We start from the raw sequence: 114,203 nt of genomic DNA, 5'->3' as shown, positions 1-114,203 counted from the left end.
GGCTGGTCGCCACCCGCCCGTCGCCGGTGCAGGCCGCTCCGGCGGTCCCCGCTCCGGCCGCGACCACCACCTGCCCGTCCGTGCCGGCCGCCAGACCCTCCGCCACCCCTGGTCGGCACGCGCCGGCCGCCACGCCGTCGGCCAGCGCGAGCCCGTCGCCGACCCCCACCCGCGACGGCGGGGTGCTCGGCGACATCCTGCGCGGGATCGGTGACCTCTTCACCGGGGGTGGGCGCGAGGAGCCGAGCGCCAGCCCCTCGGCCAGCCCGACACCGAGCGCGACGGTGGCCGCGCCGACCGCCAGGCCGACCCCCACCGGTCGGACGTCGAGCCGCACCGGCTGCGCGCCGAGCCGGCCGAGTCGGCCGAGCCGGCCCGGCCAGGTCGAGCCCGGCAAGCTGCTGCCGCGGATCGCCCCCGAGCCGGGGCAGCCGAAGGTGGCCCAGCAGCCGTCCAAGTTGACCGGCTCCTCGGTCACCATGAGCTCGCTGCGGTTCGAGGGGATCGTCGACCTGCCGACCGCGAACGGCACGCTCAAGGCGCTGAAGTTCAGCATGAGCAAGGCGGTCACCGAGGACTTCAAGCTGGTGGCGGACGGCCCGGCGGGGCGCAACCAGCAGTACGTCACCGACCGGCTCACCGTGCAGGGCGACGTGGCGTTCTACGCCACCCGCTTCGTCGGTCGGCTGCTCGGCATCAAGATCACGCTGACGCCGGACCTGCCGTTCCCGGACGGCATCCCGGTCACCCTGCCGATCTCGGTCACCTTCACCGACCCGGTGATCGACCTGGCGTTCGTCGACTCGAACACGCTGACCGCCCGGCCGGCGCTGAAGCTCAGTCTCCCCTGACCTTCGTCCCACCACCCCTGGTGGCCGGGGGCGGGTCGTCCCGCCCGCCCCCCGGCACCGCACCCAGGGCCTGTGCCAAAGCCCCGGGCCCGCCGCAGGCCGGCCAGGGGCTTTGACGCAGGCCCTAGAGGCGGGCCAGCGCCTTGCGCAGCGGGTCGAGCCCCAGCGAGCCGAGGTCGAGCGCCTGCCGGTGGAACTCCTTGAGGTCGAAGTCGGCGCCCTTGCGGGCCTTCGCCTCCTCGCGGGCCTGGAGCCAGATCCGCTCGCCCACCTTGTACGACGGCGCCTGCCCCGGCCAACCCAGGTAGCGGTTGAGCTCGAAGCGCAGGTTCTCGTCCGGCACCCGGCAGTGCGCCCGCATGAACTCCCAGCCCAGCTCCGGCGTCCAGCGCTCGCCGGGGTGGAAGTCGAACGGGTTGTCCTTCGGGATCTCCAGCTCCAGGTGCATGCCGATGTCGACGATCACGCGGGCCGCCCGCATGGCCTGCCCGTCGAGCATGCCGAGCTTGTCGCCCGGATCCTCCAGGTAGCCCAGGTCGTCCATCAGCCGCTCGGAGTAGAGCGCCCAGCCCTCGCCGTGCCCGGAGACCCAGCAGAGCAGCCGCTGCCAGCGGTTGAGCAGCTCGGCCCGGACCGCCGTCTGCGCCACCTGGAGGTGGTGCCCCGGCACGCCCTCGTGGTAGACGGTGGTCACCTCGCGCCAGGTGGAGAAGTCGGTGATGCCCTGCGGCACCGCCCACCACATCCGCCCCGGGCGGGAGAAGTCCTCGCTCGGCCCGGTGTAGTAGATCGCCCCGTCACTGGTCGGCGCCAGGCAGCACTCGATCCGGCGGACCTGCTCCGGGATGTCGAAGTGGGTGCCGTGCAGGTCGCTGATGGCCTTGTCGGCCAGCGTCTGCATCCAGTCCCGGAACGCCTCCTTGCCCTGGATGGTCCGGGCCGGGTCGGCGTCGAGCGCCGCCACCGCCTCGTCGATGCTCGCGCCCGGGCCGACGATCCTCCCGGCCAGCGCCCGCATCTCGGCCTCCAGCCGGGCCAGCTCCGCGAAACCCCAGGCGTACGTCTCGTCGAGGTCGACCTTTGCGCCGAGGAAGTACTGGGAGGCCAGCTCGTACCGTTCCCGGCCGGCGGCCTGCTTGTCCCGCCCCTGCGGGGCCAGCTCGGTGCGGAGGAACTGGCCGAACTCGGCGGTGGCGGCGGTGGCGGACGCGGCGCCCCGGCGCAGGTCGGCGCCGAGGGTGCCGTCCGCGCCGAGCCGCTCCACCAGGCCGTGGAAGAAGTTGTCGCCGTTCGGGTCGGTCCAGACGTCGCACTGCTTGGCCACCTCGACCAGCTGCACCTTCGAGCTGATCCGGCCGGCGGCGGCCGCCTCGCGCAGGGTGGTCTTGTAACCCTCCAGCGTCGTGGCGAACCGGGTGAGTCGGGCGGCGATGTTGGCCTGGGCGGCCTCGCCCTCGGTCGGCATCAGGTCGAAGACCATGCGGATCTCGTGCAGCCCGCTGGCGATCACGTTGACCTCGCTGGTCACCTCACCCGCGTCGTATCGGGCGAGGTCCAGGCCGAGGCGTTCCTGCATGGCCTCCTTGGCCGTCCGCTCAATCTCCGTGTCCGGCTCGGTCACGTCGAGGTCGGCGAGGGTGCGCCGGGTCAGCTCGGCCCGGGCCTCGTAGCCGGCCGGGGAGAGGTCGTCGAGCTGGTCGTCGTAGCCGGCGATACCGACGTAGGTGGCGCCGGTCGGGCTCAGCGGGGCCCAGTCGGCCACGTAGCGGTTCGCGAGGTCATCGATTCGTCCCACGCTGCGACCCTACGTGACCGACCGGCCCTGATGTCGAGCGTGTTTGGCGTGTTCGGGGCAGCAGTCGCGCCGGGTCGACGTCGATCGGAAACGGCCACCGGGCGCGCAGCCGCTGCCCGCCGACCGCCCGCGCGGTGGGCACGTAGTGCCCGTCGCCGTCGAGGCCGAACAGCTCCACCACCACCCGGCGCATCCGGCCGCCGATCTCCACCCGCATGAAGTACGGCACGCCGCCCTCGGCGCAGCGACGCCGCTTGTCCGCCCCGTCCCACGCGGATCCGCCGGGCCGGACGAACTCCACGGCCAGGGCGCACAGCTGCGCCGGGACCCACCGCTCCTCCTCGTCGGTGGCGGGGAGGGTGTGCAGCACGGTGACGTCCGGCTGGATCCAGCAGGTCGGCGAGAAGGTCAGGTTGACCCGGCCGAGCACGTGTCGGCCGGCCGCCTCGGCCGCCGGCACCAGGGCGCTGGCCAGGCTCGCCGTCGCGATGCTCTCGATGGCGGGCGGGAACGGGGTGACCACCAGCCGACCGTCGACGCACTCGTGCCGCGCGCCGGCCAGCTCACCGACCCGCAGGTGGCGTTCCGCGCGCTGCACCGTCCACCCGCCGTCAAGGTCGAGCACCGGATCCGACCCGCGCGTCAGCAGCATCAACGCCTCACCCCTCCCGGCTGATCAACGACGGTGCGCCGCGCGGGGTTCCGTGTCGACTACGGCAGCAACTCCGCTGGAGCGAAGTCGATGGGGAAAGGCATGTCCGCCCGGAGCCGGCGCCCGCCCTGCGCCTTCGCCACGGTGGCGTACGCGCTCCAGTCGTCGAGCGAGAAGAGTTCCACGGAGACGTGCCGCAACCGACGGACGATCTCGACCCGCATGAAGTACGGCACCCCGGCCTCGGCGCACCGGCGCGGCTTGTCGAGGAAATCCTGCTGCCCGGCTGGCGGGTGAGACGAACTCGACCGCCATCGTGCAGTACCGCACCGGGACCCAGCGGTCCTCGTCGTCCGTCTTCGGCAAGGTGTGCAGCACGGTGACGTCGGGCTGGATCCAACTGCGCGGATTGAACGTCAGGTTGAGCTGGCCGTAGACGTACAGGTTCGCCGCCTCCGCCGCAGGCCCGAGTAGTCGAATGAGCTTGGCTTCGCCGAAACTGTTCGCACCGGCTTCCGCGGGGGTCATGACCAGCGTTCCGTCGACACGCTCGAAGCGCGCGTCCGGCAGGTCGCGCGGCGGGAGGTATCGGTCGGCCAGGCCCGTCGTCCAGACCCCGTCAAAGTCGTAGAGCCGGTCGAACCTCTCCGGCATTGCCATCGGGCACACCTCCTCGACTGGTCAACGCCTCCACTGCACGCCGGCTGCTGTGGCGGTCGACACGGCGTCCGATTTTCGCGGGACATCGTCGTACCCCTGCGGCAGAGTGTCAGGGGTGACCACCCATGTGACCCCTGACCGGGCGCCGCTGCGCAGCTGGCTGCCCGGCTTCCTGGCGCTCGCCGCGATCTGGGGTGCGAGCTTCCTCTTCATCAAGGTCGGCATCGAGGAGCTGCACCCGCTGCATCTCACCCTCTACCGGGTGGCCACCGGCGCGCTCACCCTGCTGGTGGTGCTCGCCGTGCTCCGCGACCGGCTGCCGCGGGAGCCCCGGGTCTGGGCGCACCTGGTCGTGGTCGCCGCGTTCGGGGTGGCGCTCCCGTTCACCCTCTTCGGCTACGGCGAGCAGCGGGTCGAGTCGATGCTCGCCGGCATCTGGAACGCCACCACGCCGCTCATCGTGCTGCCGCTGGCGGTGCTGGCCTTCCGCACCGAGCGGCTGACCACGCGCCGGGCGGTGGGGCTCGGGCTGGGCTTCCTCGGCGTGCTGGTGGTGCTCGGCGTCTGGGAGGGCGTCGGCGGCGCGCACTTCACCGGCCAGTTGATGTGCTTCGGTGCGGCGGCCTGCTACGGCGTGGCCATCCCGTACCAGAAGAAGTTCATCGCCGGCAGCTCGTACTCCGGGCTGTCGCTCTCCGCGGCGCAGCTGCTGGTGGCGACGGCGCAGCTCGCGGTGGTCGGTCCGCTGGTGGTCGGGGCGCCGCCCGTGCCGACCGAGCTGTCGGCGCCGGTGGTGGGCAGCGTGGTCACGCTCGGCGCGCTCGGCACCGGGCTGGCCTTCGTGATCAACCTGCGCAACATCCGGGTGGCCGGCGCGAGCACCGCCTCCACGGTGACCTACCTGATCCCGATCTTCGCGGTGCTGATCGGCGCGGTGGTGCTCGACGAGCGGCTGAACTGGCACCAGCCCGTCGGCGCGCTGGTCGTGCTGCTCGGCGTCGCGGTGACGCAGGGCCTGGTCGGCCCGCGCCGCCCGCGCGCCGAGGCGGTTACCGGCATCCCCGCCGTGCCGGCCGCGGAGCCCGCTGCCCGCTGACCCCGCCGGCCGGGGGTCAGCGGCGGGTGCGGGCCCACTTGAGCAGGCGGTCGGCCGGCCAGGTGTTGACCACCCGGTCGGCGGGGACGCCGCAGAGCGCCGCCCGCTCGCAGCCGAACCGCTGCCAGTCCAGCTGCCCCGGCGCGTGCGCGTCGGTGTTGATGGCGAACCGGCAGCCGGCCTCCAGGGCCCGGCGGATCAGCCGCTTCGGCGGGTCCTGCCGCTCCGGCCGGGAGTTGATCTCGACGGCCACGCCGCGCTCGGCGCACGCGGCGAAGACCGCGTCCGCGTCGAAGTCGCTCTCGCCCCGGGTACGCGGCCGGTGCGCGCGGTCACCCGGACCCTTCACCCCGGCCGGGCGGGACGACACCATCCGCCCGGTGCAGTGGCCGAGGATGTCCAGGTGCGGGTTGTCGATCGCGGCCAGCATCCGGCGGGTCATCTTCGCCCGCTCGTCGCTCAGCCCGCTGTGCACCGAGCCGACCACCACGTCCAGCCGGGCCAGCAGCTCGTCGGTCTGGTCCAGCGAGCCGTCGGCGAGGATGTCCACCTCGATGCCGGTGAGGATGCGGAACCCCTTGGGCAGGGCCTCGTTCACCGCCGCGACGTGGTCGAGTTGCTTGCGCAGGCGGTCCGCGGTGAGGCCCCGGGCCACCTTGAGCCGGGGCGAGTGGTCGGTCAGCACCACGTACTCGTGGCCCAGCTCGACCGCCGCGAGCGCCATCTCCTCGATCGGCGACCCGCCGTCGGACCAGTCGGAGTGGGTGTGGCAGTCGCCGCGCAGCGCGGTCCGCAGCGCGGTGGCCGCGGCGTCCAGGTCGGTGCCCTCGGTGGCGACCAGCCGGCGCAGGTAGACCGGCTCCTCGCCGGCCAGCGACTCGGCGACGCAGCGGGCCGTGACGTCACCGACGCCGGTCAGCTCGGTGAGCTTGCCGGTGCGGGCGCGCTCGGCGACCTCCTTCGCCGGCAGCTCGGTCAGGGCCTTCGCCGCCGACCGGAACGCCCGAACCCGGTAGGTGGCCTCGTTGGCCCGTTCCAGCAGGAACGCGATCCGGCGCAGGTCGGCGATGGGATCCCGGGCGGTCATGACCTGCAAACTACGCGCCCGCGCCGCCGGTCGGGGGTACGACCGGCGGCGCGGGCTGGTGGTGGTACGCCGGATCAGGCGTACGGCAGCGTGACGACCGAGCGGTCGCCGAGGCCGAGGGTGGTCGGGTTCGTGCCGATGGCGGACCAGACCTCCACCTTCACCGTGCCGTTCGACAGGTTGCCGAGGGCGCCGGTGGCGGAGAGCAGTCCGGCGTTCTGGGTGTAGTGCTCGTAGCCGGGAACCGGGTCGGTGGCGAAGTAGCGGTACGTCTCCACCCGGTCGACGGTCCCGTCACCGGTCAGGTCGTAGGAGACCCGCGCCTGCACCCCGTTGCCGACGGCCGAGCCGGCGTCGAGGAACAGGTCGAACCGGGTCTGCCCACCCGAGTACGCCATGGTCAGCCCGGTCGCGGTGAAGACCACCGGGTTGGTCGGCGTGCCGTCGTGGTTCGTGCCGCCGGCGCCGGCCACCGTGGTGGTCGTCGTGCCGCCGGCCGCCCCCAGGCCACCGCCGGGCAGCAGGTACCGCGTCGGCGAGCCGCTGGGCGGGGGCGTGGTCGGCGTCGGGCTCGGGGTGGTGGGTGTCGGGCTCGGCGTCGGGCTGGTCGGCGTCGGGCTCGGGCTCGTGCCGCCGCTGGCGTTGCCGCCGCTCCACGTGTACGCCCCGGTGGTCGCCGTCCGTCCGGCCGCGACCGTCAGCCGGGTGCCGTCGGACCAGGTCACCGTCAGCGGCGCGGCGGTGATGTTGCTGGCCACGTAGGTGCGGGCGCCGTTGCGGGTGAAGACGGCCGCCAGCGGGTGGTTCGCGGTGACGCCGGTGTCCACCTGGCCCAGTGCCGCCAGGTTGCGGATCCAGTGGAACGTGTGGGCGCGGCTCTCGCCCTCCTCCGGGCTGTAGCCGGGGTTGGCGCGCAGCTTCGTCAGTGCCGCGTCGGGGTCGCCGAGGGCCAGGAACTGCCAGAGGATGTCCTGCCAGACCGTGGGTTCGCCGCCGTTGTTGCGGACCAGTTCGGCGTAGTTGGTCCTGGGGTAGGCCGGGCGGTAACCCAGGTAGAGGTGGCCGCCGGTGACCGGCAGCATGTTGATGCCTTGGATCATCTCCGGGTCGGCGCTGAACCAGGTGGAGTACGCGCCACCGTCGCCCCAGACCATGCCGACCGTCGAGTGCCCGAAGGCGGCCGGGAAGTTCTCGTCGTCGACGTCGAACCAGTACTGCTGGATCGCCGCCGCCTGGTTGGTGTACATGAACATGCCGGCGTCCCGGACGGCGGTGTTGCCGGTGGCCTGTCCCCACTGGATGAGGGCGTTGGCGAAGTTCATCCCCTCCGACGACGACTCCTGGTTGTTGCCGGCGGCGAACGAGCCGTGCCCGGAGGCCCAGTCGTGCCCGGCGTAGATGTCGAAGTCTCGAAGGTACGGGAAGCGGGTGTCCTCGCGGCTGTAGTTGTTGGCGTCCCGGATGAGCAGGTCGACCATGCCGCCGTACCGGTCGGTGGTGGCCCAGGTCGGGTCGAACTTGGCCAGCGTCGCGGCGGCCGCGATGAAGTACCCGTAGTGGAAGTGGTGGTCGTTGAGCTCCTGGTCGGAGCCGTACGACGCGGGGTAGCCGATCAGGGTGCCCCAGTTCCGGTCGTAGTAGAAGACCCGGGCCGTCTTGCCGGGGGTGGCGGTGAACCAGTCGTTCAGCGTGGACCGGATGGCGTTCAGCGCGGCGGTACGGGTCTCCGTGTCACCGACCAGGTCGGCGATCTCGGCGATCCGGGCGGCCCGCCCGAGACCCTTGCCGGTCCAGTACGTGTCGGTGCCGCGCTGGTCCATCGGGTTGCCCCGCACCGCGGCGAGCTGCTCGCGGAGCTGGGCCAGGTCGGCGCCGGCGCCGGTGGCGACGGCGGGCAGCTCCGGCAGCACCCCCTGGTAGGTCATCGCGGTGCGGAACTGGCTGATGCCGGTGAGCACCTTCATCCGGCCGCGGGCGGACGGATAGCTCTGGCCGATCGGGGTGGCGCCGGCCAGCGCCTTCCACTGGTGCGGGTAGAGGCTCACCACGGTCTGGGTGGCGGTGCCCTCCCGGGGGGTGGTGGTGAAGGCGTACGTGGTGGTGACCCGGCTGCTGGCCTGGTCGTAGGAGTAGGAGACCCGGGTGCGGGTGACGTGTGCGTGGGCGTACCGGCCGTAGGCGGTGGCGAGGTCGGCGCGGGCGATGGCGTCGGTGCTCGGCGTGGTGGGCAGCAGGGCGACGGAGAAGTAGCCCTTGCCGGCCAGGGTGGAGGTGATCCGTCCACCGGCGACGGTCCAGGTGGCGCCGGTCGGGGCGTAGGCGACGTAGTCGTGGCCCCGGACGGTGAAACCGATGGTGGCCCCGTTCTGGGACCACACCGTCGGGCTGCCGCCGGTGGGGTTGATCAGCGCGTCGCCGCCGCTGGTCCGGAAGTAGGCGAACGGCAGGCCGTGGCCGATGGTGGCCCGCAGGGTACGAGTGCCGTCGCTCCAGTACGGGCTGACCGTCCAGTCGGTCCAGTCGTCGACCTTGACGACCGGGGCGCCGAGCCCGGTCACGCCGACCCGGATGTCCTCGGCGTACGCGTACTTGTACTCGCCCACCCCGGTCGCCGTGCCGGTGATGGTGGGGGTGGAGGTGGCGGAGAAGCCCAGGCCGTCGCCGAAGGGCTGGTAGGAGGCGGGGTGCGCGTGCAGCGGCTCGCTGTACGCGCAGTTGGTCCGCTTCCACAGCAATGACGACCACCAGTCGTTGGTGGGGATCGGGCCGGCGGGTGCGTTGGCGGTGACGAACTGCCGGGGGTTGGTGGACAGGTCCCCGCAGCCGGTGGGCAGGGGGCCGACCCGGTCGGTGGTGTAGCTGCCGGCGCCGACGGTGGCGGCCTCGGCGGTGGCGGTGGCCGTGAGGGCGAGACCGGCGACGACGACGGCCAGGGCGGTGGTGGTGGCGAGCACCCAGGGGGTGCGGCGGGGTGGGACGGGAGGGTTCATCGTTCCTCCAGCGCGGCTCCGGGATCGGGGGCCCGGTGTCGCGGTTCGTCGGAATCGGGAGGTTTGTTACCTGAGAGAGCGCTCTCTGACGCGGACGTTAACGATTGACACGACTTTCGTCAATGTGTCAGTCGGGTGACGACCGTGTTGCGCGGACTCCCGTGCCTCCGGTCAGCCGGCGTCCGTGGTCGTGCGCGGGGCCTTCGGGCAGCCGTGTTCGCGCTCCCAGGACGTCACCGCGGCGACCGGCGACCGGTTGCCGTCGCGGCGCCACGAATCCAGGTACTTCGCCGGCCACACCACGCCCCGGCGGATCCACCAGTCGTCGTGGCCGGTGCACTTCGGCGACAGGCCGAAGTGCAGGTGGCAGACGTTGTTGGCGTTGCCCGTCCGGCCCACCTTGCCGAGCTGCTGCCCCGCGCGGACCCGTACGCCGGCGTCCACACCGGCGCTGATCGCGCTCAGGTGCGAGCCGTAGTACCGCACCCCGTCGTCACCGAGCAACGACACCGAGAGCCCGCCGTTGTACGGCCCCAACGGCCCCCGTCGGTCGAACCGGTCCACCCGGCTCACCTCCAGGATCGTCCCGTCGGTCACCGCCACCACCGGCTCACCACAGTCGGCGAAGATGTCCGTGCCCGGATACGCCGAGTGCGTCGGGTGGTATGCGACCCTGCCGGCGCGTACCGGGAAGACCCGACGCAGCGGTGCGCGGCTCGGCGACGCTGACGGCGCGGCCGGGCTCGCGGAGGGCGCGGCCAACGGCGGCGCCGGCTGGTCCGCGGTGGCCGTCGCGGACGGAGCGTCCCAGACCGTGCTCGGCCCGGCGGCCGGCCGATCGCCGGGCGCACAGCCGGCGAGCAACGCCGGTGCCAGCAACAGCAGGACCGGATACGCCGGACGCGCGCGGCGGCCGGTCGATCGCGACGACATCCGGACATCCTGGCAGACGGATACGGTGGGAGGGTCCCCCGGAGCGCCGGGGGGTGCGTGGACGGGAGCGGTGACGGCGATGGATGGTCAGCCCACGTACCCGGCCGGGCCGGCCGCCGGGCAGTTCATGGCGCGTACCCCCTCGGGTCTGTTTCCGTCGGGGCGGCCGCGCCGGCCGACGTGGCGCGAGCCGCACCCGGTGACCGGCAGCGGGGTGGCCGCCGGCGCGGCGCTCGCCGCCGCCTGGCTGGTGCTCTTCGGCCTCCTCGGCCGCGGCGTCCCCGGGTACGCGTGGTGGACCGTGATCGCCGGCGTGGTGGCCTGGCTGGCCGCCCTCGGCCTCGTCCGGTACGGCGACCGGGGCGTGGCGACCGGGGTGGCGATCGTTACTGCGGGTGGTTGGAGCATCGCGTTCGCGATCGTGGTCGTGCGCTGGGCGACCAGCGCTGACTGGCCGATGTGGTGACGCTGCGTCATCGCCCGGCTTCGTTTCGAACGCCATCTTGACGTACTCGCTGTGACTGGGGAACCTTTCCGGTATGGCCTGGACCACCCCGCGGCTCGACCCCGAGCGCAGCCGTCGCCGCCTGCAGATTCTCGCCGAGTTGGCGGGGGCCCGCGCGGTACGACAGCGGGACAAGCCGCAGCGGGAGCGCACCGAGCGGCTGCGACAGCTGATCGCCACCCGGCGTCGCGTCGCCGGCTGAGGCGACTTTCTCAGGATTGACCGGCCCTTCGGGGCGTTGACCGGTCGCCTGCCGACCCGACCGGTTAACGTGCATCGCGTAACGAGTCGGCGTGCTGTGCCGAGGCCATTGGGGGGACCGTGTCGTACTTCGCTGCCGCCGTGGTGCGCGACGAGGGCGAGTGGAGCGCCGCCGAGGTGAACCTACGGGGCGCCTCCGACATCGACGAGGTCGCCGACCGGCTGCGCGACGTCGAGCCCGACGCCGACCTGTCGCTGCTCTTCGTCGAGGCGGACGACGCCTACCTGGTGATCCTGCGCCTGGACGAGGGGGAGGACCTGCGGATCTTCGGCTCCGACTCCGCGTACGCCGAGGAGTCCCGGCTGGGCGCGTTGCTCGTCGGTGACCTGAAGACCTCGGTCACCGGACTGGAGGAGAGCGAGGAGCCCCGGCCGTCCGCCGCCGGGACCGAGGAGAGCGAGCAGCCGGCGGTCGACCCCGAGGCGGACCCGGTCGGCGACGCGGACATCCTCGCCGACCTGGGCATCTCCGCCCAGAAGCTGCTCCGGCTCTGCGCCCACGAGGGGATGCTCCCGGCCGACGTCACGGCCGAGGTGTGCCAGGTGCTCGGGTGCGCCGACGAGGTCGAGGAACTGCGTGAGGTCTGACCCGCCGTCCGGCGACGGAGCCGCCCTGTCGGGCGGCGGTTCGCCGCTGGCCGGCGCCGCCGAGCCGGTCGACTCGACCGACCCGGCGCTGGAGACCGTACGCCCGGGGCAGCCGACCCCGGGCGCCGTCGGCCGCGTCGGGCCCGGCGCGGACGAGGGGCTGGCCGACCCGGACGGGGCGGGCCGCCGGCAGCGGCACGAACTGTGGATGCGCCGCGCGCTGGAGATCGCCGTCACCGGCCCGGACACGCCCGCCCCGGGCGCCGACGGCGCGGACGCCGCCGACGACATCCCGGTCGGCGCCGTGCTCTACGGCCCGGACGGGACCGAACTGTCGATCGGGCGCAACGAGCGCGAGCTGACCGGTGACCCGACCGCGCACGCCGAGGTGCTGGCGCTGCGCCGGGCCGCCGAGCGGCTGGGCCGCTGGCGGCTCGACGGCTGCACGCTGGTGGTCACCCTGGAACCCTGCACGATGTGTGCGGGCGCGCTGGTCCTGGCCCGGGTGTCCACCGTGGTCTTCGGTGCCTGGGAGCCCAAGACCGGGGCGGCCGGCTCGCTCTGGGACGTGCTGCGCGACCGCCGGCTCAACCACCGGCCGGAGGTCTACGGCGGCGTCCTGGAGTCCGAGAGCGCCGCCCTGCTGCGCGCCTTCTTCCGCTGACCGCCCGCCGCCCGGTCAGGCCGGGGTCGGGGTGGGGCGGAGCAGGTTCGCGGCCACCGCGCGGCCGGTCTCGGTCCACGGGGTGGGTCGCAGGGTCGCCGGGTCGAGCCGGACGATCGCCCGCCGGCCCTCGGCGTGCACGATGCTGCCGTCGAGCGAGCGGAACTGGTAGGCGTACTCGGCGCTGCTGGTGCCGAAGTGTTCGAGCCAGAAGTGCACCGCCACCGGCCCGGTGGCCGCGATCGGGGCGCGGTAGGTGATGGTGAACTCGCGTACCGCGTGGAAGGTGTCCGGCGCGCTGCGCTGCCCGCCCTGGTAGGAGACGCCCCGCTCGGCCCAGTAGGCGGTCAGGGCCCGCTCCAGCAGCACCACGTACCGGGAGTTGTGCAGGATCCCGAAGGCGTCGAGGTCGTCGAAGTACACGCTGACGTGCTCGACGTGGCCGTACTCGACGGCGGAGGGGGCGGCGAGGGCGTGGCTCATCAGAGGCCTTCCGGTAGCAGGGTCGGATCGGGGCACAAGGCCCGCAGGCGGTGCAGCAGGCCCTGGCGGGCGTGCCGGTAGGCGGTGTCGGGGTCCAGCAGCCGGGAGCGCAGTGCGGCGGCGATTCCCAGCGCGTCGATCTCGTACGCCAACTGCCGGACGTCGGTGTCGGCGGGGAGTTCGCCGGCGGCGACCGCCTCCCCGACGAGATGTTCGAGGAACGCGGTCCAGCGGCCGAACACCTCGGCGAGCCGGTCCCGGACCGGGCCGGGTCGGGCGTTGTACTCGAAGTCGGTGCTGGCGAAGAAGCAGCCGCCGGGGAGCACCCGGGCGGCGTAGAAGTCGATCCGGGCCTGGTGCAGCGCCCAGAGCCGCCGAACGCCCCGGGGGGCGCGCAGCGCCGGGTCGATGATCCGCTCCTGCCACTGCTCCACCGCCCGGTCGACGGTGGCGAGCTGGAGCGCCTCCTTGGAGCGCCAGTGCGCGAACAGGCCGGACTTGCTCACCCCGAGCGTGTCGGCGAGCTGCGCGAGCGAGAGCCCGTGCAGTCCGACCTCGGTGGCCAGCACCACCGCGGCGTCCAGCGCGGCGGCCCGGGTCCGGTCGCCGCGGGCGACGCGTCCGTCGACTGTCATGGGGAGAGGTTAACCAAAAAGCACGACCGGTCGTATTGTTTAAGTCGGTGACGGTGCTCACTCCGGACACGGCGGCGCCCCGCCATCCGATGCGGATGACGGGGCGCCGAGATAAGGAGGGGAACTCAGGCGATGGCGGTGTCCAGGGCGATCTCGACCATCTGGCTGAAGGTCTGCTCGCGCTCCTCGGCGGTGGTCTTCTCGCCGGTCTTGATGTGGTCGCTGACGGTCAGGATGGTCAGCGCCCGCGCCTTGAACCGGGCGGCGATCGTGTAGAGCGCCGCCGACTCCATCTCCACCGCCAGCACGCCGTAGTCGGCCAGTGTGTCGTAGAGGTCCGGCCGGTCGGTGTAGAAGGCGTCCGCCGCCAGGATCGGCCCGACCCGCATGCTGATGCCGCGCCGCTCGGCCACCTCGACCGAGGTACGCAGCAGCCCGAAGTCGGCGACCGGGGCGTAGTCGATCAGCCCGTCGAACCGCATCCGGTTCATGTTCGAGTCGGTGGAGGACCCGATCGCCGCGACCACGTCGCGCAGCTGGAGGTCCTCGGTCAGGGCGCCGCAGGAGCCGACCCGGATCAGGGTCTTCACGCCGTACTCGTTGACCAGCTCGTGGGCGTAGATGGAGGCGGACGGCATGCCCATGCCGGAGCCCTGGACGGAGACCGGCACGCCGTTCCAGCGACCGGTGAAGCCCAGCATGCCCCGGACCGTCGAGTAGCACGTGGCGTCCTCGAGGTAGGTCTCCGCGATCCACTTGGCCCGCAGCGGGTCGCCCGGCATCAGGACCCGCTCGGCGATCTCTCCCGGCTTCGCGCCGATGTGCGTACTCATGGCAAAGATCCTGCCAGGCCGGAGGCGGGCATACCGGTTCGGCATCCAGACCGGCGGTCCTGTACCCTCGTCGGCGGTGGCGTGTCCGAGTGGCCTAAGGAGCACGCCTCGAAAGCGTGTGAGGGGGCAACCCCTCCGCGGGTTCAAATCCCGCCGCCACCGCTCGTGAACAGCGAGAACGCCCGGTCGATCCGCGAGGATCGGCCGGGCGTTCCGCTTGTGGTCTCAGTTTTGGTCTCGGTTCGTGCTCAAGAGCCCGTCTCGGGTCCGCTGCCGGGCTGTCCCAGAGCAGCCCGCCGACGCGCTGGGCGATGTCCCGACGGACCTGGGCGGGGCGGTGGCGCGCCCCTGGTCCTGCTCGTCGTGCTCCATGCCGCAGGAGGTGGAGCGTCGGCCTCTACGCGGTGTTCACCAGCTGATTCCGGCCGCCACCGGCAGGTGGTCGCTGCCGGTGGCCGGCAGCACCCACGAGCTCTCCGGCTTCACGCCGCGGACCAGGATCTGGTCGATCCGCACCACCGGGAACTTTGCCGGCCAGCTGAAGCCGAAGCCGTCCCCGGCCGTGTCCTGGGCCGAGCGCAGCTGCGAGGTGATGTCGGCGAAGGCGCGGTCGTCCATGGCGCCGTTCAGGTCGCCGAGCAGCACCACCCGCTCGTTCTGCTCGGCGGCGATGGCCCTGCCGAGCGCCTGCGCGTTTCTGTCCCGATGGGCCGTCCAGAAGCCCGCCCTGGGATTCACCCGTACGGACCCCAGATGGGCCACGTACACCGCCAGCGGCCCCTGGTCCGTGGCCACCGTGGTGCGCAGCGCCCGGTTGTAGGCCATCTTGACGTCGACCGGCTTGCTGGCCGCCAGCGGCCCGGCGTCCATCTGGATGTCGACCGGCTGGGTGTCCGACAGCGGCAGCTTGCTCCACAGCCCGACCGTGCCCTGCACCGTGTGGTACGGGTACGCCTTCGCCAGCTCCATCTCGTACGTGCCCGTGGCCTGCGGGGTCAGCTCCACCAGGGCCAGCACGTCCGCCCCGGAGGCGGCCAGGTCGCGGGCAGTGCCGGCCGGGTCGGGATTGCCGGCGCCGACGTTGTGCTCGGCCACGGTGAGGTCGCCGCCCGGATGGGACTTGTCGCCGAGCAGCCCGCCGAAGAGGTTCAGCCACACCATGACCGGCAGCAGCAGCGCGGCCACCGCGGAGGCGGAGCGGCGCCACAGCGCCCCGATCAGCAGTACGGGGATGAACAGCCCGAACCACGGCAGGAAGGTCTCCACCAGGCTGCCGAGGTTCCCGATCCGGTTCGGGATCTTCGCGTGCAGCAGCATGAACAGGCCCAGCAGCAGCGCCAGCGCCGCGAGCAGCCGGCCGTGCTTCCAGGGGCCCGGCCGGGAGGCGGCGCGTATCGCCCGGCGGATGCGCGCGCGCCAGGTCCCGGCGCCGGCATCCCGGCGGCCGGCGCTGCCCGGCCCGGTCTCCGCCGTGTCCAGCTGCGTCATGTCGGTCCTCGCTCACTGCCGGTCACTGCCGCATCCTCGGGTCCCAGGTGGGGTCGGCGTACATACTCGGGCAGCAGCCGTCGTCGATCGCTTCGGGGCGCAGTTCGTAGTGCCAGGCCTCGTTGCGGTAGATCTGGCACAGCCCGTACTCGGCGCCGTGCTTGGCCGGCCACGCCGTCGATCGCAGCGTGGCTCGCCGCCGGCCTACACGTAGCCCATACCCGAGGTGGGCTGGCCATCCGCACCCCCGACCCAGAGTACCGAGAGATCAGGCACGTACCTCGTGACTACTGGGACGGCAACCGGTTCACCAAGCCGTACGAGGTGGTCACCGGCCCGGACCGGTCATGGCTCAACCGCAAGCTTGACGCTCTGAGGAAACCGCGGGGCCGATGAAGGAGAAGGGTGGAGCGGACGAGGCAGCCAGCGTCACGCGCTGGTTCAGCCCTCGCGATCCCGAGGCGGCACCGGACGAGAACGCCCGGTCGGTCCGCGAGGATCGGCCGGGCGTTCCGCTTTCGGCTCTCAGAGCCTCCGGCCCTGCGCGTCGTCGGCGACGATGCCGTCCAGGCGTACCCCGGGAGCCAGTTGCCGCGGGTCGAACCAGAAGATCACCACCTCCGGGTCCGCACTCCACTTCGCCAGCCGGGCGTCGATCTGACGGCCGTCGGCGGTGCCGATGATGCGCTTCGCAGGACCGACGAAGTATCCGAAGGTGGGCACCGGGTTGCGGTCCGGTCCGGGTCCCGACTGGTCGTAGCCGATCTGGTGGAATCCGGGGCGGCGGTCGTTGCCCTCGACGTCGTTGACCAGGAAGTCCGAGGTCAGCCTGCCGTCGGCGGCGCGGCGGCCGGCGACCAGTCCGATCGTCACCCCGGGTACGTCGGGTAGGTCGACGGCGATGAAGTAGAAGACCCGCTCGTCGGCGCCGTACCGCACCCCGCTGTCCACCACGCGACCGACCGGGACCGGTGGCGGCTCTTCCGGGCTCGGTGTGGGGTCCGCCGAGCGGTGGACGGCAGGTGCGGTGACGGCCGGCGCATCCGGCCGCTCGGGCTCCGGCGGGCCGGTCTGCTGCACAGCGGCCGTGACGCCGGCGACCACCGCCAGCACAACCGCCGCCGCGCCGGGGCCGGCGAGCCGCCGGCGGCGACGCAGGCGGCGACCCTCGCGCATGATCGTGGTCAGGTCGAGGGCGTCCCGCCCGGTCCGTTCGGTCGCCCGCATGGCCTGCCGGAGCTGCTCCGTCTCGTTCATCGGCGCGCCCCGTGGGTCGCCGGCGTTTCGGCGCCGGCCTTGCGCAGCTTCTCCAGGGCGCGGGAACTGGTGCTCTTGACCGTCCCGACCGACACGTCGAGTTCGTGGGCCACCTGCAGCTCCGGCAGATCGAAGTAGTAACGCAGGACGACGATGGCGCGCTCGCGCGGGCTGAGCGTGCCGAGGATGGCGAGCAGCCAGCGTCGGGTGGCGACCTCGTCCGCGACGTCGCCCCGACGTTGCTCCGGAACGTCCTCGCTGGGGTACTCGCGGATCGGGCGCCGCCAGCTGTCGACGAGATGGTTGACCATCACGGTCCGGGCGTATCCGTAGGCGTCGCTGTCGCGGACCCGGGACCATGACGCGTAGGTGCGGACCAGCGCGGTCTGCGCCGCGTCCTCGGCCTGGTGGTGGTCGCCGGTGATCAGGAAGGCGGCGTGCACCAGTCGACCGGACGCCGCCCGGGCGAACTCGACGAACTCCGCGTCACCCCGGGCCATGCCCGCCCTGCCCGCATCGCCCGCCCTTCGCGCATCCCACGACGGACAGGACGGGTGGGGCGGGTGAAAGGTTGAGTCCGCGCGAGATCAACTTTCTGGCCGGGTCACCCGTCCTCCTCGCTGCGCACGACCGGCCGGCGCTGCGCAGCGAGGGGAGACGCATGACAACGAAGACTACGGGTCGGACCCGCGCCACCGGCGCGGCACTGTCGCTGGCAGCCCTGCTGCTCAGCGCGGCGACCGGCTGCGCGCGACCGGCCGCTGGTCAGCCACCCGCCCCGGCCGCCGGGGCGGACACCACCACCCCCGCGCCGCCACCGGTGGCCGCCCGGCCACGAGCCGCCGCCATCAGCTATCCGGCTGACGGCGGCAACCGGTGGCGCCGCGCCGCTGCGGAAACACCGGCCCCCGGCGGGACCGGGCGGCTGCTGCGCTACCGGGTGGCGGTGGAGCGCGACATCCAGGGCCTGCCGGTGACCGAGTTCGCGGCGGAGGTCAGCAGGACGTTGAACGACCCGCAGGGGTGGACCGCGGGCGGGACGCTGCGGCTGCGCCGGGTCGGCTGGGGTCAGCCGGCCGACTTCACCATCTACCTCGCCACCCCAGGTACCCGCGACGAGCTGTGCCAGGACCTGCACGACGGCTACACCTCCTGCCGCAACGGAGACCGGGTGGTGCTCAACGTGGCCCGCTGGGTGAAGGGGGTGCCGCACTATGGCGCGAGCCTCGCCACCTACCGGCGATACATGATCAACCACGAGGTCGGGCACCGGCTCGGCATGGGTCACGAGCGGTGCCCGGGTCGGGGCCGACCGGCACCGGTGATGCAGCAGCAGTCGCTGGGCCTGCACGGCTGCACCGCGAACGCCCTGCCCTACCTCGACGGTGAGCGCTACACCGGACCGTCGGGCGCCTACGATGACCCCGTACCGCCCCGCGACCGAGGCCGGCTCGGCTGACACGATCCGCGCCGAGCGCCGGTCGGTGAGGCCGTCAACTGAACGGACGCGCGCGAGGGCGGGCGGCGACCCGGTGTCGGCCGGGATGCGGACCGCGGCCGCCGGTGATCACGTACGGGGAAGGCCCGGGCCCGAATGGACCCGAGCCTTCCCCGGCAAGACGTCAGGACTGCGGCAGGATGCCGATGTCCACCTGGGTCTCGGCGCCGTCGCGCACCTCGACAAGGGCGCTGAGCCCGTACGGGTAGTAGCCGCCGACGTAGCTGACGATGTCCGAGTCGGTGGCGTCGTCGCCCAGGTCGGGCGTGGTGAACTCGGTGGTGCTGCCGTCCCGCAGGTTGACCCTGACGGTGTACCGGCCCGGCATCAGCCGTCCGCCCCAGTAGGTCCCGCTGACCGTATTGGTGTAGATGCCCGTCCAGTCCCACGGCAGCGAGCCCGTCTCCGGCACCACGGTCATTCCGGCGATCTTGTCGAAGGCCATCGGCTCCCCGGCGTCGCGCTGGCCGTCCCGGTCGAGGTCGAGCCAGATGTGGCCGGCGACAGCGCCCTCGGCGATGTAGGTGACGGTGTCCGAGGCGGTGTTGTTCTCCGTCGACGACTCCGGCGTGCCGGCGGACGCGGTCGCGGTGAAGGTCAGCGGGCCGGCCGGCGTGCCGGGCTGCGCCCGCAGCTTCACCCGCATGTTGAGCCCGTCGGTGCCGATGTCCCAGTGCTCACGGGTGCACTCGACGAACCGGTCGGTCGTCTCCTCCAGTCGGCAGGCCCAGGAGGGGTCGCCGGCGTCAACGGAGAGGAACTCGACGGTCGGCGGGAGCGGGAGCCGGACCACGACTTCCTCCGCCGGGCTGCCACCCTCGGTGAACACGAACGCCGACACCTCGAACTCCTGGTTCGCCCGCAGCTCGTCCGTGCCGACCACGTTCAGCCCGTAGACGTTCAAATCGCCCGGAAGCGGGACGGCGTACGTGAACGTGGTCGTGCCGCTGTTGTTGGCCAGCGACTGCTCCGTCGCCGGAGTCGACACCGAGCCGGTCACCGTCCGGGTGTCGCCCGCCGTCCCGGCCGGGAAGTACGGGTAGAGGTTGAACTGGGCCGTCTCGCCCGGTCGGATCTCCTGGTCGTTCTCGCAGACCCAGACGGAGGTGGAGAAATCGCACTTCCACGACGGGTCGCTCTGGGTCCAGGAGCCAGCGACGGCGTCCGGTGGCATCTGGAAGGTGAAGCGGGCACCGGGGGCGGTGGAGGTGCCCTCGTTGACCGCCCAGGCCCCCACGGAACCGCGCGAGCCATTGCCGCCCAGGGTGGAGATCTCGCCGCCGTTCCACTGAACGAAGGAGAAGGCGAGGTCCGGCTTCGCCACGTACTCGATCGTGGCTGTGTTGGTGTTGTTGGTGGTGGACGACTCGTGGCTCGCGGTGGCGGCGGTGGCGGAGGCCGTCACCTTCCGACCGTCCGTGCCGGCGGGCAGGGTCGCCCAGACATCGAACTCGGTGGCGGCGCCCGCGGCGAGGTCGCCCCACTTGCACTTGGCGGCGGCAGCGTCGCAGCTCCAGCCGTTGAGTCCTTCGCCCCAGCCGAGGGTGGCGCCGGCCGGCAGTTGCAGTTTCACGGTGACGGCGTCGGCCTCGGTGCCCCCCGCGTTGCGTACCGAGACGTTGAGGCGGACGGGGCCGCCGTCCGGGCCGACCTCGCCGGGGTCGGTGAGCAGGCCGAGGACGACGTCGGCCGGGCTGGGCGCGGCTACCGCCGCGCCCGGGAGGGCGGTGAGCATCGACGCGACGACGGCGGTCGCGAGGGACCCGGTCCGCAGCGCTCGGCGGATCGTCGGGCGGAACACGTGGTTGACCATGGGTTCCTTGTCTGGTCGGGAACGGGGACGAGGGCCGGGACACGCGCTGGAGACGGTCACCTGGCCTGGCCGGGATCTTGGCCCGGTCGATATGTCAGGCGTCCCTCCGGCCGAAAGGGTTACATCCGCCGCGCCTCCCGCGCCTTCGCGTCGCTGTCGCCGCGCATCGACCGATCGGCGTACGGTGCCAGCCGGCCGGTGGTCGACCTGCCCGTTCGCCCAGTTATCGCCGATCATCCGTCCCTCTACGGTGTCGGGGCAGTTCACGACGATCGGGGGTTTTGGTGGGTCGAAGAACTACGAGTGCATCGCTGGTGGCCGTGCTGGCCGGTCTGGCGGTGGGTGCCCCCGCGCAGGCATCGGACGACGTGCGGGTCATCACGCGGGAAGGCGTCGTACTGCAGCATCACCGGGTGGCGAAGGCGACCACACCGGTGCGGGGGACCGGAGCAACGCGTTCCGACTTCGACGGCGACGGCGTCGATGACATTGCCGCCACCGCTGATCCTCTCAACGAAAATCTGCCCTCGGGCGCGACCGGTCTGGTCGTCGTGCGCTACTCGTCCGCGCCGCAGGTCGACTACCTCATCGGTGGCGCGACGCCAGAGGGTGGTAGCAACGCCTTCGGGCTGGCGCTCGCCGCCGGGGACTTCAACGGCGATCGGTACGACGACCTGGCCATCGGCAACATGGACGAGTTCGACCCGGGAAACAAGTCCCACGCCGGCGGGGTCTGGGTCATCCCGGGTAGCAGTGCCGGCCTGGTGGTCGATGCGGCGAAGCACTTCAACCAGAGCTCACCGGGTGTCCCGGGCGCGGCGGAGAACCAGGACTGGTTCGGTGCGACGCTGGCGGCCGGCGACATCAACGGGGACGGCCGCGAGGACCTCGCCATCGGCGCGTACGGGGAGGGGATCGGGGCCAAGACGGGCGCCGGCGCGGTCACCGTCCTCTTCGGTGGGGCGACCGGCCTGACGGCCACCGGTGCCCAGTACCTCCAGCAGGACCAGGCCGGGGTGCCGGGTGCGGCCGAGCGCGACGATTACTTCGGTTTCTCGCTGGCGATCGGGAAGGTCAACAACAACCGCTACAACGATTTGGTGATCGGCGCGCTTCGCGAGAACGAAGGCACGTTCTGGGGTGGCAGCGGCATGGTCACCCTGATGTGGGGTTCGCCGAGTGGCGTGTCGTCCACCGGCGCCACCTCGGCCACCGGAGCGGCGGTGCACGCCGCGACCGGCCAGCCCGACACCATCGCCTGGAACCTGGGCGCGACGCTCGCCATCGGCGACGTGAACGGCGACGGGCTGGGCGAGGTCGTCGCCGGCGCGCCCGGCGCCCAGACGCCGGACATCTACGGCGGCCTGATCGCGGTCTTCACGGGGCGGACCGCCGGCCTGTCCGGCGGTGCGGTCCGGATCGTCACGCAGCGCACCCCCGGGGTTCCGGGGGAGCCCGAGGGCTACGACCGCTTCGGCGCGTCGCTGGCGACCGGTGACGTGACCGGTGACGGCCGGGCGGACGTGCTGGTCGGCTCGCCGACCGAGGAGGTGGGCCCGACGGACGAGGGTGGGGTGGTGACCCTGCTCAGGGGTTCCGCCGCGGGGATCACCGGCAGCGGTGCTCAGGCCTTCGACCAGAACCACCCGAACATCCCGGGCACGGTCGAGCGTGGTGACAAGTTCGGCGCGTCGGTCGCGGTGTTGAACCTCAATGGCACCGGTCCGCTGGACGCCGTCGTGGCGTCGACCGGGGAGGAGGTGGCCGGCGACACCGTCGGGTACGCGTCCGGTTCGATGGTGCCGTTCCACGGTTCCACCGGCGGGCTCGTACCGCAGTTCGTCTCGTGGAGCGGCGCGAGCCTGCGTACCGACCGGATCTGGCCCATGCATTACGGCGTCCGGGTCGCCGGGCCGCAGGGCGGCGGCGGTAGGTACTGACCGGCTGCGCCATCGACGGAAGCGCCCGGTCGGTCCGCGAGGATCGGCCGGGCGTTCCGCTTCCCGGGGGGCGGACCCAGCACGCCTGCTCCGACCCACCCACGGCGCGCCGATTTCCCGCGCCCCGGCCGGGTCGTACGGACGCATCGACCGATCGGCCGACGGTGCCACCCGGTCGCCGGTCGACCTGCCCGTTCGCCCAGTTATCGCCGTTCGTCGCTGCCTCTAGCGTGTCGGGGCAATCCACGACGATCGGGGGTTTTTGTGGGCCGAAGAACTATGAGCGTGTCGCTGGTGGCGGTGCTGGCCGGACTCGCGGTCGGTGCCCCCGCGCAGGCGGCGGACGACGTCCAGACCCTCACCCGGGACGGCATCGTCCTCCAGCACCACCGGGTGGCGAAGGCCACCACGCCAGTGCGGGGGACCGGAGGCACCCGTTCCGACTTCGACGGCGACGGCGTCGACGACATCGCCGTCACCGGTGATCCCTTCAACACCAACCTGCCCTACAACTCCGCGACCGGCGTGGTCGTGGTGCGCTACTCGTCCGCCCCACAGGTGGACTACTTCCTCGGGGTGCTGTCCTCCGGCGGTGGCTGCGCCTGCTTCGGCATGGCGCTGGCGGCGGGCGACTTCAACGGAGACCGGTACGACGACCTGGCGATCGGCGACTCCGACGAGGTCGATGCGGGCAACAAGAGCCACGCCGGCGGGGTGTGGGTCGTCCCCGGCAGCAGCAGCGGCCTGGTCTTCAGCTCGACGAAGCACTTCAACCAGAGTTCGGCGGGCGTTCCCGGCGCGGCGGAGAGCCAGGACCGGTTCGGCGCGGCGCTGGCGGCCGGCGACATCAACGGCGACGGCCGCGAGGACCTCGCCGTCGGCGCGTGGGGGGAGGCGATCGGGACCAAGACGGAAGCCGGATCGGTCACCGTCCTCTACGGCGGGTCGACTGGTCTCACCGCCACCGGTGCGCAGTTCCTCCAGCAGGACCAGGCCGGCGTGCCGGGTGCCGCCGAGCGAAACGACAAGTTCGGTTTCTCGCTGGCGATCGGGAAGGTCAACAACAACCGCTACAACGACCTGGTGATCGGCGCGCCCTTCGAGAACGACGGGGCGTCCTGGAACGGCACCGGCATGGTGACCCTGATGTGGGGTTCGCCGACCGGCGTGTCGTCCGCCGGCGCCACCGCGGTCACCGGCGCGGGAATCCTCGGCTCGATCGGCCAGGCCGGCACCTACGCCTGGTACCTGGGGGAGACGCTCGCCATCGGTGACGTGAACGGGGACGGGCTGGGCGAGGTCGTCGCCGGTGCGCCCAGCGCCCAGACCCCGCACATCTACGGCGGTCTGGTCGCCGTGTTCACGGGGCGGACCGCCGGACTGTCCGGCAGTGCGGTCCGCGTCGTCACGCAGCGCACCGCCGGGGTGCCGGGCGAGCCGGAGGACAACGACCGCTTCGGTGCCTCGGTGGCGACCGGTGACGTGACCGGTGACGGCCGGGCGGACGTGCTGGTCGGCTCGCCCGGGGAGGAGGTCGGCCCGACGGACGAGGGCGGGGTGGTGACCCTGCTCAAGGGCTCCGCCGCGGGGATCACCGGCAGCGGCGCCCAGGCCTTCGACCAGAACCACCCCAACATCCCGGGCACGGTCGAGCGCGGTGACAAGTTCGGCGCGTCGGTCGCGGTGTTGAACCTCAACGGCACCGGCCCGCTGGACGCCGTCGTCACGTCGGTTGGGGAGGAGGTGACCGGCGACACCCCCGGTTACCCGTCAGGTTCGATGGTCCCGTTCCACGGTTCCACCGGTGGGCTCGTACCGCAGTTCGTCTCGTGGAGCGGCGCGAGCCTGCGTACCGATCGGGTCTGGCCTCAGCGGTACGGCATCCGGGTCGCCGGACCGCAGAGCGGCGGCCCGCTCTCCTGACGCTCCCTTTCTGCACGACAACGCCCGGCAGCTCCCCGCGAGCGGCCGGGCGTTTCGTGACCCGGCCCCAGGAGATCAGCTGATCCGGCCGGCCGGTCCGCCTACCTTCGGCTCGGTGGCGTGCCGGGGGGCCTCGCCGAGCCGTGCTTACCCCTAAGCTTGCTCCGCACGTAACCGTGGATCTTGGTCGCAAGGGGGTGGGACGTGCGGGTCAAGCAGCTGGCACGCCTCATGGTCGTGGCGCTCGGCGCGACGCTCGGCGTCGCATCGCCGCTGAGCTCCGGCGTGGCGCACGCCGACAGTACGGTCGGGCTCGGCATCACGACGTACTCGCAGATGGTCGTCGACTCGACGCGCGGGCATCTTTTCTTCAGCCCCGGGCGGACAGGGTCGGGCGTGCGGGTGACGGACCTGGCGGGCGGTTCGCAGACGACGATCCCGAACCTGCCGGACGCCTCCGGCATGGCGCTGAGCCCGGACGGGGCGACGCTGCACGTGGCGCTCATCGGGGCGGGCGCCATCGCCGCGATCGACACCAGGACGCTGACCGAGACACGCCGCTACAGCATCGGCGCCGGCACGTGTCCCACCTGGCTGGCTCCCGCCGGCGGGAAGCTCTACTTCGGGTACGGCTGTACGTACGGCAAGGGCCTGCTGGGCTCGCTCGACCTGCGCGGAGAGGCACCGGTCGTGGCCCTCGGCCTGCCGCTCAACGGCACGTTCGTCCGGCCCCCGTTGCTGCGGAGCAGCCCGGCCGACCCGGATCTGCTGTTCGTGGCGGACCAGTCCTCCGTCACCACCCCCTCCTCGGGCAGAGCGACCGTGTACGACGTCTCGTCCGGTACTCCTGCGCTGGTCGCGTCCATGCCGTCGGACACCTGCACCGGCCTGCACGACGCCGCGCTCACACCCGACGCGAGCAGGGTGATCCTGGGCTGTTCATTTCTGAACGGCGACCAGACGGCGGCCGCCACCCAGCACGTGGGTTTCTCGACGACGGACCTGTCGGCGGCGGGCGGTTACCCGTCCGGCACCTGGCCGACGGCCGTGACGACGTCCCCGAACGGTTCGTTCGTGATCGTCGCCAACACCAACAGGTCGGCGGAGACGTCCTCGACGATCCGGGTCGAGCGGCTTGACGGAAGCCTGGTGCGCAGCTACAAGCTGCCGGCGGACACCCACGTCGAGCGGCAGGGCCTCGCGGTCAGCGCCGACAACCGCACGCTCTACGCCGTCACCACCGACCACACCGGGACCAACCCCACCCTGCGGCTGCTGACCGACTTCACGAAGGCCGAGTCCTCGCTCACCCTGTCGGCGCCGTCCAGTACGTACCGGACGAAGATCACGGTCACCGGCACGCTGGCGTTCACCGGTGCCGCCGTGTCGTCGCCGTGGACGCTCCAGGTGGCGAAGCGGGACCGCTTCGGCACCCACGTCCTGCCCAACGTCACGACCACCGCGAACGGGACGTTCTCCTTCACCGACACGCCGCGCTTCGGTGGGGCCAACACCTACACCGTCACCTTCCCTGGCGACGCCGGGCACCTGGCGTCCAGCCGGTCCGTCACCGTGCAGGTGTCCCTGTTCACCACCGCGACGACGCGGTAGCCCGCGGCCGGGTTCGCGCCGCGACGGTGACCGCCCAGGCGGCGACCACCGGCAGGTCCTGCCGCCACTGCTCGTGAGATGCGGAAACGCCCGGTCGATCCATGAGGATCGGCCGGGCGTTCTCCGTGTGTGCGGCCTGGTCGGTGGGCCGACCCCGCAGGGCCGGCCCACCGATGCTCACGTGGTCGGGGCGCTGGCGTCCCGGTGAGTGAGCCGGTATGCCGCGTCCTTTCCGTCCGTCTCCAACAGCACCGTGACGGGGCCGTCCGGCAGGCTACAGGTCCGGGTGCCTTCGGCTTCGAGACCGCTCTGGCGGCCGCACCGCCAGCGGCCTCCGCTGTCGAAGACCGACACATCGGCGACTCCGGTGCCGGCGGTGCGCTTCCAGGTGAAGCTCTCCATCGCGGCGTGCTGGTCGGCCGGGATGGAGAAGCAGGCCACGAAGCGGTCCGCCCCGGTGGTCACCGCGGTCTCCACGTTCCTGGGGAGCACCGGGCAGGCGGGCGGTCCGTCGACCCGGGAGAAGGCCATCGCGTACGTGGCGGTGGGCCTGTTGATGACGCCGTTGATCAGGGCGAAGAAGGGTGCCTGCCCGATCAGTTCGCAGCTGTACGCGTTTGGCGAGCCGCACACTTCGGCGCCGGTTGCGTCCACCACCCGGGTCTCCGTCCGCCTGTCTGCGAACCCTTCGACCGGCTCCGAAAGCACGACCTGGGAGCCGGCCGGACTGGTCAGCTGGAGGCAGTTGATCTGCCCGGCGACCTGGAAGGCACCCCGGTGCGGCGCGTCCCGCCAGCCGGTGTCCGACACCGTGGCACAGCCCGACGGCGCCCACGGCACGACCGCGGCGGCGTGCTCGACATCGTTCTCGACCAAGCGCTGCGGCTCGAACACCAGTGTGTACCGGCCGGCGGTGGGAAAGTCGCAGCGGCCGGGGTGGCAGATCGTCCGCCCATCGCGGTCGTACACCAAGCTCAACACGGCGTCGTTGGTCGCGCTGACGGCGCGGAGTCGGTACCCGCCGGCCTCCGCGATCTCCACCGCGCGGCAGCGGATCCCGGTCAGTGCCGGCGCGGCGTCGTAGCTGCCGGGTACGAGGGTGGGGCAGCCGGCGGCGTCGGTGAGCCGCCGGATCTGCACCTGGTACGTCAGATCAAGGCTGTTGGAGACCCACCGCGACGGAAACCAGATCATCCGGTAGGTGCCGTCGGCCGGGAGCACGCAACCGCCGTCGCTGGGGGACCAGTCGTTGGGGGACAAGTTGGTGCAGATCCGGGTGCCGCTCTGGTCGACCAGCCATTCGATTGTCTCGACCGGCCCGGTGTACGCGACCACCCGGTCGCCGGCCCTGCCCTGAAACGGATGACAGGTGGTCTGCACCGGTGAGGTCAGCCGCACCTGCAGGGTGGGCTGGTCCCAGGAGATGCCGGTGCTGGCCCCGCACCCGTCGACGCTGTGCAGCGGGGTCACCGCCACCTGGTAGTCGCGCGCCCTGGTGTCGTTGCCGCTCCACGGCAGCAGCGTGTACCGCCCCGCCGTGGGCAGGTTGCAGTACTCGACGGAGGACTGGTCGCAGATGTACCGCCCGACGTTGTCGTACAGTCTCCACTCCATCGCGGACGGGTCGATGCGGACCGTGACCTGAGCGGTGGTGGTGGTGGAGAACGAGTGGCAGGCCCGCTCGTTCGGCTCCAGCCGGCCCCGGCCGACGGCCGCGCCGGGGTCACCGAACGGGGCCAGCGGCAGCGTCGGGCAGCCGACCGCCTGGGAGATGCGCGGCAGCCTGAGGTTGTACGCCGTCGCCTTGCCATCGATGTGCTCGACGAAGACCCGGTACGGCCCGGCCGTGCTCAGCGTGCAATCGGCGAAGCTGACGTGGGACTGGCAGAGCTGCTGGTGGCGCGCGTCCGTGATTTCCGCCCGCAGGCCGGTGAGATCACGCAGGTGCGGCTCGGCAATGAAAAACTTGCTGCCGATGGGCTGGTCAAACGTGAAGCACCGAGCGGCCGACCCGGCCGAGAGAGTGCCGCTGACCCCTGCCGACGCCCACGAGAAGGCGTCCGCCGGCAGTTGCTCGCAGGTTGACGGCGTCCGCCTCGACTCGACAGAAAGGGTGTAGCCCCCCTTCCCGCTGCCGTTCGTGGTGCTGACCGTGAGCGTGTAGGGGCCGGCGGGGCCGAGTCGACACTCGTCGAGGTATTCGTGGTAGGCGTTGATCTCGCAGGCTTTCCAGCCGTCCTGGTGGTTCACCCGGATGGTGAGGCTGACCCCGGACATCTCCACAACCTGGAGGTACAGCACGTCCGAGTCGGCGGTCGTGGTGAGCGTCCAGGTGTCCTGGGCCTGGCCAATGATCAGCCCGCAGTTGTTGACGGTGCCGAAGGTCAGCTTGCCGCCGCAGAACGAGCGGGGTTTCCGGGGGGCGGGGGTGATGGTGGCTGACCGGGTACGGGTCTGCTCCGTGGTCAGCCCGGCCGCCGTCTCTGCCGACGACGCCGTGGGCGTGGGGGACGCGGCGCGGGCCGGGGCGGTCGGCGACGACGCCCGGGGGGTCGCGGTGGCGGTCGGCGACGACACCGGGGAGACGGCGCCGGTGGACGCGGTGACGGTGGACGAACGGGCGGTGGCCGCGGTCGGCGTCGTCCCGCTGACACCTGCGGCCGACGGTCCTACCAGGATCGCCGGAACGGTCAGCACGGCCGCGGCGACCAGCGCGATCCGGGGGACTCCCCTGCGCGGCCGGTTCTCGGGGCAGGCGGACAGGGTTGTTCTCACATCAACTCCCCCATGAGATGCCGCGCGGCGACCCCGCGGGCGAGGAGATGATTCCACGGAAGCCGATCTTCGACAATCCGCCTTACATGCCGTCGGTGCCGCTGGTCAGCAGGGGCCGTAGCCCTCGTCGAAGAGGCGGCGGGCCCAGTCGGCGTACCCGGCGATGATCTCCCGCACGGAGGTGCCGTCGTGCAGGAAGAGGTACGCCCGGTCGCCGTCGCGGGCCAGCAGCCCGTCGAACCGGTACGTCCGCTGTGGAGCGTCCAGCCGGACCGCCGACGGGTAGTTGGCCAGCACCTCGTCGACCGGCGTGCCGACGGTGATCCCCTCGGGTGTGCTCATCGGGTCGTCGAGCCAGAGCAGCACCAGCCGGTCGTCCACGAAGATGGGGCTGGCCGCCCCGTGCCCGGCCAGCGTCGGCCCGCAGGCGTCGACCTCGGCGCGCAGCACACCCCGGCGGGTCAGCTCCTGCTCGCTGTCGCCGAACTCGATCTCGGCCAGGCCGCTCAGGTGGACCACCTCGGTGTCGCCGACCGGGCGGGCCGGCACGTCCGAACCCTGTGGACGGACACCGCTCCCCGAGATCGAGGCAGCCGTCAGCAGCGTGGCAATGAATACGAATTGTCGCAATTTCATGGAATCCCCCAGTCCCCAACGGAACCGGGCCGCTCAGGTTGCTGCTCCTCGCCGGATTGCCGGTATTCCCACTCCTCCGCCAGCTCGTCCCAGTAGTCGGCGGACAGGCCCCGCCGTCCGTGGACCAGCCAGCCGTCGGTGTGCCGCTCCAGGTGCAGACCCAGCTCGGCGAAGGGGTCGATCCACGGGCCGGGTTCGGTGCCCAACCGGGCCAGCGCCGCGTTGATCGGCCACTCTGGACGCGGCCCGTCGAGGAGCCGATCGACCCGCGGCCCCCAGCTCACCTCGCCACCCAGCCACACCACCGCCGACTGGTAGCCGAGACCCCCGGCGAACTCCGCCTCCAGGTACGCCACCGGCCCCCGCCGCGACCAGCGGGCCAGCAGCTCCGTCAACGCCGGCGAGAGGAGCAACTGGAACGGCTGCTCCGCGCTCGGCTCGTCGGTGGCGAAGTCGGGCAGCGCCCCGGTCAGCTCCTGGACGAGTTGCGGGGTCACCGGCAGCAGCGCGAAGTCCTGGCGTAGCGCGGCGAGGACGGCGTGGTCCAGCTCGGCGGTCTGCTCGCGGAGCAGCTCGACGTCCGCGACCACCGCGCTGAGCTGGTAACTCATCCGAGCCCTCCGGCATCCACAGGCTGTGGATGGAACATGTGTACGACGGATCCGGTGCCGCCGCAGATCACCGGACGGTACCCGCCGGATCGTCGGCCATCCGCCCCGTGCTGGCCGGAGCCCTGTTCCGTCAGGGTCGGGGCGCTCGCGCTCGGGTCAGGCCCGCTCGGTGACCCGGGCGACGAACGCGCGCCAGGCCGCTGGCGCGAAGACGAGCGCCGGTCCGGTCGGGTCCTTCGAGTCGCGTACGCCGACGATGCCGGGCAGGTTGTCGGCGACCTCGACGCAGGCACCGCCGTTGCCGCTGCTGCGGCTGCTCTTGCGCCACCGCGCGTTGTTCAGGCCCACGTCTCCGCCACCTCCGTTAGGTCGAACTGGTTGCCAGCGGACGGCGCCTGACCCTTCGGGGCCGGCGCTCCCGTTAAGCCTCCGGTCAGGCCCACTCGGCGACCCGGGCGACGAACGCCCGCCAGGCCGCCGGCGCGAAGGCCAGCGCCGGTCCGGTCGGGTCCTTCGAGTCGCGTACGCCGACGATGCCGGGCAGGTTGTCGGCGATCTCTATGCAGTTGCCGCCGTTGCCGCTGCTGCGGCTGCTCTTGCGCCACCGCGCGCCGTTCAGCTCCATGTCTCCGCCACTTCCGTGATGAGATCGACTGATTGCCAGTGGGACAAGGCCTCGCCGCGCACGTTCTCCCACGCTGCCATCATGGCCGCGATGTCCTCTGGGTCGCTAACCACTTGTCCCTGGAGTTGGTTGTCGAGGTAGCCGGCGATCCGGTGGTCGTGGCTGGTGGCGATCACGAAGGGCCCGTTGAGGCCCGCGTAGGCGCCCACCGTGGACGGCACGACGTGTACCCGGACGTGCGGCTCGGCGCACGCCGTGACCAGGGCCCGCAGTTGCTCGTGCATGGTGGCCCGGCCTCCGACCGGCCGGCGGAGGACCGCCTCGTCGACGACGGCCGTGAACTGCGGCGGGTCGTCCCGCCGGAGGATGCCCTGGCGGGCGAGCCGAGCCGCCAGATGCCGCTCCACGTCGCCCCGGGGAAGCTGGCCGGCGCCCGCGAGCACCGCACGGGCGTACTCCTCGGTCTGAAGGAGGCCGGGCAGCACGACGGATTCATACGACCGCAGCGACACCGCCTCCCGCTCGATTTCCTGCCACGGCCGGAACCAGATCGGGTCCCGACGTCTCGATGTGTCCGGCCATATGTCCGCCACGTCCCGGCCGAGCGCTTCGGCCGCCGTGAAGCGGTGCCGAGGGTGCGGGATGCGGCCCTCGGTCAGCCAGCGCGCGACCGTCTTCGGGTCGACGCCGACGCGTTCGGCGAGAGATTCGGTGGTGTGCCCGGTGTCGCTCAGCGCCGCCCGTAGCGCGTCGTTCACGGCCCCTCCATCGGATGTCTCGAATATCCGCCGACCATATAGCTACGCGGTGTACCTGTCCTGTGACGCGCGGAAGGGTGGTCGCACAGGACGGCGCGGCCGGTGGAGGTGATCCAGCCCGGCGGCCGGCGTCAGTCCGGGGCCGCCTCGACGGGGAGGCGGGGCGGCCCCCTCCACCGCGAAGGAGGCTCCGCCCATGCCGTCCACGACCCGCGTCGCCGTCGGCGCCACGATCCGCGTCGCGGCCGACGCGTACCGCTTCGGGAAGGGGCCGCTGACCCTGTGGATCACCGAGGTGCTGAGCGTCGGCCGGTTCGAGGGGGCGCTCTGGGCCGAGCTGCGCGGCCACGAGGTGAACCCGGACGGCACGCTCCGCATCCGCCAGCGCTTCGCGTTCGTCCGGGTCGACCGGGCCGTCGCCGTCGAGGTGCCGTCGCGGTGAGCCGCCGCCGGGAGCACGTCCCGACCCGACCCACCTGGCGCTGCCAGGCGTGCGGGATCGCCTGGCCCTGCTCGGCGGCGAAGCTGCGGCTGCTCGCCGAGTACCGCCACGACCGGGCCGCGCTCACCGTCTACCTGGCGACCCTCCAAGCCGAGGCCGCCGAAGAATTGGCCGGTTACGGTCCTGGCACGCCCCCGGTGGGCCTGATTGACCGGTTCGTCTCCTGGGCCCGCGCCCGCGGGTGACCTTTCTCGCGTACGACGAAGGGCCGGCCCCGTGCGGGGGCCGGCCCTTCGTGTCGCTCTGTCGAGCGGAGGATACGAGATTCGAACTCGTGAGGGTGTTAACCCAACACGCTTTCCAAGCGTGCGCCCTAGGCCTCTAGGCGAATCCTCCGCGAGCCAGGATACAGGTCCCCGGCGGGCCGGCCACCCCACCACCCCCTGATGATCCACCTGGAGTCGGGTAGGCTGGTGTCACCTCCCGTGCGGCGGTATCTCGTGAACCTCCCCAGGGCCGGAAGGCAGCAAGGATAAGCGAGCTCTGCCGGGTGCACGGGAGGCCTTTTTGTCTCCGGGCGCCGGTACCGTACCTGCGGGGTCAGGTCACGGGGTGGTGGGTGGTCACCCGCGCCTGACCGGCGCAGAATGGCTCGGTCGAGAGGAGGCGGTACGGGTGGCACTGGCCCTTTACCGCAAGTACCGGCCGCGCACCTTCGCCGAGGTCATCGGGCAGGAGCACGTCACCGAGCCGTTGTCGCAGGCGCTGCGCAGCGGCCGGCTCAACCACGCCTACCTCTTCTCCGGCCCCCGGGGCTGCGGCAAGACCTCCAGCGCCCGCATCCTGGCCCGCTCGCTCAACTGTGAGCAGGGCCCCACTCCGGAGCCCTGCGGCACCTGCGCGTCCTGCCGCTCGCTGGCCACCGACGGCACCGGCTCGATCGACGTGATCGAGATCGACGCAGCCAGCCACGGTGGTGTCGACGACGCCCGCGAGCTGCGCGAGAAGGCGTTCTTTGCGCCGGCCAGCAGCCGCTTCAAGATCTACGTCATCGACGAGGCGCACATGGTCTCGTCGGCCGGCTTCAACGCGCTGCTCAAGCTGGTCGAGGAGCCGCCGGAGTACGTCAAGTTCATCTTCGCCACCACCGAGCCGGAGAAGGTCCTCGGCACGATCAAGTCGCGGACCCACCACTACCCGTTCCGGCTGATCCCGCCGAAGACGCTCCGGCCGTACCTCGAACAGCTCTGCGAGGCGGAGGGCGCCACCGTCGAGCCGGCGGTCTTCCCACTGGTGGTGCGCGCCGGCGGCGGCAGCGCCCGGGACAGCCTCTCGGTGCTCGACCAGCTCATCGCCGGCGCCGGCCCGGAGGGGGTCACCTACGCCCGGGCCGCCGCGCTGCTCGGCGTCACCGACTCCGCGTTGATCGACGAGATGTGCGACGCGTTGGCCGCCGGGGACGGCGGTGCCGCGTACGCCACCGTCGACCGGGTGGCGGAGGCCGGGCACGACCCGCGCCGGTTCGCCTCCGACCTGCTGGAACGCCTGCGCGACCTGATCGTGCTCCAGCAGGTGCCGGACGCCGCGGCCAAGGGTCTGATCGACGGCCCGGCCGACCACATCGAGCGGATGGCCGCGCAGGCCCAGCGGCTCGGCCCGGGCACCCTGTCCCGCTGCGCCGACATCGTGCACAACGGCCTGGTCGACATGCGCGGCACCACCGCGCCCCGGCTGCTGCTGGAGCTGATCTGCGCCCGGATGATGCTGCCCGGCGCCGACGACACCACCGGCGGCCTGCTCCAGCGCCTGGAACGGATGGAGCGCCGGCTCACCCTGGGTGGCGCCGAGCTGCCGTCGGCCGCCGCCGGCCCCGCGCCGGTCGCCCCCGCTTCTCAGGTACGCCCCGAGCCCGCCCCCGCCGCCCCGAGCGCGCCCGCCCCGGCCGTGGAATCGCGGGACGTCGCCGTGCCGGCGGCCGCCCCGGCGGCGGAGCCGGTGACCCCGCAGGCCGCGCCCCGTCGGGTGCCGCCGGAGGCGGTGATGCCCGACCCGGCCACCCCCGCGCCGCCCCGTCCGGGCAGCAGCTCCCCGGGTGCGCTGGACGCGGTCGCGGTACGCCGTGCCTGGCCGGACATCGTCGCCAAGGTCAACCGGATCAAGAAGCCCGCGGCGGCGCTGATGCGCGACGCCGTGGTCCGTGACGTGGACGGCGACACCGTGGTGCTGACCGTCAAGTCGCCGGTCCTCGCCCAGATGATGGGCAACCACATCTCCGTGCTGTCCGACGCGCTCTACGAGGAGTTCGGCGGTCGCTGGCAGATCCGCTGCGAGGTGGCCGGCGAGCGTGGCGCGGCCACGCTCGGTGGCCCGAGCCGGGCGGCGGCGCCGACCCGACCGGCTTCCCCGCCGACCCCGACGCCCGCCGGCCCGGCCGCTGCCGGCCCGACCGGCGTGGGCCCCAGCGGCCCGTCCAGCGCGGCCAACGGCGTGGGCCCATCTGCCGCGACCAACGGTGCAGGCCGGTCCGACGCGACCAACGGTGGAGACCTGGGCGGTCCGGCGGGTCCGAATGGCGTGGGTCCGCGCGCTGCGTCGGGTGCTTCCGGCGGTGGAGCCGCCGGCGGTCCGGCCGGCCAGTCCACCGGCCGTGGCTCGGCCGGTGGCCCGGGGGCCGGGGGAGCTGGGACCGCCATGGGCGCAGCCGGTTCGGCTCACGGTGCCTCCGGTCCTGCCGGCGATGCCGGTGGCCCGGCGGGCAGCGACGGCGGGCGGCCCGGTGGTGCGGGACAGCCCGGTGGTGCCGGCGGCCCGACCGGCCCTGCGGCCCGGGCCCAGGCCGGTCCGGCGACCCACGGCGGGACCGGCCCGGCGGCGAGCGGCCCGAGCGGCCCGGGTGACGGTGCCGGAGACGACGAGGACTGGCCCGAGCCGGCCCGCCCCGGCGGTGCGGGCGACGGCGACGAGGGCTGGCCCGAGCCGGCCCGTCCGGGTGGTGCCGCGACCGCCACCCCGGGCGGCGACGACTGGCCGGAGCCCGCCCGCCCGGGTGGGGCGACGGCCACCGCGACCGCCGTACCGAGACCGGCCGGCCCGCAGTCGGCACCGTCGCCGGCCCCGGCGGCGGCGACCGGCGGCGCGCCGGTGAGCAGCGCGATCGCGGCGGCGCGGGCGGCTGCGGCGGCGGCCGGCACGGGCAAGGCGGCACGCCCTGCCCAGGCGGCACGGAAGACCGCGGACGCCGACTGGGCCGGCGAGCCGCCGTACGACCCGGACTTCGACGGGCCGCTGCGCGGCGGCGCCCACCCCCAGCCGGCGGCAACCCCGGCGTACGAGGGGTTCGACCCTGGTGACGAGCCGCTGGACGAGGTGATCGACGAGCGGACCGCCCGGCAGTCCAGCGAGGAGCAGGCGGTGCAGTTGCTCCGGGAGGCGTTCGGCGCCGAGAAGATCGACGAGGTCGACGCGCGCTGAGCGCGCGCCGGCCACCGAGGACGTGTGTCGCCGCCCGACTAGGCTGGGCGCGGCCGAGCAGACGAGTGCGAGAAGGAGCCCTCCGTGCGCCCAGGTGGACAGCCGAACATGCAGCAGATGCTGAAGCAGGCGCAGAAGATGCAGCAGCAGATTGCCAAGGCGCAGGCCGAGCTGGCCGAGGCCGAGCTGACCGGCACCGCCGGCGGCGGCCTGGTCACCGCGACCGTCTCCGGCGCCGGTGAGATCAAGAGCATCAAGATCGACCCGAAGGCGGTCGACCCGGAGGACGTGGAGACCCTGGAGGACCTGGTCGTCGCGGCCCTGCACAACGCCGCCGAGGCGGCCAAGGAGCTGACCGAGAAGAAGATGGGTCCGGTCGCCGGTGGCATGGGCGGCCTCGGCCTGCCCGGGTTCTGAGCCGGCTGATGTACGAAGGTGCCATCCAGGACCTGATCGACGAGTTGGGGCGGCTGCCGGGCGTGGGCCCGAAGAGTGCCCAGCGGATCGCGTTCCACGTCCTGTCGGCGGACCCTGCCGACGTCAACCGGTTGGCCGGCGCGTTGCGCAAGGTCAAGGAGCTGGTCCGGTTCTGCACCACCTGCTACAACGTGGCCGAGTCCGACCAGTGCCGGATCTGCCGCGACCCGCGCCGCACAGACGAGGTGCTCTGCGTGGTCGAGGAGCCCAAGGACGTGGTGGCGATCGAGCGGACCGGTGAGTTCCGGGGCCGGTACCACGTGCTCGGCGGGGCGATCAACCCGCTGGAGGGCATCGGGCCGGACAACCTGCGCATCCGCGAGCTGATGACCCGGCTCAGCGGCGGGACGGTCCGGGAGCTGATCCTGGCCACCGACCCGAACACCGAGGGCGAGGCGACGGCGACGTACCTGGCGCTGATGGTCAAGCCGATGGGCATCTCGGTCACCCGGCTGGCCAGCGGCCTGCCGGTCGGCGGCGACCTGGAGTACGCCGACGAGATCACTCTCGGCCGCGCCTTCGAGGGCCGCCGCGCCGTCTGAGCCGTCGTACTGGGCGGCCGAGTCGCATCCGATGGGTCCACGCGAACAGGCGTGGACCCATCGGCGTTCTCCTCGTTGATCAACCTCATGATCAACCCGAGGTGTTCCACTCGTCCGTGCGGGATCGGGTGCGGGTATGCCGCTGGCCGGCACCCCGGGTTCGGGGTGCCGGCCAGCGTGATCGTTCAGGTGGGTCAGTTGTTCCAGTGCTTGGCGACGAGGTCGGCGGCCTGCTTCTCCCACTGGGCGTAGTGGTCCGGGTAGGCCGAGACCTGCACGGTCTGCGCGGCCTTGGTCAGCGGCATGTCCTTCCAGCCGTCGACCTGCTTCAGACCCTTCAGGAACGCCATCGTCGAGTACTCGGGGTCGGTGATCTGCTCAACGGTGCCCCAACCGCTGGAGGGGCGCTGCTGGAACAGGCCCTGCGAGTCGTGGTCGTTGCGGTCACCCAGGTGACCCAGGTTCTCCAGCTTCGACTCCTGCAGCGCGGTGGCGATCGCGACCACGGCGGCCCGCTCGTCCATGCCCGACTTCTTCGTCGCGGCGATGATCGCCTTGACGTTGGCGGTCTGCTCGTCGTCCAGGTCGATGCGGGACTGCTTGCCCTGCACGCCGTGCGGGATCAGCTTGCTCTTGTCCACACCGGGCTTGTCGGCCTGCACCACGGCAACCGACTTCGCCTCAGCGGCCGGGGCGGCGTGGGCGTCGGTGACGGGGCCGGCGAAGACGCCGCCGGCGAAGGCGAGACCAGCGATACCCAGAACGCTCTTACGCAGAATGGTGGTGTTCATGGGGGAAGCTCCTTCAGGGGGTTGACGCCGCCGGTCGACCGGGGGATCGACATGACAGGCGGCGTAAGCACCACGAGCAGGCGCTCACACATACAAGGGGAAAGTCTCTGCCCGGCAGGCTTCGCAAGCGGGGGCTCACGGCGCCGGGTCCATGTGTAACGACCGGCGGCCCACCATCATTCCGGGGCCCGGCATCCCGGGCCGGCCACGTGATCGGGCCAGGCCAGCAGGCTTGCTGCTGCGATCGTCCAGGTGATGTAACGACACCGGCCCGGCCGCCATTCCGCCGCCAGGGTGCCGCCGGTCACGGGACCTGGGACCCGATCCGGGCACGAACCGGACATAGCGCCGGGCGGACACCGGCGTGAAGCGGACAGCCGCCGCAGATCATCCCGGCCCGGACCATCCGCCCGTGCTGTTCTGGGGCCAGTGGTTTGTCGCCGCACGACGACCCGACCGGACCTCGACCGACGCCGTTTCGCCGAGATGGCGGCCTCCACGCCGATCCGACACCGCCACGCCAGCGACATCGCCACGCCAGCGACATCGCCGCGACGGCGACATCGCCGCGACGGCGACACCGCCGCGACGGCGACACCGCCGCGACGGCGACACCGCCACGCCAGCGACACCGCCACGCCAGCGACACCGCCGCGACGGCGACACCGCCACGACGGCGAAATCGGCTGACGCCCACCCGACCCGGACGCCGATCACCGGACGTCGACGGGTGAGGACCGGTCGCCTCGGCCAGGCGGACACCGTCCGTCCGCCTGGCGGCAGGTAGGGCGGGTGTCCGCGTACCCGAAGAGGAGCCGGCGGGGGCGGGCGGTGGTGCGGAGGGAGGGTTTGCGGTGTTTCGGTGGGTTCTGGCCGGCGGGGCGGGATCGGTCCGGGCCGGGGTGCCGGGTGTGACAGTCCCGTTTGTCGGCCGATCCGAGGCTGTCAGACGCGGTCACTTGGTGTCGGCTTGATAGCGATTGCCTAACGGCCGTTCCGCTGCGGGTGAGTCCTGTCATAGCCTCCCGCTCACGGACCGGCCATGAAACCGGCGTGGTCACGCGGATGACAGAGGTGAGAGATGCAGGCGAGAAGGCTTAGAACGGCCGTGACCCTCGCGGCCGTTGCAGCCCTGGCGGTCGGCGCGGCCGGCTGTGCGGAAAGCGACCGCAGCGACGACAGCGGCGAGGCCAAGACGGGCGGCACCTTCATCTTCGCGGGTGCCGGTGACCCCAAGAACTTCGACCCGATCTTCAACGACGACGGTGAGTCGTTCCGGCCGATCCGGCAGATGTACGACACCCTCATTCAGCACAAGCCGGGCACGGCCGAGCTTCAGGGCGGCCTGGCGGAGAGCTGGGAGCACGACCCCGAGGGCAAGGTCTGGACCTTCAAGCTGCGCCAGGGCGTGAAGTTCCACGACGGCACCCCCTTCAACGCCACGGCGGTCTGCTTCAACTTCGACCGCTGGTACAACATGAAGGGCGCCGCCGCCCAGTCGCAGATGATCTACTACATGGACGTCTTCGGCGGCTTCGCGAAGAACGAGAACCCCGACGCCGGCAAGCCGGTCTACAACAAGTGCGAGGCCAAGGACGACGGCACCGCCGTCATCACCCTCAACCAGTACAAGGGTGCGTTCCCCGGCGCCTTCGCGCTGACCGCGCTCTCGATCGCCAGCCCGGAGGCCCTGAAGAAGGGCGACGCCGACACGGTCAAGCAGAACGGCGACTCCTTCGAGTACAGCTCGTTCGCCACCAGCGGCCCCGTCGGCACCGGTCCGTTCACGTTCGGCGGCTGGGACAAGGCCAAGAACGAGATCACCCTGAACCGGAACCCGGACTACTTCGGGGAGAAGGCCAAGGTCGACAAGCTGATCATCAAGATCATCAAGGACGAGAACACCCGCAAGCAGGAGCTGCGCGCGGGCACCGTCCAGGGCATCGACTTCCCGGCCCCGGCCGACCGCAAGGCGCTCGAGGGTGAGGGCTTCCAGGTCGTCGCCCGGCCGGCGTTCAACATCCTCTACCTGGGCATCAACCAGAAGAACCCGAAGCTGAAGGACCTGCGGGTGCGTCAGGCGATCGCCTACGCCCTCAACCGTCAGCAGCTCGTGCAGACCAAGGGCCCGGGTGGCTCGAAGGTCGCCGACCAGTTCATGCCGGACACCGTGCTCGGCTACGCCCCGGACGTGCAGAAGTACGAGTACAACCCGGAGAAGGCCAAGCAGCTGCTCAAGGAGGCCGGCGCCGAGGGTCTGACCCTCAACTTCTACTACCCGCCGGACGTCTCCCGGCCGTACATGCCGAACCCGCAGGAGATCTTCACGATCCTCGCCAACGACCTGCAGGCCGTCGGCATCAAGGTCAACGGCGTGCCGCGTCCGTGGAACGGTGGCTTCAAGGACGACGTGCAGCAGTTCGGCAAGCAGGACCTGCACATCCTGGGCTGGACCGGTGACTACAACGACCCGGGCAACTTCGTCGGCACGTTCTTCGGTCGGGGCAAGGTCGAGTTCGGCGACCAGTCGATGACCGAGATGTTCGACGCCATCGCCAAGGCCGACGGCACCGTCGACGAGGCGGCCAAGAAGGCGGCCTGGGAGCAGGTCAACCGGGACATCGCCAGCAAGTGGCTGCCGGCCGTGCCGGTCTGGCACGCCCCGCCGGCCATCGTCGTCACCAAGGACGTCAAGGGTCTGGTCGCCAGCCCGCTGACCGACGAGCGGTTCAACACGGTCAGCGTCACCAAGTGACGTACGTCGGCTGACGCCGTAGGCGCGTATCGGCCCGGGTCGGGGGCTCCACCCCGGCCCGGGCCGATTCCGCGAACATCGAGAGTCTGGTGTGTGAGAGATGTTGCGAGTCATAGTCCGCCGCCTGCTGCAGCTGGTGGTGACCCTGATAGCGCTGTCGGCGCTGATCTTCATCTGGCTGCGGAACCTGCCCGGCGGCCCGGTGGAGGCGCTGCTCGGCGAGCGGGCCACCCCGGAACGCCGCGCCCTGCTGATCAAGGCGCTCGGCTACGACCAGCCGATCCTGGTGCAGTACGGCAAGTTCATGCAGCGGGTCCTCACCGGGGACTTCGGCAACTCGATCCGGACCGGTGACCCGGTCAGTGAGGTGATCGGGCGCGCCTTCCCCGCCACCATCGAGCTGGCCCTCGCTGCGATGATCATCGCGGTGGGCCTGGGTATCCCGCTCGGCTACCTCGCCGCCCGCTGGCGCGGTCGCTCCCTCGACAACCTGACGATCGCCGGCACCCTGATCGGCATCTCGATCCCGATCTTCTTCCTGGGCTACCTGCTCAAGGACGTGTTCACCCAGAACATCCACTGGTTTCCGCCGTCCGGGCGGGTCACCACCGGGCTGGACAACACCAACATCACCGGGTTCTACGTCCTCGACGGCCTGCTGACCCGGGAGTTCGACGCCAGCGCCGACGCGCTCTGGCACCTGATCCTGCCGGCGGTCACGCTCGCCACCATCCCGCTGGCGGTGATCGTCCGGATCACCCGGGCCAGCGTGCTCGACGTGCTCAACGAGGACTACGTGCGCACCGCCGAGGCCAAGGGCCTGCGGCACCGGACCATCCGGGGCCGGCACATCCTGCGCAACGCCCTGCTGCCGGTGGTCACCACCATCGGCCTGCAGACCGGCGCGCTGCTCTCCGGCGCGGTGCTCACCGAGAAGGTCTACAACTGGGGCGGGCTCGGCACGCTGATCGTCGACTCGATCACCGGTGGCCGGGACTACCCGGTGCTCCAGGCGATCATCCTGCTGGCCGCCCTGGTCTTCGTGGTGGTCAACCTCCTGGTCGACCTCTCCTACGCCTTCATCGACCCGAGGGTGCGTGTCCGATGACCGATCCGACCACCCAGGCCGGCGCCACCGCGCCGGCGCCCCGTACCGGTGACGAGCGCACGGGCGGCGTGAGCGAGCGGAACATCGGCCTGCTCGGCGACCGGAAGAAGGCGCGGCTGGACGAGCTGGCGCGGGCCACCGCCGACAACGGCGGCGTCAGCCTCTTCCGCGACGCGCTGGGGCGGCTCCGGCGCAACCCGGTCGCCATCGTCGGCGCCATCATCGTCGGGCTGTTCATCCTGGTGGCGGTCTTCGCGCCGCTGATCGCGCCGCACGACCCGGCGCAGGAGTTCGACGCGCTCACCAAGAACCTGACCGTGGAGAACATCCCGGGGGCCACCGACGGGCACCCGCTCGGCTCCGACCCGCTGGGTCGCGACTTCCTCTCCCGGCTCATCTACGGCAGCCGACAGACCCTCTTCGTCGGCGTGCTCGCCACCCTGATCGGTCTCTCCCTCGGCGTGCTGCTCGGCGCGATCGCGGGGGCCTTCGGTGGCTGGGTCGACGTCGTCCTGATGCGACTCACCGACGTGATGCTGGCGCTGCCCAGCCTCCTGCTGGCGATCACCCTGGTCGCCATGGCGAGCAAGTCCAGCCAGTGGACGGTCATCTTCGCGGTGGCCATCGTCAGCGTGCCGATCTTCGCCCGGTTGCTGCGTGGCTCGATGCTCGCCCAGCGGGAGAGCGACCACGTGCTCGCCGCGCGGGCGCTCGGCGTCAAGGAGCGCAACATCGTGCTGCGGCACATGCTGCCCAACTCGCTGACCGCGGTGATCGTGCAGGCCACGCTCACCTTCGCGGTGGCGATCCTGGACGCGGCGGCGCTCTCCTTCCTCGGCCTCGGCGACCCGGACATCAACCGCGCCGAGTGGGGCCTGATGCTCGGCGTGGACGGCGTCCACTACTTCGAGGCCCGCCCCGAGCTGGCCTACTACCCGGCGCTCGCGATCATCGTGGTCGCGCTCGGCTTCACCCTGCTGGGCGAGGCGATGCGCGACGCAATCGACCCGAAGAACCGGCGGTGAGGGCGGTGCGGCGGACCAGCACGGCCGGCGTGGGCCGCCGGCGAGGGCGAGGAGTGAGCTTGCGAGCCCCGCAGTCGCGGGCGACGGACCAGTGCCGGCGAGCGCGAGGAGTGAGCTTGCGAGCCCCGCAGTCGCGAGCGAAGGACCAGTGCAGTGAGGAAGTGACCCGATGAGCCTGCTCGACGTACGCGACCTGAGCGTGGTGTTCCAGCGGCGGGGCGAGCGGCCGTTCACCGCCGTGGACAAGGTGAGCTTCAGCGTGGAGCCGGGCCAGACGGTCGGCCTGGTCGGCGAGTCCGGCTGCGGCAAGTCCGTCACCAGCCTCGCGATCATGGGCCTGCTGCCCAGGCGGGGCAACAAGGTCAGCGGCGAGGTGCTCTTCGACGGCGCCGACCTGCTCAAGCTCCGCCCGGACGACATGCGGGACCGGCGTGGCCGGGACATCGGCATGATCTTCCAGGACCCGCTCTCCTCGCTGAACCCGGTGATCCCGATCGGTGTGCAGGTGGCCGAGGTGCTGGAGCGGCACCAGGGGATGGACCGCAAGAAGGCGCTGCGGGAGGCCCGGGAACTGCTCGACGCGGTCGGCATCCCGGACCCGGAGCGCCGGCTGAAGGAGTACCCGCACCAGATCTCCGGCGGCATGCGGCAGCGCGCGCTGATCGCCATCGCGCTGGCCTGCAAGCCGCGGCTGCTGATCGCGGACGAGCCGACCACCGCCCTGGACGTGACCATCCAGGCGCAGATCCTCACCCTGCTCAAGCAGTTGGTCGACGAGACCGGCACCGCGCTCATCATGATCACGCACGACCTCGGTGTGGTGGCCGGCCTCTGCGACACGGTGAACGTGCTCTACGGCGGCAAGGTGGTCGAGCGGGCCGCCCGGCACGAGTTGTTCGCCCGGGCCCGGCACCCGTACACCCACGGGCTGCTCAGCTCGGTGCCCCGGCTGGACTCGCCGCGCGGCGAGCGGCTGCACGCCATCCGCGGCTCGGTGGCCGACAACATCCCGTGGGCCGAGGGGTGCGCGTTCGCGCCCCGCTGCGACAACGTCGTGGACGCCTGCCTGGAGGGTCCGCCCCCGCTGGAGCCCACCGCCACCGGCGGCGACCTTCGCTGCAACAACCCCGTTTCCGAGGAGGTGGCGGTCCCGTGACCGAGCGGACCGGACCACTGGTCGAACTGCGCGACCTCAAGGTCCACTTCCCGATCAAGAGCGGCCTGCTCTTCGACCGCACCGTCGGGTACGTCTACGCCGTCGACGGCGTCTCGCTCGCCATCCGGGCGGGTGAGACGTACGGGCTGGTCGGCGAGTCGGGCTGCGGCAAATCGACGCTGGGCCGGGGCCTGCTGCGGCTGGTCGAGCCGACCGACGGCGAGATCCTCTTCGACGGCGCCGACGTCCGGCAGCTCAAGGGCGAGAAGATGCGCCTGGCCCGCCGCCGGATGCAGATGATCTTCCAGGACCCGCTGTCCAGTCTGGACCCCCGGCAGTCGGTGGAGTCGCTGCTGGTCGAGGGGCTCAAGGCGCACGGCCTCGCCAACGACAAGGCGGCGACGAGCCGGCGGCTGCGGGAGACCCTGGAGGCGGTCGGCCTGCCCGCGTCGGCGCTGAGCAAGTACCCGCACGAGTTCTCCGGCGGCCAGCGCCAGCGCATCGGCATCGCCCGGGCGCTGGTGCTCAACCCGGAGCTGATCGTCGCCGACGAGCCGGTGTCGGCGCTCGACGTGTCCATCCAGGCGCAGGTGCTCAACCTGCTGGAGGACCTCCAGAACGAGCGCGGCCTGACGTACCTGATCATCGCGCACGACCTGGCGGTGGTCCGGCACATCGCCGACACGGTGGGCGTGATGTACCTGGGTGGCCTGGTGGAGGAGGCGTCCAGCGACGACCTCTACCGGGAGCCGATGCACCCGTACACCAAGGCGCTGATGTCGGCGGTACCGGTGCCGGACCCGCTGGTGGAGGACCGCCGCGAGCGGATCCTGCTCGCCGGCGACCTGCCCTCGCCGACCAACCCGCCGTCCGGGTGCCGCTTCCACACCCGGTGCCCGTGGGCGCAGCCGACCCGCTGCGCCGACGAGCGGCCGGCGCTGCGCGAGGTGGTCGGCGGGCACAAGGTCGCCTGCCACTACGCCGAGGAGATCGCGGCCGGCCGGATCCGGCCGCACGAGGTGGAGCCGGAGCTGGTCCGGCCGGACGACGGTGGGGCGCCGGACACCGGTGAGCTGATCCCGACGCCGTGAGCGTGTGCCGAGGCCCCCAACCCCGCGCGGGGTTGGGGGCCTCGGCGTGTCTCAGCCCTCCGGGCGGTTGAGCAGGGCGACCGCGACGGCGTGGACGGCGTCCAACCCGGCCGGGTCGGCCAGCGCGGCCTTCCCGCCGGTCACCGCGTACCACTCGTCGGCGTCCTTGTACTGCACGGAGAGGGTGACCTGCCCGTCGGCGTACCGGGTCTTCAGGGTCAGCTCGCCGGTCACCACGCCGGCCTCGTCGGTCATCACCCCGCCGGGCCCGGCGACCAGGTCGGCGGTCAGCTCCCGGGGGGACGCGTCCGGGCGGGTGTCGGCGCTCATCCCGGCCCCCGGCACGGCGGCGGGCGCCGCCGGGTGGCCGTCCGCGGTCATCCCGGCGGTGGCGGCCATCGTGCCGGTGCCACCACCGCTGCCGGTGGCGGCGGCCGCGTCGTACCCGCCGGCGTCCGGCATCTGCTCCGGCGCGGGAGTCGCTCCCGCACCGGTCACGGCTTGTTCGCCCATGTGCAACCCTCCAACATGTCGCTGAGGGCGGCCTTCTCGGCGCTGGTCACCGTCAGCCGCCAGTGATGCTTGACCGTCACCCAGCTTTCCGCGTACTTGCACCAGTACGACCGGTTCGCCGGTTTCCACTGCGACGGGTCCTGGTCACCCTTTGCCCGGTTGGAGGTCGCGGAAACCGCGATGAGCTGCGGTCGGGTCAGATCGTTGGCGAAGTCCCCGCGCTTGGCGTCGTCCCACTCGTTCGCCCCCGAGCGCCACGCGTTGGCCAGCGGCACCATGTGGTCGACGTCCACGTCGGAGGGATCGGTGAAGGTGCGCCCGTCGTACACGCTCTCCCAGTGGCCGGCGACCACGTTGCAGCCGGAGAGGCGGATGTCCTCCCCGTCGCGCTTGAGCACGCTGTCCCGGACGTCGCAGTTGGTGCCGGTGTCCCGCCAGTGCGGGAACCGCTCACGGCTGTAGCCCCGCATCGAGCCCGCCTTCGCGACGGTCAGCTCGGCCAGCTGTTCACCGACGTTGCCGGCGCTGCTCGGCGGCGCCTCCGGCTCGTCGAGCGAAACCTCGCAACCGCCCACGCCGAGGGCGAGCACCGCGGCGAGCGCGACGGCCACCGTCCCACGGGCTCCTGATCTGGTACGCACAGACGACACCTCTCCAGCTTGCGGGCTCCCGGCGATCCCGCACAGTACCCGGGCACGGTTTCGGCGTTTCGTGGAATCTCCCACGCGGCGCGGGCAGATTGGTACCCATGACCGCACCCCCTCACGCGCTCCGGCTCCGCAGCGGCGCGGGTCGGGGCACGTTGCTGGCGGCGATCCTCGCCTCCGGAATGGTCTTCCTGGACAGCACGGTGGTCAACGTGGCCCTGCCCCGGCTCGGCGCCGAACTCGAGGCGACCGTCGCGGGTCTGCAATGGACGGTCAACGGATACCTGCTGACCCTGTCCGCGTTCGTGCTGCTCGGCGGGGCGTTGGGCGACCGCTTCGGCCGGCGGCGCATCTTCCTGCTCGGGGTGGTCTGGTTCGCCGTCGCCTCCGTCCTCTGCGGCCTGGCCCAGGACACCGGCTGGCTGGTCGTCGCCCGGTTCCTCCAGGGCGCCGGCGGGGCGCTGCTCACCCCCGGCTCGCTCTCCGTGCTCCAGGCGAGCTTCCACCCCGACGACCGGGGCCGGGCCATCGGCGCCTGGTCCGGGCTGGCCGGCGTGACCACCGCACTCGGCCCCGTCATCGGTGGCTGGCTGATCGACGCGCTCTCCTGGCGGTGGATCTTCTTCATCAACCTCCCGCTGGCGGTCGCGGTGATCCTGGCCGCGCTGCGCTGGGTGCCGGAGAGCCGTGACGAGGACGCCTCACGCAGCGGAGGGAAGCGGTTCGACGTGACCGGGGCGCTGCTCGGCGCACTCGGCCTGACCGGCGTCACGTACGCCCTGATCGACGCCCCGGTGCGGGGCCCGCGCTCGCTGCCGGTGCTGCTGGCCGCGCTGGTCGGCGTTCTCGGCGCGGTGGCCTTCGTGCTGGTGGAGCGACGCCGAGAAGAGGCGGCGATGCTGCCCACCGGGCTGTTCACCAGCCGCCTCTTCTCGGCGCTCAACCTGTTCACCGTGGTGGTCTACGCGGCGCTCGGCGGCTTCATGTTCTTCTTCGCCGTCTACCTCCAGAACGTCGTCGGTTGGTCGGCGGTCCGCACCGGGCTGGCCAACGTCCCGATAACCGTGCTGCTGCTGGTCGGCTCGGCCCGGGCCGGTGCCCTGTCGGCGCGGATCGGCCCCCGGCTGCCGCTGACCGTCGGCCCGGTGATCGCCGCCGCCGGCCTGCTGCTGCTGCGCCGGGTCGGCCCGGGCGCGTCGTACTGGGTGGACGTGCTGCCCGGGGTGCTCCTCTTCGGGCTGGGGCTGACCCTGGTGGTGGCGCCGTTGACCGCGTCGGTGCTGGCCGCCGTCGCGGACCGGTTCGCCGGGGTGGCGAGCGGCTTCAACAACGCCGCGTCCCGGGTGGGCGGCCTGCTCGCGGTGGCCGCGCTGCCGCTGCTGGTCGGCCTCTCCGGCACCGGATACGAGCAGCCGGCCGAGCTGACCCACGCGTACCGGGGCGCGCTGGCCTGGTGCGCCGGGCTGCTGCTGGCCGGCGCGGTGACGGCCGGCCTGCTCGTGCACCGGCCGCCCCGGCCGGCCCCGCCGTCGTAGCCGCGCCCTCGCCGCCGCCTCGACCCACCGGACCGGTTGCTACGGTCGGCGGATGGACGATCATGACGACCGGCTGCGCTACCGGCTGCTGACCGGGCCGGACGACGCCGACTTCTGCCGCCGGGTCAGCGAGGCGCTGGCCGACGGCTACCGACTGCACGGCTCCCCGGCCATCACCTTCGACGGCGAGCGGGTGGTCGTCGCCCAGGCGGTGGTGCTCGGCGACAGCTGGTCGGCCGGGGTCACCCCGGTCTGACCGGGCGCGTGCGGCAGGGCCCGGCCGGAGCCGGACCCTGCCGTGGCACCTCAGTCGCGGGCGCGGTTGACCGCGCTGGTGACCGCCTTCACCGAGGCGGTGACGATGTTGGCGTCCATCCCGACGCCCCAGACCGTCCGACCGTCGACGTCGCACTCGACGTACGCGGCGGCCTGCGCGTCACCACCGGAGGAGAGCGCGTGCTCGTGGTAGTCGAGCACGCGTACCGCGACGCCGACCGACTGGAGCGCGTTGACGTACGCGTCGATCGGGCCGTTGCCGACCGCGGCGAGCGCGCGGCGCTCCCCGCCGAGTTCCACCTCGGCCTCGATCTCGACCTTGCCGTCGACGGTGCCGATCGTGTAGCCGGACAGCGTGACGGCCGGGTCGCTCTGGTGGTCGAGCAGGTAGTGCCGGGCGAAGATCTCCCACATCGCGCCCGGCTCGACCTCGCCGCCGCCGTGGTCCGTGACCTGCTGGACCACCCCGGAGAACTCGATCTGGAGCCGGCGCGGCAGGTCGAGCTGGTGCTCGGTCTTCATGATGTACGCGACGCCGCCCTTGCCGGACTGCGAGTTGACCCGGATGACCGCCTCGTAGGTGCGGCCCAGGTCCTTCGGGTCGATCGGCAGGTACGGCACCGCCCACTGCTGCTGGTCGACCGGCACCCCGGCCGCCGCCGCGTCCGCGGTCAGGGCGTCGAAGCCCTTGTTGATCGCGTCCTGGTGCGAGCCGGAGAAGGCGGTGTAGACCAGGTCGCCCGCGTACGGGTGGCGCTCGTGCACCGGCAGCTGGTTGCAGTACTCGACGGCCCGCTTGACCTCGTCGATGTTCGAGAAGTCGATCATCGGGTCGATGCCCTGGGAGAACAGGTTGAGCCCCAGCGTCACCAGGTCCACGTTGCCGGTGCGCTCGCCGTTGCCGAAGAGGCAGCCCTCGATCCGGTCGGCGCCGGCCAGCAGGCCCAGCTCGGCGGCGGCCACCCCGGTGCCCCGGTCGTTGTGCGGGTGCAGGCTCAGCACCAGGCTGTCCCGCCGGGGCAGGTGCCGGTGCATCCACTCGATCGAGTCGGCGTACACGTTCGGCATGGCCATCTCGACGGTGGCCGGCAGGTTGACGATCAGCTTGCGGTCGGGGGTCGGGTCGACCACCTCGATGACCTTCGCGCAGACCTCCAGCGCGTACTCCAGCTCGGTGCCCGTGTACGACTCCGGCGAGTACTCGTAGTGGATCTCGGTGTTCGGGGTGTGGATCTCGGCGTACTTCTGGCACAGCCGTGCGCCCTGGGTGGCGATGTCGGTGATGCCGTCGCGGTCCAGCCCGAAGACCACCCGGCGCTGGAGCGTCGAGGTGGAGTTGTAGAAGTGCACGATCGCCCGGCGCGCGCCGCGCAGCGACTCGAAGGTCCGGTCGATCAGGTGCTCCCGGCACTGGGTGAGCACCTGGATGGTGACGTCCTCCGGGATCAGGTCCTGCTCGATCAGCTGCCGGACGAAGTCGAAGTCGGTCTGGCTGGCCGAGGGGAAGCCGACCTCGATCTCCTTGTAGCCCATCTGCACCAGCAGCTGGAACATCCGGCGCTTGCGCTCTGGGGACATCGGGTCGATCAGGGCCTGGTTGCCGTCGCGCAGGTCGACCGCGCACCAGCGGGGCGCGACGTCGACGTGCCGGGTCGGCCAGGCGCGGTCCGGCAGGTCGATCCGGAACTGCTGCTGGTACGGCTGGTAGCGGTGGAACGGCATCCGGCTGGGGCGCTGCCGGGCGATCGGATCGGTCTCGGCGTCAGTGGCGGGTTGAGCCATGGCGGAGTGCTCCCGTGGGTCATGTCGGGCGTCAGCAATCGGAAGGTGTCGGCGGGTGCCGGGCGACGATGCCCGGGCGGTGCCGAGGGGAAGTTCGGATGTGCTGGACGGCGCGGTTCGACTCCGCGACGAGGTGCCGGCCGGTCAGGCCTCGTCGCGGCGACCAAGGAGGAGGTACGCCTGCCACATGACAGGGTCACCCTACGTGGTGAGACGGGGGGTGGGAAGGCAGGTCCGGACTATGGGATCGGAGTCACGGCCCTCTCCGCCGGCTCCGAAGCGGTCTCGCCGAGGCGCGGCGTCCGCTCAGCCCAGGCGACCACAGGTACCACGGCCAACCCGATGATCACGAAGAGCGCCGCCGTCGGGTACCAGCCCCAACCGCCGGTGGCGACGCCGAGCGCGGTCAGCCCGGCCGGCGCGATCAGGTACTGCAACTGCGTGCCGAGCCGGAACGCCCCGACGTACGCGCCGCGCTGGGCGGCCGGCGGCAGGGTGGCGGTCAGCCCCCAGGTGCCGGCCGACTCGATCAACTCGGCCACGACGAGCAGCGCCGCGGCGGCCACCAGCACCACCACCGTGAGCCCGCCGCGGGTCACCCCGGAGAGCGGCAGGACCAGGCAGAAACCGGCGATCAGCAGGGCACCCCGGCGGGACGCCCGGGCTGCGCCGGAGGTGGTGTCGGCACCCCGGCTGGCCCGTACCTGGAGCAGCACGATCAGGATCGTGTTCAGCAGCACCAGCCCGGCGATCACCGTCTTCGGGGCGTCGGTGTGGCTCAGGATCCACAACGGCATCACCGTCAGGTAGAGCGTCTGGTGCGCGGTGAGCAGCCCGGAGAGCAGGGACACCGCCATGAAGGGGCGGTCCCGGAGCACGGCCAGCCGGCTCATCGGCTCCGCCGGCCGGGCCACCTCGGGCAGCCGGGGAAGCCGGCGGACGAAGACCGCCGTGACCAGGAACACCGCCGCGATGAACCAGACCATCCCCCGGTACGCCGCCATCGTGTCCACCGCGAGCACCACGCCGCTGATCACCGCCCCGAGCCCGAATCCGACGTTCAGCGACGAGCGCTGGTACGCCATCGCGGTGACCCGCTCGGCGGGGGGCAGCGCGTTGATCGAGTAGACCTGCCGGGCCACCCCGGTGGCGGCGTCCACCGCGGCCAGCGTCACCACCACCGCGAGGAATCCGGCGAAACCGCCCACGAACGGGTACGCCGCGAAGAGCGCCGCGTCAAGCACCAGGCCGGCCAGCCAGACCCGCTGTGGGCCGTACCGGTCGGTGAGCCCGCCGAGCGGCACGGTGCCGAGCAGCGACACTCCGGCGGCGATGGACAGGCCGAGCCCGACCTGGGTGGCGCTGAGCCCGAGCGCGCGGGTGAAGAAGACCGCGCTGCCGGCCTGGAAAAGGCCGTTGCCGACGGCGTAGACCATCGCCTGCACGGCGAGGGCGCGAGTCAGGCCGGCGGGTGGCACGACGTGCCGGACGGCGGTGCGGATGGTGTCGCTGGTCCCCATGGCCGTCGAGCAAACCGTGCCCCCCACCGACGGGTCGAGCCTTTTAGGCTGGGCCGAATTCTCGACGGGGGTGGGGATGTCGCAGCTGCGGTTCGAAACCGCCGACGTCGCGGGGGTGCGGTTCGCGGTGTCCCCGGTCTGGGAGACCGTCTCCAGCCTCTGGGGGCTCGACGAGCCGGCCCGGCACGCCGTGCACCTGCCGTGGATCGACCGGGCCCGGCGGGTGCTCCGCCGGCCGGAGGTGGCCGTCCGGGTCCGCCCGCTGATCCAGCTGACCCAGCCGCGCCGCTGGTTGCCCGACTTCCTCACGCCCCCACCCACCCGCCCCGACGTGCAATTCGACGAGCAGCTCGACCAGATCGCGGCGACCCCGGCCGACGTGGTGGTCCGGGACCTGCTGGCCACCACGCCGTCGCGTCCGCTGAGCCCCTTCGGGGCGGCCCTGCGCGACGATCCGCGCGGCCTGCTGCCACAGCTCGTCACCGCACTGCGGGTGTGGCACGAGGAGGCGTTGGCGCCGGCCTGGCCACGGATGCGGTCCCTGTTGGAAGCGGACATCGCGCACCGGGCCGGCACGCTCGCCGAGCGAGGGGCCGGCGAGTTCTTCGCGCACCTGCACCCGACCCTGCGGTGGGCCGGTGACCGGTTGGTCAGCGACGACCCGTGGCGGCTCGACTTCGACCTGGGTGGGCGCGGCCTGACGCTCAACCCGGGCGTCTTCACCGACCGTCGGGTGCTGTGGAACCTGCTGGAGGACTCGCCGCCCGGCGGCACGTACCCGGTGCGGGCGGTGGCCACCCTCTGGGAGGCCGCCCCGGCGCCGCCCGGCGACCCGCTGGCCCGGGTGATCGGGTCGGGCCGGGCGGCGCTGCTCCAGCTGCTCGACAGCGCGGCCACCACCAGCGACCTGGCCCGGCGGACCGGGATGTCGGCGGGAAACGTCTCCCAGCACCTGGCCGCGCTGCACGCCGCCGGGCTGGTCTCCCGGGTCCGGCAGGGGCGGCACGTGCTCTACCGGGGAACCGACGTGGCGGCGGTGCTGCTGCGGGCCAGCCGGGGAGAGTGACCGCCCGACGACGGTTCTCCCTCCGGCCGGCCAGCGGGTGGCGCCGGATGGCTCAGCGCAGCAGCAGGGCGTGCATCGGGTGTCGGCGGCGCAGCGCGGTCTCCCGCCGGCGCAGCTCCTCGGGCAGGTCGAGCGGGTCGCCGAGTCGGCCCACCGCCACCACCACCAGCGGGCGTACGGCGGGTGGCAGGTCGAGGTCGGCGCAGAGCGCGGCGCGGTCGAAGCGGGTGAGCTGGTGCACGTACAGGCCGAGCGCGGTGGCCTGCACGGTGAGGTGGGCCATCGCCTGCCCCAGGTCGTACGCGGCCCGCTCCGGGTCGGTGCCGGCGTGCGCGCCCACCACCAGGGCGCCGGCGTGCCGGGCCCAGCGCTGGTCGGGTTCCGGGAGGCTGACCAGGGTCCGCTTCCAGGTCTCGTCGTCGCGGTGGCCGAGGGCGAACCGCCAGGGCTGGGCGTTGCCCGTCGAGGGGGCCCAGCGGGCGGCCTCCAGCAGCGAGGACGCCTCCTCCCCGGTCAGCTCGGCGGCCGGGTCGAAGGCCCGGGGACTCCAACGGAAGGCGAGTAGTGGGGTGAGGTCGACCATGCGAAGAGCGTCCCGTATGGGTGATTCGCCCGGCGAGGCGGGTGGGGGCAAATGTGGTCAATCGCACCCGTAACGCCGCGCCGGGTCAGGACGTTCCCGCGCCCGTGCTGTCGCTCGGCTCGGGTGCCGCCACGCCCAGCGGCTCGGCGTTCACCACCGGCCCGGCCAGCGGCGCGGTGGCCGGCCCCGGCCCGGGCGGCCCGGCCAGGGTGAGCGTGCCGAGGGCGGCTCGGACGTAGGTGGGCGTCCCGTCCGGCTCGTAGCAGTAGATCCCGACGTCCAGCGGCGGGTTGAGCGAGGCGGAGGTGGTCTCCACCGCGTAGCAGGTGCCGGCCACGCCGGCCGGCGCGGTGGCGGGGGAGACCGCGAGCGGCGTGCGTCGGTCGGTGAGCACCTCCAGCCAGTCGGTGAACGGGTGCTGCACCCGGGGGTCCAGCCGGCGCGGCACCGCGTCGTCCCGGTCGCCGAGGCGGACGCAGCTGGCCGCCTCCGGGCGGCCGGCAGACGGCAGGCCGCACTGGAAGAGGCCGTCGGCGGTGGCGGCCAGTGAGACGTCCGCCGTGCCGCCGAGCGCGCCCCCCGGGACGTCGACCCGCCAGGTGCCGTCCGCCGCGCTGGTCACCGTGACGTCCCGGGTCGGCCCGTCGGTGCCGGTGAGGGTGTAGCGGGCGGTCAGGTGGCGGTCCCGCGCCGCCGCCGCCAGCGCGGCCAGCTCGTCCCGGGCCGCGTCCACCTCGGCCGGTGCCGGGTCGGCGGACCCGGCGGTGGGTGGCGGGGCCGGCCGGTCGGCGGTGCAGCCGGTGAGGAGCGCCGGCAGGAGCAGGACCAGGACTCCGGCCGACCGGAACGTCGCGCGCAGATGGGCAGGCACCGGGTCATTCTGCGCCGCCCGCCCGCCGCCCACGGACCCGTGCCGTCGACGACGGCCGGCGTGTCGGCGGGCGTCGGCGCGACCGCCCTGGGCAGGGCGTCGACCGGGCGCTTCCGCCGGATGGTGGGATCACCCGACCCGTCCTCGCGTACCGCCCGATACCCTGGACAGGTCTGACACGCGCCGCCGGACCATTGACCGGCGGCGTCGGCACGCTCAGGGTCGTCGCTGGGAGGGAGTGCACCGTCGTGGCACTCGTGGTGCAGAAGTACGGCGGGTCCTCCGTCGCCAACGCCGAGCGCATCAAGCGGGTGGCGGAGCGGATCGTCGCCGCCCGCAAGGCCGGCGACGACGTGGTGGTGGTGGTGTCCGCGATGGGCGACACCACGGACGAGCTGCTCGACCTGGCCAACCAGGTCAGCCCGCTGCCGCCGGGCCGTGAGCTGGACATGCTGCTCACCGCCGGCGAGCGGATCTCCATGGCGCTGCTCGCGATGGCCATCCACAACCTGGGGTACGAGGCCCGCTCGTTCACCGGCTCGCAGGCCGGTGTCATCACGACCTCGGTACACGGACGGGCGCGGATCATCGACGTCACCCCGGGCCGGCTCAAGGGCGCGCTCGACGAGGGCGCGGTGGTGATCGTCGCCGGCTTCCAGGGCGTCTCGCAGGACACCAAGGATGTCACCACGCTGGGCCGGGGCGGCTCGGACACCACCGCCGTCGCGCTCGCCGCCGCGCTGCGCGCCGACGTCTGCGAGATCTACACCGACGTGGACGGCATCTTCAGCGCCGACCCGCGGATCGTGCCGAACGCCCGGCACATCAAGCAGATCACCTACGAGGAGATGCTGGAGCTGGCCGCCTGCGGCGCCAAGGTGCTGCACCTGCGCAGCGTGGAGTACGCGCGGCGCGCGGGGTTGCCGATCCACGTCCGTTCGTCATACTCGACCAACACCGGCACCATGGTCACCGGATCGATGGAGGACCTTCCCGTGGAACAGGCACTGATCACCGGGGTCGCCCACGACCGCAGTGAAGCCAAGATCACGATCGTCGGCGTGCCCGACGAGCCGGGTGCCGCCGCCAGGATCTTCGACACCGTGGCCGGTGCCGAGATCAACATCGACATGATCGTGCAGAACGTCTCCACCGAGGGCACCGGTCGCACGGACATCTCGTTCACGCTGCCCAAGACCGACGGCCCCACCGCGATGGCCGCGCTCAGCAAGATCCAGGAAGCCGTCAAGTTCCGTGGCCTGCTCTACGACGACCACGTCGGCAAGGTGTCGCTGATCGGCGCCGGCATGCGGTCGCACCCCGGTGTCGCGGCCGGCTTCTTCGCCGCGCTCGGAGCGGCCGGGGTCAACATCGAGATGATCTCCACGTCGGAGATCCGGGTCTCCGTGGTCTGCCGGGACACCGACCTCGACAAGGCGGTCCGGGCCATCCACGACCAGTTCGAGCTGGGCGGCGACTCCGAAGCCGTGGTCTACGCGGGGACGGGACGGTAGCGCCCGTGTCGGCGCAGCCCACGCTCGCCGTCGTCGGGGCGACCGGCGCCGTCGGGACCGTGATGTGCCAGCTGCTCTCCTCCCGGCGCAACGTCTGGGGCGAGATCCGGCTGCTCGCTTCCGAACGCTCCGTCGGGCGCAAGGTGCGCTGCCGGGGCGAGGAGTTGACCGTCGGCGCGCTCACCCCGGAGGCGTTCGACGGCGTCGACGTCGCCATGTTCGACGTGCCGGACGAGGTCTCCGTCGAGTGGGCGCCGGTCGCGGTGGCCCGCGGGGCGGTCGTGGTCGACAACTCCGGCGCGTTCCGGATGGACCGCGACGTGCCGCTGGTGGTCCCGGAGATCAACCCCGAGCAGGTACGCAACCGGCCCAAGGGGATCATCGCCAACGCGAACTGCACCACCCTCGTGATGATCGTGGCGATCGCCCCGCTGCACCGCGAGTACGGCCTGCGCGAGCTGGTGCTCTCCTCGTACCAGGCGGTGTCGGGGGCGGGTCAGGCCGGCGTGGACGCGCTGCACCTCCAGCTCGGCAAGATCGCCGGAGACCGGGTGCTCGGCTCCCGTCCCGGCGACGTGCGCCAGGCGGTCGGCGACGAGCTCGGCCCGTTCCCCGCGCCGCTGGCGCTCAACGTGGTGCCGTGGGCCGGGTCGCTCGTCGACTTCGGGTGGTCGTCCGAGGAGATGAAGATCCGCAACGAGTCGCGCAAGATCCTCGGGCTGCCCGACCTGAAGGTCTCCGCGACCTGCGTACGGGTGCCGGTGGTGACCGGCCACTCGGTGGCCGTGCACGCGGTCTTCGCCACCGAGGTGGACGCCGAGGGCGCCCGGGAGGCGCTGCGCAACGCCCCCGGCGTGATCCTGGTCGACGACCCCGCCGCCGGCGAGTTCCCGATGCCGATCGACGCGGTCGGCACCGACCCGTCCTGGGTCGGCCGGATCCGCCGCGCCCTGGACGACCCGCGCGCCCTGGACCTCTTCGTCACCGGCGACAACCTCCGCAAGGGCGCCGCCCTGAACACCGCCCAGATCGCCGAACTCCTCGCCAAGGACCTCACCCGCCCCTGACCCCACCTCAAGCGCCCCGCCCACCGGCGCCCTGCCCAAGGGTGGCCAGTTTCAGTGAAAGAGGCCCTATCCACGCCTGGATAGGGCCTCTTTCACTGAACGTGCGGGCGGAGAGTCGGTGGGGTGCGGTGGGGGTCGGTGGGGGTGGGTCAGGCGGCGGCTAGGCGGACGCCGTCGCGGCCGTGGCGTTTGACCGCGTAGAGGGCCTGGTCGGCGCGGCGGAGGGTGAGTTCCGGGGACTCGCCGGGCTGGGGGAGGGCCACGCCGACGCTGATGGTGCGCCCGGTACGTCGGGCCGCCTCGGTCAGCCGCTCGGCGATCCGGACCGCCTCGTCGGGGCGGCTCACCTCGATCACCGCGACGAACTCGTCGCCACCCACCCGGTACAGCTCGTCGCCTTGGCGCAGCGCGCCCTCCAGCGCCCGGGCCAGTCCGACCAGCAGCCGGTCGCCGGCCTGGTGGCCGTACGTGTCGTTGACGGTCTTGAACCCGTCCACGTCGATGGCGAGCAGGGCGGTACGCCCCGGCGTGGCCGCCCTGATCCGCTGGCCGAACGGCCCGGTGTGCCGGAGCCCGGTGAGCGGGTCGGAGCTGGCCTGCTCGCGGAGCCGGGCCAGCGTACGGAGCCGGTCCAGGGCACCCCATGCCTGCCCGGCCAGCAGCTCGATCAGGTTGACCGTGGTCGGGTCGGGCCGCAGCAGCCGCTCGTCGGCGACCAGCAGCACCCCGCCCGCGTCGGGCTGGCCGACCGGCACCGACACCAGGGTGCGTACCCCGGCCCGGGCCAGCGGCGCGTACTCGTCCGTGGGCGGATGACCCGCCTCGCCCAGCGTGTACGCGGTGCCGTGCCGGTGGGCCCGGGCCACCATCCGGCTGAGCGGCCCGGCCCCGGCCTCGGTCAGCTCGGCCCGGATGCGCGACTCCAACTCGCCCGGCGCGCCGGTCGGGTCGCCGAGGCGGGGGCCGCCCCGGCCGGCGAGGACCAGCACGGCGCAGGAGAGGGTGGAGACGTCCCGGGCCGCGGTGAGGGCCGCGGCCATCAGGTCCCGACCGGTCGGGGCGGCGGTGAACGCGGTGGAGTGTCGCAGCAGCTTCTCGCTGCGGCTCTCGGCCGGCGGTCCGCCGAGGGCCACGATCCGCGCGCCCAGCCGGCCGGCCAGCCGTTCCGCGGTCTGCCGCCACCGCCCCAGCTCGGCCGGCCCGCTCCATTGGAGGTCGAGCACCCCGATCGGGCGGCCCGCCGGGTCGAGCACCGGTACGCAGATCTCGGCGGTCACGTCCGGGCGCAGCGGGAGGTAGTCCGGGTCGGCGGTGACGTCGGGAACCGTGGCCCCCTCGGCGGAGGCGTAGACCCGGCCGACGATGCCGGACTTCGGCGGCACGGTGGAGAAGACCTGCCATGATCCGGTGGCGGCGACGCAGCGCAGCCGGTCGTGGACCTGGAGCAGGACGGAGATCGTCGCGGGGGCGTACCGGGCGAGCGCGGTGACGGTCCACTGGCACGCCTCGACGGCGGTCGACGCCATCGGCAGGCGGACCGTGACGTCGCGGACGACTCGCTCGTGATCCACGTTCTTCCAGGTGGGGGTGGGCCCGGCCGGCGCCGGGGCTGCGATCAAGCGTACTCAGCCGATGGCGGTCCGCCACGCGAAAGATCATCTGGCGTTCGTACACATGTGCCATCCACAGGCTGTGGACACGGCCTGTGGGCTGCGCGACGGGCCCGCCCGCGACGGCTCGCCGGGTTAGCGTGAAGGTCCCGGTCGCAGTGGAGGAGCCATGCTCATCGCCCAGCTGAGTGACCCGCACCTGACCACCGGCGTGCTCGGCGCCGTGCCCGCCGCCGGTCTGCACCGCGCGCTCGGCCGGGTGCTGGCGCTGCGCCCCCGCCCGGACTGCGTGGTGATCACCGGCGACCTGGTGGACCAGGGCCGCCCCGACGAGTACGCGGTGCTGCGCGAGGTGATCGGCCGGTATCCGCTGCCGGTGCACCTGGTCGCCGGCAACCACGACGACCGCGAGTCGCTGCTGGACGCCTTCGGCGGCACCCCGTACCTGGGCGGCGGCTTCTCCGCGTACTACCACGTCGACCATCCGGACGTGACCGTCGTGGTGCTGGACTCGCTGACCCCGGGGGAGGGCGGCGGCCGGCTCGGCGAGGACCAGCTCGGCTGGCTCGACGGGGTGCTGGCCGGCCGCCCGGACGTGCCCGCCCTGGTCTGCCTGCACCACCCGCCGGTCGCCGTCGGCGTCCCGGCCGCCGACGCCGTCCGGCTCGCCGACGGTGACGCGCTCGCCGAGGTCGTCCGCCGACACCCCCACGTGGTACGCGTCGCCGCCGGCCACCTGCACCGCCCGGTGACCACCGGGTACGCCGGCACCGTGCTGACCGTCGCGCCGAGCACCTGGCGGCAGGCGTCGCTGACCATGAGCGCCGACGACGAGATCGGCTGGGTCGACGAGCCGACCGCCTTCCTGCTGCACGCAGTGGACGACGGCGGCTGCGTCACCCACACCGTGCAGGTCAGCCACGCCGCCGGTCAGACCTGCGGCTACTGACCTTCGCCGGGTGCGGCTCCTCTGGTACGTCGCGTACGGGTCGAACATGGATCCGGCACGGCTCGGCTGGTACCTCTCCGGTGGCCGGCCACCCGGCGGGCTGCGGTCGTACCCCGGGTGTCGGGACTGCCGGCCACCGCGCCGGACGGAAGCGGTGCTGGTCCCCGGCGGCGTCTACTTCGCCGGGGAGTCCCGGGCCTGGACGGGCGGGATGGCGTTCTACGACCCCGAGCTGCCGGGCACGGCGGCGGCGCGCGGCTACCTGCTCACCGCCGGGCAGTTCGCCGACATCGCCGCGCAGGAGATGTACCGCCCGCCCGGCGCCGACCTCGACCTGGTCGCCGTGGCCGTCGAGGCCGGACGGGCCACCCTCGGCCCCGGCCGGTACGAGACGCTGCTGCGGGTCGGCGTGCGCGACGGGGTGCCGATGCTGACCTTCACCGCGCCCTGGCGGGCGGGCGAGGTGGAGTGGACCGCGCCGGCGCCGTTCTACCTGGGGATGATCGCGGCCGGGCTGCGGGCGGCGCACGGCTGGTCGGTCGTGCGGACCGTCGCCTACCTGGCCGACCGCCCCGGCGTGACCGGGCACTGGACCCAGGCCGACCTGACCGACCTGGTGACGGCCGTGCCGGCACGATGACCCGATCGCCGTCGGGCAGCCGTTGGACGACGCGCCGATCGGGCCGCGTCGCCGGCCGGTCGGCGGGCGGGCGTCGGCGGAAGGGCCGCTCCGGGGTCGACGATCGCACCGGCCCCGGTCACTGTCCAGTCTCGACCCACCGGACTCGCGGATCTGTTTGCCGACGCAGAGGTTTCACGGTCCACAATTGCCGAACGGCATCGATAGCCTCGGCCCACTCCGTGGCCGACCCCCGAGGTCGGCCCGACTGCTGACCGGCCACCGGGCGGGCCACCGACCCGCACGAGGCCCGGCTGCCGGTATCCCGAAAGGGGCGGGATGCCGGCACGCCATCCGACCGCCCCGGGCAGCGGGCGCCGGCTCCTCCGCACCGGGAGCCGCCACCCCCTGTCCGGGGCGGTCGACCACGTCTCCGGCGATCGCCTCTCGGCTGACCGGCGCTGCGGCCGATCAGCCGAGCAGGAGGCGGCGCAGCTCGGCGGCGAGCCGGTCGGCGGGCACCTCGTGGAAACCGCCCTCCAGGCTCACCCGCCGGGCACCCGGCACCGCCTCGGCGGTCGCGCCCGTCGCGTCGCGCAGCCACTGAGGGCTGCCCGTGCTGTCCAGCACCACCGTCGGCGCGGTGATGGTGGCGAGCCGGTCGGCGGGAAGAGTGCCGTCCCCGCTGACGGTGGCGTCGTGGACCAGGGACGGGGCCATCATCTCCAGCCAGGGCCACATCGGCTGGTCACGCATGCCGCGTACCTGGTCGGCGGGAAGGCCCACCGCGTCGCGCAGGAAGCACTCGACCGCGTCGCCCCGCCGCCCCGCCGACACCAGCTCGGCCAACCGGGGCGCGAGCGCCGCGACCGATCCGTCGTGCGGCCCGACCCGGAACGGCGGCTCGAAGAGGGCCAGCCCCGCGACCGGGAGCCCGGCGGCGGCCGCCAGGGCGGCGAGGATCGCGCCGGACGAGATCCCGTAGAGGTACGCCGTGCCACCGGCCGCCTCGATCAGCGCCGCCAGGTCCTCGATCTCCCGCTGCACCGCGTACGGGGCGGTGTCGTCACTGTCGCCCCGGCCGCGCCGGTCGTACCCGAACACGATGAAGTCCTCGGCCAGCGCGGCGGCCACCGCGCGGGTGGTGGTCCGATCGTTGAACGCGCCGCCCACCAGCACGATCGCCGGCCCGTCGCCGCTGCGCTCGTACGCGATGGTCGTGCCGTCGGCGGAGCGCACCGTGCCCACCGCCAGGGTCGCGTCAGTCATCCGTGGATCCTCTCCTCGTCGTCGTCTCCCATCCTGGTCGGTGCCACCGACGCGAATCCGACGCCGACCGCCGGACCGCCTTCACCTACCCGTCATGTCGGAATGGTCCGAACGTCCAGGCCGGGTCACCTCACGTATCCGCAGGTCTGTTCGACTTCCCCAGTCGACCGGCGGTGGCGGAGATGAGAGGCTGTCCCCTGACGGAGCGGCGACCCCCGACCGCCGCCATCCGCGATCGCCCCCTGTCACGGCACGGATCAGGGTGGCCGGGCGAACCATCGCCCGTGCCGCGTCCAACGCCGAACCTCACGAGGAGTTCCATGTCCGTCCCCGGGATGCGTCGGGCCGCCATCGGCCTGACCGCACTCGCCGCGGCCGCGCTGAGCACGGTCGCCGTCAACCCGAGCCAGGCCGAGGCCGGCCCCAAGCCGGTCGACGTCAAGCTGCTCGCCCTCAACGACTTCCACGGCAACCTCGAACCGCCGACCGGCTCCAGCGGCACCATCGCCGGCCAGCCCGCGGGTGGCGCCGAATACCTCGCCACCCAGCTCGCCGCCCTGCGCGGCGCCACCGAGGAGGAGCAGGAGCGCACCATCACGGTCGCCGCCGGTGACCTGATCGGCGCCTCCCCGCTGCTCTCCGCCGCGTTCCACGACGAGCCGACCATCGAGTCGCTCACCATGGCCGGGTTGGACTTCGCCAGCGTCGGCAACCACGAGTTCGACGAGGGCGCCAACGAGCTGCTGCGCATCCAGAACGGCGGCTGCCACCCGGTCGACGGCTGCGCGGACGGCACCCCGTACACGGGCGCAGGCTTCCAGTACCTCTCCGCCAACGCGTTCAAGACCGCCACCGGCCAGCCGCTGCTGCCGCCGTACGCGGTCAAGAAGGTCGACGGCGTCAAGGTCGGCTTCATCGGGATGACCCTGGAGGGCACCCCGCAGATCGTCTCTCAGGAGGGCGTCGCTGGCCTCACCTTCAGCGACGAGGCGGAGACCGCCAACAAGTACGCCCGCATCCTGCGCTCGCAGGGCGTGCAGAGCATCGTCGTGCTGCTGCACGAGGGCGGTCAGCAGGAGGCCACCGGCGGCATCAACGACTGCAAGGGCTTCACCGGCCCGGTCGTCGACATCGCCAACCGGATGGACCCGTCGATCGACGTGGTGGTCAGTGGGCACACCCACCAGGCGTACAACTGCGAGATCAACGGCAAGCTGGTCACCAGCGCCAGCTCGTTCGGACGCCTGGTCACCGACATCGACCTGCAGATCGACCGGAAGACCGGCGACGTGCTGACCGCCAAGGCCAACAACGTCGTGGTCACCCGGGACGTCACCAAGGACGCGGCGCAGACCGAGCTGATCACCCGTTACAAGACGGCGCTCGGCCCGGTCGCCACCAAGGTCGTCGGCGAGACCGCCGAGCCGCTCAACCGCGTGCAGGAGACCCTGTTCGGTACGGCCAAGGGCGAGTCCCCGCTCGGCAACGTGATCGCCGACGCGCAGTTCGCGGCGACCGACAACGAGCAGGGCGCGCTCGGCGCGTTCATGAACCCCGGTGGTGTCCGCGCCGACCTCGACGCCGGCCAGGTCACCTACGAGGAGGCGTTCACGGTCCAGCCGTTCGCCAACAACCTGGTCACGCTCGACCTCACCGGCGCGCAGCTCTACTGCGTGCTGGAGCAGCAGTTCGTCGTCGGCCGGACGCTCTACCCGTCCTCGACGGTCCGCTACACAGTCGACGTGAACGGCGCCACCGGCACCACCGCCGACCCGTGCGCCGGTACCCGGGTCGTCCGGGGCAGCCTCACCCTCGGCGGCGTGACGGTCACCGACGCCGGCACCTACCGGGTCACGGTGAACAACTTCCTGGCCGGTGGCGGTGACGGGTTCACCGCGCTCAAGAGCGGCACCAACCAGGTCACCGGCATGATCGACCTGGATGCCTTCGTGGCGTACCTGACCGCGTCCTCGCCGGTCTCCGCGCCGGCCCTGGACCGCATCCGCACCACCGCCGAGGTCCCCGCCGCCTGACGGCAGGACCCCGCCCACGAACGGGCCCCGGAGCAGTCGCTCCGGGGCCCGTCCCCGTCCCCGGTCGCCGCGCCCCGCCCCGCCGCGCATGCACTTTCACGGAAAACGGGCCTATGGAACGCGTCATAGCCACGCTTTCCGTGAAAGTGCCCGGAGCTTGCGGCGTGGTGGGGGCGTGGGTGGGGGTGGGAGTGGTCAGGCGGGGGTGGGTTCGGGGGTGCGGGCGGCGGGGGCGGGGACGCGACCGTCCTGGATGGCGGTGAGCAGGGGGCGCAGGGAGAGGGCGATCAGCGAGGCGGCCAGGCAGCCACCCACCACGACGGCGACCCAGACCTTGCCGTCGGCGGCGCCGATCAGCGGGCCGGCGGTGACCGGGCCGATCACCCCGCTGATCCCGAAGATCATCGAGCTCATCGCGTTGTACCGGCCGCGCAGCTCGTCGGTGGCCAGCGCGTTGGTCAGCGCCGGCATCACCGGCGACAGCATGGTCTCGCCGAACCCGAAGATCGCCGCGCAGGCCACCACGCCGAGCGCCGCCACCACGGCGTTGCCGGTGCCGATCAGGCCGGCCGCGCCGAGGGTGAGCCAGGCGGTCGCGAAGACCGCGCCGACCACCGCGAGCCCCCCGGTGCGGCTGCGCCCCTCCATCCGCCTGATCACCAGCAGCTGGGAGAGCACGATCATCAGGGTGTTGCCGGCCAGCGCCCAGGCGACGACACGCGGGGTCACCTCGACCACCCGGACCGCGTACGCGGTGAAGCCGACCTCGATCTGGGCGTACCCGCAGGTGGTGAGCACCAGGCCGAAGATCACCAGGCGACGGAACGGGCGGTCCCGCAGCACGGTGAGGTAACCCCCGCCGCCCGTCTTCGCGCCCGCCGCGCCGGCGGCGAGCCGGTGCCCGACGTGCGGCAGGGTCAGCAGGATGATCGCCGGCGTCAGGTAGCTGAGCGCGTCGAGCAGGTAGATCGCCTGGAAGGTCACCGGTCGGGCGACGTCGACGATGGCGCCGGAGGTCAGGCCGCCCACGCCGATGCCGAGGTTGAGCAGGGCGAAGTTCAGCCCGTACACCCGCTGCCGCTCGTCGTCGGCGGTGAGCGAGGCGAGGATGGTGTTCTGCCCCGACCAGATCGCGGAGCTGCCGATCGCGATCACCGTGGCCACCCCGAACGCGGAGGCGGTCGAGTCGACCAGCGCGAGCGACCCGGTGCCGATCGCCTCGATCAGCAGGGACGGCAGCACCACCCGGCGGGCGCCGAACCGGTCGATCAGCGTCCCGCCCAGCGGGGAGAGCGCCAGGGTGACCGCGCCGTACCAGCCGATGACCAGACCGGCGCGCGGGTCGGAGAGCCCGCGCACGTCGGTCAGGTAGATGAACAGGAACGGCAGAGTGAGGCCGCGACCGATCGCCGACAGCAGGGTGCCGAGCAGGATGCGTCGGGCTTCCGGGCGGCGGGGGAGGGATCGGCGCAGCATGCCGCGATTCTTTCCAGCGGGTCTGACAGGTCGCGACGGAATTTGCCGCCGCTCGCGCCTGCCACGTGATCAAGCGCACGTCGACCGGCGCTGTCGGTCGGCTCTGCCATGCTGGCCCGGTGAGCGTGACCTGGCGACACCTGCCCGCATCGGCCCGCGAGATCGCCGTCGCCGCCACCGACGCCGTCGAGGCCGCGAAGGCCCGCGACGGTGCGGCGTACGAGGCGGCGACCGCGAGGCTCGGCGGGGCCGAGCGGTCCGGCCTGGTCCTCGGCGCGGTGGTGCGGCTGCTGCTCGAGGAGACCCACCCGGACGGGCTGGACGGCGACGACATCCGGCAGGTGCTGGAGCACTGCGTCCGGGCGGCGGCCCCGTGGCGGCCGGAGGTCGACCCGCACGTGGTGCTGGTCCTGCTGGCCTCCGCGCTCGGCGTGTACGGCCCCGGCGAGGACGAATCCCCGCCCGATCCGGCGGCGATCGCCCGGCACGCCCCGCTGCTCGTCGCCGATCTGCTGGCGGTGACCGGCCGGCCGGTCGAGGGCTACCTGGGGGCGGCGTTCACCGAGATCGAACGCACCGAGCGGCACGACTGAGCCTGGTCGAGGGCGTCGGGGCGACCAGACGCCCGGTGACGTCGAGCCAGCATCCCTGCTACGGGGCCTGCCCGAAGCCGACGGCTGCGGTGCTCAAGGAGACCGCGTCCAACCTGGCCGTCGTCAAGATCGGTGCCAGCGGGGAGATCAGCGCGTTCCACAAAGAGCGGCGGCGCGACGCACGTCATCCCCCTTGCGCGCTGGCCGAACGGGCGAGGGCACCAACCGATCGGCGCTGATGAAATCGGCAGTCGTCCCGATACGCTCCGCGCACAACATGATCGACTTGTCGCGGGGGCGGTTGATGGACAGACGTGCGTGGGTACGGCTCGCGGTCGTACCACTGGTCGGCGGCGCGGGCCTGGTGGGTCCGGCGGCGCCCGTGGCGGTCGCCGCGCCGGCATCGGTCACCCAGGCGGTGGCCGACGAGCTGTACGTGAGCAACAAGCAGTGCTCGCCGGGCGGGGACGGCAGCCTGGACAAGCCGTTCTGCACCATCTCGGCGGCGGTGGCCGTCGCCCAGGCCGGGCAGACGGTCCTGGTCCACGCGGGCAACTATCCGGAGGCCGTCTCCTTCACCCGCTCGGGGGTCGACGGCGCACCGATCACCTTCCGGGCGGTCAACAGCCCGGACGGTTCCGTCGCCGTCGGCAACACCAGCGGCACCGTCACCGGCGCGATCTTCACGCTTGCCGGGGTGCACGACGTCACGATCGAGGGCTTCCGCCTGGTGAGCGCGACGGGCCAGGCCGCCGCGGTGGTGGACGGCTCGGACCGGATCACCATCGACGCGGTCGCCGTTCTGGCGTCGCGTCCGCTGCTGGGTGCCGTGCAGATCACCGGTGATTCGGACGGCGTCACCGTCAGCCGGAGCTACCTGGGGAACCTGCCCGCGGGCAATCCGGGCCTCGCGATCGACGCCGGGGTCACCGGCGCGGTGGTGAGCGGCAACCAGTTCTCCTACTCCGGGCTGCGGGTGACCGACGCGCCGGGCACCGTGATTACCAACAACACCCTCGTGACGAACTGCGTCCGGGGGATCGACGTGACCGGGGCCTCGCCGGGGGTGTCGATCGAGAACAACATCGTGCGCACCAACCGGACCCGGCAGGCGTGCACCACGCCGGCCAACGCGACCGCCATCGCGGTCTCGGCCTCGTCCGTGGCCGGCACAGTGCTGGATTACAACCTGGTCGACCCGATCACGGGTGGGACCCTCTACTCCTGGGGCGACACGGCGTACCAGGACCTGGCCGCCTTCCGTGCGGCTACCGGGCAGGGCGGTCACGACATCGTGGCGGACCCGCTGCTCGGAAGCCAGAGGACCGCCATGCGGTCGTGGTTCCCCCTGGAGTCGAACTCGCCGGCGGTCGACTCCGGCAACGCCTCGGCCAAGGGGGTCGCCCGCACCGACATGCTGGGCAACCCGCGTACCGACAACCCCGCCGTCGCCAACACCGGCACCGGCTCCGGTTACCACGACCGAGGCGCGGTCGAGGCGCAGGGCGGCGTGATCGGCGGCCAGGTCGGCATCCAGCGGCAGCGGGGCAGCGATCCGTTCGCCGTGACGGCGATCGCCGCCCCGCAGTACGCCTGGCCGACCGACGGTGACGGTGGCGCCATCGCGTACAAGTTCGCCGACGAGAAGTTCTGGCGGGTGACCGACGCCCGAACCCGCGACCACTCCTTCCGCCGGGGCGGTCCGGCCTGCGTACTGACCCGGACCAGCTTCACCGGGTTCCGGGTCGCCGCCGAGTACAGCTACTCCCACTGCACCACGGTCGGGGCGCCCTACACGCCGGTGGCGCCGACCCGGCTGCTGGACACCCGGGCGGCGATCGGCACCGCCACCACCACGGCGGTGCCGCCGAAGGGCGAGGTCGTCCTGCCGGTCCCGAGCGTCGGCGGCGTGCCGGCCCGGGACATCACCGCGCTGGTCCTCAACGTCACGGTCACCAGGCCGACGGCGTCGGGCTTCATCACCGTCTACCCGGACGGCACCCCGCTGCCCAGCTCGTCGAACGTCAACTTCGTCGCCAACGAAACCGTGCCGAACCTGGTCACCGTGCCGATGGGCGACAGCATCCGCTTCCGCAACACCAGCAGCGGCACCGTGCACCTGGTCGCCGACCTGCAGGGCTTCCACGGCCGGCAGGGCTCCGGCTTCAAGCCGCTCAGCCCGGTGCGCGTGCTGGACACCCGGACGTCGACGCCGGTGGCCGGGAACGCCGACCGGCAGCTGGACTTCGCCGGCCGGCTTCCGGCCGACGCGACGGCGGCGATCCTGAACGTGACGGTCACCAAGCCGACCGCGGCCGGCGTGCTGAAGGTCTACCCGAACGGCTCGCCGGTGCCGGTGGCCTCGAACCTCAACTTCGTGGCCGGGCAGACGATCCCCAACCTGGTGATCGTCCCGGTGGTCGCCGGCAAGGTGATGATCCGCAACGCCAGCTCCGGCACCACCCACGTGGTCGCCGACCTGGCCGGCTACTTCGGCTCGGCCGCGTCGGGCGCCAACCAGGTCTACGTGCCGTACGGGCCGACCCGGATCGCCGACACCCGGGACGGCTCGGGTTGGCTGGGGGTCTTCCCCGGCAAGCTGGTCAGATACCAGAAGGCGTCGGTCGCGGTGAAGAGCGAGACGGGCTGTGGCGTCGAGTGCCCCCGGCCGACCGCCGCCGTGCTGAACCTGACCGTCACCGCCCCGACGGCCGCGGGGGTGCTGACCGCGTACCCGGCGGGCGAGGCGGCGCCGACGGCGTCGAACGTCAACTTCGTCGCCGGGGAGACGGCGTCCAACCTGGCCGTGGTCAAGGTCGGCGCCAATGGCCAGGTCGCGGCGTTCAACAACAGCAGCGGCGACACCCACGCCATCGTCGACCAGTCCGGGTACTTCATCGCCCCGGCCTGACGGTTGCCGCCGGTCCGCAGCGGCCGCGCCCCGACACCGGGACGCGGCCGCTGCGTCGTCCGGGCCTGGCCGATCGGCCGACGGGCGCCGCCCGTCCGACCCTGATCACATCGGCGTCCGTCACGATACGCTCCGGCCAGGCATGATCGATTCGTCACGGGGGCGGTTGATGGACAGACGTGCGTGGGCGCGGCTCGCGGTCGTACCACTGGTCGGCGGTGCGGGCCTGGTGGCCCCGGCGGCGCCCGCGGCGGTCGCCGCGCCGGCGCCGGTCACCCAGGCGGTGGCGAGCGAGTTGTACGTGAGCAACAAGGACTGCGCGCCGGGCGGCAACGGCAGCATGACCGCGCCGTTCTGCACGATCTCGGCGGCGGCGGCCGTGGCCCAGCCGGGCCAGACCGTGCTGGTGCAGCCCGGCGCCTACCCGGAGGCGGTGACCTTCAACCGCTCGGGCACGGCGGATGCGCCCATCACCTTCCGCGCCGTCAACGGTCCGGAGGGCCGGGTCGACGTGGGCAGCGTCGACGGTAACGCCACCATCGGCACGGTCTTCACCGTGACCGGAGTGCACGACGTCGTGATCGAGGGCTTCCGGCTGGCGGCCCAGCCGGAGAAGACGCCCCTCGTGGTCGACGGCTCGACCCGGGTCACCGTCGACGGCGTCACGGCTTCCGTGTCGCGCGGCCCCGAGGTCGTGCGCATCACCGGAGGGTCCAGCGACGTCACCATCAGTCGGGGCTTCTTCAGCAACGTCGCCGCGACTCCGCAGCCGGCGGTGCGGATCGACCCGGGCGTCACCGGCAGTGTCGTCGTCCACAACCAGCTCTACTACGGGGGTCTGATCGCCACCGACGTCCCCGGCACGGTGGTCACCAACAACACAGTGCTCACCTACTGCACCCGGGGAATCGACGTGGCCGGAGCATCCCCCGGGGTGGAGATCCAGAACAACGTCGTGCGCACCAACCGGCTCCGCGCGGCCTGCACCACCACGCAGAACGCCACCGCGATCGCGGTCTCCCCGCAGTCCGTCGAGGGATCCGTCGCCGACTACAACCTGATCGACCCGATCAGCGGCGGCGCCGTCTACTCCTGGGCCGGGACCAGCTACCCCGACCTGCCGTCGTTCCGCGCCGCCACCGGGCAGGGCGGTCACGACATCGCCGCCGATCCGCGCATCGCCAACTGGCAGGGAGCGGCCCGGATGTACTTCCCGATCGACCCGGCCTCACCGGCGGTCGACTCGGCGAACGCCGCCGCCAAGGGGCTCACCCGCACCGACATGCTGCTCAACCCGCACAGCGACAACCCCGCCGTCGCCAACACGGGCACCGGTCCGGGTTACCACGACCGGGGCGCGGTGGAGGCTCAGGGTGGCGTCAACGGCGGTCAGGTGGGCATCCAGCGCAAGCGGGGCAGTGACCCGCTCGCCGTGACCGCGATCGCCGCGCCCCAGTACGCCTGGCCGTCCGACGGCGAGGGCGGCTCCATCGCCTACCGGTTCTGGGACGAGCCGTTCTGGCGGGTCACCGCCGCGCGGACGCTGGACCACTCGTTCCGTCGGGGCGGGGAGGCCTGCGTCACCACGCACACCAGCTTCACCGACTTCCGGAATGGGGCGGAATACACCTACTACCACTGCACCACGGTCGGTGCGCTCTACCAGCCGGTGACGCCGACGCGGCTGCTCGACACCCGTGCGGCCGTCGGCACCGCCACCACCACGCCGGTCGCCGCGAACTCCGAGATCGTGCTCCCGATCCCCAGCATCAGTGGCACGCCGGCCGCGGACATCACCGCGGTGGTGCTCAACGTGACGGTCACCAGGCCGACCGCCGCCGGGTTCATCACCGTCTACCCGGACGGCGACGGTGTGGGCGCGCCACAGTCGTCGAACGTCAACTTCGTCGCCGGGGAGACCGTCCCGAACCTCGTCACGGTGCCGATGGCCAACGGCCGCATCCGCCTGCGCAACACCGGCAGCGGGACGGTGCACCTGGTGGCCGACCTGCAGGGCTTCTACGGCCGGCAGGGCTCGGGCCTGAAGCCGTTCACCCCGACCCGCGTGCTGGACACCCGTACCGGCGCGGCGCTGGTTGCGAACGGTGAGCGGCGGTTGGACCTGTCGGGGAGGGTGCCGGTGGACGCGACGGCCGCGATCCTGAACGTCACCGTCACGAAGCCGACGGCGAGCGGCGTTCTCAAGGTCTACCCGGACGGGTCGCCCGTGCCGGTGGCCTCGAACCTGAACTTCGTGGCCGGGCAGACGATCCCCAACCTGGTGATCGTGCCGGTCGTCGCCGGCAAGGCGATGATCCGCAATGCCAGTTCGGGCACCACCCACGTGGTGGCCGACCTGGCCGGGTACTTCGGTTCGGCCGCGTCGGGCGCCGACCAGACCTATATGCCGCACGGACCGCACCGGATCGCCGACAGCCGGAACCGCACCGGCTGGATCAAGCCCTACGACGGGCCGTTCACGAAGTATGCGAAGGCGTCGGCCGGCGTCCTGGTGAGTCAGCAGTGCGACGGCGGATGTCCCCAGCCGACGGCGGCGGTGCTCAACCTGACCGTCACCGCGCCCACGGCCGCAGGGGTGCTCACCGCGTATCCGGCCGGCCAGGCCGCGCCGACCGCGTCGAACGTCAACTTCGTCGCGAAGGAGACCGCGTCCAACCTGGCCGTGGTGAAGGTCGGCGCCGACGGCCGGATCGCCGCGTACAACAACAGCAGTGGCAGCACCCACGTCGTCGTCGACCAGGCGGGCTACTTCATCGCTGCCCCCTGACCAGCCCGGCCCGCGGCGGCCGCGCCCGGTCTCGTCGACCCGGACGCGGCCGCTGCGCCGTTCGGCGCCTCTCCCGTCACCGACGACGGCCGAAGGCGCGGTCAGGGGCTGGCGGCGAGGAAGACGAACGCGGCCAGCAGCACCAGGTGGACCCGCCCTGAAGGACGGTCGCCCGGCCAGGGACGACGGTGAGCACCCCGGTCACCGCGGTCAGCGCCAACAGGGCCAACTGGGTGCCGCCGAGGCCGAGCAGCAGCGGTCCCTCCAGCCAGATCGAGGCGAGGGCGATCGCCGGGATGGTGAGACCGATGCTGGCCATGGCGGAGCCGAGGGCGAGGTTGAGGCTGATCTGCACCCGGTTCCGCCGGGCGGCCCGGGCCGCCGCGACCTTGTGCGCGACCACCTCGGCGTGGTGGACGGCCGCGAGCACCGCGCCGGCCAGGAAGCCGGCCACCAACGCGACCGCGACCCCGGAGAGGTCGCGACCCCAGGTGAGGACGAGCAGCACGACCGCGAGGATGGGTATGAATACGGTCCAGTTGGTCAAACGGGATCGAATCAGCGCGATCATGCCGTCAACAATGCCAGGCGCGCTGATCGGTCGCCGACGGTCAGCGCTCGACCGCCCTGTGTCGTCGTCGCGTAGGTCGCCCCGCGGACCGGCCGAACGGTGGGGGTCGGTGGCCTTCCGGCGCTGCTTCATCGGCGCCCGTCGGTGTACGCTCCCCGCTCGGGACACTTGATCACGGGGGTGGTTGATGACAACCGGACGACTGCTGGCGCTGCTCGCGGTCGTACCGCTGCTCGCGGGTGCGGCCCTGGTGGGGCCGGCGGCACCCGCGGCGGTCGCCGGGCCGGCGTCGGTCACGGCCGCGGGAACGGCCGCCGGCGAGCTGTATGTCAGCAAGACCTGGTGCCCGGCCGGCACCCCGGCCACCCGGGACGGCAGCGCGGCCAAGCCGTTCTGCACCATCTCGGAGGCGGCGGCGGTAGCCGGTCCCGGCCAGACAGTGCTGGTGCAGCCGGGCGAGTACCAGGAGAACGTGAAGTTCACCCGGTCCGGCACCGAGGCCGCACCGATCACCTTTCGGGCGATCAACGTCTCCTGGCAGTGGGCGCGGGTGGGCAAGTTCAACACCGGCGCGGTCACCGGGACCATCCTCGACCTCACCGGCGTGCACGACGTGGTGGTGGAAGGCTTCGTCGTGTATGGCGCCAACTACGCCGACGGGGTGCGGCTGAAGGACGTCAACCGGATCCGCCTCGACAAGCTCACCATCCTGGGCGGCGCCTACGGGCCCACAGCGGTGCGGATCAGCGGCGCCTCGGACGACGTCACGCTCAGCCGGAGCTTCCTCCGCAACTTCGCCGGCCCGTCCGTCACCGTCGAGTCGGGCGTCACCGGCACGACGGTCACCGCCAGCCAGCTCGACGTCTCCGGCCTGGTCGCCACCGACGCCCCCGGCCTGACGGCCACCGGCAACACCGTCAACACCCAATGCCGGCGCGGCATCGAGCTGGCCGGTGCCTCGCCGGGAGCCTCGATCCGCAACAACATCGTGGTGACCGACCGGCTGCGTCAGCCCACCTGCGCGAATTCGGTGGAGGCCACCGCCGTCACCGTCTCCGCCGAGTCGGCGCCGCAGACCAGCACCGACCACAACCTGATCGACCCGCTGGGCGGCGGGCTGCCCTACGTCTGGGCCGGCAGCCAGTACCCGACGCTGGCCCCGTTCGTCGAGGCGACCGGGCAGGCCACCCACGACATCGTCGCGGACCCGAAGCTCACGTGGGCGGCCGGCCAGGACCGGGGCTACCTGGAGACCAGGGAGGGTTCGCCGGCGCGCGACTCCGCCGACGCGGGCGCCCGGGGCGCCCTCGACACCGACATGCTCGACAACTCCTACGCCGACGATCCGGCCGTGTCGAACACCGGGACCGGCAGCGGCTACCGGGACCGGGGCGCGGTCGAGGCGCAGGGCCCGGCCACCCAGGACCCGGTGCGGCTCGAACGCAAGGTCGGCGGTGGCCCGTTCGACGTGGTCGCCCGGACGGGCCTGCACTCGCCCTGGCCGGTCGAGCGGGAGCGGGCCGCGTACGCGTACAAGTTCACCGACGAGCCGTACTGGCGGGTGAGCGACTCCGGCACCGCCGAGCACACCCTGCGCCGGGCCGGCTCCGCCTGCGTCCAGGTGCAGGCCAGCCAGAGCGACTTCCGGGTGGCCAGCACCTACCTCGAACCGGTCTGCACGCAGGTCGGCGCACGATACGTGCCGGTGGCGCCGACCCGGCTGCTGGACACCCGGATCCCGATCGGCGTCAACTACGCCGCCCCGGTGGGCGCGAACGGCACCATCTCCCTGCCGATCGAGAGCATCGCCGGGGTTCCGGTGGCGGACATCAGCGCGGTCGTGCTCAACGTGACCGTCACCCAGCCGACCGCCGCCGGTTTCATCACCGTCTACCCGACCGGCGGTGGCTGGCCGAATGCGTCGAACGTCAACTTCGTGGCCAAGGAGACGGTGCCGAACCAGGTCACCGTGCCGGTGGTCAACGGGTCCGTCTCGTTCCACCACTCCGGCCAGGGCACCGTCCACCTGGTCGCCGACCTCCAGGGCTTCTACGCGGAATCCGGGTCGGGCTTCGCCCCGGTGTCGCCGGTGCGGGTGCTCGACACCCGCGAAGGCGCCGCGGTCCCGATCCCGGCCAACGGCACCCGCCCGCTCGACCTGTCCGGCCGGCTGCCCGCCGGCGCGACGGCCGCCGTGCTCAACGTGACGGTCACCAGGCCGAGGGCGAACGGGGTACTCAAGGTCTTTCCGTACGGCTTGGCGGTGCCCACCGCGTCGAACCTGAACTTCGTCACCGGGCAGACCATCCCCAACCTGGTCACCGTGCCGGTGGTCAACGGCCAGGTCAGCCTTCACAACCAGAGCTCCGGAACCACTCACGTCGTCGCCGACCTGGCCGGTTGGTTCAGCCCGAACGCCACCCAGACCTTCGTGCCGATCACCCCGACCCGGGTCGCCGACACCCGCGACGGCACCGGGCTCTCCGGTCGCGGCTCCAGGCCGCTGGCCGCCCGGGAGACCGTACGCTTTCCTGCGCTGATGCCGACGGTGAACTGCGTGCCGGCCTGCCCGGCCCCGACCGCCCTGGTGGGCAACGTGACGGTGACCGGCCCGACCGCGCCGGGCGTGCTGATCGCCTACCCGGCTGGGCAGCCGCGGCCGACCGCCTCGAACGTCAACTTCGTCACGGGTGAGACCGCCTCGAACGCCGCGGTGGTCGCGGTCGGCTCGGGCATCGAGTTGTACAACAGCAGTGCGGGCACGGCCCACGCCGTCGTGGACCAGTCCGGGTACTTCATCGGCCCGGCATCCTGATCCGGCCCGGCACCGGCCATGGCAGCGTCCGGTCCGGGTTCTGCACGCATCCACAGGCGTCGTCCACAGTGGCGACGGATCGGATAGGCTGCCGCCGCACCTGCTCGATATCACGGGGGAGATCGATGAGAAGACACGGCACCGCGTTGCTCGCGGTCCTGCCACTGGTGGCGAGTGTCGGTCTGACGGGGCCGGCGGCGCCTGCGGTGGCCGCGCCCACCGTCACCCAGGAGGCCGCGTCGCGCGCCGAGGTGTACGTCAACAACAAGGACTGCACGCCGGACGCTGACGGCAGCACGGAGAAGCCGTACTGCACCATCGGTGCCGCGGCCGCGGTGGCGCAGCCGGGCCAGACGGTGTTGGTGCATCCGGGTGACTACCGGGAGACGGTGACCTTCGACCGGTCCGGCACCCCGGACGCGCCGATCACCTACCGGGCCGTGCACAGCCCCGACGGTGAGGTCCGCGTCGGCGACCACTACACCCTCACCGACACCGTCTTCCGCCTGGCGGGCGTGCACGATGTCGTCCTGGAGGGCTTCATCGCCGCCACCTGGGGCAGCAGCAGCACCGTCGTGGTGGACCGCTCCTCCCGGGTCACCCTGGACGGCCTGGCGATCCGCAACCAGTTCGAGGCCCCCGCGCTGATCCGGCTCACCGGCGGGTCCAGCGACGTCAGGGTGAGCCGGGCGTGGCTGCGAGCCCACGGCGGGGCCGCGGGAGTGGTGGTCGAGCCGGGGGTTACGGGGGCGGTGATCACCGGCAACGCCTTCGAGGACAGCCGGGTGGACGTCACCGACGCGCCGGGCACGGTGATCACCGGCAACACCGTCGTCAACGAGTGCGACGTGGCGATCCAGGTGGCCGGCGTCTCGCCGGGCGTCCGGCTGCACAACAACGTCGTCCAGACCGCGGGCGGCCCCGAGTACGACCCGCAGCCCTGCGACGCTCCGTCGCGGGCCACCGCGATCTCCGTCTCGCCGGAGTCGTCCGCCGGGTCGACGTCCGACCACAACCTGATCGGCTCCCGCAGTGGCGGTGTGCCGTACCGGTGGGGCGGCACCACCCACGAGACCCTCGACGCGTTCCGGGCCGCCACCGGGCAGGGCGGGCACGACATCCTCGACCTGGTGCGACTCGACCGGCGCGGCCAGTCCCGCAGCTGGTGGGAGCTCGAAAGCGGCTCACCCGGCCTGGACAGCGCTGACGCCGACGCGCCCGCTGTGCTCCGCACCGACCTGCTGGGCAACCCGCACGCCGACCTGCCGCACGTGTCGAACACCGGCACCGGCAACGGGTACCACGACCGCGGCGCGGTGGAGTGGGTCGGGCAGGGCAAGGTCGGCGCGACCGGCTTCCGTCGGGTGCCCGGGGGCGGGTTCCTCGACACGGAGGCCACCGCCGTGCCGACGTACTGGTACCCGACGGACGGGCCGGGCGGCTCGGTGGCGTTCAAGTTCACCGGTGACCGGTACTGGCGGGTCGGGACTGCCGGGTCGTTGCGGCACACGTTCCGCCGGGCGGGGAGCGTCGTCATGAACGCCCGGGTCGATTTCATCGGCTTCCGCGCGGCCGACCTCAGCACGAAGTCGCGCGCCGGCAACGCCTCGGTGGGCCCGCTGTTCACCGTGGTCGGCTCGCTGTACCAGCCGGTCGCCCCGACCCGGGTGCTGGACACCCGGTCGGCGGTCGGCGTGCCCACCCGGACGCCGGTGCCGGGCAACTCGGAGGTCGTGCTGTCGATTCCCGAGATCGGCGGGGTGCCGGCGGCGGACATCACCGCGGTCGTGCTGAACGTCACCGCGACCCAGCCGACCAGCGCCGGGTTCCTGACCGTGTACCCGGACGGCGTCAAGCTGCCGGACGCCTCGAACGTCAACTTCGTGCCGAAGGAGACGGTGCCGAACCTGGTCACCGTGCCGATGTCCAACGGCAAGCTGCGCATCCGCAACACCGGCAGCGGCACCGTGCACGTCGTCGCCGACCTGCAAGGCTGGTACGGCGCCAAGGGCAGTGGCCTGCGGACCCTGGCGCCCACCCGAATGCTGGACACCCGCGCCGGCGCCGCCGGGCCGTTCCCCGCCAACACCACCCGGCAGGTGGACCTTTCCGGCAAGCTGCCGGCCGGCGCGACGGCGGCGATCCTCAACGTCACGGTGACCCGGCCGACGGCGAACGGAGTGCTGAAGGTCTTCCCGGCGGGCTCGACCGTGCCGGTGGCATCGAACCTGAACTTCGTCACCGGGCAGACCATCCCCAACCTGGTGACCGTGCCCGTCGTCGCCGGAAAGGTCAGCATCCACAACGCCAGCTCGGGTACCACCCACGTGATCGCCGACCTGGCCGGCTACTACGGCTCCGCCGCCTCGGGCGCCGTCGACGGCTACGTGCCGCTGGACCCGCACCGGATCGTGGACACCCGGGCGAGCATCGGCCTGGACGGCCGGGGGTACGGCGGTCCGCTCCAGCCGTACGAGAAGGTCGCCTTCCTGCCCCGGTACGTCCAGACCGCGTGCCCGGCGACGTGTGCCACGCCCACCGCGGCCGTGTTCAACATGACCGCCACCCGACCGAGCGCCCCGGGCGTCCTCACCGCGTACCCGCGTACCGGGGCGGCGCCGCCCACCGCCTCGAACGTCAACTTCGTCGCCGGTGAGACGGCCGCGAACATGGCGGTCGTCCGGGCGGGCACCGGCGGGGAGATCGCCGTGTACCACAACAGCAAGGGTGGCACCGAGCTGATCGTGGACCAGGCGGGCTTCTTCATCGCGCCCTTGTCCTGACGTACGACCCGGAGCCGGCGACCCCCCGTGACCTGCGGGTTGTCGCCGGCTCCGGCATTTTCCGGTTCAGCCGTCCGACGGTGGGTAGGGATTATGGTGGACGAGAAAAGCTGCTCCCTCCCGCGTGGAGGGAGGTCGACCGGAACGAGGAGGATTGCCATGACCACCGTGGTCGAGAAGTCGATCGAAGTCGACGTCCCGGTCAGCACCGCCTACAACCAGTGGACGCAGTTCGAGGAGTTCCCCCGCTTCATGGGCGGCGTGCAGGAGGTGCGCCAGCTCGACGACCAGCGGATGCACTGGGTCGCCCAGATCGCCGGCGTCAAGCGTGAGTGGGACGCCAGGGTCCTGGAGCAGGTGCCCGACCAGAAGGTCGCCTGGGCGGCGACCGAGGGCGCGACCAACGCCGGTGCCGTCTACTTCCAGCCGGTGGGCGCGGGCCGCACCATGGTCCGGCTGCACCTGGAGTACGAGCCGGAGGGGCTGGTCGAGAAGACCGGCGACAAGCTGAACATCGTCGAGAAGCAGGCCGAGTCCGACCTGGAGAAGTTCAAGAGCTTCATCGAGTCCCGGGGCGCCGAGACCGGCGCCTGGCGCGGCTCGGTCGGCGAGGGGCACGGCGTGGGCACGCCGGGCGTCGCGCACGCGGCGTCGTCCCAGGCTGACAGCGGCAAGGCCGGTGTCTCGGGCACCGCGGTCGCGGCCGGCGCCGCCGCCGCGGGTGCCGCTGCCGCCGCCGGGATCGCCGCCGCCAAGCACCGCACGGGCGACGACGAGGACCGGACGCCGACGACCACCACCACCGACACCGAGTACGTGGTGACCGACGTCGAGGTCGTGCCCGACGCGGCCGCCACCGCGTACCCCGGTGGCCCGGTCAGCGAGCCGAACCGCCCGCTCTGACGTACCCCCTGCGGGGCCCGGCGGACCGACCACCCGGTCGGACCGCCGGGCCCCGCGCCTGTGCCCCTTAACCAAAACCAGTGATCCATTTAACTATGGCGCTGCGCCCGCCGCCGTACGGTCGGACGGTCACCATCCAGGTGGGATACGGGGCCCAGGAGGATTCCAGTGATCAAACGCAGTGTCGCCCGGCTCGCCGTCGCGTTCACGGGGGTGGTCGCCCTGCTCGTCGCGGGGCAGACCGCCGCCTACGCCGCACCGGCGAACGACGACTTCTCCGCCGCGACGACGGTGGGGACCACTCCCTTCACCACCACCATCGACACCACCGGCGCCACCACGGACCCGACGGACCCGACCGGGTGCGCCAACCGGGGGTCCGTCTGGTTCAGCTTCACCCCGACCGTGGACGGCCGCGTCGAGGCCCACACGTACGGCAGCGACTACTACAGCGTGCTCTCGGCCTGGACCGGTGGGCAGGGCTCCCTCACGCAGGTGGCCTGCAACGACGACAACGGCAGCCAGCGGTCGAGGATCCGCTTCGCGGTCACCGCGGGCACGACGTACCACCTCATGGTCGGCACCGGCGGCTTCGGCGACACCACCGGCGGTTCGCTGCGGTTCTCGCTCGACCAGGCCGTGGCGCCGGCCAACGACGACTTCGCCGACGCGATCACGGTAGGCGCACTGCCGTACGCCGACACCCGGAACTACGCCGGCGCGACCGCCGAGACCGGCGAGCCCTCGTCCTGCGGCGGCGCCGGCCACACGGCCTGGTACGCGTACACGCCGACGACCACCGGCTCGATCACGGCCCGGACGAACCCGGGCTACGCCGGCATCGCCGCCTACACGGGTTCCTCGCTGACCGCGCTCTCCCGGGTGGGGTGTACGCGCCTCTACGACTACGACCCGCTGACCTTCGTGGCGCAGGCCGGCCGCACGTACCTGTTCCAGGTGGGCTCGGACGGCAGCGCCGCGCACACCTTCCAGCTCGACGTGGCGGCCGACCCGACCGTCGACTTCTACCACTACCCGAGCGACCCCAGCTCCTACGACCAGGTCAGCCTCGGCAGCTCTGCCTACGACCCGGCCGGCGCCGGCTTCGCCTCCTTCGCCTGGGACTTCGGTGACGGGACGACGTCGACCGAGCTGTACCCGGTGCACCGGTTCCCCGGTGACGGCGACTGGACCGTCCGGCTCTCCGTGCGCACCCTCGACGGGCGCACCGCCTCGGTCAGCCACGTGGTGTCGGTCCGGACCCATGACGTCGCCGTCGTGAAGCTGAACGTGCCGTCGACGGCGCGGGTGGGGCAGACCATCGGGGTCGCGGTCCAGGTCCGGAACACCCGGTACGACGAGAACGTCCGGGTCGACCTCGAGCGGAGCACCCCCACCGGCTACGTGCCGGTCGGATCGTCCACCCATCCGGTACCGGCGACGGACAGCGGGAAGACCACCCGCTTCGTCATCGACTACACGGTCACGGCGGAGGACCTGGCCGTCGGCAAGGTCTCCTTCCGGGCGGTCGCCGAACTGCTCGACGCCCGGGACGCGCTCCCGTACGACAACGAACTGCGCTCGGCGCCGGTCAAGGTCGCCTGAACCGTCGACGCCCCGGCCGGCCGCACCGCGACCGCGCCGTCCGGGGCCTGTCCGGGGCTTCCGCGCCGCTCAGGAGGCGGCCAGCAGCGCCAGGGAGCCGATCACCGGCGCCGCGTACAGCAGGGGGAACGGGATGTGCGAGTACGAGCGCGCCCGGAGCACGGTGACGACGGCGCCGGTGAAGTAGAGCACCAGGCCGATCCCGGCCAGCACTCCGACGACCGGCACCAACAGGCCGGCCAGCAGTCCCGCCGCGCCGGCCGCCTTGGCGGTGCCGAGCCAGGGCCACCACGAGCGGGGTACGCCGTAGTCGGCCAGGGGCTGCACGACCCACGGGGCGCGGAGGAAGACGGAGGCGGCGGAGAAGCCGACCATGGCGGCGGCCAGCAGGGTCACGACGACGTGCGCGGTGGACATCAGGAGTGCTCCTCGGTGTGCGGCTCACCCGGGCGGGTCGTCCGGGGTTCCTCACCGCACTGACACCGGGCCGCGCCCGGTTGTGACCGACGTTTCGGACACTCGGGCGGACTCGGCCCGCAGCGCCGGGCGGGATCGGTGGTATGGCCCGCGACCCGTGAAGAGGCGTCCTACGCTCTGGGCAGATGGGCCGTGCACCTCTGTGACCTGCCGCAAGTCCGGGTAGCGCCGTCATCGAAATGCCCTCGCGAGGCAGGAGCGGGGTGCTTTGCCGTTTGTCGCGGCACGAGGGCAGAAGGCTCCCGCTCGACCTCTGATCAGCTCGAACGGAAGGTGGCCAGATGGCTGTCAAGACCGAAGCGCGCACGAGGACCGTGGAGATCCGGCCGTTCACCATCGAGGTGCCCGAGGCGGATCTGAAGGCGCTACGTGCGCGTATCGCGGCCACCCGCTGGCCGGAGAAGCAGACCGTCGGCGATCAGTCCCAGGGCGTGCCGCTCGAGACCAGCCAGGCGCTCGCCCGCTACTGGGAGAAGGAGTACGACTGGCGCAAGGTCGAGGCACGGCTGAACGCCGTACCGAATTTCATCACCGAGATCGACGGGCTGGACATCCACTTCCTCCACATCCGGTCGAAGCACGAGGACGCGCTGCCGCTCATCGTCACGCACGGCTGGCCGGGCTCGATCATCGAGCAGCTGAAGATCGTCGGTCCGCTCACCGACCCGACGGCACACGGCGCGGCCGCCTCGGACGCCTTCCACCTGGTGATCCCGTCGATGCCCGGCTTCGGGTTCTCCGGCAAGCCGACCGAGCCCGGCTGGGGCCCGGAGCGCATCGCCGGCGCCTGGATCGAGCTGATGAGGCGCCTCGGCTACCCGCGGTTCGTCGCGCAGGGCGGCGACTGGGGGGCGCTCATCACGGACGTCATCGCTCTGCAGGCGCCTCCGGAACTGGCCGGCATCCACACCAACATGCCCGGTGTCGTCCCGCCCGACATCGACACGCTGCTCCAGACCGGCGTCACCGGAGCCGCCAACCCGCTGGCCTCGCTGCCGGCCAACCTCTCCGCCGAGGAGAAGCAGACGTGCGAGCAGCTCGACTTCTTCTGGAAGCATTCCGCCTACGCCCTCTTGATGGGGACGCGTCCGGAGACACTGACCGGATTCGCGGATTCGCCCATCGCGCTGGCGAGCTACATGATCGACCATGACGCGGCCAGCCTGGACCTGATCTGCCAGGCCTTCGCCGGGAAATCCGTCGGCCTCACGCGGGACGACGTCCTCGACAACATCACGCTCTTCTGGCTGATGAACTCGGGAGTCTCCGCGGCCCGCATCTACTGGGAGAACAAGCTCTCCTTCTTCGCCGCCAAGGGCGTCTCCGTCCCGGCTGCCGTGAGCGTCTTCCCGAACGAGATGTATCAGGCCCCGAAGAGTTGGGCCGAGCAGGCGTATTCCAATCTGATCCACTACAACAAGCTCGACAAGGGCGGGCACTTCGCGGCCTGGGAACAGCCACAGCTCCTGTCCGAAGAGCTGCGCACCGCCTTCCGGTCGCTCCGCTAGCCGACCGCGTCCGGCCGGCTGCCCGTGCCTTCGCTCGGCGGGGCGGCCCGGCGGAGGCGACAGCCACGGAGACTTCCGGGGGTAGCCGGCCGGCTCCGACCGAGCGGTGAGCCCCAGGAGCGGGCCAAGCCCCCTCCGAGGAGGAGCCCTGACCTTCACTTACCTCTGGTCAGGTCACCGCTGCTGTTGGCTCCCTGCCCCCGGAGTTGCGAAAGTCCATAAATGCGGCCCGCTTCGACGGGTACGGAGACGGGACATGCCGGTGCCTAGTGGCGCGTCGAGGCGGCAAGGCGGTTGAGGATGACCAATCCCACCAGGACATTCTTCGATGATCTGTCCGATCGGGGGCACGTGCCGTGGTTGGAGCACGAGCACGGCCGGCTGCGCGTGGAGATTGTGGATGGGGACTGCTGGCAGCTGTGGACGCTGGTCTTCGATGACGGGAAGGTCAGGGTCGACCCGGCTGACTCCGAGGTGGATGCGGTCCTCCGCGCCGACCGCGCCTGGTTCGACCGCTTGGTAGCGGGTGAGGAGAAGCTGTTGCCGGCTGTGTTGCGGGGTGAGGTTCGCCTGGACGGAAGCCTTGACCTGGTTGTTCTGTTCGGTCGGCTGTTTCCCGGACCACCCGGGCAGGCCGGACCGGGGACGGCCGGCAGCGTGCATGGGGGGACCGGATGAGCGACGGCGCGGTGACGCTGTTGGATGGAAATACGTTCCTTGTCAGCACGGACAGTGGAGATATCGAGGCGACCCTCGCCGACCCGGCCGGCCTGTTCTCCTTCGACACGCGGTACCTGTCGACGTGGGTGTTGACCGTCGACGGGATGCGGCTCAGCTCGCTGTCGGTCGACGATGTGCAGTACTTCGAGACGCGCTTCTTCCTCGTGCCGGGAGCCGCGACGGTATACGTCAACGCCGAGCTGTCGGTGCTGCGGCATCGCACCTTATCCAGCGGGCTGGTCGAGGACGTGACGGTCATCAACCACGGCGAGGACCCGGCCGACGTGTGCGTGCGGGTCGACGCGGGCAGCGACTTCGCTGACCTGTTCGACGTCAAGAACGCCACGGCGAAGAAGGGCACCTACCTCAAGCGGGTCGAGGACGACCACCTCGTCCTGGGCTACCAGCGGGAGACCTTTCACCGGGAGACCGTCATCCGCGCCAACCAGCCCGCCCAGATCGACGAGCACGGGCTGACCTTCACGGTGCACATCGAGCCGGGCCAGGAATGGAGCACCCGGTTGCAGGTTGAACCGATCTTTGTCGTACGGGGTCGGTCCGTGCCGCTGGTGGCCCGTGGGGCGACCACCCGGACCATCGACGACATGGCGGCCGAGCTGCACCGGTGGCTCGAGCAGGCACCGACGCTGGAGACCGACTGGGAGCCGCTGAAGCGCACGTACCAGCGCAGCCTGACTGATCTAGCCGCACTACGCTTCCGGCCTGCCGTCGGCGGCGGGGACAGCATGCCCGCCGCCGGTCTGCCCTGGTTCATGACCATGTTCGGTCGCGACAGCATCATCACCAGCTTGCAGACGGTGCCGTTCCTGCCCGAGCTGGCCGCCACCACCATCCGGGTACTGGCCCGGTGGCAGGGCAGCAACATCGACGACTTCCGCGACGAGGACCCGGGGCGCATCCTGCACGAGATCCGGTACGGGGAGACCGCCGCGTTCGGGGAGCAGCCGCACAGCCCGTACTACGGCACCGCCGACGCCACTGCCCTGTTCGTGATCCTGCTCGACGAGTACGAGCGGTGGAGCGGCGACGCCACAACGGTGCGGCAGTTCGAACACGCCGCCCGCGCGGCGATCACCTGGATCGACGAATACGCCGACCTGATGGGCAACGGCTACGTGTCCTACCAGCGTCGCAACGAACAGACCGGGTTGGAGAACCAATGCTGGAAGGACTCCCTGGACTCCATCTCCTACCGTGACGGCCGGCTGCCCGGGTTCCCCCGAGCCACCTGTGAACTGCAGGGCTACACCTACGACGCGAAGCGGCGCGCGGCCCGGCTGGCCCGCCAGTTCTGGAACGATCCCGACTACGCCGCTCGTCTGGAAGGCGACGCGGCGGACCTCAAGCGCCGGTTCAACCGCGACTTCTGGCTCGAGGACCGGCAGTACTACGCCCTGGCCCTGGCCGGCCCCGGCGCGGACCGGGTCGACGCGCTGTCCTCCAACATCGGCCACCTGCTCGGCAGCGGCATCGTCGACGAAGACAAGGCTGAGGCGGTCGTGACACACCTGATGTCGCCCGCAATGTACTCCGGCTGGGGCGTGCGCACCCTGGCCACGACCGAACGACGGTACAACCCCGTCGGATACCACATCGGCACGGTCTGGCCATTCGAGAACTCCTTCATCGCCTGGGGACTGCGCCGCTACGGCTTCAACGAAGAGGCCGCCCGCATCGCCAGCGGCATTCTCGACGCCGCCACCTACTTCCAGGGCCGCCTCCCAGAAGCATTCGCCGGCTACCCCCGCGAACGCACCAGGTACCCGGTCGAGTACCCCACGGCATGCAGCCCCCAAGCCTGGTCCTCAGGAACGCCGCTCCTGCTGCTGCGTACCATGCTCGGCATCGAGCCAGTTGACGAGAACATGGTCACAAATCCCGCTATACCCGCACATATCGGCCACCTCCAACTCCTCGACATCCCAGGACGCTGGGGCTACATCGACGCGTACGGCCGCGGCCGCGACCGCCTCACTCACCGACGACGAATGGGCCCCCCTGATCAGAAGTAGCGCGGCAGCGGCCGGCGCGCGCTGAGGCGGCGGCGCATCCGGCCGTTCAGGGCCGCCTTGACGCGAGACCGGGATCGCAGGGTGCTGGCGTCGTCTGCTGCCTTCTCGCTGCCTTCGGAAGAGCAGTAGGCCGCAGGAACGAATCAAGGCCCCTCCGTGGAGGGGCCTTGACCTGCTGTTACCTCTGGTCGGGGTGGCCGGATTCGAACCGACGACCTCTTCGTCCCGAACGAAGCGCGCTACCAAGCTGCGCCACACCCCGAGGCGTGCCGACAAATAGTAGCCCACCCGGTCCGATGGTCAAACTCGGTACCCCCTCGACCCCGCCCCCGGGGCGCAGGCGCCGGGGAGCTCAGCGCGGGATGAGCGTCAGCACGCTCGCCTCCGGCGGGCAGGCGAACCGCACCGGAGCGGTGGGGTGGGTGCCCAGGCCGGCGGAGACGTGCAGCCAGGAGTCCGAGCCGGGCCAGCGGTGCAGCCCGCGGGCCATCGAACGGGGCAGCCCGCAGTTGGTCACCAGTGCCCCGTAGCCGGGTACGCAGACCTGGCCGCCGTGGGTGTGCCCGGCGAGCAGCAGGCTGAAGCCGTCCGCGGCCATCCGGTCCAGCACCGCCGGTTCGGGGGAGTGCGCGAGCGCGATGCCGAGGTCGGCCGAGGCGGCGACCGGCCCGGCGACGGCGTCGTAGTCGTCCCGCTCGATGTGCGGGTCGTCCACGCCGACCAGCTCCACCAGGCGGCCGCCGGCCTTCACCGATGTCCGGGCGTTGTTCAGGTCCGCCCAACCGGCCCCGGTGAACACGTCCCGCAGTTCCTCGTGCGGCAGCTCGACGCCCTCGGTGTACTCCCGGTTCGGCAGGAAGTAGGTGAACGGGTTCTTCCAGACCGGCCCGGTGTAGTCGTTCGATCCGAAGACGAACGCGCCCGGGTAGTCGAGCAGCGGTTGCAGGGCCCGCAGCACCCCTTCGACTGCTTCCGGGTGGGCCATGTTGTCGCCGGTGACCACCACCAGGTCCGGGTCGAGGGCGGCCAGCGAGGCCACCCACTGCTGCTTGCGTGCCTGGTCGGGCATCATGTGCAGGTCCGACAGGTGCAGCAGGCGCAGCGGCTCCGCGTCGGCCGGCAGCACCGGTACGTCGTACCGCCGCAGGGTGAACATGTTGCGCTCGACGAGCGACGCGTACGCCAGGGTGGCCGCGCCCGCGGCGACGGTTCCGGCGGCGAGGCGGAATAGTGTGCGCTTTCGCATGGCGTTCAGGGTAGTTTGACCGTCCATGAGCACGCTGAAGGACCGCCTCACTGCCGACATGCGCGCCGCTCTCAAGGCGCGCGACGAGCTGACCACCTCCACCCTGCGGATGGCCCTCGCGGCCGTCGGCACCGCCGAGGTCGCCGGCAAGGCCAAGCGCGAGCTCACTGACGACGAGGTGCTCGCGGTGCTGACCAAGGAGGCGAAGAAGCGGCGCGAGGCCGCCACCGCCTTCGCCGAGGCCGGCCGGGGCGACCAGGCCGCCAAGGAGACCGCCGAGGGTGAGGTGCTGGACCGCTACCTGCCCAAGCAGCTCTCCGACGACGAACTGGCCGAGCTGGTCGCGGGGGCGCTCGCGGCCGGCGGCTTCACCGGCAAGGCGCAGATGGGCCCGGCCATGAAGGCGGCCCAGGCCGCGGTGGCCGGCCAGGCCGAGGGGGGCCGGGTGGCCGCCGAGGTACGCCGACAGCTCGGCCTCTGACCCGGGTACGCGAAACGGGCGGGCACCCTCCAAAGGGTGCCCGCCCGTCGTTCGTGCGGAGGTCAGCCGCGGGGCCGAGGGGGTCGGCCCGGAGTCGGCGGGGTGGCGGGGCCGCCGGGGCCGGTGGTCGTCCCGGGCGGGGTGCCGCCGCCGCTGCTCACCTGGATGGTGACCACGCCGCCCTTGATGGTCCGGCCGTCCGGGCTGGTGCCGGCGGCCTTGCCGGCCGGGCAGCTCGACGGGACCTTGACGTCCGAGACGACCGCCTCGAAGCCAGCCCCGTTGATCCGGGACTTGGCGGCGTCCAGGTCCTGGCAGGTGACGCTCGGGATGGACCGCTGGTCGCCCTCGGAGATCTTCTTGCCGGGCGGCTCGAAGTTGATCCGTTCCTTGCCCTCCATCGCGTCGCGGAGCGTCTCGATGACCGGCGGGTTGATGCCGTCGGGCTGGTTGTGCTTCATCTTGACGTTGGTCTGCGGCCAGTCCGGGTCGGCCATGATGCCGGCCACCGCGTACTGCTTGGTCATCGCGACCAGGGCGGCGGTCTTCTCCGAGTCGGTGGTGCCGGACTTGCCGGCCACCGGCGCCTTGACGATCGTCTTCACCTGGCGGGCGGTACGGCTGTCGCCGCACTTGCTGGTGGAGGAGTTGTCGCCGACCGGGCAGCGGGCGGCGTCCACGGCGGCCCGGGCCACCTCGGTGCTGACCCGCTTCTCGCAGCGCGGGTTGGCGATGTCGAGCTTGTTGCCCTCCGGGTCCTTGATCTCCTGCACCGGGATCGGCTCGCAGAACTTGCCGTCCGCGGCGAGGGTCGCGTACGCGTTGGCCAGCTCCAGCGGGGTGGTCTGCGAGACGCCCAGGGTGAACGCGCCCCACTGGTGCGCCGCGTCCTTGGTGCCGGCGAACTTGGCGTCGTTGGCGGCCCGGAACTGGATGCCGAGGCGCTTCGCCGCGTCGACCACGTTCTCCGCCCCGACCTGCTGCTGGAGCGGGACGAAGTAGGTGTTGGTCGACTGGGAGAAGGCGCTCCACATGTTCAGCACGCCGCCGGCCTTGCCGGTCGAGTTGGTCGGGCAGTAGAAGTGTGTGCCCGGGCAGGCGGCCGGAGAGCTGCTGTCGATGATGTATTCCGACTTGAACTTCTGCTGCGCGTTGATGGTGTAGCCGAGCGGGATGCCCTTCTCCAGGGCGGCCACGATGGTGAAGATCTTGAAGGTGGAGCCCGCCTGGTAGCCGGTGATGCCCTGGCCACCGGTGAGCAGCGGGTTGACCGTGTTCGGGTAGTTACCGCGGATCTTCTTCTTGGCCTTCGCCGGGTCGCTGGAGATCTTGTTCTTCGGGTTCTTCGGGTCGTCGATCTTGAAGGACCGGTTCACCGCGAGCGCCCGCACCCGGCCGGTGCCCGGCTCCACCACGGCGACCATGGCGGCCTCCTTGGCGCCTTCCTTCTTCGCCTTGCGCACCGCCTTGTCCGCACCCCGCTGCGCCTGCGCGTCGAGGGTGGTGATGACGGTGTAGCCGCCGCTCTTGAGCCGCCGCTCGCGGTCGTACGTGGTCGAGCCGAACGTCTCCTGCTGCAGCCACCAGCGGTAGAAGTAGTCGCAGAAGAAGCCCCAGCCCTTCTCGTTGGTGGAGACGCAGCCGTTCGGGGTGCGCTTGTCCTTCACCACCATCGGGGCCGCCTTGGCGGCGTCGGCCTCCTGCTGGTTGATCGCGCCGATCTTGACCATGTTGTCGATCACGTAGTTGCGCCGGTCGAGGGCGAGCGGGCGGCCGCTACGGGTGGTCGGGTCGTTGGTGGTCGGCGCCTTGACCATGCCGGCCAGCATCGCCGCTTCCTCGATCTTCAGCTTGCTCGGCGGCTTGCCGAAGTAGACCTGGCTGGCGGCGTAGATGCCGTACGCGCCGTTGCCGAACGAGGCGATGTTCAGGTAGCGCTCCAGGATCTCGTCCTTGGAGAACTCCTTGTCGATCTGGATCGCGTAGCGCATCTCGCGCAGCTTGCGGGCGCTGGTGTCCTCGGTCGCCGCGACCACGTCGGCCGGGTGGGTCGCCGAGTAGGCGATGGCCAGCCGGACGTACTGCATCGTCAGCGTCGACGCGCCCTGCTGGGAGTTGGCGCCGGACTGGTTGTTGACGAAGGCACGGGCGACACCGTTGAGGTCGACGCCGTTGTGCTTGTAGAAGTCGTGGTCCTCGGCGGCGATGATCGCCTTCTGCATGACCGGCGCGATGTCGGCCAGCTTCACGTCCCGCCGGTTCTCGTCGTACATGGTCGCCAGCGGTGTCTTGCCGTCGGAGGCGAGCAGGTAGCTGATCTGCGGCGCGCGGGCCACGGTCAGTTCCTTCGGCAACGCGCCGAAGGTCTCGGCGCCGGCCTTCGCGGCCAAGCCGGACATCGCCACCGCGGGGAAGGCCGCCGCCGCGACCACCACGCCGGCCAGCAGGCCACAGACAAGCAGCGATGCGGCGTTGGTGAAGACATTGTGGTCACGTTTCCGCATCCAGGTCACCTCGACAGGGTACGCGAGTAGGGAACGAGGGGCGCTGGGGCGTTCTTTCCCCATTTCCTGCGCGCGCCGACCTCGTTGTGCTAAACGCACGACCCCCGGTACGTGGTTGCGTGTGACCTGCCGCGAGTCTCCACCGAACGGTGGAGCGTCCGCAGCGTTTTCACGTACCCGGGCCGGGTAAGCGGCGGGCGAAGGCCCGGTAAGCCGGGAGTGTCCGTAATGATGGATTTCGCCGACAACGTTGCGTAATCAGGCGACTACAGAGCATGATGGTGGCGGCGACAGCCACACGTCGTCCGTGCCTCCTTGGGGAAGGAACGGGCCGGACGACCGGGGGGGAAATTCACGGCTGGTCGCACGAGGTCGGTAGGTACTGCAAGGGGGGACGTGTACACATGGGCATGATCACTGACTGGCCGTCACTGGCGGCGTGTCAGAACGGGGACCCGGACGCGTTGTTCGTACAGGGCGCCGAACAGAACGTGGCGAAGAGGATCTGCCGGAGCTGCCCAGTTCGGTACGAGTGCCTGGCCGACGCGCTCGACAACCGGATCGAGTTCGGGGTGTGGGGTGGCATGACCGAACGCGAACGCCGGGCGCTGCTGCGCCGGCACCCGCAGGTGACGAGCTGGCGCAAGATGTTCGAGGCCGCGATGAAGAAGAACGCCAAGGACAAGACCGGCAAGGACAAGGTCCTGGTCACCGCCGCCGGCTGACGCCGGTCACGGCCGGCTGATCGCCGCGCCGATCGTCCGCAGCCCGTCGACGTCGTGCACGTCGGCGGGCTGCGCCGTCACCGACACGGCCGGCACCGTCGGGAACTCCTCGGTGAACCGGGTCGCCACCTGCTGTTCGCGTACCGCCTGCTGGGCCAGCGCGGCGTGCGCCCGCAGCACGTCGACGGTCGCGCCGTGCCCGCCCAGCTCCGCCAGCCGCCCCGCGGCGGCGACGCTCTCGGCCGCGCCCAGGTCGGGCACCGCCGGCCGGTGCACCCGGTTGAGCACCAGGCCGGCCAGCGGCATCCGCTCCTCGCGCAGCCGCCCGGCGAAGTAGGCCGCCTCCCGGACCGCGTCCGGTTCCGGCGCCGCGACCAGCAGGAAGGCCGTCTCCCGGGCCTGCAGGATGCGGTACGTCTGCTCCGCCCGCTGCCGGAAGCCGCCGAACATCGAGTCCAGCGCGGCGACGAAGCCGGAGAGGTCGGTGAGCAGCTGCGCGCCGAGCACCTTCTGCACCACCTTGGAGAACATCCCGAAGCTGGCCGTGACGAGGCTGAACATGCTCCGCCCCCCGCTGCGCGCCGGCGCCAGCAGCAGCCGCAGCATCCGCCCGTCGAGGAAGCGGGAGAGCCGGGCCGGGGCGTCCAGGAAGTCCAGCGCGGAGCGGGACGGCGGGGTGTCCACCACGATCAGGTCCCACTCGCCGCGGGCGTGCAGCTGACCCAGCTTCTCCATCGCCATGTACTCCTGCGTGCCGGCGAAGGTCGAGCTCATGGCCTGGTAGAAGGGGTTGGCGAAGATCTCCGCCGCCTTCGCCGGATCGGTGTGCTGGAGCACCACGTCGTCGAAGGTGCGCTTCATGTCCAGCATCATGGCGTGCAGCTCGCCACCGCTGGCCTCGACGTCGAGCCCCTTGACCTGGCGGGGTGTGTTGTCCAGCTCGGTCAGGCCGAGCGACTGGGCCAGCCGGCGGGCCGGGTCGATGGTGAGCACCACCGTCCGCCGGCCGTGCCGCTCGGCCGCCCGCAGGGCGAGCGCGGCGGCCGTGGTCGTCTTACCCACACCGCCGGCGCCGCAGCACACGACGATCCGCACGCCGGGATCGGCGAGGATCTGGTCGACGTCCAGCCGTGGCGCCGCGTCTTCGGAAGGCACCAATCGAGCGTATCGGGCCGGTGGGGTCCGTGCGCCCGTGCCGAGGTCAGGTGTGAGTCAATCGGCCCGGCCGAGGAGTTCGGCGAGCCGATCCAGCCCGGCCCGGTCCACCCCGTCGGGGAGCAGCGGCAGCTCGGTCAGGGGCAGCCCCAGCTCCACCAGGTCCGTCCGGAGGGAGTCCTCCAGCTCGCGCCGGATCTGCTGGTCCCGTGCCTCGCCGGCCAGCCCGGCCACGGTGGCCCGGTCGGCCGGCAGCCCGGCGGCGAGCAGCCCCCGCTTCAGCTCGGCCTGGGTGACCTCACGCCCGGCCGGCACCGGCGGCCGGGCGCCGTTGACGATCACCCGCCCCACCGGGAAGCCCAGCTGGGTCAGCTCGGCGATCGCGTCGACCGTCTCCTGGACCGGCATCTCCTCCAGCAGCGTGACCACGTGCACCGCGGTCATCGGGGAGCGCAGCAGCGCGGCGACCCCCTCGCTCTGGGTCTTGATCGGGCCGACCTTGGCCAGCCGGGCGGTCTCCGCGGTGACGTTGAGGAAGCGGCCGATCCGCCCGGTCGGCGGCGCGTCCAGCACCACCGCGTCGTACGCCCGGCGCTGGCCGGTGGTGCGGGTGGTCGCCTCCTTCACCTTGCCGGTGAGCAGCACGTCCCGCAGTCCCGGCGCGATGGTGGTGGCGAAGTCGATGGCGCCGAGCTTGCGCAGCGCCCGGCCGGCCGCCCCGAGCTTGTAGAACATGTCGAGGTACTCCAGCAGGGCCTCCTCGGCGTCCACCGCCAGGGCCCGTACCTCGCCGCCGCCCGGGGCGTCGGTGAGGTGCCGCTCCTCGTACGGCAGCGGGTCGGTGCCGAAGAGTTGGGCGATGCCCTGCCGCCCCTCGACCTCGACCAGCAGGGTGCGCCGGCCGCCGTCGGCCAGGGCCAGCGCCAGGGCCGCCGCGACGCTGGTCTTGCCGGTGCCGCCCTTGCCGGTGACCACGTGCAGGCGGGCCGGCCATCCATAGGCCGGGTCGGCCGGCCGCTCTGCTGCTCGCACCCGTCGAGCCTATCCACCCGGCGGCGTCAGGCCACCTCGCAGACCCACCAACCCGTCTTCCGTACGACGGTGAAGCGCAGCGCCTGCTCGGCGACCTTCTCGTCGGCGGTGGTCATGGTGACCTTGGTGGTGACGGTGGCCCGGTCCCCGGTCTGGTTGTCCACCTTCGGGCTGGCCCAGCGGAAGCGCGGGTTGGCGTAGCCGGCCGTGTACCTGCGCACCTCGGCCACCTTGGCGTCGAGCTTCTCCTGGTCGCGGGCGTCCGAGCAGACGTGGTCGGCCGCCTTCTTGGCGTCCTGGTCCCGGTAGACGGCGGTGAGGAAGTTGTCCACCGCGACCGCCGGCTCCTTGGCGCCCTCGCCGTCCTCGGTGTTCCGCAGGGCCAGGAAGGCGGCCGTCCCGCCCCCGCCGCAGAGCAGCAGAGCGCCGGCCAGCACGAGCGAGGCGATGAGCAGGCCGCGCCGGCGCCGGGCCACCGGCGCCTGGTACGCGGGGTAGGCGGGCGGGGACGCCGGGATGGCGCCCGGCCCGGGCTCGTCGGGGGTGGTGTCGCCCGGCGCTGGGGTGGCCGGCGATCCGGTCGCTCCGTCGTTCGGCGGTTGGGTCATCTGGTCCCCCGGGGATGGGCATCCTCGCCGCCGCTGGGCGTGGAAGAGGGTTCGGGCGCGGCGGGCGACGTCGCTCGCCCGTCCGAGGCAGAAGGGTAGCGGTCGATGGGTCCTTCCGTTGTGCACCGTTCACGAGCCGTCGGCCCGCGTCGTCACGTTCTGGACGAGGCATGTGTCGCATATGTGACTTCAGGTGATCGACCATGCGCGTCCCGTTGTGGCCGCCGGGCTGCGGTCCTACGTTCGTGCCGGCGGGGAGCGGGTCGGGCGGTGGGCCCGGTCCGGACGGCGGTCAGTTCATGGTTTGAGGCCCGGAGGCAGTACATGCGCGACGCGGACAATATCGCTCGAGCCCAGTTCCCGCCCGGCGACCGGGCGGGCCGGCTCACCGACCGGGGGGACGCGGACGGTCTCCCGATCAACGAGCGGTCGTACCGCCGGTGCGCGGAGCCGAACGAGGTGCTGCGCATCCCCAACCGCACGGGCGGGCGGGACGAGGACGAGCCCGGCTACGTCATCCACCTGCCGATCCGGGTCGCCGACCTGTCGGCGGCCACCGCGCTGGCCGGCACGGTGGCGGTCTCGCTGGGCTTCCTGCCCGAGCTGGACGCCGGGGACACCACCGTCTCGACCGCCGACGACCAGAACAACCGGCACCGCGTCTTCTGCGACCTGCTGCTGCCCGACAAGTCCCGCTGCCCCCAGCCGTACGACCACGAGGGCCCGTGCGGCGAGGTGCCGACCACCCCCGAGCAGCGTCCCGCGCCCCGGCCCACGCCCAAACCGTAGGCTGTGCCTGGAAACCAGTCCACGCCAGGCAAGGGAGCCTTCCACCGATGCAGAAGTGGGAATACGCCACGGTCCCGCTGCTGGTCCACGCGACCAAGCAGATCCTCGACAACTGGGGCGAGGACGGCTGGGAGTTGGTCGCCGTGGTCCCCGGCCCGAACCCGGACCAGCTGGTCGCCTACCTGAAGCGTCCGAAGGGCTGACGGGCATGAGCAACGGGCCTCACGCCAAGCTGGCGGAACTCGGGCTGGCCCTGCCCGAGGTCGTGCCGCCGGTGGCCAGTTACGTGCCGGCGGTGCAGTCCGGCCAGCACGTCTACGTCTCCGGCCAGCTGCCGATCGCCGAGGGCAAGCTGCTCGCCACCGGCAAGGTCGGCGCCGGCGTCTCCGCCGAGCAGGCCAAGGACCTCGCCGAGCGGTGCGCGCTGAACGCCCTCGCGGCGGTCGACGCCCTGGTCGGCCTGGAGAACGTCGTCAAGATCGTGAAGCTGACCGGCTTCGTCGCGAGCGCGTCCGGGTTCACCGGCCAGCCCGGCGTGATCAACGGTGCCTCGGACCTCTTCGGCGCGGTCTTCGGCGAGGCCGGCCGGCACGCCCGCTCCGCCGTCGGCGTCGCCGAGCTGCCGCTCGACGCCCCGGTCGAGGTCGAGGTCATCGTCGAGGTCGCCTGACCGCACCGCACTCTCCCCGCGATCCTGCGGATCCGTGGCCGCGGAAAGCCGCGAACGGCCACAAACCATCGGTCGAAGCTGCAAGATCGCGGGGAGTGGCGGGCGGGGTCGTACGATCGCAGCCATGGGCGGGCATGTGACGGGGCCGGTGGCCGCGCTCGCGGACGGGCTGCCCGGCTGGGTGACCCTGTTGCGGGCGCCCAACCCCGGGCCGATGACGCTGGACGGGACGAACACCTGGGTGCTGCGCGCCGCCCCGGGCGCGCCCGCCGTGGTGGTCGACCCCGGACCGGCCGACGAGGGCCACCTGGGCCGGATCGCCGCGCACGGCCCGATCGGCTCGGTGCTGATCACCCACGGGCACCCCGACCACACCGAGGGCTCCCCCCGCCTCGCCGACCTGCTCGACGGGGCCGCCGTGCGGGCCGCCGACCCGGCGCACACCATCGGCGCCGCGCCGCTGACCCCGGACGCCCCGGTGGAGGCCGCCGGCTTCACCGTCCGCCTGGTGCCGACCCCCGGGCACACCGCCGACTCGGTCTGCTTCCTCGCCGAGCACGGCGACGAGCGGGTCGTGCTCACCGGCGACACCATCCTCGGCCGGGGCACCACCGTGGTCGCCCACCCCGACGGGCACCTCGGCGACTACCTAGCCAGCCTCGAACTGCTCTCCGCGTACCGGGGGATCCCGGCGCTGCCCGGGCACGGCCCGGCACTGGCCGACTGCGGCGCCGCGGCGGAGTTCTACCTGGCCCACCGGCGGGCCCGGCTCGACCAGGTCCGCGCGGCGGTCGAGGCGGGTGCGACCACCGCGCCCGAGGTGGTCGCCCGGGTCTACGCCGACGTCGACCGGTCGCTCTGGTGGGCCGCCGAATGGTCGGTCCGGGCCCAACTTGAGTACCTGGGGGTCGCCCCCCGGGAATCCGGCACCGGGGTCACGGAGTTGGAGCAGCCGTGACCTGCCCCGTGTGCGGCACCGTGGCCGTGCCCGGCGCCCGCTTCTGCCACAACTGCGGCGCCGCGCTGCCGGCCGCCGCAACCCTGCCCGCCGCCGAGCGGCGGGTCGTCACCGTGCTCTTCGGCGACCTGTCCGACTTCACCTCCTGGTCTGAGGACCTGGACCCGGAGCGGGTCGGCGCGGTCACCGACCGGGTGCTCGCCGCGCTCGCCGGAGCGGTCAAGACCTTCGGCGGCCACGTCGACAAGCTCACCGGCGACGGCATCATGGCGGTCTTCGGCGCGCCGGTCGCGCACGAGGACGACGCCGAACGGGCGGTCCGCGCCGCGCTGTCCATGCAGCGGGCGGTCCGCCGGGTGCTCGACGACGAGCGGGGCGGCGGCGCGCCGCTCGGCCTGCGGGTCGGCCTGAACACCGGCGACGTGATCGCCGGCATCCAGGCGGCGATCGAGTACACCGTCATCGGCGACACGGTGAACACCGCCGCCCGGCTCGCCGACGCCTCCGCCGTCGGCGCGGTCTACGGCGGCGCACGCACCTCCGCCGCCACCCGGCACGTCGCCTCCTGGCGGGCGCTGCGCCCGCTGCGGCTCAAGGGCAAGCGCGAGCCGGTCGAGGCGTACGAGCTGCTGGGGCTCCTGGACGCCCCGGGCACCCGCTCGGGCCTCGGCGACGAGGCGCCGTTCGTGGGCCGGGAGACCGAGATCGGCCGGGTCGCCGGCCGGCTCGCCGAGGTGATCGACCGGGGCGAGCCCCGGGTGCTGCTGATGACCGCCGAGGCGGGGATCGGCAAGTCCCGCTTCGCCGCCGAGGTGGAACGCCTCGCCGCCGGCTATGACGTCGGCGCCGGCCGGTACGCCGCGCACACCGGCGCCCGGGTGCTCTCCGTCCGCTGCGCCGCCTTCGGCGAGCGGCGCCGGCTCGCCCCGCTGGCCGACCTGGTCCGGGCCGCGGTCGGCCTGCCCAACGACACGTCCACCGCGCTCACCCGCCCGGCCGTGGAGGAGCGGCTGCGCCGGCTCGGCCACCGGCTCGGCCGGCAGGGCGGCACCCCGCTCGCCACCGACCAACTGCTGGCCCTGCTCGGGTACGCCGAGCTGCCCGGCGGGCACGGCAGCGCCACCGACAACGGGGAGTGGACCGCCGGCGGCGCGCCCGCCGACGCCGAGGCCGTGCCGAACGCGGTCGCCGGCCTGCTCAGCGCCCTGGCCACCGAGGCGCCGCTGGTGATCGTCGTGGACGACCTGCACGACGCCACCGCCGAGACGATCAGCGCGCTCGGGCTGACGCTGTCCCGGCTCGCCGGCCCGGCGCTGGTGCTGCTGCTCGGCCGGCCGGAGCTGGTGCGCACGGCGGGGGCGCTGACCCGGGTCGCCGACGCCGAGGTGCACGCGCTGCCCCCGCTGCGCGGCGCCGACGCCGCCCGGCTGCTCACCACCTACCTCGGCGGCGGCCGGCTGCCGCAGGCCGACGCGGACCGGCTCCTCGCCACCGCCCAGGGCAACCCGTTCTACCTGGCCGAGCTGGTCACCCTGCTGATGGAGCGGGGCGCGCTCACCGCGGTCGCCGAGCGGGGCGCCGGCAACTCCGGCGGCTGGCGGCTGGCGCCCGGCTCGCTGGGCAGCCGGCTGCTCTCCCGCGACCTGGCCGCCGTGCTCGCCGCCCGCATCGACGCGCTGCCGGCGGACGCCCGCTCGGTGCTGCGGGACGCCGCCGTGGTCGGCGACACCGTGCCGACCGGCACCCTGGAGGCGCTCCGTGAACTGCGCGTCGGGCGGGACGGCCGCCCCGCCGCGGTGGCCGCGGTCGAGCTGGAGCGGGCCGTCGAGGAGCTGCTGCAACGCCGCATGCTGCACCGCACCCGCACCGGGTACGCCTTCGCCACCCCGCTCATGCGGGAGGCCGCGTACGCCGGGGTGAGCAAGGCCGAGCTGGCCGAGCGGCACGCCGCGCTGGCCCGGTGGGCGGCCCCGGTGCCGGACAGCCCGGTCACGCCGCCGGGCGGCTTCACCGACCCGGCCCGGGACGACTTCGTCGCCGAGCACGTCGAGCGGGCCGCCGTGCTCGCCGACGCGGTCAAGCTCCGGCCGGACGCGCCGGCCCGTACGGTCACCCCGCTGGGCGTGGCCGCGCTGGGCCGGGCCGTCCGCCGGTCCATGCACGCCGGCGAGCCGGCCCTGGCCGTCGAGTACGCCGAACGCGCCGCCGAGCTGGCCCGCGACGGGGTGCCCGCCGCCGACCGGGTGGTGCACGCCCGGGCCCTGCTCCAGGTGGGCCGCCCCGCCGACGCGCTCGCCTTCGCCGAGAAGATCGCGGCCAACGCCGGCGACGACGCGGCCACCCGGACGAGCGCGCTCCTGCTCGCCGGGCAGGCCCACCAGACCCTCGGCGACCAGGCCCGGGCGGTGACCTGCTGGCAGGAGGCGCTGCAGGTGGCCACCGCCGGCGGGCTGCCGACGCTGCGCGCCTCGGCGATGCGCCGGCTCGGGATGGCCGACTTCGTCGCCGGCCGGCTCGGCCAGGCCAGCAGCCGCCTCGCCGCGTCGTACCAGGTCAGCCTCGCCGCGCAGGACCGGCGGGGGCAGGCCTGGTCGTTGCAGAACCTGGCCTGGGTGACCACCACCCGGGGCGACTTCGCCGGCACCGACGCGGTGCTCGGCCGGGCCGCCCGGCTCTTCGCCGAGCTGAAGGACCCGTACGGGCGGGCCTGGCTGCGCGGCACCACCGCGTTCGCCCGGCTGCTCGCCGGCCGGCTGAACGAGGCGTGCCGGCTGGCGAACGTCTTCCTGCCCTTCGGTGAGCGGGTCGGCGAGGCGTGGGCGGTCGGCACGTTGCGCGCGGTCGAGGCGTTCGCCGGCGCCGAGCTGGGCGAGATCGCCGAGGCGGACCGGTCGGCCCGCCGGGCGTACCGGGACTTCGCCGAGGTCTCCGACGACTGGGGGCGCGGTTTCGCCCTGGTGGTGCGGGGTGTGGTGGCGCGTGGCCTGGGCGAGCCGGAGCACGCCGCCGACCTGCTCACCGACGCCCTCGCGTACGGCGAGCGGACCTCGCACCCGCTGCTCACCGGGATGGCCGGCACGCTGCGCGGCTTCGTCGCGCTGGACATGGGCGACTGCGAGACCGCCGAGCGGGACGCCCGGGCGGTGCTGACGGCCGTCGAACCGCACAACCCGCAGGCGCCGGCCCAGGTCGCGCCCCGGGTGCTGCTGGCGACCGCCCGGCTCGCCGCCGGCGACTCGGCCACCGCGGTCGGGCTGCTCGCCCCGGTGGCCACCACCGCCGCGAACGCCCCGACGCTGCTCTTCTCCCGCCGCCAGACGATGGCCCGGTACGCCTCCGCCCTGCTCGCCCACGGTCAGCGGGAGCAGGCGCTGGACTGGGCCCGCCGGGCCGTGGCCGCCCCCGCCGAGGACGTGCGCAGCCAGGTGATCGGGGCGAGGGTGCTGGCCGAGGCGCTGGCCGCCTGCGGCCGGCCCGTCGAGGCGCTGGCCTGCGCCGAGGAGGCGGTCCGCCTGGCGTACGCGACCGAGCAGCGCAGCGAACGCGCCGCCGCCGACGCCCTCCGCGCCCGCCTCACCCCCGGAGCCTGACCCACCCCAGGCCCCCTATGGCCCGCACTTTCAGAGAAGGAGTGGCTATCCACGCCGGAATAGCCACTCTTTCTCAGCAAGCGGCGACGGCGGGGGTGGGGGTGCTGCGGGAGGGAGGTCTGGCGGTTTCGGGGATGTGCGCGTCGGTGGGGGCGGTTAGCGTGTCCTTCCACGCGGTCGGTCACCCGGCCGCGCCCTGGGGGTGGGGAGGACAGATGAGGCTGCCGCGTTCCGGCGCCGGCTGGACGATCGCGGTCTTCGGCGTGCTGGCGCTCCTGCTCGGCGCGCTCGGGTTGGTCTGGCCCGAGGCGCAGTTGCGGATGCTCGGCTTCGAGGTGCCCGCGCGGCGGTCGGCCGGCGACTACACCGGCACGTTCCTCACCGCCTCCTCGATGGCCTCGTTCAACATGGGCGTCTACTACCTGCTGGCGGTCGCCACCGAGTGGCGGGCCTTCTACCGGTTCACGGTCGTCTTCCGGCTGGTCACCTTCACCGTCTTCACCCTGATCGTGCTGGCCGACGTCGCGCCGGACCGCTTCCTCGGCGTCGCTGCATGGGAGGGGCTGGGGGCGGTCGCCACCGCCGTCGGCCTGCGCTGGGACGCCCGCCGGGCGGTCGCGCCGACAGCCGTCGATGGCCCGGACGGCGTCGGGCCGGGTGCCGGTGAGAGCGCCGGTCCCGCACCGGCCGCCGGTACGGTCCGCTGAGCGCTCCGGCGAGACGGGTATTTTCAGAGCTGTGACCGAGACCCCGCCCGGCGCCCTCCGGCTGCCCATCGTGCCCGGTCTGACCGATCTGAAGGTGTTTGCCCGGGGTGGCTATGCGACCGTCTACCGGGCCACGCAGATCTCGGTGGGGCGCGAGGTCGCCGTCAAGGTGGAGAACCGCACGCTGGACAGCGAGCGGGACCAGGCCCGGTTCCTCCGGGAGGCGCGCGCCGCCGGGAAGATGTCGTCCCACCCGCACGTGGTGGACCTCTTCGACGTCGGGGTCACCGTCGACCAGCACCCTTATCTGATCATGGAGCTCTGCGACGGCTCGTACGCCGAGCGGATGCGGACCTCGCCGCTCGGCCCGGCGGAGACCCGCGACCTCGGCATCAAGATCGCTGACGCGCTGGCCCACTCCCACGCGGCCGGGGTGCTGCACCGCGACGTCAAGCCGGCCAACATCCTGCACTCGCACTTCAACCCGGCGGTGCTGGCCGACTTCGGGCTGGCGGTGCTGGCCGAGGTGCGCGACGCCTCGGTCACCCTGGAGGTGCTCACCCCGGCGTACGCCCCGCCGGAGATGTTCAGCCACAGCCCGCCCTCGCCGGCCGTCGACGTGTACGCGCTCTGCGCCACCCTCTACGCGGTGATGCACGGCCGCCCGCCGCGCTGGCAGTCGGAGCGGAACCCGAGCCTGGTCACCGTGCTGGAGATGTTCAACCAGCCCATCCCGGAGCTGCCCGGGGTGCCGACCGAACTGGTCGACGTGCTGCGCGCCGGGATGTCCAACGACCCGGGCGCGCGTCCGTCCGCGCTCGAGCTGCGGGACCTGCTCACCGCCCTGCCGCTCGGCGCGGTCCCGTCGTCCCCGGTCAGCGGGGCGCCGGTGAGCGGAGCGCCGATCTCCGGGGGCCCCTCCGGGCCGTACACCGTGGACCGGTCCGGCCCGCCGCGGCCGGTGCCCGAGGACGCCCACCCGACCGTGCCGCACGGGCGACGCCGGCGGCGGCGGTGGTTCCTCGGCGGCGCCGCGGTCCTCGCCCTGGCCGCCTCGGCGAGCGCCGGTGCCTGGGTCGCCGGCAACGCCGCGTCCGTGGCCGCCCCCACGCCGACGCCGACCGCCACCGGATCCGCCTCGCCGGCCGCGTGGGGCTCGCTGCCGGGCTGCGGCGCCGGCTCGTCCACCCTGACCCTGCCCCCCGGGGCACACTGCGCGTCCGGGCTGGAGTGCTTCGGGCCGGTCCGGTTGCGCGGCGACCGGGCCGTGGCGCCGCAGGTGTCCTGCGACGGCCGGCACACCTGGGAGACCTATGTGGAGGGTGAGCTGCCTTCCGCGCTGGTCGGCGCCGGGCACGCCGCGATCAGCGCGGACCCGACCGTCCGCCGGGTCTGCAACGCGCGGACCTTCCGGCTCACCAGCGGGTTGGCCTATCCCACCGGCTGGAACCTGGAGGTCCTGCCGCCGAGCGGCACGGACGCCGGCCGGACCTACCGTTGCCTGGCGGGCAAGGGCGTGGACGCACTCGCCTCGCCCACCCTCATCGGTCCCTGAGGTCGTCCAGCTCCTCCAGCTTCCTGCGGACGGCCGCGCTGTCGAGCGCGTCGAGGGTGTCCGCGTCGAGCACCGGGGGGCCGGCGTCCGGCGGCCCCGGCGGGGTGACGCCCGTCGCCGAGGGCTGCTCGCGCAGGGCGGCCACGGCGGTGCCGGCGACCGTGGCGAGCAGCACGCAGAGCAGCGCCAGCCCCACCGTCAGGATGTTGGCGGGGTGCCGCACGAGCAGGGTCACCAGCACCGCGACGGCGGCGAGCGACGCGACCGCCGCCACGGCGCGCGGGTCCGGCCTGAGGATTCGTCCCACCCGACAAGCATCTCCGGGTGGGACGCGCTGTCAATCCGCGCACCGGTGGGTCGCGGCGGCGGATCCGCCGGCGACCCGGTGCGATGATCCGACCACTTCGTCCGAAGGAGGAACGCCGATGCGCCGGACGTCCCGGATCGTCGTCGCACTGCTGGTGTCGGGCCCGCTCGGCGCCTGCGGGTCGGGCTCGTCGCCGGAGGAGGCGCGCCCCTCCGTGCTGGTCACCACCTCCGCCGCCGCACCCTCGCCGCCGCCGGCGACCCGATCGGCGGCGCCGGTGTCCCGCGCTGAGGCCCTGTCCCGCTACGTGACCGCTACCTACGGCGGCGACCACCGGTACGTCGGTGACTGCGCCGGCGCCCGGCCGGACCCGAGGGGCGTCTGCTCGCTGGAGAAGGCCATCGTGGACGCCGGCACCGTGTACGCCGTCGGCGCGCCGTACAGCGAGATCGACGCCTTCCTGCTGCTGCGTGCGGACGCCGCCGGTTGGCGGGTGGTCGACGATCACGTGCCGCCGGAGTCGGGCGGGCCGACATCCGGGCCGGAGCCGGACTGGTTCGAGGAGGTCGGCTCCTGAGTGGCGGAAGGATGCCAAACAGCGTCGACAATGAAAATTTCGTTACATCCTCCGGATAATTGGTCCCTTTGATGGCGTTTCGCCGGGCCGCGATCGTTGTCTGCCGCCCCTAGGGTGACGGAGGTCGAGGGTCACCTCGACGTATCCCCGTCCTCCACCGGAAGGCAGCACATGCCACGTACTTCCCGGTCCCTGGCCGCGGCAGGAATCGCCGGCCTCTTCCTCGCCGGATCGGCGATCGCGCCCGCAACCGCGTCGCCCGTCACCACCGGCTGGGGTCGACCCACCACATCGGACCGCACCAGTCCCGCCGAGGCCCGGCGGGTCGACCGCGTGCCCACGCCCAAGCTCGACTGGTACGCCTGCTACGGCTACGCCGAGTGCGCGACCACCCGGTTGCCGCTGGACTACGACCAGCCCAAGGGGGCCACCACCGAGATCGCGCTGCTCCGGGTCAAGGCACGCGACCAGCAGAGCCGGATCGGCAGCCTCTTCCTCAACCCGGGCGGCCCCGGCGGCTCCGGCACCGACATCGCGCTCGCCGCGCCGTACTTCCTCTCCGACGAACTGCTGGACCGCTTCGACATCGTCGGGGTCGACCCGCGCGGCGTCGCCGCCAGCGACAACGTCAAGTGCTTCCCGTCCGTCAAGGACCAGACCAGGGCGTACGCCGGGCTGAACGTGGCGTTCCCGTGGACGAAGGCCGAGGAGAAGGCGTACATCGCCTCGTCGAAGGCGGTCGGTCGGGCCTGCTCCACCACGGGCAAGCCGCTCACCGGGGCGATGTCCACCGCCGAGGTCGCCCGGGACATGGAGGTGCTGCGCCGGGCGGTGGGCGACAAGAAGCTGAGCTACCTCGGCTTCAGCTACGGCACCGCGCTCGGCCAGTACTACGCCAACATGTTCCCGGACCGGTTCCGGGCGCTGGCCGTCGACGGGATGCTCGACCCGAACGCCTGGGTCGGCCAGGGCAAGGCCCGCGGCGAGCTCCAGGAGACCCGGCTGCGCAGCGCCGACGGCGCGTACCAGGCGCTGCGCGAGATCCTGCTCCGCTGCGACAAGGCCGGCGAGGAGAAGTGCTCCCTGGCGGCCGGCGACCCGGTCGCCTCGTACGAGCTGGTGGCGCAGCGGCTGCGCAAGAAGCCGGTGGTGATCGAGGACCCGGACGGCGGGTCGTTCACCGTCACCTACGCCGACTTCGTCGGCGCCAGCCTCAGCTCCCTCTACAGCCCGTACGGCTACGCCGACATCGCCTCGATCACCGCCGACCTGCTGGTGCTCACCGATCCGGGATCGGCCACCGCGGCCCGCCTGGCGCAGGCCCGCACGGCCGTCGCCAAGCGCGCCGAGCAGGCCCGGCAGCAGCGCCGGTACGACTTCCCGTACAACAACGGGCTGGAGACGTTCCTCGGTGTCGACTGCACCGACGCGTACCACCCGAAGGACGCGGGTGCCTGGCCGGCGCTGACGGCCAAGGAGGACAAGCGGGCCCCGTACTTCGGGCGGGCCTGGGGCTGGAGCGCCGCGCCGTGCGCCCGGGACACCTGGACGGTGCGCGACGAGGACGCCTACACCGGTCCGTTCAACCGGAAGACCAGCGCCCCGGTGCTGGTGGTCGGCAACTACTGGGACCCGGCCACCAACTACGACGCGGCGGTCAGCTCGGCGAAGCTGCTGCCGAACAGCCGGCTGCTCAGCAGCGACAGCTGGGGGCACACCGCCTACGGGACGTCCGCCTGCGTGACCGGCGCCGTCGACGCCTACCTGCTCAAGGGCACGTTGCCGAAGAAGGGCACCCTCTGCACCGGTGACGTGCAGCCCTTCGTCGAGGTGCCGGCCGCGCCGGAGACGTCGCGGGCCGCCGCGCCGAAGAGCGCGCTGGCCGCCGAGGGCGAGCCGGCCCGGGGCGAGCCGAAGCGGCTCCCCCCGGTCGTCGCGCCGCGGCCCGCCGTGGGCACGCTGACGGTGCGCTGACGGTTCGGTGAAGGACGCCGGGGTACGGCGGGCGCTCGGGTCGCCTGTCGTACCCCGGTCACTTTCCACGCCGTTCCGATGACCACCGAAGTGGTGGGAAACCGCTACTCTCGGTGTTTCGCAGGCCCTGTCCGTCAGCGAGGTAGTTCGATGAACGACAGCTCCTCCCCGAGGTTCCGCTCGGTCGCGACCACGCTGGCCGTGGCGCTGACCCTGACGCTGGCCGCCGCGGCCGGTTGCGACAACCGGCAGGATCCGCCGCTCCCCTCGGTGCTGGACAAGTTGCGCGAGTCGCACATCGACGGCCAGCCGAAGATCAGGATCGGGGTGGCGGCCACCGAGCCGCTGATGGGCGAGCTGCGCAACGGCACGTACGTCGGCTTCGACGTCGAGATCGCCCGGTACATCGCCGCCTCGCTGGGCTACGAGGGCGACCAGCGGATCGACTTCGTCTCGCTGGCCACCGAGGACCGCATCCCGGCCCTCCAGGGCGGTGTGGTCGACCTGGTGGTCTCCAGTTTCTCGATCACCGAGGAGCGCAAGAAGCAGGTCGGCTTCGCCGGGCCGTACTTCGTCACCACCCAGGAGGTGATGGTCCCGAACCGGTTGAAGGACAAGATCCGCACCATCGAGGACCTTCGCGACCCGGCGTACAAGATCTGCACCAGTGGCGGCTCCACCACCGAGGCCGAGCTGGAGAAACACCAGGTCAAGGCGCTGGTGGTGAAGCGGGTCGGCGACTGCGTCAACGGCATCCGCGAGGGGCGGTACGACGCGGTCAGTTCCGACGAGACCATCCTCGCCGGCTTCCTCTCCCAGTACCCGACCGAGTTCGAGATCGTCGACATGCCGTTCGGCACCAGCGAGACGCTCGGCATCGGGGTGCCGATCGGCGATCCGGCCCTGCGCGACCTGGTCGCCTTCTTCCTCGACAAGAGCTACCAGCAGGGGCGCAGCGGGATCAGCAGCCCCTGGCTGACCGCGTACAACCGAACGCTGGGGCCCTGGATGAAGGCGCCGAAGTCACAGCCGCAGCCGCTGGACGTACCCAAGCTGGTCGACTTCGACGACAAGGCGCCCCGGCGGTGAGCGCCCCGGCGGTGCCCGCCCAGCGTGACGTGGGCCCCGCCGGGCCGGCGCGGGAGGGGAGCGACCCGGCCGAGCGGCGGGCCCGGGCCAGCCAGTCGTTCTGGACGGCCGTGGTCGGCGTGCCGGCGATCTTCTCCGTGCTCCGGCTCGGCGTCGAGGCCGGCGGCGAACTCCAGACCACCCTGCTCCTGGTGGCGAACGTCGGCCCGGTGAACCTGCTGGCCGGCTTCCTCACCACGGCCGCCCGCCTGCTCTCCACGGGCCTGGTCGCGGTCTTCGCGCTCGGCGCGGTGCTCCGGGTGAGCGTGGAGCGGATGCCGGCCAGCTTCCGCCGGCCGCTCTTCGCCCGCTGGGTGGACATCACCCCGGCCTGGTTCGTGGTCGCCAGCTTCCTGCTCGCCCTGGTCACCTGGCAGCTGCTCTACCTGCCGCTGCTGATCCCGGCGTTCGTCGCCGCCTTCCAGCTCACCCCGGCCCGGTTGCACGAGCAGGTCGCGCCCCGGCTGCTGCTGCTCGCCGCCCTGTTCGTCGGGTACGCCTGGCTGCTCGCGCCGACCCTGCGGGACGCCTGGCGGCAGGGGGAACTGCTGGCCCTGCTGCTGCTCGTCGCGCCGCCACTGCTCGCGCTCGGCGTCACCGGTCCGCTGCCGGCGGCGGTGATCCGGCCACTGGCGTCGCTGACCGAGGCGGCCGTACTCGCCATGCTGGTCTGGGCCGCGCTGCCGGTGATCAGCACGCCGGTGCTACCGCTCACCGTCACCACCGTGGAGTCGACGCCCGGCGTCACCGAGGACGTCCGGGGGCACGTGGTGACCGTGGACGACGTCAACGTGGTGCTGCTCCAGGAGCGCGGCGGCGTCCGCTACGTGCCGGTGGACCAGGTGCGCGCCCAGGTGCTCTGCCCCAGCGAGGAGGAGCTGCCCCGGCACCGGTTGCGCATCCGCGACTTCCACGTCGAGGACTCGCTGCTGGAGGGGACGGGCCGGCGGGTGCGCCCGGTGCACCGCATCGACGCCGCCTGCCGCGCCGTGCGCTGAGCTCCACCGCCACGACGGCTGGACCACCGATCGGCCTCCGCCGCTTCTGACCGCCCGGGCCGGGGGATTCTGGCCAGCGGGCCCGGCCCGGGAGTCGAACTCGCTCAGTAGGACTTGTCCTGGCCAAGGACGTGCTGGGCGACGAAGTTGAGGATCATCTCCCGGCTGACCGGGGCGATCCGGCCGGCGCGTACCGCGCCGAGCAGGGTGGCCACGCCGTACTCGGTGGTCATGCCGGCCCCGCCGAGGGCCTGCACGGCGGTGTCCACGGCCAGCGCGGCGGCCTCGCCGGCGGCGTACTTGGCCATGTTGCCGGAGATGCCGGCCTCCAGGTCCCGGCCGGCGTCGTAGAGGGTGGCCGCCTTGTGGATCATCAGTCGGGCCAGTTCCACCTGCACCGCCGCGTGTGCGAGGGGATGGGCCACGCCCTGGTGCGAGCCGATGCTCCGCCCACCCCAGACCTTGCGGGTCGCGGTGTACTCGCTGGCCCGCTCGATCGCGTACCGGCCGGTGCCAGCGCCCATCGCGGCGACGGTGATCCGCTCCGGATTGAGCCCGGCGAACAGCGCCGGCAGTCCGGCGTCCAGGGACTCGCCGACCAGCGCGTCGGCGGGCAGCCGCACGTCGTCGAGGTAGAGCAGGAACTGGTTCTCCGGGGAGAGGATCTCCATGTCCAGCTTGGAGCGGGTCAGCCCCGGCGCGTCGGTCGGCACGATGAACAGCGCCGGCTTCAGCTTCTGAGGGGACGCGTCCCCTGAGCCGCCCGGGCCGTCCCCGACGGCGACACGGGCCACGACCAGCACGTACTGCGCCTCGTCGACCCCCGAGATGTAGCACTTGCGGCCGGAGAGCAGCCAGTCGTCGCCGTCGCGGCGGGCCACCGTGCCGAGCCGGTGGAAGTTCGAGCCGGCCTCCGGCTCGGTGATCGCGAAGACGATCTTCTGGGTGCCGTCGGCCAGGCCGGGCAGGTGGCGCTTGCGCTGCTCGTCGGTGCCGTGCTTGTTGATCACCGTGGCGGCGATGGCCGGGGAGACCACCAGCAGCAGCAGCGGGCAGCCCGCCGCCGCCAGCTCCTCGCAGACGAGGGCCAGTTCGGTGATGCCGCCGCCCCCGCCGCCGTACTCGGTGGGGATGTTGACGCCGAGGTAGCCGAGCCGGCCGGCCTCGCTCCACAGCTCGGTGGTGTGTTCCCCCGACTTCGCTTTCGCCACGAAATAGGAGTGACCGTACCTGCGGCCCAGCGCGCGGACGGCGTCGCGGAGCTGGTCCTGCTCTGGGGTGAGGTCGAAGTTCATCGCGGGTCCTCCTCGGGGTTGACCACGGCCAGCACGGCGCCGGTGTCGACCTGGCCGCCGGCCGGCACCGGCAGTTCGGCGACCACGCCGTCGGTCGGGGCGAGCACGGGGTGTTCGAGCTTCATCGCTTCCAGGGTCAGCAGCAGGTCGCCGGCGGCGACCCGCTGACCGACCGCCACGTGCAGCCGGCTCACCGCGCCGGGCAGCGGCGCCAGCAGCGACCCGGCCGCCAGCTCCGTGGTGGGCAGGGGGAACCGGGGCAGCTCGGTCAGGCTCGTCGCCCCGTCCGGGCCGTCCACGAAGACCGCCGACCCCACCCGGTGTACGCGGAACGCCCGGCGCACGCCGTCCACGTCGAGCACGACCCGGTCCGGCCTCGCCTGCACCAGCGCGACCGTCGGCGGCTGCCCGGACCGGTCGGCTCCGACCGGGTCGGCCCCCGCCGCGGGCCCTGGCCCCGCCGGCGGCCCGTCGGCCGAGGTCACGCCGGGGTCGGTGTGCCACTGCGCCAGTGCGCCGGCGCGGTCCAGCCGGTAGCGCACCTCGATCTCGCCGCCGTCCGGCCCGGCGTAGCGGGTGACCTGGGGGAACGCCGGCACGTTCCGCCAGCCGGAGGGGAGCCCGGCGAGCACGCCCGCCTCGGCGCGGCGGGCGGCGGCCGAGGCGAGCGCGGCGGCCAGCGCCGTTAGCGGCGACCGGTCGGCGGGGAGCAGCGGGGCGAAGACCTCGGGGTGCCGGTCCAGGAAGCCGGTGTCCGCCTCGGCCGCCGCGAACTCAGCGCTGCGCAGTACCCGGACCAGCAGGTCCCGGTTGGTGGCGACGCCGTGGAACTCGGCCCGGGCCAGCGCACCCGCCAGCGCCCGGACCGCCTCCGCCCGGGTCGGCGCCCAGGCGACCAGCTTGGCCAGCATCGAGTCGTAGTGCACGCCCACCGTCGAGCCGTCCGTCACGCCCGAGTCCAGTCGCAGCCCCTTCGTCGGGGCGAACGCGCCGGCCACCCCCGGGACGGCGAACCGGTGCAACGTGCCGGTCGCGGGACGGAAGCCCTGGGCCGGGTCCTCCGCGCAGAGGCGTACCTCGATCGCGTGGCCGTCGGTCGGCGGGGTCGCCGCCACCGGCAGCGGCTCGCCCTCGGCGACCAGCAGTTGCAGCCGGACCAGATCCAGTCCGGTGACCGCCTCGGTGACCGGGTGCTCCACCTGGAGTCGGGTGTTCATCTCCAGGAAGAAGAACTCGCCGGTCGGGGCGAGCAGGAACTCCACCGTGCCCGCACCGACGTAGTCGACGGCCCGGCCGGCGGCGACCGCCGCCTCGTGCAGCCGCTGCCGCAGCTGCGGCCCGACGACGGCCGGGGCCTCTTCGACGATCTTCTGGTGCCGGCGCTGGATCGAGCAGTCCCGCTCGCCCAGGGCGACCACGGTGCCGTGGGTGTCGCCGAAGATCTGCACCTCGACGTGCCGGCCGCGCTCCACGTACCGCTCGACGAAGACCGTGCCGTCGCCGAACGCGGCGGCCGCCTCGCGGCGCGCGGAGGCGACGGCCTCGGCGAGGTCGGCGGCGTCGCGGACCACGCGCATGCCCCGCCCGCCGCCGCCGGCGGACGCCTTGACCAGCACCGGGAAGTCGGTGATCTGGTCGGGGTCGGTCCAGGTCGGCAGCATCGGCACGCCCGCCTCGGCGAGCAGCGCCTTCGCCTCCATCTTGTCGCCCATCGCGGCGATCGCCTTGGCCGGTGGGCCGACCCAGGTCAGCCCCGCGTCGGTCACCGCCGCGGCGAACTCGGCGTTCTCGGCGAGGAAGCCGTAACCCGGGTGGACGGCGTCCGCGCCGGTCCGCCGGGCCGCGTCCAGGATCTTCTCGATCCGCAGGTACGTCTCGGCCGGCGTGTTTCCCGGCAGGCGCACCGCGTGGTCGGCCTCGGCCACGAACGGCGCGTCGGCGTCGGCGTCCGAGTGCACGGCGACCGTCTCGACGCCGAGCGCCCGGCAGGTGGCGAAGACCCGGCGGGCGATCTCGCCCCGGTTGGCCACGAGCAGTCGGTTGATCATGAGTGGCCCCTCTACATCCGGAAGACGCCGAAACCGTCGGCGCCCTTCACCGGTCCGTTGTGGATCGCCGACAGGCAGAGCCCGAGGACGGTACGGGTGTCCCGGGGGTCGATCACCCCGTCGTCGTAGAGCCGGCCGGAGAGGAAGAGCGCGCCGGACTGGGACTCGATCTGCTGCTCGACCATCATCCGCATCGCCGCGTCGGACTCCTCGTCAAAGGAGCGCCCCCGGGCGGCGGCGGCCTGCCGGGCGACGATGGAGAGCACCCCGGCGAGCTGCGCCGGCCCCATCACCGCCGACTTCGCGTTCGGCCAGGTGAACAGGAATCGCGGCTCGTACGCCCGGCCGCACATGCCGTAGTTGCCGGCGCCGTAGGAGGCGCCCAGGTTGACCGTCAGGTGCGGCACCCTCGAGTTCGAGACCGCGTTGATCATCAACGCGCCGTGCTTGATGATGCCGCGCTGCTCGTACTCGGTGCCGACCATGTAGCCGGTGGTGTTCTGCAGGAAGACCAGCGGGATGTCGGCGGCGTTCGCGAGCTGGATGAACTGGGCCGCCTTCTGCGCCTCCTCGCTGAACAGCACGCCCCGGGCGTTGGCCAGCACCCCGACCGGGTACCCGTGCAGCTCGCTCCAGCCGGTGACCAGCGCCGTGCCGTAGGCCGGTTTGAACTCGTCGAACTCGCTGCCGTCGAGGACCCGGGCCAGCACCTCGCGGGGGTCGAAGGGCACCTTGAGGTCGGCGCTGGCGATGCCGAGCAGCTCCTCCGGGTCGTACTTGGGAGGCTGGGGGACTCCGGTGCGCGGCGACGGGCCCTGCTTGCGCCAGTTGAGCCGGCGCACGCACTGCCGGGCCAGCCGGATGCCGTCCCGCTCGTCCTCGGCGAGAAAGTCGGCCAACCCGGACGTCGAGGCGTGCATCGCCGCCCCGCCGAGGGACTCGTCGTCGGTGACCTCGCCGGTGGCCATCTTCACCAGCGGCGGGCCGGCCAGGTACACCTGCGAACGGTCCCGGATCATGATGACGTGGTCGGACATCCCGGGCACGTACGCGCCGCCGGCGGTGGCGTTGCCGAAGACCACGCTGACCGTGGGGATCTTCGCCGCGGAGAGCCGGGTCAGGTCGCGGAACACCCGGCCGCCCGGGATGAAGATCTCCGCCTGGGTGGGCAGGTCGGCGCCGGCCGACTCGACCAGGTTGACCATCGGCAGCCGGTTGGCCAGGGCGATCTCCCCGGCCCGCCGGGTCTTCGCCAGCGACCAGGGGTTGACCGCGCCGCCGCGTACCGTCGGGTCGTTGGCGACGACCAGGCACTCCACGCCCTCGACCACGCCGATGCCGGTCACCACGCTGGCCCCGACCGGGAAGTCGGTGCCGTACGCCGCCACCGGGGACAGCTCCAGGAACGGGCTGTCCGGGTCGAGCAGCAGCTCGATCCGCTCCCGGGGGAGCAGCTTGCCGCGCGCGTGGTGCCGGGTCACGTACTTCTCGCCACCGCCGGCCCGGGCCCGGTCCAGCGTGGCGTCCAGCTCGGCGAGGCGTTCCAGCAGCGCCTCCCGGTTGGCCCGGTAGGTCGGCGAGGCGGGGTCGAGTGTGCTGTCCAGTGTGCTCACAGGCCCATGCCCTTCGCGATGATCTCGTTCATGATCTCGGTGGTGCCGCCGCCGATGCCGAGGATCCGGGCGTCCCGGTAGTGCCGCTCCACCTCGGCGTCGCGCAGGTAGCCGAAGCCGCCGTGCAGTTGCAGCGCCTGGTCGACCACCTGGTCGCAGGCGGCCACCGCGACGTTCTTCGCCATCGCCACCTCGGTCACCACCGGCTCGCCCGCCGCGACCCGGGTGGCCACCTCGTGCACGTACGCCCGGGCCGCCTCGGCGCGGGTGTGCATCTCGGCGAGCCGGTGCCGAATCAGCTGCCGGCTGGCCAGCGGGCGGCCGAAGGTGGCCCGGTCCCGGCACCAGCGGGTGGCCAGCTCCACGCAGCGCTGCGCGGTCGCGTACGCCTGGGTGGCCAGCGAGAGCCGCTCCGCGGCGAAGTGCTGCATGATCGCGAGGAAGCCGGTGTTCTCCTCGCCGATCCGGTTGGTCACCGGCACCCGGACGTCGACGAAGGACAGTTCTGCGGTGTCCGAGCAGTGCCAGCCCAGCTTCTCCAGCCGGCGCCCGACGGTGAAGCCGGGCGTGCCCTTGTCGATGACCAGCAGGCTGAGCTCGCCGCTGCCCGGGAAGTCGGTGCAGACCGCGGTGGTCACGAAGTCGGCGCGCACTCCGCTGGTGATGTAGGTCTTCGAGCCGTTCACCACGTAGTGGTCGCCGTCGCGGCGGGCGGTGGTGCGGATCGCGGCGACGTCCGAGCCGCCGTCCGGCTCGGTGATCGCCAACGCGCCGATCATCGTCCCGGCCAGGGTGGGCCGGACGTACCGGTCGACCAGGTCGTCGTCGCCCCGGAGCTGGCCGCCCCCGAGCCGGCCGCGGAGCAGGCCACCGCTCTGGCCGCCGGCGGCGGCGACCATGTGCGGCAGCGCGATGCCGTGCGTGAAGAGCGCCGCGATCAGCCCCGACGAGCCGCCCGAGCGGATGATCTCCTCGGTGACGACGATCGAGTCGAGCAGGTCGCCGCCGCTGCCGCCGACCGACTCGGGGAACCCGATGCCGAGCAGGCCGATCTTCGCGGCGGTGGCGTGCAGCTCGCGCGGCACCTCGCCGGCCCGCTCCCAGTCGGCCAGGTGCGGCAGCACCTCCCGGGTGACGAAGGCCCGGGTCAGCTCGCGCAGCTGCCGCCGTTCCGGGGTGTCCACGATGGTCATGCGCCGGCCTCCCCGACTCGTTCCGGTGGACCCGTCGGCAGGTCTGCGGGCAGGTCGACGACCCGGCAGCGCAGCAGCTCCCCGAGGGTCTTGGCCTGCGGGTCGAACCGCGTGGAGGCGGCCACGCCCTGCCCGAGCAGGCCCCGCACCACGAAGTTGACCGCCCGCAGGTGGGGCAGCTCGTACCGCTCCACGGTCAGCGGGGCGGTCTCCGGCAGCAGTTCGGCCAGCCGCTCGACGGTGAGCCAGCCGCGCAGCCAGGCGTACGTGGCGTCGGTGCGGGCCCAGACGCCCAGGTTGGCGTCGCCGCCCTTGTCGCCGGAGCGCGCCCCGACCAGTTCGCCCAGCGGCGCCCGTCGGGTGGGGCCGGTGCCCGCCGGCCGTGTCGGCGCACCGCCGGTGTCCGGTACGACCTCCGTGGCGTGCGCGGCGGCGGCGTCGGTCCGGGTCGGCGGCGGGATCGGCACCCGTTCCCCGCCGGGCAGTATCGCGACGTGCTCGACGGCGTCCTGGGGCACGGTGTCGGCGGTGAAGACGCCGTACGGGGTGGCGTCGCCGGGCAGCGTGGTCAGCGTGCAGCCGGGGTAGGAGGCCAGGGCCAGCTCCACCGCGGCCGCCGAGAAGGCCCGCCCGGCCCGCGCCTTGTCACCGTCGCGCAGGTGTACGTGCAGCAGCGCGCTCGCCGCCTCGGTGTCGGCCGCGTCCGGGTGGTCGGTGCGGGCCAGCGTGAACTCCAGCCCTTCCTTGCCGACCGCCTCCTCGAGCTGCCCTCGTACCAGGGCCGCCTTGGCGGGGACGTCCAGTCCGCAGAGGACGAAGGTCATCGAGTTGCGGAACCCGCCGAGGTTGTTGACGCCGACCTTGAGGGTGTCCGGCGGCGGCGTGCCCCGGACGCCGGAGACGCGGACCCGGTCGGGCCCGTCCTGGTGCAGCCGTACCGTGTCCAGCCGGGTAACCACGTCCGGCCCCAGGTACGCCGGGCCGCCCACCTCGTACAGCAGCTGCGCGGTGACGGTCTCGACGGTGACCGCGCCGCCGGTGCCGGGGTGCTTGGTGAGCACCGAGGAACCGTCCGGGTGGATCTCCGCGATCGGGAAACCGGGTCGGTGGCCGCCGTCGGGCAGCTCGGTGAAGAAGCTGAAGTTGCCGCCGGTGACCTGCGCCCCGCACTCGATCAGGTGCCCGGCGACGGTCGCCCCGGCCAGCGCGTCCAGGTCGTCCCGGCCCCAGCCGAACCGGGCGATCGCCGGCCCGACGGCCAGCGAGGCGTCGGTGACCCGGCCGGTGACCACCACGTCCGCCCCGGCGTCGAGGCAGGCGGCGATGCCGAACGCGCCGAGATAGACGTTCGCGGTGAGCGCGTCGGGACGGGCGAGGGCGTCGCCCTCGACGTACCCGATCCGGGCGGTGAGGCCGAGCCGGTCGGCGAGCGAGCCGATCGCGGCGGCCAGGCCGGCCGGGTTCAGCCCGCCGGCGTTGGTCACGATCCGCACGCCCCGGTCCAGCGCGGTGCCGAGGCAGCCTTCCATCTGGCGGAGGAACGTCTTCGCGTATCCCAGGGCGGGGTCGCGCATCCGGTCGCGGCCGAGGATCAGCATGGTCAGCTCGGCCAGGTAGTCGCCGGTGAGCACGTCCAGCTCGCCGCCGTCGAGCATCTCCCGCCAGGCCGTGGCGCGGTCGCCGTAGAAGCCGGAGGCGTTGCCGACCCGGAGCGGGGCGCTCATGCCGGGGCTCCGGCGCCGCTCGCCGGGCGCGGCTCCCGGCCGGCGCCGGGCGGCCCGGCGAAGGCCTGCGCCACGTCCAGCCACTCGTCGGCGGTGGCGCCGGTGGCGGTCAGGGCCAGGTCGGCGCGGTGCCGGCGCTGGGTGACCAGCAGGCAGAAGTCGAGCGCCGGGCCGGTGACCCGGTCCGCCGCGTCCGCCGGCCCAAAGGCCCAGACGTCGCCGGCCGAGCCGTCCGCGCTCGCGGCTGCGGGGCTCGCGAGCGCATCGCTCGCGCTCGCCGGCGCGGTCAGTTCGACCCGGACCGGGGCCGTGGGCAGCGTCCGGCCGTGGGCGGCGAAGCCGTGCCCGAGGGTACGGAAGCCGAGGTGGGCGACGTGCCGCAGCCGGGCGGTCGGGGCGCGGGTGACGCCCAGCGCGTCGGCCACGTCCTCGCCGTGCGCCCAGGTCTCCATGATCCGGGCGGTGGCCATCGAGGCGGGCGACATCCGGGTGCCGTACCAGGGCAACTTCTCCCCGGCGGGGACGGCCGTGAGGGCGTCGATGAGCGCGGCCCGGCCGGCACGCCAGCGGGCCAGCAGCTCGGCCGGCGGGGCCAGGAACCGCTCCGCGCCGTCGTCGACGAGCCGGCTCACGTCCGGCGCCGAGGTGACCGAGGCGTAGAAGGCGTCGACGTCGGTGGCGGCGAGCCGGGCCATCTCGTCGGTCCAGGCGAGGTGGGCGATCTGGTGGCCGACTGTCCACCCGGGAGCGGGGGTGGGCCGCGCCCACGCCTGCGGCGGCAGCGGCGCGACGAGGGCGTCGAGCTGCTCGGACTCGGCGGCCAGATCCGCGAGCAGTGCTGTCAGGTCGACCATGGTGCCTCCGGGGGCGGGGTGTGCCGGTCAGGACGGGCGGGTCACTGCCTGTCGCGCTCGGGCCCCGGCGTGGCGCGCCCCGGTGGGCCGGCATCGGGCGTGAGCAGGGCGGCGAGCTGGCGTTTCCAGGTGTGCAGCAGGGCGGTACGGCGGGCCGAGTCGTCGTTGAGCAGGTTGGCCACGCCCAGTCCGCGGAGCAGGTCGAGGGTGGCCTGCACGGCCTCCCGTACGCCGGGGCGGCGCTCGTCCACGCCGAGCAGCGCCACGGTCAGCCGGTGCATCTCCCGGCCGACCCGGGCCTCCAGCGGCACCAGGGCGCGGCGCAGCTCGGCGTCGGTGCGGGCGGCGACCCAGAGCTCCAGCGCGGCGACGAAGAGCGGCCCGGTGAAGGCCACGCCGAGCAGGTCGACCACCCGGTCGAGCCGCTGTGGCCCGGCCGGCAGGGCCTCCGCCTCGGTGCGCAGCTCCGCCGCCCGTCGGTCGGCGAGGTGGGCGACGGCGGCGGTCACCAGGGCCGCCCTGGTCGGGTAGTGGTGCAGCTGCGCGCCGCGGGAGACGCCGGCCCGGGCCGCGACCACTGTGGTGGTGGTGCCGGACCAGCCGTACTCCACCAGGCAGTCGACGGTCGCCTCGAGCAGCCGGGCCCGGGTGGCGCGGCTGCGCTCCTGCTGAGGGACGCGCGTCGATGCGGTGGACACGGGGACAGCGTGCCGCCCCCGAAACAAACAGTCAAGCCTGACTTTTTCTGCTTTCACCGCCCCGCGCGCCCGCCCGGGTCCGCGCCGCCCGCCCAGGGGCCGCCCGCCTGGGTCCGCTCCGGCCTTGCCCGGGTCTGTTTTCGGCCCGCGAGAACGACCTCTTCCCGGTCCTTGTGGTGGTGTTGCGGTCCTTTGGAGCTGATGACGTATTCGACTCAGCGGGCGATCCGTTTACGTCATCAGCTCGAAAGGACCCGCCAGTGAACCGGGCGATGGGACGAGCCCTGACAGCCGCCCGCACCGGCCACCGCGCGGGCCGCACCGGCCGTGCCCAGGCGCACCGGCCGCACCGGCCGCGCCGGCCGCGTGAGCCGCGCAGCATCGCACGGCGGAGTTCTCTGCTCAGGTTCGCCGGGGTCAGCGACCGTCCCTGGGGCCGAACACGGTGAGCGCGTCGGCGTCGCTGTGCCGGGAGCGCAGGTACTCGTCGGCCCACTCGGCGGCTTCGGGGAAACCCGACTCGGCGGCGACCCGGGCGCAGGCGGCATCCACGTCGAACGGGGTGCGGCGCAGTTGCACGCCCGGTCCGAGCAGGGCCCACCAGGCTCCGGCGCCGCCGTACGGCATCCCGATGCTGCCCGGGTTGACCACCAGCCGCCGGTCGGCCAGGCGGGTGAACGGCATGTGGGTGTGCCCGCAGACGATCGTGCCCACCTCGGCCGGCACCCCGGCGAGCACCTCGGCCCAGCGGTCCATCCGGGAGTCCACCAGCACCACCTCCTCGTCGTCGCGGGGCGTGGCGTGGCAGAAGAGCACCGGACCGAGGCCGGCCACCTCCAAGGTCACCGTCAGCGGCAGCGCCGCCAGCCGGGCCGCCTGATCGTCCCGGAGCTGCTGGGCGGCCCAGTTCG

93 protein-coding genes, 3 tRNA genes, 1 other RNA gene and 3 pseudogenes (2 of these 100 running past the window's edge) are annotated in these 114,203 nt (G+C 72.6%); 53 read left to right on the top strand and 47 right to left on the bottom strand.

What is annotated here, in order from left to right; all coding sequences use genetic code 11:
- Positions 1–851 carry the 3' portion of a DUF6114 domain-containing protein gene (locus ACTMS9_RS21370; RefSeq protein ID WP_441165782.1) on the top strand. It extends 631 nt beyond the left edge of the window, so the window shows 851 of its 1,482 coding nt (coding positions 632–1,482); its start codon lies beyond the left edge, outside the window; it ends in the stop codon at positions 849–851.
- Positions 852–975: 124 nt separating this feature from the next.
- On the opposite strand, the gene ACTMS9_RS21365 is transcribed toward ACTMS9_RS21370, so the two are convergent.
- From ACTMS9_RS21365 to ACTMS9_RS21355, 3 genes are read right to left on the bottom strand one after another with little or no spacing between them, the layout of a single operon-like run.
- Positions 976–2,646 carry a DUF885 domain-containing protein gene (locus ACTMS9_RS21365; RefSeq protein ID WP_441149512.1) on the bottom strand — a complete coding sequence of 557 codons (1,671 nt, stop codon included), beginning with the start codon at positions 2,644–2,646 and terminating at the stop codon, positions 976–978.
- Positions 2,630–3,298, bottom strand: a complete 669-nt coding sequence (locus ACTMS9_RS21360) for a Uma2 family endonuclease (RefSeq protein WP_441165781.1) — start codon at positions 3,296–3,298, stop codon at positions 2,630–2,632. Before ACTMS9_RS21360 ends, ACTMS9_RS21365 begins: the two co-directional genes overlap by 17 nt.
- A gap of 24 nt (positions 3,299–3,322) precedes the next feature.
- Positions 3,323–3,958, bottom strand: a complete 636-nt coding sequence (locus ACTMS9_RS21355; RefSeq protein ID WP_441165780.1) for a Uma2 family endonuclease — start codon at positions 3,956–3,958, stop codon at positions 3,323–3,325.
- A gap of 115 nt (positions 3,959–4,073) precedes the next feature.
- On the opposite strand from ACTMS9_RS21355, the pseudogene ACTMS9_RS21350 reads away from it, so the two are divergent.
- Positions 4,074–5,188 (top strand): annotated as a pseudogene (locus ACTMS9_RS21350) (DMT family transporter); the annotation flags it as partial.
- On the opposite strand, the gene ACTMS9_RS21345 reads toward ACTMS9_RS21350, so the two are convergent.
- From ACTMS9_RS21345 to ACTMS9_RS21335, 3 genes are all read right to left on the bottom strand, one after another.
- A complete protein-coding gene (locus tag ACTMS9_RS21345) occupies positions 5,071–6,141 on the bottom strand; it encodes a PHP domain-containing protein (RefSeq protein WP_441149515.1) in 1,071 nt (356 codons plus the stop codon). The pseudogene ACTMS9_RS21350 and the gene ACTMS9_RS21345 sit on opposite strands and share 118 nt — an antisense overlap.
- A 74-nt stretch (positions 6,142–6,215) precedes the next feature.
- The gene (locus ACTMS9_RS21340; RefSeq protein WP_441165779.1) at positions 6,216–9,131 is read right to left on the bottom strand and encodes a glycosyl hydrolase; all 2,916 of its coding nucleotides are present in this window, start codon (positions 9,129–9,131) and stop codon (positions 6,216–6,218) included.
- A gap of 171 nt (positions 9,132–9,302) precedes the next feature.
- Positions 9,303–10,064, bottom strand: a complete 762-nt coding sequence (locus ACTMS9_RS21335; RefSeq protein ID WP_441165778.1) for a M23 family metallopeptidase — start codon at positions 10,062–10,064, stop codon at positions 9,303–9,305.
- Between the two features lie 79 nt (positions 10,065–10,143).
- On the opposite strand from ACTMS9_RS21335, the gene ACTMS9_RS21330 reads away from it, so the two are divergent.
- The 4 genes from ACTMS9_RS21330 to ACTMS9_RS21315 all read left to right on the top strand — a co-directional run bounded on the left by ACTMS9_RS21330 (position 10,144) and on the right by ACTMS9_RS21315 (position 12,082).
- Positions 10,144–10,530, top strand: coding sequence for a hypothetical protein (locus ACTMS9_RS21330; protein WP_441165777.1), 387 nt, complete (start codon positions 10,144–10,146; stop codon positions 10,528–10,530).
- A gap of 73 nt (positions 10,531–10,603) precedes the next feature.
- On the top strand, positions 10,604–10,771 hold the full coding sequence (locus tag ACTMS9_RS21325) for a hypothetical protein (protein ID WP_170285394.1): 168 nt from the start codon (positions 10,604–10,606) through the stop codon (positions 10,769–10,771).
- Between the two features lie 119 nt (positions 10,772–10,890).
- Positions 10,891–11,418, top strand: coding sequence for a tRNA adenosine deaminase-associated protein (locus tag ACTMS9_RS21320; protein WP_280837403.1), 528 nt, complete (start codon positions 10,891–10,893; stop codon positions 11,416–11,418).
- Positions 11,419–11,626: 208 nt separating this feature from the next.
- On the top strand, positions 11,627–12,082 hold the full coding sequence (locus tag ACTMS9_RS21315; RefSeq protein ID WP_441165798.1) for a nucleoside deaminase: 456 nt from the start codon (positions 11,627–11,629) through the stop codon (positions 12,080–12,082).
- Between the two features lie 15 nt (positions 12,083–12,097).
- Here ACTMS9_RS21315 and ACTMS9_RS21310 read toward each other — a convergent pair whose 3' ends face one another.
- The 3 genes from ACTMS9_RS21310 to deoD form a co-directional block, all read right to left on the bottom strand.
- On the bottom strand, positions 12,098–12,565 hold the full coding sequence (locus ACTMS9_RS21310) for an acyl-CoA thioesterase (protein ID WP_441149519.1): 468 nt from the start codon (positions 12,563–12,565) through the stop codon (positions 12,098–12,100).
- Positions 12,565–13,200, bottom strand: coding sequence for a TetR/AcrR family transcriptional regulator (locus ACTMS9_RS21305; RefSeq protein WP_441165776.1), 636 nt, complete (start codon positions 13,198–13,200; stop codon positions 12,565–12,567). The genes ACTMS9_RS21310 and ACTMS9_RS21305 overlap by 1 nt, the downstream gene beginning before the upstream one ends.
- Before the next feature lie 125 nt (positions 13,201–13,325).
- Positions 13,326–14,033, bottom strand: a complete 708-nt coding sequence (gene deoD / locus ACTMS9_RS21300) for a purine-nucleoside phosphorylase (RefSeq protein ID WP_088959848.1) — start codon at positions 14,031–14,033, stop codon at positions 13,326–13,328.
- A 75-nt stretch (positions 14,034–14,108) separates the two neighbouring features.
- On the opposite strand from deoD, the gene ACTMS9_RS21295 reads away from it, so the two are divergent.
- A tRNA-Ser gene (locus ACTMS9_RS21295) sits at positions 14,109–14,195 on the top strand.
- 246 nt (positions 14,196–14,441) lie between these two features.
- Here the strand turns inward: ACTMS9_RS21295 and ACTMS9_RS21290 are convergent.
- The 3 genes from ACTMS9_RS21290 to ACTMS9_RS21280 all read right to left on the bottom strand — a co-directional run bounded on the left by ACTMS9_RS21290 (position 14,442) and on the right by ACTMS9_RS21280 (position 17,278).
- Positions 14,442–15,521 carry an endonuclease/exonuclease/phosphatase family protein gene (locus tag ACTMS9_RS21290; protein ID WP_441165775.1) on the bottom strand — a complete coding sequence of 360 codons (1,080 nt, stop codon included), beginning with the start codon at positions 15,519–15,521 and terminating at the stop codon, positions 14,442–14,444.
- Positions 15,522–16,046: 525 nt separating this feature from the next.
- Positions 16,047–16,778 (bottom strand): hypothetical protein, encoded by a 732-nt coding sequence (locus tag ACTMS9_RS21285; RefSeq protein WP_441149522.1) that lies wholly within the window; start codon positions 16,776–16,778, stop codon positions 16,047–16,049.
- Positions 16,775–17,278, bottom strand: a complete 504-nt coding sequence (locus ACTMS9_RS21280) for a SigE family RNA polymerase sigma factor (RefSeq protein WP_441149523.1) — start codon at positions 17,276–17,278, stop codon at positions 16,775–16,777. The genes ACTMS9_RS21285 and ACTMS9_RS21280 overlap by 4 nt, the downstream gene beginning before the upstream one ends.
- A 161-nt stretch (positions 17,279–17,439) precedes the next feature.
- Between ACTMS9_RS21280 and ACTMS9_RS21275 the strand changes: the two genes are divergently transcribed.
- On the top strand, positions 17,440–18,237 hold the full coding sequence (locus ACTMS9_RS21275) for a DUF3152 domain-containing protein (protein WP_441165774.1): 798 nt from the start codon (positions 17,440–17,442) through the stop codon (positions 18,235–18,237).
- A gap of 163 nt (positions 18,238–18,400) precedes the next feature.
- Here ACTMS9_RS21275 and ACTMS9_RS21270 read toward each other — a convergent pair whose 3' ends face one another.
- Complete coding sequence (locus tag ACTMS9_RS21270) at positions 18,401–20,089, bottom strand: hypothetical protein (protein WP_441149525.1); 1,689 nt, start codon at positions 20,087–20,089, stop codon at positions 18,401–18,403.
- Between the two features lie 77 nt (positions 20,090–20,166).
- On the opposite strand from ACTMS9_RS21270, the gene ACTMS9_RS21265 reads away from it, so the two are divergent.
- The 3 genes from ACTMS9_RS21265 (at position 20,167) to ACTMS9_RS21255 (ending at position 25,563) form a co-directional block, all read left to right on the top strand.
- Entirely contained in the window at positions 20,167–22,029 is a 1,863-nt protein-coding gene (locus tag ACTMS9_RS21265) for a hypothetical protein (protein WP_441165773.1), read from the top strand.
- Positions 22,030–22,308: 279 nt separating this feature from the next.
- Complete coding sequence (locus ACTMS9_RS21260; protein WP_441165772.1) at positions 22,309–23,952, top strand: hypothetical protein; 1,644 nt, start codon at positions 22,309–22,311, stop codon at positions 23,950–23,952.
- 204 nt (positions 23,953–24,156) lie between these two features.
- A complete protein-coding gene (locus ACTMS9_RS21255; protein ID WP_441149529.1) occupies positions 24,157–25,563 on the top strand; it encodes a hypothetical protein in 1,407 nt (468 codons plus the stop codon).
- A gap of 177 nt (positions 25,564–25,740) precedes the next feature.
- Here the strand turns inward: ACTMS9_RS21255 and ACTMS9_RS21250 are convergent, their stop codons facing one another.
- The 6 genes from ACTMS9_RS21250 to ACTMS9_RS21225 form a co-directional block, all read right to left on the bottom strand.
- Positions 25,741–28,338 (bottom strand): hypothetical protein, encoded by a 2,598-nt coding sequence (locus tag ACTMS9_RS21250; protein ID WP_441149530.1) that lies wholly within the window; start codon positions 28,336–28,338, stop codon positions 25,741–25,743.
- A gap of 105 nt (positions 28,339–28,443) precedes the next feature.
- Positions 28,444–28,938 carry a hypothetical protein gene (locus ACTMS9_RS21245; protein WP_441149539.1) on the bottom strand — a complete coding sequence of 165 codons (495 nt, stop codon included), beginning with the start codon at positions 28,936–28,938 and terminating at the stop codon, positions 28,444–28,446.
- Between the two features lie 32 nt (positions 28,939–28,970).
- Positions 28,971–29,585: a hypothetical protein gene (locus ACTMS9_RS21240; RefSeq protein WP_441149531.1), complete on the bottom strand. Its 615-nt coding sequence runs from the start codon at positions 29,583–29,585 to the stop codon at positions 28,971–28,973.
- Positions 29,586–29,741: 156 nt separating this feature from the next.
- Positions 29,742–29,933, bottom strand: coding sequence for a DUF397 domain-containing protein (locus tag ACTMS9_RS21235; protein WP_441165771.1), 192 nt, complete (start codon positions 29,931–29,933; stop codon positions 29,742–29,744).
- A gap of 85 nt (positions 29,934–30,018) precedes the next feature.
- On the bottom strand, positions 30,019–30,210 hold the full coding sequence (locus ACTMS9_RS21230; RefSeq protein WP_441165770.1) for a DUF397 domain-containing protein: 192 nt from the start codon (positions 30,208–30,210) through the stop codon (positions 30,019–30,021).
- Positions 30,201–30,968, bottom strand: coding sequence for a helix-turn-helix domain-containing protein (locus ACTMS9_RS21225; RefSeq protein ID WP_441165769.1), 768 nt, complete (start codon positions 30,966–30,968; stop codon positions 30,201–30,203). Before ACTMS9_RS21225 ends, ACTMS9_RS21230 begins: the two co-directional genes overlap by 10 nt.
- Positions 30,969–31,164: 196 nt before the next feature.
- Here ACTMS9_RS21225 and ACTMS9_RS21220 point away from each other — a divergent pair, with 196 nt between their 5' ends.
- Both ACTMS9_RS21220 and ACTMS9_RS21215 read left to right on the top strand, forming a co-directional pair.
- The gene (locus ACTMS9_RS21220; RefSeq protein ID WP_441165768.1) at positions 31,165–31,410 is read left to right on the top strand and encodes a hypothetical protein; all 246 of its coding nucleotides are present in this window, start codon (positions 31,165–31,167) and stop codon (positions 31,408–31,410) included.
- Positions 31,407–31,655 carry a flavin reductase gene (locus ACTMS9_RS21215; protein WP_441165767.1) on the top strand — a complete coding sequence of 83 codons (249 nt, stop codon included), beginning with the start codon at positions 31,407–31,409 and terminating at the stop codon, positions 31,653–31,655. Before ACTMS9_RS21220 ends, ACTMS9_RS21215 begins: the two co-directional genes overlap by 4 nt.
- Positions 31,656–31,721: 66 nt before the next feature.
- On the opposite strand, the gene ACTMS9_RS21210 is transcribed toward ACTMS9_RS21215, so the two are convergent.
- A tRNA-Ser gene (locus ACTMS9_RS21210) sits at positions 31,722–31,806 on the bottom strand.
- An 81-nt stretch (positions 31,807–31,887) separates the two neighbouring features.
- On the opposite strand from ACTMS9_RS21210, the gene ffs reads away from it, so the two are divergent.
- The 4 genes from ffs to recR all read left to right on the top strand — a co-directional run bounded on the left by ffs (position 31,888) and on the right by recR (position 35,900).
- Positions 31,888–31,977, top strand: an RNA gene (gene ffs / locus ACTMS9_RS21205) — signal recognition particle sRNA small type.
- A gap of 108 nt (positions 31,978–32,085) precedes the next feature.
- Positions 32,086–34,881 carry a DNA polymerase III subunit gamma and tau gene (locus ACTMS9_RS21200; protein ID WP_441165766.1) on the top strand — a complete coding sequence of 932 codons (2,796 nt, stop codon included), beginning with the start codon at positions 32,086–32,088 and terminating at the stop codon, positions 34,879–34,881.
- A 108-nt stretch (positions 34,882–34,989) separates the two neighbouring features.
- Positions 34,990–35,298, top strand: coding sequence for a YbaB/EbfC family nucleoid-associated protein (locus ACTMS9_RS21195; RefSeq protein WP_218896632.1), 309 nt, complete (start codon positions 34,990–34,992; stop codon positions 35,296–35,298).
- Positions 35,299–35,306: 8 nt separating this feature from the next.
- On the top strand, positions 35,307–35,900 hold the full coding sequence (gene recR / locus ACTMS9_RS21190; protein ID WP_179802253.1) for a recombination mediator RecR: 594 nt from the start codon (positions 35,307–35,309) through the stop codon (positions 35,898–35,900).
- Between the two features lie 194 nt (positions 35,901–36,094).
- Here the strand turns inward: recR and ACTMS9_RS21185 are convergent, their stop codons facing one another.
- Positions 36,095–36,691, bottom strand: coding sequence for a hypothetical protein (locus tag ACTMS9_RS21185; protein WP_441165765.1), 597 nt, complete (start codon positions 36,689–36,691; stop codon positions 36,095–36,097).
- A gap of 1,081 nt (positions 36,692–37,772) precedes the next feature.
- Between ACTMS9_RS21185 and ACTMS9_RS21180 the strand changes: the two genes are divergently transcribed.
- From ACTMS9_RS21180 to ACTMS9_RS21160, 5 genes are all read left to right on the top strand, one after another.
- Entirely contained in the window at positions 37,773–39,446 is a 1,674-nt protein-coding gene (locus ACTMS9_RS21180; protein WP_210776036.1) for an ABC transporter substrate-binding protein, read from the top strand.
- Positions 39,447–39,546: 100 nt separating this feature from the next.
- Positions 39,547–40,554, top strand: coding sequence for an ABC transporter permease (locus ACTMS9_RS21175; RefSeq protein ID WP_210776037.1), 1,008 nt, complete (start codon positions 39,547–39,549; stop codon positions 40,552–40,554).
- Entirely contained in the window at positions 40,551–41,579 is a 1,029-nt protein-coding gene (locus ACTMS9_RS21170; RefSeq protein WP_280837382.1) for an ABC transporter permease, read from the top strand. The genes ACTMS9_RS21175 and ACTMS9_RS21170 overlap by 4 nt, the downstream gene beginning before the upstream one ends.
- Positions 41,580–41,748: 169 nt before the next feature.
- Positions 41,749–42,735, top strand: a complete 987-nt coding sequence (locus tag ACTMS9_RS21165) for an ABC transporter ATP-binding protein (protein ID WP_210776038.1) — start codon at positions 41,749–41,751, stop codon at positions 42,733–42,735.
- Entirely contained in the window at positions 42,732–43,826 is a 1,095-nt protein-coding gene (locus tag ACTMS9_RS21160) for an ABC transporter ATP-binding protein (RefSeq protein ID WP_441141883.1), read from the top strand. Before ACTMS9_RS21165 ends, ACTMS9_RS21160 begins: the two co-directional genes overlap by 4 nt.
- A 51-nt stretch (positions 43,827–43,877) precedes the next feature.
- Here ACTMS9_RS21160 and ACTMS9_RS21155 read toward each other — a convergent pair whose 3' ends face one another.
- Positions 43,878–44,339, bottom strand: a complete 462-nt coding sequence (locus ACTMS9_RS21155; RefSeq protein WP_441165764.1) for a hypothetical protein — start codon at positions 44,337–44,339, stop codon at positions 43,878–43,880.
- Positions 44,321–44,980 (bottom strand): HNH endonuclease family protein, encoded by a 660-nt coding sequence (locus tag ACTMS9_RS21150; protein ID WP_154941296.1) that lies wholly within the window; start codon positions 44,978–44,980, stop codon positions 44,321–44,323. Before ACTMS9_RS21150 ends, ACTMS9_RS21155 begins: the two co-directional genes overlap by 19 nt.
- Positions 44,981–45,087: 107 nt before the next feature.
- Here ACTMS9_RS21150 and ACTMS9_RS21145 point away from each other — a divergent pair, with 107 nt between their 5' ends.
- The gene (locus ACTMS9_RS21145) at positions 45,088–46,521 is read left to right on the top strand and encodes an MFS transporter (RefSeq protein WP_441165763.1); all 1,434 of its coding nucleotides are present in this window, start codon (positions 45,088–45,090) and stop codon (positions 46,519–46,521) included.
- A gap of 52 nt (positions 46,522–46,573) precedes the next feature.
- A complete protein-coding gene (locus tag ACTMS9_RS21140; protein ID WP_441165762.1) occupies positions 46,574–46,777 on the top strand; it encodes a DUF1737 domain-containing protein in 204 nt (67 codons plus the stop codon).
- Between the two features lie 50 nt (positions 46,778–46,827).
- Here ACTMS9_RS21140 and leuA read toward each other — a convergent pair whose 3' ends face one another.
- Positions 46,828–48,579, bottom strand: a complete 1,752-nt coding sequence (gene leuA / locus ACTMS9_RS21135) for a 2-isopropylmalate synthase (protein WP_441165761.1) — start codon at positions 48,577–48,579, stop codon at positions 46,828–46,830.
- Positions 48,580–48,818: 239 nt separating this feature from the next.
- Positions 48,819–50,099, bottom strand: coding sequence for an MFS transporter (locus tag ACTMS9_RS21130; protein ID WP_441141892.1), 1,281 nt, complete (start codon positions 50,097–50,099; stop codon positions 48,819–48,821).
- A 76-nt stretch (positions 50,100–50,175) separates the two neighbouring features.
- On the opposite strand from ACTMS9_RS21130, the gene ACTMS9_RS21125 reads away from it, so the two are divergent.
- Positions 50,176–51,165: an ArsR family transcriptional regulator gene (locus ACTMS9_RS21125; RefSeq protein WP_441141894.1), complete on the top strand. Its 990-nt coding sequence runs from the start codon at positions 50,176–50,178 to the stop codon at positions 51,163–51,165.
- 52 nt (positions 51,166–51,217) lie between these two features.
- Here the strand turns inward: ACTMS9_RS21125 and ACTMS9_RS21120 are convergent, their stop codons facing one another.
- Both ACTMS9_RS21120 and ACTMS9_RS21115 read right to left on the bottom strand, forming a co-directional pair.
- Complete coding sequence (locus tag ACTMS9_RS21120; RefSeq protein WP_441141896.1) at positions 51,218–51,748, bottom strand: nitroreductase family protein; 531 nt, start codon at positions 51,746–51,748, stop codon at positions 51,218–51,220.
- An 85-nt stretch (positions 51,749–51,833) separates the two neighbouring features.
- Positions 51,834–52,619, bottom strand: coding sequence for a hypothetical protein (locus ACTMS9_RS21115; protein WP_441141898.1), 786 nt, complete (start codon positions 52,617–52,619; stop codon positions 51,834–51,836).
- A gap of 248 nt (positions 52,620–52,867) precedes the next feature.
- On the opposite strand from ACTMS9_RS21115, the gene ACTMS9_RS21110 reads away from it, so the two are divergent.
- On the top strand, positions 52,868–54,133 hold the full coding sequence (locus tag ACTMS9_RS21110) for an aspartate kinase (RefSeq protein ID WP_154941300.1): 1,266 nt from the start codon (positions 52,868–52,870) through the stop codon (positions 54,131–54,133).
- 5 nt (positions 54,134–54,138) lie between these two features.
- Positions 54,139–55,200, top strand: a complete 1,062-nt coding sequence (locus ACTMS9_RS21105; RefSeq protein ID WP_441165760.1) for an aspartate-semialdehyde dehydrogenase — start codon at positions 54,139–54,141, stop codon at positions 55,198–55,200.
- 149 nt (positions 55,201–55,349) lie between these two features.
- Here the strand turns inward: ACTMS9_RS21105 and ACTMS9_RS21100 are convergent, their stop codons facing one another.
- Complete coding sequence (locus tag ACTMS9_RS21100) at positions 55,350–56,726, bottom strand: diguanylate cyclase (protein ID WP_441165797.1); 1,377 nt, start codon at positions 56,724–56,726, stop codon at positions 55,350–55,352.
- Between the two features lie 253 nt (positions 56,727–56,979).
- Between ACTMS9_RS21100 and ACTMS9_RS21095 the strand changes: the two genes are divergently transcribed.
- Together ACTMS9_RS21095 and ACTMS9_RS21090 are read left to right on the top strand one after the other, a co-directional pair.
- Positions 56,980–57,759, top strand: a complete 780-nt coding sequence (locus ACTMS9_RS21095) for a phosphodiesterase (protein WP_441141902.1) — start codon at positions 56,980–56,982, stop codon at positions 57,757–57,759.
- A 10-nt stretch (positions 57,760–57,769) separates the two neighbouring features.
- Complete coding sequence (locus ACTMS9_RS21090; RefSeq protein WP_441165759.1) at positions 57,770–58,399, top strand: histone deacetylase; 630 nt, start codon at positions 57,770–57,772, stop codon at positions 58,397–58,399.
- A 450-nt stretch (positions 58,400–58,849) separates the two neighbouring features.
- Here the strand turns inward: ACTMS9_RS21090 and ACTMS9_RS21085 are convergent, their stop codons facing one another.
- Positions 58,850–59,647 carry an alpha/beta fold hydrolase gene (locus tag ACTMS9_RS21085; RefSeq protein ID WP_441165758.1) on the bottom strand — a complete coding sequence of 266 codons (798 nt, stop codon included), beginning with the start codon at positions 59,645–59,647 and terminating at the stop codon, positions 58,850–58,852.
- Between the two features lie 320 nt (positions 59,648–59,967).
- Between ACTMS9_RS21085 and ACTMS9_RS21080 the strand changes: the two genes are divergently transcribed.
- On the top strand, positions 59,968–61,680 hold the full coding sequence (locus ACTMS9_RS21080; protein ID WP_441165757.1) for a bifunctional metallophosphatase/5'-nucleotidase: 1,713 nt from the start codon (positions 59,968–59,970) through the stop codon (positions 61,678–61,680).
- Positions 61,681–61,875: 195 nt separating this feature from the next.
- Here ACTMS9_RS21080 and ACTMS9_RS21075 read toward each other — a convergent pair whose 3' ends face one another.
- Positions 61,876–63,156, bottom strand: coding sequence for an MFS transporter (locus ACTMS9_RS21075; RefSeq protein WP_441165756.1), 1,281 nt, complete (start codon positions 63,154–63,156; stop codon positions 61,876–61,878).
- A gap of 119 nt (positions 63,157–63,275) precedes the next feature.
- Here ACTMS9_RS21075 and ACTMS9_RS21070 point away from each other — a divergent pair, with 119 nt between their 5' ends.
- The 3 genes from ACTMS9_RS21070 (at position 63,276) to ACTMS9_RS21060 (ending at position 69,448) form a co-directional block, all read left to right on the top strand.
- The gene (locus ACTMS9_RS21070) at positions 63,276–63,749 is read left to right on the top strand and encodes a hypothetical protein (RefSeq protein ID WP_441165755.1); all 474 of its coding nucleotides are present in this window, start codon (positions 63,276–63,278) and stop codon (positions 63,747–63,749) included.
- A gap of 304 nt (positions 63,750–64,053) precedes the next feature.
- Positions 64,054–66,660, top strand: a complete 2,607-nt coding sequence (locus ACTMS9_RS21065; protein WP_441165754.1) for a right-handed parallel beta-helix repeat-containing protein — start codon at positions 64,054–64,056, stop codon at positions 66,658–66,660.
- A gap of 169 nt (positions 66,661–66,829) precedes the next feature.
- Positions 66,830–69,448, top strand: coding sequence for a right-handed parallel beta-helix repeat-containing protein (locus ACTMS9_RS21060; protein WP_441165753.1), 2,619 nt, complete (start codon positions 66,830–66,832; stop codon positions 69,446–69,448).
- A 101-nt stretch (positions 69,449–69,549) separates the two neighbouring features.
- On the opposite strand, the pseudogene ACTMS9_RS21055 reads toward ACTMS9_RS21060, so the two are convergent.
- Positions 69,550–69,836: pseudogene (locus ACTMS9_RS21055) on the bottom strand (ionic transporter y4hA); the annotation flags it as partial.
- 370 nt (positions 69,837–70,206) lie between these two features.
- Between ACTMS9_RS21055 and ACTMS9_RS21050 the strand changes: the two are divergent.
- From ACTMS9_RS21050 to ACTMS9_RS21035, 4 genes and pseudogenes are all read left to right on the top strand, one after another.
- Positions 70,207–72,834 carry a hypothetical protein gene (locus ACTMS9_RS21050; protein WP_441165752.1) on the top strand — a complete coding sequence of 876 codons (2,628 nt, stop codon included), beginning with the start codon at positions 70,207–70,209 and terminating at the stop codon, positions 72,832–72,834.
- Positions 72,835–72,959: 125 nt separating this feature from the next.
- The gene (locus ACTMS9_RS21045; protein ID WP_441165751.1) at positions 72,960–75,617 is read left to right on the top strand and encodes a hypothetical protein; all 2,658 of its coding nucleotides are present in this window, start codon (positions 72,960–72,962) and stop codon (positions 75,615–75,617) included.
- 159 nt (positions 75,618–75,776) lie between these two features.
- A pseudogene (locus ACTMS9_RS21040) lies at positions 75,777–76,223 on the top strand (SRPBCC family protein); the annotation flags it as partial.
- Positions 76,224–76,688: 465 nt separating this feature from the next.
- Positions 76,689–78,125 carry a PKD domain-containing protein gene (locus tag ACTMS9_RS21035; RefSeq protein ID WP_441165750.1) on the top strand — a complete coding sequence of 479 codons (1,437 nt, stop codon included), beginning with the start codon at positions 76,689–76,691 and terminating at the stop codon, positions 78,123–78,125.
- A 69-nt stretch (positions 78,126–78,194) separates the two neighbouring features.
- Here ACTMS9_RS21035 and ACTMS9_RS21030 read toward each other — a convergent pair whose 3' ends face one another.
- Positions 78,195–78,542, bottom strand: a complete 348-nt coding sequence (locus ACTMS9_RS21030) for a DoxX family protein (RefSeq protein WP_441165749.1) — start codon at positions 78,540–78,542, stop codon at positions 78,195–78,197.
- A 341-nt stretch (positions 78,543–78,883) separates the two neighbouring features.
- On the opposite strand from ACTMS9_RS21030, the gene ACTMS9_RS21025 reads away from it, so the two are divergent.
- The 3 genes from ACTMS9_RS21025 to ACTMS9_RS21015 all read left to right on the top strand — a co-directional run bounded on the left by ACTMS9_RS21025 (position 78,884) and on the right by ACTMS9_RS21015 (position 82,863).
- Positions 78,884–80,110, top strand: coding sequence for an epoxide hydrolase family protein (locus tag ACTMS9_RS21025; protein ID WP_441141925.1), 1,227 nt, complete (start codon positions 78,884–78,886; stop codon positions 80,108–80,110).
- A gap of 300 nt (positions 80,111–80,410) precedes the next feature.
- Positions 80,411–80,788 (top strand): SCP2 sterol-binding domain-containing protein, encoded by a 378-nt coding sequence (locus ACTMS9_RS21020; protein WP_441141927.1) that lies wholly within the window; start codon positions 80,411–80,413, stop codon positions 80,786–80,788.
- Positions 80,785–82,863 carry an amylo-alpha-1,6-glucosidase gene (locus ACTMS9_RS21015; RefSeq protein WP_441165748.1) on the top strand — a complete coding sequence of 693 codons (2,079 nt, stop codon included), beginning with the start codon at positions 80,785–80,787 and terminating at the stop codon, positions 82,861–82,863. The genes ACTMS9_RS21020 and ACTMS9_RS21015 overlap by 4 nt, the downstream gene beginning before the upstream one ends.
- A gap of 185 nt (positions 82,864–83,048) precedes the next feature.
- On the opposite strand, the gene ACTMS9_RS21010 is transcribed toward ACTMS9_RS21015, so the two are convergent.
- Positions 83,049–83,125, bottom strand: a tRNA-Pro gene (locus ACTMS9_RS21010).
- A 90-nt stretch (positions 83,126–83,215) separates the two neighbouring features.
- Positions 83,216–84,109 carry a metallophosphoesterase gene (locus ACTMS9_RS21005; RefSeq protein WP_441165747.1) on the bottom strand — a complete coding sequence of 298 codons (894 nt, stop codon included), beginning with the start codon at positions 84,107–84,109 and terminating at the stop codon, positions 83,216–83,218.
- A gap of 25 nt (positions 84,110–84,134) precedes the next feature.
- On the opposite strand from ACTMS9_RS21005, the gene ACTMS9_RS21000 reads away from it, so the two are divergent.
- Complete coding sequence (locus ACTMS9_RS21000; RefSeq protein ID WP_154941316.1) at positions 84,135–84,590, top strand: GatB/YqeY domain-containing protein; 456 nt, start codon at positions 84,135–84,137, stop codon at positions 84,588–84,590.
- Between the two features lie 62 nt (positions 84,591–84,652).
- On the opposite strand, the gene ACTMS9_RS20995 is transcribed toward ACTMS9_RS21000, so the two are convergent.
- Complete coding sequence (locus ACTMS9_RS20995; RefSeq protein ID WP_441141934.1) at positions 84,653–87,094, bottom strand: penicillin-binding protein; 2,442 nt, start codon at positions 87,092–87,094, stop codon at positions 84,653–84,655.
- Between the two features lie 404 nt (positions 87,095–87,498).
- On the opposite strand from ACTMS9_RS20995, the gene ACTMS9_RS20990 reads away from it, so the two are divergent.
- Positions 87,499–87,819 carry a WhiB family transcriptional regulator gene (locus ACTMS9_RS20990; protein WP_088959889.1) on the top strand — a complete coding sequence of 107 codons (321 nt, stop codon included), beginning with the start codon at positions 87,499–87,501 and terminating at the stop codon, positions 87,817–87,819.
- Between the two features lie 6 nt (positions 87,820–87,825).
- Here ACTMS9_RS20990 and ACTMS9_RS20985 read toward each other — a convergent pair whose 3' ends face one another.
- The 3 genes from ACTMS9_RS20985 to ACTMS9_RS20975 are packed head-to-tail and all read right to left on the bottom strand — an operon-like array spanning position 87,826 to position 90,614.
- Complete coding sequence (locus tag ACTMS9_RS20985) at positions 87,826–88,977, bottom strand: ArsA family ATPase (RefSeq protein WP_441141936.1); 1,152 nt, start codon at positions 88,975–88,977, stop codon at positions 87,826–87,828.
- Between the two features lie 54 nt (positions 88,978–89,031).
- A complete protein-coding gene (locus tag ACTMS9_RS20980; RefSeq protein ID WP_377605297.1) occupies positions 89,032–90,006 on the bottom strand; it encodes an ArsA-related P-loop ATPase in 975 nt (324 codons plus the stop codon).
- Between the two features lie 26 nt (positions 90,007–90,032).
- Positions 90,033–90,614: an Rv0361 family membrane protein gene (locus ACTMS9_RS20975; RefSeq protein ID WP_441141939.1), complete on the bottom strand. Its 582-nt coding sequence runs from the start codon at positions 90,612–90,614 to the stop codon at positions 90,033–90,035.
- Between the two features lie 324 nt (positions 90,615–90,938).
- On the opposite strand from ACTMS9_RS20975, the gene ACTMS9_RS20970 reads away from it, so the two are divergent.
- From ACTMS9_RS20970 to ACTMS9_RS20940, 7 genes are all read left to right on the top strand, one after another.
- Entirely contained in the window at positions 90,939–91,403 is a 465-nt protein-coding gene (locus tag ACTMS9_RS20970; protein WP_441141941.1) for a hypothetical protein, read from the top strand.
- A gap of 47 nt (positions 91,404–91,450) precedes the next feature.
- Positions 91,451–91,606 carry a hypothetical protein gene (locus ACTMS9_RS20965; protein WP_088959894.1) on the top strand — a complete coding sequence of 52 codons (156 nt, stop codon included), beginning with the start codon at positions 91,451–91,453 and terminating at the stop codon, positions 91,604–91,606.
- A gap of 5 nt (positions 91,607–91,611) precedes the next feature.
- Positions 91,612–92,073 carry a RidA family protein gene (locus tag ACTMS9_RS20960; protein ID WP_154941322.1) on the top strand — a complete coding sequence of 154 codons (462 nt, stop codon included), beginning with the start codon at positions 91,612–91,614 and terminating at the stop codon, positions 92,071–92,073.
- Positions 92,074–92,197: 124 nt separating this feature from the next.
- Complete coding sequence (locus ACTMS9_RS20955; protein WP_441165746.1) at positions 92,198–93,031, top strand: MBL fold metallo-hydrolase; 834 nt, start codon at positions 92,198–92,200, stop codon at positions 93,029–93,031.
- Complete coding sequence (locus ACTMS9_RS20950; RefSeq protein WP_441165745.1) at positions 93,028–96,621, top strand: adenylate/guanylate cyclase domain-containing protein; 3,594 nt, start codon at positions 93,028–93,030, stop codon at positions 96,619–96,621. Before ACTMS9_RS20955 ends, ACTMS9_RS20950 begins: the two co-directional genes overlap by 4 nt.
- 215 nt (positions 96,622–96,836) lie before the next feature.
- Complete coding sequence (locus tag ACTMS9_RS20945) at positions 96,837–97,328, top strand: hypothetical protein (protein ID WP_441141946.1); 492 nt, start codon at positions 96,837–96,839, stop codon at positions 97,326–97,328.
- Positions 97,329–97,359: 31 nt separating this feature from the next.
- Positions 97,360–98,883, top strand: coding sequence for a serine/threonine-protein kinase (locus tag ACTMS9_RS20940; RefSeq protein ID WP_441165744.1), 1,524 nt, complete (start codon positions 97,360–97,362; stop codon positions 98,881–98,883).
- On the opposite strand, the gene ACTMS9_RS20935 is transcribed toward ACTMS9_RS20940, so the two are convergent.
- Entirely contained in the window at positions 98,870–99,190 is a 321-nt protein-coding gene (locus tag ACTMS9_RS20935; protein WP_441165743.1) for a hypothetical protein, read from the bottom strand. The two genes, ACTMS9_RS20940 and ACTMS9_RS20935, sit on opposite strands and share 14 nt — an antisense overlap.
- 118 nt (positions 99,191–99,308) lie before the next feature.
- On the opposite strand from ACTMS9_RS20935, the gene ACTMS9_RS20930 reads away from it, so the two are divergent.
- The 4 genes from ACTMS9_RS20930 to ACTMS9_RS20915 all read left to right on the top strand — a co-directional run bounded on the left by ACTMS9_RS20930 (position 99,309) and on the right by ACTMS9_RS20915 (position 103,867).
- On the top strand, positions 99,309–99,767 hold the full coding sequence (locus ACTMS9_RS20930; protein ID WP_441165742.1) for a hypothetical protein: 459 nt from the start codon (positions 99,309–99,311) through the stop codon (positions 99,765–99,767).
- A 171-nt stretch (positions 99,768–99,938) separates the two neighbouring features.
- A complete protein-coding gene (locus tag ACTMS9_RS20925; protein WP_441141950.1) occupies positions 99,939–101,741 on the top strand; it encodes an alpha/beta hydrolase in 1,803 nt (600 codons plus the stop codon).
- A gap of 150 nt (positions 101,742–101,891) precedes the next feature.
- Positions 101,892–102,830: a transporter substrate-binding domain-containing protein gene (locus tag ACTMS9_RS20920; RefSeq protein WP_154941329.1), complete on the top strand. Its 939-nt coding sequence runs from the start codon at positions 101,892–101,894 to the stop codon at positions 102,828–102,830.
- The gene (locus ACTMS9_RS20915; protein ID WP_179802206.1) at positions 102,827–103,867 is read left to right on the top strand and encodes a hypothetical protein; all 1,041 of its coding nucleotides are present in this window, start codon (positions 102,827–102,829) and stop codon (positions 103,865–103,867) included. Before ACTMS9_RS20920 ends, ACTMS9_RS20915 begins: the two co-directional genes overlap by 4 nt.
- Positions 103,868–103,971: 104 nt before the next feature.
- On the opposite strand, the gene ACTMS9_RS20910 is transcribed toward ACTMS9_RS20915, so the two are convergent.
- The 8 genes from ACTMS9_RS20910 to ACTMS9_RS20875 form a co-directional block, all read right to left on the bottom strand.
- On the bottom strand, positions 103,972–105,162 hold the full coding sequence (locus ACTMS9_RS20910; RefSeq protein ID WP_441141951.1) for an acyl-CoA dehydrogenase family protein: 1,191 nt from the start codon (positions 105,160–105,162) through the stop codon (positions 103,972–103,974).
- Complete coding sequence (locus ACTMS9_RS20905; protein WP_441165741.1) at positions 105,159–107,210, bottom strand: acetyl/propionyl/methylcrotonyl-CoA carboxylase subunit alpha; 2,052 nt, start codon at positions 107,208–107,210, stop codon at positions 105,159–105,161. The genes ACTMS9_RS20910 and ACTMS9_RS20905 overlap by 4 nt, the downstream gene beginning before the upstream one ends.
- Before the next feature lie 11 nt (positions 107,211–107,221).
- Complete coding sequence (locus tag ACTMS9_RS20900) at positions 107,222–108,823, bottom strand: acyl-CoA carboxylase subunit beta (RefSeq protein ID WP_441165740.1); 1,602 nt, start codon at positions 108,821–108,823, stop codon at positions 107,222–107,224.
- Complete coding sequence (locus tag ACTMS9_RS20895) at positions 108,820–110,016, bottom strand: acyl-CoA dehydrogenase family protein (RefSeq protein ID WP_441165739.1); 1,197 nt, start codon at positions 110,014–110,016, stop codon at positions 108,820–108,822. Before ACTMS9_RS20895 ends, ACTMS9_RS20900 begins: the two co-directional genes overlap by 4 nt.
- A complete protein-coding gene (locus ACTMS9_RS20890; protein ID WP_441165738.1) occupies positions 110,013–111,740 on the bottom strand; it encodes an acyclic terpene utilization AtuA family protein in 1,728 nt (575 codons plus the stop codon). Before ACTMS9_RS20890 ends, ACTMS9_RS20895 begins: the two co-directional genes overlap by 4 nt.
- Positions 111,737–112,594, bottom strand: coding sequence for a maleylpyruvate isomerase family mycothiol-dependent enzyme (locus tag ACTMS9_RS20885; protein WP_441165737.1), 858 nt, complete (start codon positions 112,592–112,594; stop codon positions 111,737–111,739). The genes ACTMS9_RS20890 and ACTMS9_RS20885 overlap by 4 nt, the downstream gene beginning before the upstream one ends.
- 41 nt (positions 112,595–112,635) lie before the next feature.
- A complete protein-coding gene (locus tag ACTMS9_RS20880; protein WP_441141957.1) occupies positions 112,636–113,292 on the bottom strand; it encodes a TetR/AcrR family transcriptional regulator in 657 nt (218 codons plus the stop codon).
- Positions 113,293–113,709: 417 nt separating this feature from the next.
- Positions 113,710–114,203, bottom strand: partial view of a metallophosphoesterase family protein gene (locus tag ACTMS9_RS20875; RefSeq protein WP_441165736.1) — the 3' portion only. 250 nt of this gene lie beyond the right edge of the window; 494 of the gene's 744 nt are visible here — the last part of the coding sequence; its start codon lies off the right edge, out of view; the stop codon is at positions 113,710–113,712.

Source organism: Micromonospora sp. L31 (assembly GCF_052068075.1).
Lineage (GTDB): Bacteria > Actinomycetota > Actinomycetes > Mycobacteriales > Micromonosporaceae > Micromonospora > Micromonospora purpureochromogenes.
This window is presented reverse-complemented; position numbering and strand designations above follow the sequence as displayed.

Bases quoted from the DNA above. Each gene is read 5' to 3' on its own strand.
- ACTMS9_RS21360 (WP_441165781.1), bottom strand. From the start codon at position 3,298: ATGCTGCTGACGCGCGGGTCGGATCCGGTGCTCGACCTTGACGGCGGG.
- ACTMS9_RS21355 (WP_441165780.1), bottom strand. From the start codon at position 3,958: ATGGCAATGCCGGAGAGGTTCGACCGGCTCTACGACTTTGACGGGGTC.
- ACTMS9_RS21345 (WP_441149515.1), bottom strand. From the start codon at position 6,141: ATGACCGCCCGGGATCCCATCGCCGACCTGCGCCGGATCGCGTTCCTG.
- ACTMS9_RS21340 (WP_441165779.1), bottom strand. From the start codon at position 9,131: ATGAACCCTCCCGTCCCACCCCGCCGCACCCCCTGGGTGCTCGCCACC.
- ACTMS9_RS21335 (WP_441165778.1), bottom strand. From the start codon at position 10,064: ATGTCGTCGCGATCGACCGGCCGCCGCGCGCGTCCGGCGTATCCGGTC.
- ACTMS9_RS21330 (WP_441165777.1), top strand. From the start codon at position 10,144: ATGGATGGTCAGCCCACGTACCCGGCCGGGCCGGCCGCCGGGCAGTTC.
- ACTMS9_RS21325 (WP_170285394.1), top strand. From the start codon at position 10,604: ATGGCCTGGACCACCCCGCGGCTCGACCCCGAGCGCAGCCGTCGCCGC.
- ACTMS9_RS21315 (WP_441165798.1), top strand. From the start codon at position 11,627: ATGCGCCGCGCGCTGGAGATCGCCGTCACCGGCCCGGACACGCCCGCC.
- ACTMS9_RS21310 (WP_441149519.1), bottom strand. From the start codon at position 12,565: ATGAGCCACGCCCTCGCCGCCCCCTCCGCCGTCGAGTACGGCCACGTC.
- ACTMS9_RS21305 (WP_441165776.1), bottom strand. From the start codon at position 13,200: ATGACAGTCGACGGACGCGTCGCCCGCGGCGACCGGACCCGGGCCGCC.
- deoD (WP_088959848.1), bottom strand. From the start codon at position 14,033: ATGAGTACGCACATCGGCGCGAAGCCGGGAGAGATCGCCGAGCGGGTC.
- ACTMS9_RS21290 (WP_441165775.1), bottom strand. From the start codon at position 15,521: ATGACGCAGCTGGACACGGCGGAGACCGGGCCGGGCAGCGCCGGCCGC.
- ACTMS9_RS21285 (WP_441149522.1), bottom strand. From the start codon at position 16,778: ATGAACGAGACGGAGCAGCTCCGGCAGGCCATGCGGGCGACCGAACGG.
- ACTMS9_RS21280 (WP_441149523.1), bottom strand. From the start codon at position 17,278: ATGGCCCGGGGTGACGCGGAGTTCGTCGAGTTCGCCCGGGCGGCGTCC.
- ACTMS9_RS21275 (WP_441165774.1), top strand. From the start codon at position 17,440: ATGACAACGAAGACTACGGGTCGGACCCGCGCCACCGGCGCGGCACTG.
- ACTMS9_RS21270 (WP_441149525.1), bottom strand. From the start codon at position 20,089: ATGGTCAACCACGTGTTCCGCCCGACGATCCGCCGAGCGCTGCGGACC.
- ACTMS9_RS21260 (WP_441165772.1), top strand. From the start codon at position 22,309: ATGAGCGTGTCGCTGGTGGCGGTGCTGGCCGGACTCGCGGTCGGTGCC.
- ACTMS9_RS21240 (WP_441149531.1), bottom strand. From the start codon at position 29,585: ATGAGTTACCAGCTCAGCGCGGTGGTCGCGGACGTCGAGCTGCTCCGC.
- ACTMS9_RS21230 (WP_441165770.1), bottom strand. From the start codon at position 30,210: ATGGAGCTGAACGGCGCGCGGTGGCGCAAGAGCAGCCGCAGCAGCGGC.
- ACTMS9_RS21220 (WP_441165768.1), top strand. From the start codon at position 31,165: ATGCCGTCCACGACCCGCGTCGCCGTCGGCGCCACGATCCGCGTCGCG.
- ACTMS9_RS21195 (WP_218896632.1), top strand. From the start codon at position 34,990: ATGCAGCAGATGCTGAAGCAGGCGCAGAAGATGCAGCAGCAGATTGCC.
- recR (WP_179802253.1), top strand. From the start codon at position 35,307: ATGTACGAAGGTGCCATCCAGGACCTGATCGACGAGTTGGGGCGGCTG.
- ACTMS9_RS21185 (WP_441165765.1), bottom strand. From the start codon at position 36,691: ATGAACACCACCATTCTGCGTAAGAGCGTTCTGGGTATCGCTGGTCTC.
- ACTMS9_RS21180 (WP_210776036.1), top strand. From the start codon at position 37,773: ATGCAGGCGAGAAGGCTTAGAACGGCCGTGACCCTCGCGGCCGTTGCA.
- ACTMS9_RS21175 (WP_210776037.1), top strand. From the start codon at position 39,547: ATGTTGCGAGTCATAGTCCGCCGCCTGCTGCAGCTGGTGGTGACCCTG.
- ACTMS9_RS21170 (WP_280837382.1), top strand. From the start codon at position 40,551: ATGACCGATCCGACCACCCAGGCCGGCGCCACCGCGCCGGCGCCCCGT.
- ACTMS9_RS21165 (WP_210776038.1), top strand. From the start codon at position 41,749: ATGAGCCTGCTCGACGTACGCGACCTGAGCGTGGTGTTCCAGCGGCGG.
- ACTMS9_RS21155 (WP_441165764.1), bottom strand. From the start codon at position 44,339: ATGGGCGAACAAGCCGTGACCGGTGCGGGAGCGACTCCCGCGCCGGAG.
- ACTMS9_RS21145 (WP_441165763.1), top strand. From the start codon at position 45,088: ATGACCGCACCCCCTCACGCGCTCCGGCTCCGCAGCGGCGCGGGTCGG.
- ACTMS9_RS21140 (WP_441165762.1), top strand. From the start codon at position 46,574: ATGGACGATCATGACGACCGGCTGCGCTACCGGCTGCTGACCGGGCCG.
- leuA (WP_441165761.1), bottom strand. From the start codon at position 48,579: ATGGCTCAACCCGCCACTGACGCCGAGACCGATCCGATCGCCCGGCAG.
- ACTMS9_RS21130 (WP_441141892.1), bottom strand. From the start codon at position 50,099: ATGGGGACCAGCGACACCATCCGCACCGCCGTCCGGCACGTCGTGCCA.
- ACTMS9_RS21125 (WP_441141894.1), top strand. From the start codon at position 50,176: ATGTCGCAGCTGCGGTTCGAAACCGCCGACGTCGCGGGGGTGCGGTTC.
- ACTMS9_RS21120 (WP_441141896.1), bottom strand. From the start codon at position 51,748: ATGGTCGACCTCACCCCACTACTCGCCTTCCGTTGGAGTCCCCGGGCC.
- ACTMS9_RS21100 (WP_441165797.1), bottom strand. From the start codon at position 56,726: ATGGCGTCGACCGCCGTCGAGGCGTGCCAGTGGACCGTCACCGCGCTC.
- ACTMS9_RS21095 (WP_441141902.1), top strand. From the start codon at position 56,980: ATGCTCATCGCCCAGCTGAGTGACCCGCACCTGACCACCGGCGTGCTC.
- ACTMS9_RS21085 (WP_441165758.1), bottom strand. From the start codon at position 59,647: ATGACTGACGCGACCCTGGCGGTGGGCACGGTGCGCTCCGCCGACGGC.
- ACTMS9_RS21080 (WP_441165757.1), top strand. From the start codon at position 59,968: ATGTCCGTCCCCGGGATGCGTCGGGCCGCCATCGGCCTGACCGCACTC.
- ACTMS9_RS21075 (WP_441165756.1), bottom strand. From the start codon at position 63,156: ATGCTGCGCCGATCCCTCCCCCGCCGCCCGGAAGCCCGACGCATCCTG.
- ACTMS9_RS21065 (WP_441165754.1), top strand. From the start codon at position 64,054: ATGGACAGACGTGCGTGGGTACGGCTCGCGGTCGTACCACTGGTCGGC.
- ACTMS9_RS21060 (WP_441165753.1), top strand. From the start codon at position 66,830: ATGGACAGACGTGCGTGGGCGCGGCTCGCGGTCGTACCACTGGTCGGC.
- ACTMS9_RS21050 (WP_441165752.1), top strand. From the start codon at position 70,207: ATGACAACCGGACGACTGCTGGCGCTGCTCGCGGTCGTACCGCTGCTC.
- ACTMS9_RS21045 (WP_441165751.1), top strand. From the start codon at position 72,960: ATGAGAAGACACGGCACCGCGTTGCTCGCGGTCCTGCCACTGGTGGCG.
- ACTMS9_RS21030 (WP_441165749.1), bottom strand. From the start codon at position 78,542: ATGTCCACCGCGCACGTCGTCGTGACCCTGCTGGCCGCCGCCATGGTC.
- ACTMS9_RS21025 (WP_441141925.1), top strand. From the start codon at position 78,884: ATGGCTGTCAAGACCGAAGCGCGCACGAGGACCGTGGAGATCCGGCCG.
- ACTMS9_RS21020 (WP_441141927.1), top strand. From the start codon at position 80,411: ATGACCAATCCCACCAGGACATTCTTCGATGATCTGTCCGATCGGGGG.
- ACTMS9_RS21015 (WP_441165748.1), top strand. From the start codon at position 80,785: ATGAGCGACGGCGCGGTGACGCTGTTGGATGGAAATACGTTCCTTGTC.
- ACTMS9_RS21005 (WP_441165747.1), bottom strand. From the start codon at position 84,109: ATGCGAAAGCGCACACTATTCCGCCTCGCCGCCGGAACCGTCGCCGCG.
- ACTMS9_RS21000 (WP_154941316.1), top strand. From the start codon at position 84,135: ATGAGCACGCTGAAGGACCGCCTCACTGCCGACATGCGCGCCGCTCTC.
- ACTMS9_RS20995 (WP_441141934.1), bottom strand. From the start codon at position 87,094: ATGCGGAAACGTGACCACAATGTCTTCACCAACGCCGCATCGCTGCTT.
- ACTMS9_RS20990 (WP_088959889.1), top strand. From the start codon at position 87,499: ATGGGCATGATCACTGACTGGCCGTCACTGGCGGCGTGTCAGAACGGG.
- ACTMS9_RS20975 (WP_441141939.1), bottom strand. From the start codon at position 90,614: ATGACCCAACCGCCGAACGACGGAGCGACCGGATCGCCGGCCACCCCA.
- ACTMS9_RS20970 (WP_441141941.1), top strand. From the start codon at position 90,939: ATGCGCGACGCGGACAATATCGCTCGAGCCCAGTTCCCGCCCGGCGAC.
- ACTMS9_RS20965 (WP_088959894.1), top strand. From the start codon at position 91,451: ATGCAGAAGTGGGAATACGCCACGGTCCCGCTGCTGGTCCACGCGACC.
- ACTMS9_RS20960 (WP_154941322.1), top strand. From the start codon at position 91,612: ATGAGCAACGGGCCTCACGCCAAGCTGGCGGAACTCGGGCTGGCCCTG.
- ACTMS9_RS20955 (WP_441165746.1), top strand. From the start codon at position 92,198: ATGGGCGGGCATGTGACGGGGCCGGTGGCCGCGCTCGCGGACGGGCTG.
- ACTMS9_RS20945 (WP_441141946.1), top strand. From the start codon at position 96,837: ATGAGGCTGCCGCGTTCCGGCGCCGGCTGGACGATCGCGGTCTTCGGC.
- ACTMS9_RS20930 (WP_441165742.1), top strand. From the start codon at position 99,309: ATGCGCCGGACGTCCCGGATCGTCGTCGCACTGCTGGTGTCGGGCCCG.
- ACTMS9_RS20925 (WP_441141950.1), top strand. From the start codon at position 99,939: ATGCCACGTACTTCCCGGTCCCTGGCCGCGGCAGGAATCGCCGGCCTC.
- ACTMS9_RS20920 (WP_154941329.1), top strand. From the start codon at position 101,892: ATGAACGACAGCTCCTCCCCGAGGTTCCGCTCGGTCGCGACCACGCTG.
- ACTMS9_RS20910 (WP_441141951.1), bottom strand. From the start codon at position 105,162: ATGAACTTCGACCTCACCCCAGAGCAGGACCAGCTCCGCGACGCCGTC.
- ACTMS9_RS20905 (WP_441165741.1), bottom strand. From the start codon at position 107,210: ATGATCAACCGACTGCTCGTGGCCAACCGGGGCGAGATCGCCCGCCGG.
- ACTMS9_RS20895 (WP_441165739.1), bottom strand. From the start codon at position 110,016: ATGACCATCGTGGACACCCCGGAACGGCGGCAGCTGCGCGAGCTGACC.
- ACTMS9_RS20890 (WP_441165738.1), bottom strand. From the start codon at position 111,740: ATGAGCGCCCCGCTCCGGGTCGGCAACGCCTCCGGCTTCTACGGCGAC.
- ACTMS9_RS20885 (WP_441165737.1), bottom strand. From the start codon at position 112,594: ATGGTCGACCTGACAGCACTGCTCGCGGATCTGGCCGCCGAGTCCGAG.